Origin of the sequence: Streptomyces sp. DSM 40868 (assembly GCF_011820545.1) — a bacterium.
Classification (GTDB): Bacteria; Actinomycetota; Actinomycetes; order Streptomycetales; family Streptomycetaceae; genus Streptomyces; species Streptomyces eurythermus.
Window position 1 is genome coordinate 2,048,545 of the sequence record NZ_CP050504.1, and the last position, 113,050, is coordinate 2,161,594.

105 protein-coding genes, 1 tRNA gene and 1 pseudogene (2 of these 107 running past the window's edge) are annotated in these 113,050 nt (G+C 72.5%); 38 read left to right on the top strand and 69 right to left on the bottom strand.

Going from position 1 to position 113,050, the window contains the following annotated elements:
* The 7 genes from pheT to infC all read right to left on the bottom strand — a co-directional run.
* Positions 1–63, bottom strand: the 5' portion of a protein-coding gene (gene pheT / locus HB370_RS09180) for a phenylalanine--tRNA ligase subunit beta (protein ID WP_030781223.1). The gene continues 2,451 nt to the left of window position 1, outside the view; the window shows 63 of its 2,514 coding nt (coding positions 1–63); the start codon lies at positions 61–63; its stop codon lies off the left edge, out of view.
* Positions 63–1,184, bottom strand: coding sequence for a phenylalanine--tRNA ligase subunit alpha (gene pheS, locus HB370_RS09185; RefSeq protein ID WP_051815600.1), 1,122 nt, complete (start codon positions 1,182–1,184; stop codon positions 63–65). Before pheS ends, pheT begins: the two co-directional genes overlap by 1 nt.
* A 129-nt stretch (positions 1,185–1,313) precedes the next feature.
* Positions 1,314–2,447 (bottom strand): ATP-binding protein, encoded by a 1,134-nt coding sequence (locus tag HB370_RS09190; RefSeq protein WP_030781225.1) that lies wholly within the window; start codon positions 2,445–2,447, stop codon positions 1,314–1,316.
* A gap of 50 nt (positions 2,448–2,497) precedes the next feature.
* On the bottom strand, positions 2,498–3,361 hold the full coding sequence (locus HB370_RS09195) for an RNA methyltransferase (RefSeq protein ID WP_030781227.1): 864 nt from the start codon (positions 3,359–3,361) through the stop codon (positions 2,498–2,500).
* A gap of 199 nt (positions 3,362–3,560) precedes the next feature.
* A complete protein-coding gene (rplT, locus tag HB370_RS09200; RefSeq protein WP_006141703.1) occupies positions 3,561–3,944 on the bottom strand; it encodes a 50S ribosomal protein L20 in 384 nt (127 codons plus the stop codon).
* Positions 3,945–4,042: 98 nt separating this feature from the next.
* Positions 4,043–4,237, bottom strand: a complete 195-nt coding sequence (gene rpmI / locus HB370_RS09205) for a 50S ribosomal protein L35 (protein ID WP_004933563.1) — start codon at positions 4,235–4,237, stop codon at positions 4,043–4,045.
* 124 nt (positions 4,238–4,361) lie between these two features.
* Positions 4,362–5,000: a translation initiation factor IF-3 gene (gene infC / locus HB370_RS09210; RefSeq protein WP_078637498.1), complete on the bottom strand. Its 639-nt coding sequence runs from the start codon at positions 4,998–5,000 to the stop codon at positions 4,362–4,364.
* Between the two features lie 400 nt (positions 5,001–5,400).
* Here infC and HB370_RS09220 point away from each other — a divergent pair, with 400 nt between their 5' ends.
* The gene (locus tag HB370_RS09220; RefSeq protein WP_030781230.1) at positions 5,401–5,757 is read left to right on the top strand and encodes a DUF1844 domain-containing protein; all 357 of its coding nucleotides are present in this window, start codon (positions 5,401–5,403) and stop codon (positions 5,755–5,757) included.
* Positions 5,758–5,782: 25 nt separating this feature from the next.
* Here the strand turns inward: HB370_RS09220 and HB370_RS09225 are convergent.
* The 3 genes and pseudogenes from HB370_RS09225 to HB370_RS41825 form a co-directional block, all read right to left on the bottom strand.
* Positions 5,783–6,513 (bottom strand): annotated as a pseudogene (locus HB370_RS09225) (SseB family protein).
* 391 nt (positions 6,514–6,904) lie between these two features.
* Positions 6,905–8,083 carry a type VII secretion-associated serine protease mycosin gene (mycP, locus tag HB370_RS09230; protein ID WP_030781235.1) on the bottom strand — a complete coding sequence of 393 codons (1,179 nt, stop codon included), beginning with the start codon at positions 8,081–8,083 and terminating at the stop codon, positions 6,905–6,907.
* Positions 8,080–9,657 carry a hypothetical protein gene (locus HB370_RS41825; protein ID WP_244405478.1) on the bottom strand — a complete coding sequence of 526 codons (1,578 nt, stop codon included), beginning with the start codon at positions 9,655–9,657 and terminating at the stop codon, positions 8,080–8,082. Before HB370_RS41825 ends, mycP begins: the two co-directional genes overlap by 4 nt.
* A 273-nt stretch (positions 9,658–9,930) precedes the next feature.
* Here HB370_RS41825 and HB370_RS09240 point away from each other — a divergent pair, with 273 nt between their 5' ends.
* On the top strand, positions 9,931–11,133 hold the full coding sequence (locus HB370_RS09240; RefSeq protein WP_030781240.1) for an amino acid deaminase/aldolase: 1,203 nt from the start codon (positions 9,931–9,933) through the stop codon (positions 11,131–11,133).
* 6 nt (positions 11,134–11,139) lie between these two features.
* Here HB370_RS09240 and HB370_RS09245 read toward each other — a convergent pair whose 3' ends face one another.
* The 3 genes from HB370_RS09245 to HB370_RS09255 are packed head-to-tail and all read right to left on the bottom strand — an operon-like array spanning position 11,140 to position 14,662.
* Positions 11,140–11,922, bottom strand: coding sequence for a 3-oxoacyl-ACP reductase (locus HB370_RS09245; protein ID WP_030781242.1), 783 nt, complete (start codon positions 11,920–11,922; stop codon positions 11,140–11,142).
* Complete coding sequence (locus HB370_RS09250; protein WP_030781244.1) at positions 11,919–13,292, bottom strand: aldehyde dehydrogenase family protein; 1,374 nt, start codon at positions 13,290–13,292, stop codon at positions 11,919–11,921. The genes HB370_RS09245 and HB370_RS09250 overlap by 4 nt, the downstream gene beginning before the upstream one ends.
* A gap of 11 nt (positions 13,293–13,303) precedes the next feature.
* On the bottom strand, positions 13,304–14,662 hold the full coding sequence (locus tag HB370_RS09255; RefSeq protein WP_030781246.1) for a glutamine synthetase family protein: 1,359 nt from the start codon (positions 14,660–14,662) through the stop codon (positions 13,304–13,306).
* Positions 14,663–14,758: 96 nt separating this feature from the next.
* Between HB370_RS09255 and HB370_RS09260 the strand changes: the two genes are divergently transcribed.
* Both HB370_RS09260 and HB370_RS09265 read left to right on the top strand, forming a co-directional pair.
* Positions 14,759–15,496 (top strand): FCD domain-containing protein, encoded by a 738-nt coding sequence (locus HB370_RS09260; protein WP_030781247.1) that lies wholly within the window; start codon positions 14,759–14,761, stop codon positions 15,494–15,496.
* Positions 15,497–15,605: 109 nt separating this feature from the next.
* Positions 15,606–16,292, top strand: a complete 687-nt coding sequence (locus tag HB370_RS09265) for a gamma-glutamyl-gamma-aminobutyrate hydrolase family protein (protein WP_030781249.1) — start codon at positions 15,606–15,608, stop codon at positions 16,290–16,292.
* Here the strand turns inward: HB370_RS09265 and HB370_RS09270 are convergent.
* Together HB370_RS09270 and HB370_RS09275 are read right to left on the bottom strand one after the other, a co-directional pair.
* On the bottom strand, positions 16,261–17,226 hold the full coding sequence (locus HB370_RS09270) for an aminoglycoside phosphotransferase family protein (protein WP_030781253.1): 966 nt from the start codon (positions 17,224–17,226) through the stop codon (positions 16,261–16,263). The genes HB370_RS09265 and HB370_RS09270 overlap by 32 nt on opposite strands.
* Before the next feature lie 279 nt (positions 17,227–17,505).
* Positions 17,506–18,429 (bottom strand): LysR family transcriptional regulator, encoded by a 924-nt coding sequence (locus HB370_RS09275; protein ID WP_030781255.1) that lies wholly within the window; start codon positions 18,427–18,429, stop codon positions 17,506–17,508.
* A gap of 70 nt (positions 18,430–18,499) precedes the next feature.
* Between HB370_RS09275 and HB370_RS09280 the strand changes: the two genes are divergently transcribed.
* Positions 18,500–19,645, top strand: a complete 1,146-nt coding sequence (locus HB370_RS09280) for a TDT family transporter (RefSeq protein WP_030781256.1) — start codon at positions 18,500–18,502, stop codon at positions 19,643–19,645.
* Here the strand turns inward: HB370_RS09280 and HB370_RS09285 are convergent.
* The 4 genes from HB370_RS09285 to HB370_RS09300 all read right to left on the bottom strand — a co-directional run bounded on the left by HB370_RS09285 (position 19,557) and on the right by HB370_RS09300 (position 24,140).
* Positions 19,557–20,279: a helical backbone metal receptor gene (locus HB370_RS09285; RefSeq protein WP_030781258.1), complete on the bottom strand. Its 723-nt coding sequence runs from the start codon at positions 20,277–20,279 to the stop codon at positions 19,557–19,559. The two genes, HB370_RS09280 and HB370_RS09285, sit on opposite strands and share 89 nt — an antisense overlap.
* 22 nt (positions 20,280–20,301) lie before the next feature.
* Positions 20,302–20,874: a helix-turn-helix domain-containing protein gene (locus HB370_RS09290; protein WP_030781260.1), complete on the bottom strand. Its 573-nt coding sequence runs from the start codon at positions 20,872–20,874 to the stop codon at positions 20,302–20,304.
* A 382-nt stretch (positions 20,875–21,256) separates the two neighbouring features.
* Positions 21,257–23,071: an ABC transporter permease/substrate binding protein gene (locus HB370_RS09295; RefSeq protein WP_030781261.1), complete on the bottom strand. Its 1,815-nt coding sequence runs from the start codon at positions 23,069–23,071 to the stop codon at positions 21,257–21,259.
* Positions 23,064–24,140 carry a glycine betaine/L-proline ABC transporter ATP-binding protein gene (locus tag HB370_RS09300; protein WP_030781263.1) on the bottom strand — a complete coding sequence of 359 codons (1,077 nt, stop codon included), beginning with the start codon at positions 24,138–24,140 and terminating at the stop codon, positions 23,064–23,066. The genes HB370_RS09295 and HB370_RS09300 overlap by 8 nt, the downstream gene beginning before the upstream one ends.
* Before the next feature lie 154 nt (positions 24,141–24,294).
* Here HB370_RS09300 and HB370_RS09305 point away from each other — a divergent pair, with 154 nt between their 5' ends.
* Positions 24,295–25,215 carry a 5'-3' exonuclease gene (locus HB370_RS09305; protein WP_037701414.1) on the top strand — a complete coding sequence of 307 codons (921 nt, stop codon included), beginning with the start codon at positions 24,295–24,297 and terminating at the stop codon, positions 25,213–25,215.
* Positions 25,216–25,364: 149 nt separating this feature from the next.
* A complete protein-coding gene (locus tag HB370_RS09310) occupies positions 25,365–26,216 on the top strand; it encodes a siderophore-interacting protein (RefSeq protein WP_030781265.1) in 852 nt (283 codons plus the stop codon).
* A 118-nt stretch (positions 26,217–26,334) separates the two neighbouring features.
* On the opposite strand, the gene HB370_RS09315 is transcribed toward HB370_RS09310, so the two are convergent.
* Complete coding sequence (locus HB370_RS09315) at positions 26,335–26,916, bottom strand: GNAT family N-acetyltransferase (RefSeq protein WP_030781266.1); 582 nt, start codon at positions 26,914–26,916, stop codon at positions 26,335–26,337.
* 155 nt (positions 26,917–27,071) lie between these two features.
* Between HB370_RS09315 and HB370_RS09320 the strand changes: the two genes are divergently transcribed.
* Entirely contained in the window at positions 27,072–28,034 is a 963-nt protein-coding gene (locus HB370_RS09320; RefSeq protein WP_030781269.1) for an RluA family pseudouridine synthase, read from the top strand.
* Positions 28,035–28,050: 16 nt separating this feature from the next.
* Here the strand turns inward: HB370_RS09320 and HB370_RS09325 are convergent, their stop codons facing one another.
* From HB370_RS09325 to HB370_RS09400, 16 genes are all read right to left on the bottom strand, one after another.
* Positions 28,051–29,535 (bottom strand): cytochrome P450, encoded by a 1,485-nt coding sequence (locus tag HB370_RS09325; RefSeq protein ID WP_030781271.1) that lies wholly within the window; start codon positions 29,533–29,535, stop codon positions 28,051–28,053.
* Positions 29,536–29,582: 47 nt separating this feature from the next.
* The gene (locus HB370_RS09330) at positions 29,583–30,203 is read right to left on the bottom strand and encodes an ATP/GTP-binding protein (protein ID WP_030781273.1); all 621 of its coding nucleotides are present in this window, start codon (positions 30,201–30,203) and stop codon (positions 29,583–29,585) included.
* Complete coding sequence (locus tag HB370_RS09335; RefSeq protein WP_030781275.1) at positions 30,184–30,600, bottom strand: DUF742 domain-containing protein; 417 nt, start codon at positions 30,598–30,600, stop codon at positions 30,184–30,186. The genes HB370_RS09330 and HB370_RS09335 overlap by 20 nt, the downstream gene beginning before the upstream one ends.
* Positions 30,597–31,001, bottom strand: coding sequence for a roadblock/LC7 domain-containing protein (locus HB370_RS09340; RefSeq protein ID WP_030608271.1), 405 nt, complete (start codon positions 30,999–31,001; stop codon positions 30,597–30,599). The genes HB370_RS09335 and HB370_RS09340 overlap by 4 nt, the downstream gene beginning before the upstream one ends.
* Positions 30,998–32,662, bottom strand: coding sequence for an ATP-binding protein (locus HB370_RS09345; protein WP_244405480.1), 1,665 nt, complete (start codon positions 32,660–32,662; stop codon positions 30,998–31,000). Before HB370_RS09345 ends, HB370_RS09340 begins: the two co-directional genes overlap by 4 nt.
* A 369-nt stretch (positions 32,663–33,031) precedes the next feature.
* Positions 33,032–35,884: a DEAD/DEAH box helicase gene (locus HB370_RS09350; protein WP_030781278.1), complete on the bottom strand. Its 2,853-nt coding sequence runs from the start codon at positions 35,882–35,884 to the stop codon at positions 33,032–33,034.
* Positions 35,885–36,104: 220 nt separating this feature from the next.
* Positions 36,105–37,055, bottom strand: a complete 951-nt coding sequence (gene tatC / locus HB370_RS09355; protein ID WP_030781295.1) for a twin-arginine translocase subunit TatC — start codon at positions 37,053–37,055, stop codon at positions 36,105–36,107.
* 47 nt (positions 37,056–37,102) lie between these two features.
* Positions 37,103–37,384: a Sec-independent protein translocase subunit TatA gene (tatA, locus tag HB370_RS09360; protein ID WP_030781297.1), complete on the bottom strand. Its 282-nt coding sequence runs from the start codon at positions 37,382–37,384 to the stop codon at positions 37,103–37,105.
* A gap of 259 nt (positions 37,385–37,643) precedes the next feature.
* Positions 37,644–37,838: a hypothetical protein gene (locus HB370_RS09365; RefSeq protein WP_030781300.1), complete on the bottom strand. Its 195-nt coding sequence runs from the start codon at positions 37,836–37,838 to the stop codon at positions 37,644–37,646.
* A 97-nt stretch (positions 37,839–37,935) separates the two neighbouring features.
* Positions 37,936–38,196, bottom strand: a complete 261-nt coding sequence (locus HB370_RS09370; protein ID WP_037701418.1) for a hypothetical protein — start codon at positions 38,194–38,196, stop codon at positions 37,936–37,938.
* A 166-nt stretch (positions 38,197–38,362) separates the two neighbouring features.
* Entirely contained in the window at positions 38,363–39,367 is a 1,005-nt protein-coding gene (locus HB370_RS09375) for a WYL domain-containing protein (protein WP_030781307.1), read from the bottom strand.
* Positions 39,368–39,381: 14 nt separating this feature from the next.
* Positions 39,382–40,335, bottom strand: a complete 954-nt coding sequence (locus HB370_RS09380) for a WYL domain-containing protein (RefSeq protein WP_030781311.1) — start codon at positions 40,333–40,335, stop codon at positions 39,382–39,384.
* 144 nt (positions 40,336–40,479) lie between these two features.
* Positions 40,480–40,851, bottom strand: coding sequence for an FKBP-type peptidyl-prolyl cis-trans isomerase (locus HB370_RS09385; RefSeq protein ID WP_030781315.1), 372 nt, complete (start codon positions 40,849–40,851; stop codon positions 40,480–40,482).
* 83 nt (positions 40,852–40,934) lie between these two features.
* Positions 40,935–41,939, bottom strand: a complete 1,005-nt coding sequence (locus HB370_RS09390; protein WP_030781318.1) for an FKBP-type peptidyl-prolyl cis-trans isomerase — start codon at positions 41,937–41,939, stop codon at positions 40,935–40,937.
* A 141-nt stretch (positions 41,940–42,080) separates the two neighbouring features.
* The gene (gene pafA / locus HB370_RS09395) at positions 42,081–43,442 is read right to left on the bottom strand and encodes a Pup--protein ligase (RefSeq protein ID WP_030781321.1); all 1,362 of its coding nucleotides are present in this window, start codon (positions 43,440–43,442) and stop codon (positions 42,081–42,083) included.
* A gap of 9 nt (positions 43,443–43,451) precedes the next feature.
* Positions 43,452–44,711: an MFS transporter gene (locus HB370_RS09400; protein WP_030781323.1), complete on the bottom strand. Its 1,260-nt coding sequence runs from the start codon at positions 44,709–44,711 to the stop codon at positions 43,452–43,454.
* Between the two features lie 87 nt (positions 44,712–44,798).
* On the opposite strand from HB370_RS09400, the gene HB370_RS09405 reads away from it, so the two are divergent.
* Positions 44,799–45,815, top strand: a complete 1,017-nt coding sequence (locus HB370_RS09405; RefSeq protein ID WP_030781326.1) for a LacI family DNA-binding transcriptional regulator — start codon at positions 44,799–44,801, stop codon at positions 45,813–45,815.
* Positions 45,816–45,874: 59 nt separating this feature from the next.
* On the opposite strand, the gene prcA is transcribed toward HB370_RS09405, so the two are convergent.
* The 6 genes from prcA to arc form a co-directional block, all read right to left on the bottom strand.
* Positions 45,875–46,627: a proteasome subunit alpha gene (gene prcA / locus HB370_RS09410; RefSeq protein ID WP_030781329.1), complete on the bottom strand. Its 753-nt coding sequence runs from the start codon at positions 46,625–46,627 to the stop codon at positions 45,875–45,877.
* Between the two features lie 61 nt (positions 46,628–46,688).
* Positions 46,689–47,534 (bottom strand): proteasome subunit beta, encoded by an 846-nt coding sequence (gene prcB, locus HB370_RS09415; RefSeq protein WP_030781331.1) that lies wholly within the window; start codon positions 47,532–47,534, stop codon positions 46,689–46,691.
* Positions 47,486–47,899 carry an endonuclease domain-containing protein gene (locus tag HB370_RS42455; RefSeq protein WP_037701421.1) on the bottom strand — a complete coding sequence of 138 codons (414 nt, stop codon included), beginning with the start codon at positions 47,897–47,899 and terminating at the stop codon, positions 47,486–47,488. Before HB370_RS42455 ends, prcB begins: the two co-directional genes overlap by 49 nt.
* A gap of 49 nt (positions 47,900–47,948) precedes the next feature.
* On the bottom strand, positions 47,949–48,167 hold the full coding sequence (locus tag HB370_RS09425) for a ubiquitin-like protein Pup (RefSeq protein WP_020939002.1): 219 nt from the start codon (positions 48,165–48,167) through the stop codon (positions 47,949–47,951).
* 170 nt (positions 48,168–48,337) lie between these two features.
* Positions 48,338–49,849: a depupylase/deamidase Dop gene (dop, locus tag HB370_RS09430; RefSeq protein WP_342450966.1), complete on the bottom strand. Its 1,512-nt coding sequence runs from the start codon at positions 49,847–49,849 to the stop codon at positions 48,338–48,340.
* Positions 49,850–50,080: 231 nt separating this feature from the next.
* Positions 50,081–51,847: a proteasome ATPase gene (gene arc, locus HB370_RS09435; RefSeq protein WP_030781349.1), complete on the bottom strand. Its 1,767-nt coding sequence runs from the start codon at positions 51,845–51,847 to the stop codon at positions 50,081–50,083.
* A gap of 519 nt (positions 51,848–52,366) precedes the next feature.
* Between arc and HB370_RS09445 the strand changes: the two genes are divergently transcribed.
* Positions 52,367–52,669, top strand: a complete 303-nt coding sequence (locus HB370_RS09445; protein ID WP_030781352.1) for a ferredoxin — start codon at positions 52,367–52,369, stop codon at positions 52,667–52,669.
* A 7-nt stretch (positions 52,670–52,676) separates the two neighbouring features.
* Here HB370_RS09445 and HB370_RS09450 read toward each other — a convergent pair whose 3' ends face one another.
* The 3 genes from HB370_RS09450 to HB370_RS09460 all read right to left on the bottom strand — a co-directional run bounded on the left by HB370_RS09450 (position 52,677) and on the right by HB370_RS09460 (position 55,950).
* A complete protein-coding gene (locus HB370_RS09450) occupies positions 52,677–53,249 on the bottom strand; it encodes a hypothetical protein (RefSeq protein WP_030781354.1) in 573 nt (190 codons plus the stop codon).
* 198 nt (positions 53,250–53,447) lie between these two features.
* On the bottom strand, positions 53,448–54,350 hold the full coding sequence (locus tag HB370_RS09455; protein ID WP_014671696.1) for a tRNA (adenine-N1)-methyltransferase: 903 nt from the start codon (positions 54,348–54,350) through the stop codon (positions 53,448–53,450).
* Between the two features lie 52 nt (positions 54,351–54,402).
* A complete protein-coding gene (locus HB370_RS09460) occupies positions 54,403–55,950 on the bottom strand; it encodes a site-2 protease family protein (RefSeq protein WP_030781362.1) in 1,548 nt (515 codons plus the stop codon).
* 198 nt (positions 55,951–56,148) lie between these two features.
* On the opposite strand from HB370_RS09460, the gene HB370_RS09465 reads away from it, so the two are divergent.
* Complete coding sequence (locus HB370_RS09465) at positions 56,149–57,087, top strand: RecB family exonuclease (RefSeq protein ID WP_078637499.1); 939 nt, start codon at positions 56,149–56,151, stop codon at positions 57,085–57,087.
* Between the two features lie 53 nt (positions 57,088–57,140).
* Entirely contained in the window at positions 57,141–57,812 is a 672-nt protein-coding gene (locus HB370_RS09470; protein WP_030781365.1) for a response regulator transcription factor, read from the top strand.
* An 82-nt stretch (positions 57,813–57,894) separates the two neighbouring features.
* Here HB370_RS09470 and HB370_RS09475 read toward each other — a convergent pair whose 3' ends face one another.
* From HB370_RS09475 to metH, 4 genes are all read right to left on the bottom strand, one after another.
* Positions 57,895–59,478 carry an ABC transporter substrate-binding protein gene (locus HB370_RS09475; protein ID WP_030781367.1) on the bottom strand — a complete coding sequence of 528 codons (1,584 nt, stop codon included), beginning with the start codon at positions 59,476–59,478 and terminating at the stop codon, positions 57,895–57,897.
* Between the two features lie 97 nt (positions 59,479–59,575).
* Entirely contained in the window at positions 59,576–61,180 is a 1,605-nt protein-coding gene (locus HB370_RS09480; RefSeq protein ID WP_030781370.1) for an ABC transporter substrate-binding protein, read from the bottom strand.
* A 367-nt stretch (positions 61,181–61,547) separates the two neighbouring features.
* Positions 61,548–62,249 (bottom strand): HAD family phosphatase, encoded by a 702-nt coding sequence (locus HB370_RS09485; protein ID WP_030781372.1) that lies wholly within the window; start codon positions 62,247–62,249, stop codon positions 61,548–61,550.
* A 112-nt stretch (positions 62,250–62,361) separates the two neighbouring features.
* Complete coding sequence (metH, locus tag HB370_RS09490; protein WP_030781374.1) at positions 62,362–65,877, bottom strand: methionine synthase; 3,516 nt, start codon at positions 65,875–65,877, stop codon at positions 62,362–62,364.
* Between the two features lie 275 nt (positions 65,878–66,152).
* Between metH and HB370_RS09495 the strand changes: the two genes are divergently transcribed.
* The 5 genes from HB370_RS09495 (at position 66,153) to HB370_RS09515 (ending at position 72,526) form a co-directional block, all read left to right on the top strand.
* Positions 66,153–66,917 (top strand): IclR family transcriptional regulator, encoded by a 765-nt coding sequence (locus HB370_RS09495; RefSeq protein WP_030781376.1) that lies wholly within the window; start codon positions 66,153–66,155, stop codon positions 66,915–66,917.
* A 384-nt stretch (positions 66,918–67,301) separates the two neighbouring features.
* Entirely contained in the window at positions 67,302–68,096 is a 795-nt protein-coding gene (locus HB370_RS09500; protein ID WP_030781379.1) for an MIP/aquaporin family protein, read from the top strand.
* 79 nt (positions 68,097–68,175) lie between these two features.
* Positions 68,176–69,717 (top strand): glycerol kinase GlpK, encoded by a 1,542-nt coding sequence (glpK, locus tag HB370_RS09505; protein ID WP_030781382.1) that lies wholly within the window; start codon positions 68,176–68,178, stop codon positions 69,715–69,717.
* A 47-nt stretch (positions 69,718–69,764) separates the two neighbouring features.
* On the top strand, positions 69,765–71,381 hold the full coding sequence (locus HB370_RS09510) for a glycerol-3-phosphate dehydrogenase/oxidase (protein WP_030781385.1): 1,617 nt from the start codon (positions 69,765–69,767) through the stop codon (positions 71,379–71,381).
* Positions 71,382–71,605: 224 nt separating this feature from the next.
* Positions 71,606–72,526: a PAC2 family protein gene (locus tag HB370_RS09515; protein WP_030781388.1), complete on the top strand. Its 921-nt coding sequence runs from the start codon at positions 71,606–71,608 to the stop codon at positions 72,524–72,526.
* 70 nt (positions 72,527–72,596) lie between these two features.
* On the opposite strand, the gene mshC is transcribed toward HB370_RS09515, so the two are convergent.
* From mshC to HB370_RS09535, 4 genes are all read right to left on the bottom strand, one after another.
* Positions 72,597–73,826, bottom strand: a complete 1,230-nt coding sequence (gene mshC / locus HB370_RS09520) for a cysteine--1-D-myo-inosityl 2-amino-2-deoxy-alpha-D-glucopyranoside ligase (protein WP_030781391.1) — start codon at positions 73,824–73,826, stop codon at positions 72,597–72,599.
* A 180-nt stretch (positions 73,827–74,006) separates the two neighbouring features.
* A complete protein-coding gene (locus HB370_RS09525) occupies positions 74,007–74,831 on the bottom strand; it encodes an SCO1664 family protein (protein ID WP_051815602.1) in 825 nt (274 codons plus the stop codon).
* On the bottom strand, positions 74,795–75,385 hold the full coding sequence (locus tag HB370_RS09530; protein WP_030781397.1) for a DUF3090 domain-containing protein: 591 nt from the start codon (positions 75,383–75,385) through the stop codon (positions 74,795–74,797). The genes HB370_RS09525 and HB370_RS09530 overlap by 37 nt, the downstream gene beginning before the upstream one ends.
* A gap of 97 nt (positions 75,386–75,482) precedes the next feature.
* On the bottom strand, positions 75,483–76,169 hold the full coding sequence (locus tag HB370_RS09535; protein WP_030781401.1) for a histidine phosphatase family protein: 687 nt from the start codon (positions 76,167–76,169) through the stop codon (positions 75,483–75,485).
* A 61-nt stretch (positions 76,170–76,230) separates the two neighbouring features.
* Here HB370_RS09535 and corA point away from each other — a divergent pair, with 61 nt between their 5' ends.
* Positions 76,231–77,226 (top strand): magnesium/cobalt transporter CorA, encoded by a 996-nt coding sequence (corA, locus tag HB370_RS09540; protein ID WP_030781404.1) that lies wholly within the window; start codon positions 76,231–76,233, stop codon positions 77,224–77,226.
* A gap of 93 nt (positions 77,227–77,319) precedes the next feature.
* On the opposite strand, the gene HB370_RS09545 is transcribed toward corA, so the two are convergent.
* Positions 77,320–78,108 carry a hypothetical protein gene (locus HB370_RS09545; protein WP_030781407.1) on the bottom strand — a complete coding sequence of 263 codons (789 nt, stop codon included), beginning with the start codon at positions 78,106–78,108 and terminating at the stop codon, positions 77,320–77,322.
* Between the two features lie 302 nt (positions 78,109–78,410).
* Entirely contained in the window at positions 78,411–79,466 is a 1,056-nt protein-coding gene (locus HB370_RS09550) for an LLM class F420-dependent oxidoreductase (RefSeq protein ID WP_030781410.1), read from the bottom strand.
* A 198-nt stretch (positions 79,467–79,664) separates the two neighbouring features.
* Between HB370_RS09550 and HB370_RS09555 the strand changes: the two genes are divergently transcribed.
* Together HB370_RS09555 and HB370_RS09560 are read left to right on the top strand one after the other, a co-directional pair.
* Complete coding sequence (locus HB370_RS09555) at positions 79,665–80,648, top strand: aldo/keto reductase (RefSeq protein ID WP_030608389.1); 984 nt, start codon at positions 79,665–79,667, stop codon at positions 80,646–80,648.
* A complete protein-coding gene (locus tag HB370_RS09560; RefSeq protein WP_030781413.1) occupies positions 80,645–83,071 on the top strand; it encodes a helix-hairpin-helix domain-containing protein in 2,427 nt (808 codons plus the stop codon). The genes HB370_RS09555 and HB370_RS09560 overlap by 4 nt, the downstream gene beginning before the upstream one ends.
* A 90-nt stretch (positions 83,072–83,161) precedes the next feature.
* Here HB370_RS09560 and HB370_RS09565 read toward each other — a convergent pair whose 3' ends face one another.
* On the bottom strand, positions 83,162–83,854 hold the full coding sequence (locus tag HB370_RS09565) for a hypothetical protein (protein ID WP_030781417.1): 693 nt from the start codon (positions 83,852–83,854) through the stop codon (positions 83,162–83,164).
* A 47-nt stretch (positions 83,855–83,901) separates the two neighbouring features.
* Here HB370_RS09565 and HB370_RS09570 point away from each other — a divergent pair, with 47 nt between their 5' ends.
* The gene (locus tag HB370_RS09570; RefSeq protein WP_043407302.1) at positions 83,902–84,090 is read left to right on the top strand and encodes a DUF5703 family protein; all 189 of its coding nucleotides are present in this window, start codon (positions 83,902–83,904) and stop codon (positions 84,088–84,090) included.
* Positions 84,091–84,202: 112 nt separating this feature from the next.
* On the opposite strand, the gene HB370_RS09575 is transcribed toward HB370_RS09570, so the two are convergent.
* The 3 genes from HB370_RS09575 to HB370_RS09585 all read right to left on the bottom strand — a co-directional run bounded on the left by HB370_RS09575 (position 84,203) and on the right by HB370_RS09585 (position 86,894).
* On the bottom strand, positions 84,203–85,042 hold the full coding sequence (locus HB370_RS09575; RefSeq protein ID WP_030781421.1) for a chaplin: 840 nt from the start codon (positions 85,040–85,042) through the stop codon (positions 84,203–84,205).
* A 119-nt stretch (positions 85,043–85,161) separates the two neighbouring features.
* Positions 85,162–85,395, bottom strand: a complete 234-nt coding sequence (gene chpH, locus HB370_RS09580; RefSeq protein WP_030781423.1) for a chaplin ChpH — start codon at positions 85,393–85,395, stop codon at positions 85,162–85,164.
* 173 nt (positions 85,396–85,568) lie between these two features.
* Positions 85,569–86,894 (bottom strand): M20/M25/M40 family metallo-hydrolase, encoded by a 1,326-nt coding sequence (locus HB370_RS09585; RefSeq protein WP_030781425.1) that lies wholly within the window; start codon positions 86,892–86,894, stop codon positions 85,569–85,571.
* Positions 86,895–87,111: 217 nt separating this feature from the next.
* On the opposite strand from HB370_RS09585, the gene HB370_RS09590 reads away from it, so the two are divergent.
* Positions 87,112–87,199: transfer RNA gene (locus tag HB370_RS09590), tRNA-Leu, on the top strand.
* Between the two features lie 249 nt (positions 87,200–87,448).
* Positions 87,449–89,179: a DNA polymerase/3'-5' exonuclease PolX gene (gene polX / locus HB370_RS09595; RefSeq protein WP_030781428.1), complete on the top strand. Its 1,731-nt coding sequence runs from the start codon at positions 87,449–87,451 to the stop codon at positions 89,177–89,179.
* 81 nt (positions 89,180–89,260) lie between these two features.
* Here polX and HB370_RS09600 read toward each other — a convergent pair whose 3' ends face one another.
* The 3 genes from HB370_RS09600 to HB370_RS09610 all read right to left on the bottom strand — a co-directional run bounded on the left by HB370_RS09600 (position 89,261) and on the right by HB370_RS09610 (position 92,174).
* Complete coding sequence (locus HB370_RS09600; protein ID WP_030781431.1) at positions 89,261–90,376, bottom strand: CapA family protein; 1,116 nt, start codon at positions 90,374–90,376, stop codon at positions 89,261–89,263.
* A 165-nt stretch (positions 90,377–90,541) separates the two neighbouring features.
* Positions 90,542–91,846: a phosphoribosyltransferase family protein gene (locus tag HB370_RS09605; RefSeq protein ID WP_030781434.1), complete on the bottom strand. Its 1,305-nt coding sequence runs from the start codon at positions 91,844–91,846 to the stop codon at positions 90,542–90,544.
* A gap of 16 nt (positions 91,847–91,862) precedes the next feature.
* Positions 91,863–92,174 carry a dsRBD fold-containing protein gene (locus tag HB370_RS09610; protein ID WP_030781438.1) on the bottom strand — a complete coding sequence of 104 codons (312 nt, stop codon included), beginning with the start codon at positions 92,172–92,174 and terminating at the stop codon, positions 91,863–91,865.
* Between the two features lie 92 nt (positions 92,175–92,266).
* Between HB370_RS09610 and HB370_RS09615 the strand changes: the two genes are divergently transcribed.
* Entirely contained in the window at positions 92,267–92,653 is a 387-nt protein-coding gene (locus HB370_RS09615; RefSeq protein WP_030781441.1) for a YchJ family protein, read from the top strand.
* A 23-nt stretch (positions 92,654–92,676) separates the two neighbouring features.
* Here HB370_RS09615 and HB370_RS09620 read toward each other — a convergent pair whose 3' ends face one another.
* Positions 92,677–93,378, bottom strand: a complete 702-nt coding sequence (locus tag HB370_RS09620; RefSeq protein ID WP_030781444.1) for a FadR/GntR family transcriptional regulator — start codon at positions 93,376–93,378, stop codon at positions 92,677–92,679.
* A 140-nt stretch (positions 93,379–93,518) separates the two neighbouring features.
* On the opposite strand from HB370_RS09620, the gene HB370_RS09625 reads away from it, so the two are divergent.
* Both HB370_RS09625 and HB370_RS09630 read left to right on the top strand, forming a co-directional pair.
* Positions 93,519–94,046, top strand: coding sequence for a gluconokinase (locus HB370_RS09625; RefSeq protein ID WP_030781446.1), 528 nt, complete (start codon positions 93,519–93,521; stop codon positions 94,044–94,046).
* Positions 94,047–94,082: 36 nt separating this feature from the next.
* Complete coding sequence (locus tag HB370_RS09630) at positions 94,083–95,480, top strand: gluconate:H+ symporter (protein ID WP_030781449.1); 1,398 nt, start codon at positions 94,083–94,085, stop codon at positions 95,478–95,480.
* Between the two features lie 91 nt (positions 95,481–95,571).
* Here HB370_RS09630 and HB370_RS09635 read toward each other — a convergent pair whose 3' ends face one another.
* Positions 95,572–96,549 carry a hypothetical protein gene (locus HB370_RS09635; protein WP_167512956.1) on the bottom strand — a complete coding sequence of 326 codons (978 nt, stop codon included), beginning with the start codon at positions 96,547–96,549 and terminating at the stop codon, positions 95,572–95,574.
* Between the two features lie 397 nt (positions 96,550–96,946).
* Between HB370_RS09635 and HB370_RS09640 the strand changes: the two genes are divergently transcribed.
* The 4 genes from HB370_RS09640 to HB370_RS09655 all read left to right on the top strand — a co-directional run bounded on the left by HB370_RS09640 (position 96,947) and on the right by HB370_RS09655 (position 99,160).
* Positions 96,947–97,843, top strand: a complete 897-nt coding sequence (locus tag HB370_RS09640; protein WP_037701453.1) for a DMT family transporter — start codon at positions 96,947–96,949, stop codon at positions 97,841–97,843.
* Positions 97,844–97,904: 61 nt separating this feature from the next.
* A complete protein-coding gene (locus HB370_RS09645) occupies positions 97,905–98,420 on the top strand; it encodes an NUDIX domain-containing protein (RefSeq protein WP_030781457.1) in 516 nt (171 codons plus the stop codon).
* A 21-nt stretch (positions 98,421–98,441) separates the two neighbouring features.
* Positions 98,442–98,834: a DUF202 domain-containing protein gene (locus HB370_RS09650; protein WP_030608433.1), complete on the top strand. Its 393-nt coding sequence runs from the start codon at positions 98,442–98,444 to the stop codon at positions 98,832–98,834.
* Positions 98,831–99,160, top strand: coding sequence for a DUF202 domain-containing protein (locus tag HB370_RS09655; RefSeq protein WP_030781460.1), 330 nt, complete (start codon positions 98,831–98,833; stop codon positions 99,158–99,160). Before HB370_RS09650 ends, HB370_RS09655 begins: the two co-directional genes overlap by 4 nt.
* A gap of 36 nt (positions 99,161–99,196) precedes the next feature.
* Here HB370_RS09655 and HB370_RS09660 read toward each other — a convergent pair whose 3' ends face one another.
* A complete protein-coding gene (locus tag HB370_RS09660) occupies positions 99,197–100,363 on the bottom strand; it encodes an esterase-like activity of phytase family protein (protein ID WP_037701457.1) in 1,167 nt (388 codons plus the stop codon).
* Between the two features lie 143 nt (positions 100,364–100,506).
* On the bottom strand, positions 100,507–101,457 hold the full coding sequence (locus tag HB370_RS09665; protein WP_030781463.1) for an NADP-dependent oxidoreductase: 951 nt from the start codon (positions 101,455–101,457) through the stop codon (positions 100,507–100,509).
* Between the two features lie 82 nt (positions 101,458–101,539).
* On the opposite strand from HB370_RS09665, the gene HB370_RS09670 reads away from it, so the two are divergent.
* The 6 genes from HB370_RS09670 to HB370_RS09695 all read left to right on the top strand — a co-directional run bounded on the left by HB370_RS09670 (position 101,540) and on the right by HB370_RS09695 (position 107,883).
* Positions 101,540–101,839, top strand: coding sequence for a hypothetical protein (locus HB370_RS09670; RefSeq protein WP_030781465.1), 300 nt, complete (start codon positions 101,540–101,542; stop codon positions 101,837–101,839).
* 145 nt (positions 101,840–101,984) lie between these two features.
* Entirely contained in the window at positions 101,985–103,007 is a 1,023-nt protein-coding gene (locus HB370_RS09675; protein ID WP_030781467.1) for a phosphotransferase family protein, read from the top strand.
* 6 nt (positions 103,008–103,013) lie between these two features.
* The gene (locus HB370_RS09680; RefSeq protein ID WP_030781469.1) at positions 103,014–104,228 is read left to right on the top strand and encodes an acyl-CoA dehydrogenase family protein; all 1,215 of its coding nucleotides are present in this window, start codon (positions 103,014–103,016) and stop codon (positions 104,226–104,228) included.
* A gap of 112 nt (positions 104,229–104,340) precedes the next feature.
* Entirely contained in the window at positions 104,341–106,014 is a 1,674-nt protein-coding gene (locus HB370_RS09685) for a helix-turn-helix domain-containing protein (RefSeq protein WP_167512957.1), read from the top strand.
* Positions 106,015–106,315: 301 nt separating this feature from the next.
* The gene (locus HB370_RS09690; protein WP_051815605.1) at positions 106,316–107,665 is read left to right on the top strand and encodes a diaminopimelate decarboxylase; all 1,350 of its coding nucleotides are present in this window, start codon (positions 106,316–106,318) and stop codon (positions 107,663–107,665) included.
* 11 nt (positions 107,666–107,676) lie between these two features.
* Positions 107,677–107,883, top strand: coding sequence for a hypothetical protein (locus tag HB370_RS09695; protein ID WP_037701425.1), 207 nt, complete (start codon positions 107,677–107,679; stop codon positions 107,881–107,883).
* A gap of 18 nt (positions 107,884–107,901) precedes the next feature.
* Here HB370_RS09695 and HB370_RS09700 read toward each other — a convergent pair whose 3' ends face one another.
* From HB370_RS09700 to HB370_RS09710, 3 genes are read right to left on the bottom strand one after another with little or no spacing between them, the layout of a single operon-like run.
* Positions 107,902–108,495 carry a TetR/AcrR family transcriptional regulator gene (locus HB370_RS09700; protein WP_030781477.1) on the bottom strand — a complete coding sequence of 198 codons (594 nt, stop codon included), beginning with the start codon at positions 108,493–108,495 and terminating at the stop codon, positions 107,902–107,904.
* 26 nt (positions 108,496–108,521) lie between these two features.
* Positions 108,522–110,183, bottom strand: coding sequence for an AMP-binding protein (locus HB370_RS09705; RefSeq protein WP_030781480.1), 1,662 nt, complete (start codon positions 110,181–110,183; stop codon positions 108,522–108,524).
* Positions 110,180–110,947, bottom strand: a complete 768-nt coding sequence (locus HB370_RS09710; RefSeq protein ID WP_030781483.1) for an SDR family NAD(P)-dependent oxidoreductase — start codon at positions 110,945–110,947, stop codon at positions 110,180–110,182. Before HB370_RS09710 ends, HB370_RS09705 begins: the two co-directional genes overlap by 4 nt.
* Positions 110,948–111,063: 116 nt before the next feature.
* On the opposite strand from HB370_RS09710, the gene HB370_RS09715 reads away from it, so the two are divergent.
* Positions 111,064–112,284, top strand: a complete 1,221-nt coding sequence (locus HB370_RS09715) for a DUF1343 domain-containing protein (protein ID WP_030781486.1) — start codon at positions 111,064–111,066, stop codon at positions 112,282–112,284.
* Positions 112,285–112,314: 30 nt separating this feature from the next.
* On the top strand, positions 112,315–113,050 hold the 5' portion of the coding sequence (locus HB370_RS09720) for a hypothetical protein (protein WP_030781489.1). The gene runs 566 nt beyond the window's last position; 736 of the gene's 1,302 nt are visible here — the first part of the coding sequence; its start codon is at positions 112,315–112,317; the stop codon falls past the right edge of the window.

A 113,050-nucleotide genomic window follows, 5' to 3' on the forward strand; every position in this document is an offset into this window, starting at 1 on the left:
GCGGCCGGTCTCCGTCGCCGGCAGGTCGACGTACTCCCGCAGCCAAGAAAGCGGGACCCGCATCAGATCTCCATCCCGAACGGCCGGGTGAACCGGACGTCACCCTCGACCATGTCTCGCATGTCTTCGACGTTGTGGCGGAACATCAGCATCCGCTCGATGCCGAACCCGAAGGCGAAGCCGCTGTACTTCTCCGGGTCGACGCCGCAGGCGGTGAGCACCCGCGGGTTGACCATGCCGCAGCCGCCGAGCTCGATCCAGCCCTCGGACGAGCAGGTGCGGCAGGGCCGGTCGGCGTTGCCGACGGACTCGCCCTTGCAGACGTAGCAGAGCATGTCCATCTCGGCGCTCGGCTCGGTGAAGGGGAAGAAGTTCGGGCGCAGCCGGGTCTTCATGCCCTCACCGAACAGGGACTGGACCATGTGGTCCAGGGTGCCCTTGAGGTCGGCCATGGTCAGGCCCTCGTCCACGGCGAGCAGCTCGACCTGGTGGAAGACCGGGGTGTGGGTGGCGTCCAGCTCGTCGGTGCGGTACACGCGGCCGGGGCAGATCACATAGACCGGCAGTTCGCGGTCGAGCAGGGAGCGGATCTGCACGGGCGAGGTGTGGGTGCGCAGCACGACGCCGGAGTCACCGGAGCCGTCCGGGCCCTCGACGAAGAAGGTGTCCGCCTCGCCGCGGGCCGGGTGGTCCGGGCCGATGTTGAGCGCGTCGAAGTTGAACCACTCGGCCTCGACCTGCGGGCCCTCGGCAACCTCGTAGCCCATGGCCACGAAGATGTCCTCGATGCGCTCCGAGAGCGTGGTGAGGGGGTGGCGGGCGCCGGCCGGGACGCGGTCGTACGGCAGCGTGACGTCGACGTCCTCCTCGACCAGCACCCGGGCGTCGCGCTCGGCCTCCAGTTCGGCCTGACGGGCGGCGAGGCCCTTGTTGACGGCGCCGCGGGCCTGGCCGACGCGCTTGCCGGCCTCGGCCTTGGCGTGCGGGGGCAGGGCGCCGATCTCGCGGTTGGCGAGGGCCAGCGGGGAGGCGGGGCCGGTGTGGGCGACCTTGGCCTCGTGGAGCGCGTCGAGGGAGTCCGCGGCGGCGAAGGCGGCGAGCGCCTCGTCCCGCATGCGCTCGATCTCTTCCGGTTTCAACGCCTCGACCTCTACAGGGTCGTACGACTTATTGGGTGCCGACATCTCTTCCCGTGCTTCCGAATTAGCTGGCGGATGGTCCCCGTCACCGACTCGCGAGGGCCGCGTGAAGGACACAAAGGTGCCAAAGGCCGAGTCTAACGGGGTGCGGGTGGACGAAGAGCCCGTGGGCCGTCAGCCGAGATAGGCCGGGGCCGCCACGGGCAGGGTGAATCGGAACTCGGCGCCGCCGCGGTGGGCGCGGCCGACCGTGATCGTGCCGCCGTGGGCCTCCACGATGCCCTTGACGATGTACAGCCCGAGCCCGGTGCCGCCGCGCTTGCTGCCCCGCCAGAAGCGGGTGAAGACGCGGTTCATGGACTCCTCCGGGATGCCGGGCCCTTCGTCGCTCACCGTGACCGATGTGCCGGTTTCCTCGCCCTCGCGCGGGGACGCCGAGGGCGTGATGCCAATGGTGACGGTTCCCTCACCGTGCCGCACGGCATTTTCGATGAGGTTGCTGAGCACTTGGTCGATCTTGTCGGGGTCGGCCCACAGGGCGGGCAGCGGCTGTTCGGTGCGGAGCAGGAACCGCTCGGCGGGCTGGCCGGCCGCCACGTACGCCTGGATGTGCCGGGAGACGGCGGCCTTGATGTCGACGGGCTGGCGGCGGACCTCCAGCCGCCCGGAGTCGATGCGGGAGATGTCCAGCAGTTCGGCGATCAGCCGGGTGACCCGGTCGGCGTCGGCGTCGACGGTCTCCAGCATGAGCCGCTTCTGGTCGTCGGTGAAGCGCTCCCATTTGGCGAGCAGGGTGGCGGTGAAGCCCTTCACGGAGGTCAGCGGGGAGCGCAGCTCGTGGGCGACGGTGGCGATCAGCTCGGCGTGGCTGCGCTCGGTGCGGCGGCGGGCCTCGGTGTCCCGGAGGCAGACGACCACGGACCGCACCGGCCCCAGCGGTTCGTCGCGCACGTAGCGGGCGGTGACCAGGACCTCCCGGCCGCCCGGCAGCAGCAGGTTGCGCTCCGGCTGCCGGTCCCGGATGGCGAGTCCGCCGTAGGGGTCGGTGAGCTGCCACCAGCGGCGCCCCTCCAGGTCCTCTAATGGCAGCGCCTTCTCCAGCGGCTGTCCGAGGGCGTCGGCGGGCGCCACCCCGGTGATGCGCCCGGCGGCGGCGTTGAAGCAGGTCACGCGCCCTTGTTCATCGGCGATGACCAGGCCGTCAGGCAGCTGGTCCGGGTCGAGGCCCCGGTGTCCGCCCGGCTCGGGCACGGGTGTGTCCCGTGCGTCCCGTCCCTCCGGCGCGGTGCTCGTGCCGGCCACACTCATCCCCGTACCCCACCTCTCAGACGGCGCAGGGCCCCGCGCTGGTCACCCTACTAGCTCTCGGTGACGGAGCGGCACCCTCCGGAGGCGCGCTGCGCACGGGCCGAGGCGTAGAGGCATACGGCGGCGGCCGTGGCGAGGTTCAGGCTCTCGGCCCTGCCGTGGATGGGGACGCGGACGACGGCGTCGGCGAGGGCCCGGGTCTCCTCGGGCAGCCCCCACGCCTCGTTGCCGAACACCCAGGCGGTGGGCCCGCCCATGGTGCCCTTGTCCAGCTCCTCGTCGAGGTCGCGGTCGCCGGCCCCGTCGGCGGCGAGGATCCGCACCCCGGCCTCCTTCAGGCCGGCCACGGCCCGCTCGACGGGCACGCCGACGGCGACGGGCAGGTGGAAGTGGGAGCCGACGGAGGCCCGGACGGCCTTGGGGTTGTACAGGTCCACGGAGGCGTCGGTGAGGATCACGGCCTCCGCGCCGGCGGCGTCGGCGCAGCGCAGCACGGTGCCGGCGTTGCCGGGGTCGCGTACGTGGGCGAGGACGGCGACCAGCCTGGGCCGGGCGGCGAGGATCTCCTCGAAGGGGGTGTCCAGGAACCGGCAGACCCCGACCAGGCCCTGCGGGGTGACGGTGGTGGAGATCTCGGCGATGACCTCCTCGGAGGCCAGGTGCACCCGGGCGCCGGCGTCCCGCGCCTCCCCCACGATGTCCGGGTACCGCTCGGCGGCCTCGACGGTGGCGAACAGCTCCACGAGCGTCGCGCCGCCGTCGGCCCCCCGGTGCCCGGCCCCCTCGCGCACGGCCTGCGGCCCCTCGGCGAGGAACAGCCGGTCCTTCCCCCGGAAGTTCCGCTTGGCAAGCCGCCGGGCAGCAGAGACACGCGCGGACCGGGGAGAGATCAGCTCGGGGCTGACGGGGGGCATGTTGTTCTTCACCTTCGGATGAGTTCTTTTGCTTTCCACGCGGGGTGGCTGCGGCGCCCCGTAAGGGGCGCGGGGAACTGCGCGACAAGCCCCCACCGGCCGGCAGCCGAACGACTGCCTGGAGGCCCCCAACAACAGGACCCGCAAGCTATGCAGCCTGCGGGTCCAGAAGTGAGCGTCGGCTAGAGCCAGCGCAGCGTCACGCGGCCTTGGGCGCGTTGACGTCCGACGGCAGCGCCTTCTGCGCGACCTCGACGAGCGCCGCGAAGGCGTTCGCGTCGTTCACGGCCAGCTCGGCCAGGATCTTGCGGTCGACCTCGACGTTCGCGGCCTTCAGACCCTGGATGAAGCGGTTGTAGGTGATGCCGTTGGCGCGGGCAGCGGCGTTGATGCGCTGGATCCACAGCTGACGGAAGTCGCCCTTGCGCTTCTTGCGGTCGTTGTAGTTGTAGACCAGCGAGTGGGTGACCTGCTCCTTGGCCTTGCGGTACAGGCGCGAACGCTGACCGCGGTAGCCGGAGGCCTGCTCCAGGATCGCCCGGCGCTTCTTGTGGGCGTTGACTGCCCGCTTGACGCGTGCCACTTGTTAACTCCTTGTAGCGGGGTCGTGGGGGTCCTCACACGACCCGGAAACGATTCGGTCCCGGTCCAGACGCACGGCGCTCACAGGGCGCCGCCGCGTCACTTGCCGAGAAGCTTCTTGATCTTCGCGGCGTCGCCCGGGGCCATCTCGGCGTTGCCGGTGAGGCGACGCGTGACGCGGGACGACTTGTGCTCGAGCAGGTGGCGCTTGCCGGCGCGCTCACGGAGCACCTTGCCGGAGCCGGTGACCTTGAAGCGCTTGCTGGCACCGCTGTGCGACTTGTTCTTCGGCATAGCGCCGTTATCTCCTCGTCGGTGGCGCTCCGGTGCCCGGTCGTGAAAACCGGGCACGGTGGAGCGTCGCTCTCTTCTTTCGGTTACATCCTCGGGGACGTACTGGGGTGTACATCCCGGGGGATCACGCCTCGGCCGGCTCCTCGGACGGCGCCTCGGCCTCGGCAGGGTTCTGCGACTTGCCAGGGTTCGCCTTCGCTTCGGCCTTGCGGGCCTCCTGCGCCTGACGGGCCTCGGCCATCGCCTCGGTCTTCTTCTTGTGCGGACCGAGGACCATGATCATGTTGCGGCCGTCCTGCTTCGGGTTCGACTCCACGAAACCGAGGTCCTGGACGTCCTCCGCGAGCCGCTGCAGCAGTCGGTAGCCCAGCTCGGGGCGGGACTGCTCACGGCCACGGAACATGATCGTGATCTTGACCTTGTCGCCCTGCTTGAGGAACCGGACGACGTGACCCTTCTTGGTGTCATAGTCGTGCGGGTCGATCTTCGGCCGGAGCTTCATCTCCTTGATGACCGTGTGCGCCTGGTTCTTGCGCGCCTCACGGGCCTTCATGGCCGACTCGTACTTGAACTTCCCGTAGTCCATGAGCTTGCACACGGGCGGACGGGCGTTCGCCGCGACCTCGACCAGGTCCAGGTCGTACTCCTGCGCAAGCTCCAGTGCCTTCGCGAGCGGCACGATGCCGACCTGCTCGCCACTGGGACCGACAAGTCGCACCTCGGGAACGCGAATCCGGTCGTTGATGCGGGGCTCGGCGCTGATGGATCCTCCTCGGTAGCACCACGCGACGGTCTGGCGGACAGCCGCGTAACGTCTGTGTTCGTTAGACCTAACCGCGCCGAAGCAGCAAAAATGCCCCGGACGATCACCAGCGGGGCTCCAATACGTCCGGAGCACCGCCGCGATGTCGCGGGGCGCGCTTTCGGGTGACTCCATCGCCCGTACGGAACGATGGCGGTCACCTGACCGGACCCGCCGTCCCGTGGGACGGAGCAGGTGGGAGATCGGAGCCTCCACTTGTGGGCCGAACACGCAGGTGTCCGGCCGGTCGTTTCCCCCAGACTACAGGGTTGGCGCAGAGGGTGCCAAACCGTGCGCCGGGGCCGTGCGGGGCGGCCTCCCGCGGGCGGGGGCGCGTCCGGCGGGGCCTATCGTGTGGGGCATGAGTGACACCCCTCCTGAGTCCCCCGACTTCGACGCGATGACCCGGGACATCGCCGAGGTCCCCGCCGTCGAGGTGATCGTGACGGTCGCCGTCAACCTGATGAGCGCCGCCGCCGTGAAGCTCGGGCTGAGCGAGGAGGGCGAGAAGTACAAGGACCTGGACGAGGCCCGCAAGCTGATCACCGCGCTCGCCGGTCTGCTGGACGCGAGCGCGACCGAGATCAGCTCCTTCCACGCGGCCCCGCTGCGCGACGGTCTGAAGTCGCTCCAGCTGGCGTTCCGCGAGGCGTCGGTCGTCCCGGACGAGCCGGGCCAGGGCCCGGGCGAGAAGTACACCGGCCCGGTCTACGGCTGACCCTCCCCGTACCTCGCGTACGGCCTCATTCCTTCACGTACAAGGGCTCGCCCGGAGGCGTGGTCCCGGCCGGCAGCAGTGCCAGGTCGAGGCCGCGCACCAGGCGGGCCCGCAGTGTTTCGTCGGCGGCGAGCCGTCCGGCGACCGCGCGGGCGGCCTCGGCGGGCGGCGCGGCCGGGTCGAGGAGAGGGCTAGGGTGCCGTCGGCCTGTCCGGGGCCGAGGTGGGCGCGCAGCACGGCGGGCTCGGCCGCCACCGCGCCGCGGACGGCCGCCACCACGGCCGGGTCGGCGAGCGGGTCGGTGCTGGTGCGCCCCTCGGCGAGGGCGAGCAGTGCCGGGCCGGTCAGCTCGAACGGCACCGGTCCGGCGAGGTCGAGCACGATCGTGTCGGCCTTCTCGTGCGCGGCGGCCTGGAGCGCCTGGTGCAGGGGTACGGCGACCGGGCGGGCCGCCGGGTCCCAGCGGGCCAGGGAGTCGGTGGAGGTGAAGGCGGGCAGCGCGGTGCGGGCGCCGGCCTTCAGCGTGGGGACGGCCATGTCGCTGGTCTTCTCGCGGCGCAGCCCGTTCTCGTCCTCCTCCACCTCGCCGAGCACGGCGACGACGGGAACCAGCAGGCGGGCGCCCTTGAGCGCCTCGAGGACGGGCCCGACGGCGCCGCGGTCCTCGGCCCAGGCGGCGAGCGCGGCGCTCAGCCGGGGGTCGGCGGAGCCGTCGTCGTCGGAGAAGCCGGGGTCGGGAATGTTCTTGTTCGCCACGGTCGTCGACCCTATCGGGGGCGGCACGGGCCCCGGCCGCCGGGCCGGGGTGACCGACGGGGCGGGGTGCGCGGCGGGGCGGGGTGCGCGGAAGGGCGGGGAGCACCACAGGGCGAGGTGCACGCCCGGCCGGGAAGCACGGCAGGGCGAGGTGCACGCCAGGGCGGGGAGCACTACAGGTCAGGGGCGTAAGCCGGTCGGGGGGCGCACGACGAGGCCGCGGGACCGCGACGGTCCCGGCCGGGTGACGGGAGCGGCCGCCCCGTGCGCGTGCCGGCACGCGGTTCGATGTCCGTGTCCTGGCCTGCGGCCTCCTCCGTCTCCGGGCACCGTCCGGCGCGGACCGCGGGGCGGTGCGCCGCGCTGCCCGGAGACCGGGTGCGTCGCCGGCTCAGCGCGGATGCCTGCGGGTCCGCCAGAGGACCATCGCGGCCACCAGGAGGACCGCGCCCGCGCCGCCGGCGAGCGGGGCCGCCCAGTCGCCGGTGCCGTCGGCGGCCTCGGGGGTGTCCGGGCCGGGGCCGAAGTACTTCTCGCCGTACGACGCGGCGTGCAGGCGGCGCGGCTCGAGCCGGGCGGCGGCCCTCAGTGCCGCCGCCGGATCGATCATGCCGAAGCCCCGGGAGTCGTCCCGCCCGCCGGCCGGGGCGTCCCGCGCGGTGTCCTCCAGCAGCTTCTTGATCTGCGCCGGAGCGAGGTCCGGGTACGCCGACCGGATCAGGGCCGCCGCTCCGGAGACGAAGGCGGAGGCCGCGCTGGTGCCCCAGCCCGCGTAGTACTTGTGGTCGGGGTCGGCGATGACGACGTCGACGCCGGGCGCGCTGACGGCCGCGTACCAGCGGCGGGTGGAGAAGGCGGCGCGGGTGCCGTACTTGTCCACGGCGGTGGCGGCGATGACGCCCGGGTAGGCGGCCGGGTAGGAGACGTGGTCGCCCTTGTCGCCGCCGTTGCCCGCGGAGGCGACGACGACCACGCCCTTGCCCAGGGCGTACTGCACGGCCTCGTCCTCGCCGGGTTCGGGGTGGGCCGAGTTCGAGTCGTCGCCGAGGGAGAGGTTGATGACGTCGGCGCCGTGGTCGGCGGCCCAGCGGATGCCTTCGGCCAGGGCGGTGCCGCGGGTGGTGCGGGCCTTGGCGCGGGCGGGGTCGCCGTCCTCGAGGATCACGCGGACCGGAAGGATCTTCGCCTCCGGGGCCACGCCGAGGACGCCGTCGGCGTGGCCGGGGCCGTGGCCGTGCCCGGCGATGATGCCGGCCATGGCGGTGCCGTGCCGGGCCCACAGGCGCTCGCCGGGCCCGGCGCCGAAGCCGATCATGTCCTTGCCGGGCAGCACGTTCCCGGCGAGGTCCGGGTGGTCGGACTCCACGCCGGTGTCCAGGACGGCGACGGTGACGCCCCGGCCCTCGGTGGTCCGCCATGCCTCCTCCAGGTGGAGCGCGGTCAGCGCCCACTGCTGGGCGCGCAGGCCGTCGGCGTGGGCCGGGGCGGCGGGCAGCAGGGCGAGGGAGCCGGTGAGCAGCAGGCTCGCCACGGCGGCGAGGGCCCTGCGGCGGCCGGTCGGTCGGGTCATGCGGAGTTCTCCGTGGCCGTGCCGATGGTCTTGCGCAGCCGCCGTTCGACGCGGTCGGCCAGGCCCTTGGCCTCGTTGCCGAGCCCGGCCTGGGCCGGCGCGGTGGCGGCGCCGGTGCGGACGGCGTCGGCGGCGGGCTGGGGCTCGTCGACGGTACGGCCGTCGGCCCAGCCGGAGACCGCGTACGCCACCACGGGGGCGTCGGTGAGGACGGAGAGGGTCCAGGAGGCCCGCTGCCGGTCGCCGAAGCCGGCGGCGGCCGTGCCGGGCGCGGCGTAGGGCCGGGGCATCAGGTCGGGGCGCCGGTCCAGGCGCTCGTCGCGGAAGCGGGCGGCGAGGGCGGACATGGCGGCGGGGTCGGCCGTGGTGAACAGCAGGCCGACGGTGGTGACATGGCTCTGGGTGGCGTCGGTGTAGGTGGCGCGCAGCAGCCGCCGGCAGCCGACCGGGGCCAGGGCCCGGGCCAGCAGCGGGTCGAAGGCGTGGGCGCAGCCGCCGTCCGGGGCCACGGCGATCCGCGTCCAGGTGCGGTCGGCTCCGCCGGGACCGGCACCGGTGCCCTGGACGGTGGGCGGGAAGAGCTGGTCCACGGGCACGCTGTGCCAGAGGGCGCCGGCGGCGGTGTACGCGGTGCGGACGGCGTCCTCGTCGCCGTCTCCGGTGAGCCGGCTTCCGGCGACGGCCCCGCCGACGAGGCCGAGACCGAGGACGAGACAGGTGGCGGCGGCGACGGTGCGCGGCCCGACCCGGGGGCGGGGGCGCGCACCGGACAGCTCGGGTTCCGCGAACGACACGAGGGGCCGGTCGGCCGGAGCCGCGCTCCAGGAGCGGCCCGGGGCGGGCACGCCGGGTCGTCCCGGCTCCCCGGCCGCCGACGGGCCCCAGGCCCGTACGCCGGTCACGCGACCCGCGGGCGACGGGTCGTCACCGGTGGCGGGCGGGACGGGCCGGAGCCGCCTGGTCGTCTCCGACGCCGACTCGGCCGGAGCGCCCTGCCGGGACGGACCCCGCCGGGGCGGCTCGTCGCCGGACCGTGGCCCTGTCCCCGCCGCCCGCGCCGGCTGTGCGGCGGGCCCGGTGACGGTCCCGGGAGCGGTCCGCGAGGGGCTTGCCTCGACCGTTCCGGCGGGCGTCCGCGCGGGCGTCGCCGCCCGGCCGGAACCGGCGCCGGACCGCCCCGCGGGCCGCTCACCGGCCCCCTGGGGCCCGCCGCCTGCCCTCTGGGGCCCGCCGCCGGACCGCACCGCGTCGCCGCTCGCCGGCCCGCTGCCGCCGGCACGGCCGGCACCGGCCCCCGCGCTCGGCGGTGCGTCGGGGAAGCGGGCCGACGCGGGCGGCGGGGGCGGGCTCACCGGGTCGGGGACCTCGGGCACCGCCAGGGGACGCGGGGGTCGTACGACGCGCGGGGTGAAGACCGACGGCTCGTCGTCGGGGTCGTCGGCCGGGCGGGGGGCCGTGGGTGTGGCCGGGCGCGGGACCGTACCGGCCGTCCCCGTGTCGGGGCGGGCCGTGCCGGCGGGGGGCGGAGCCGAGGGGCGGGGCGGTACGGGGGTGTGCCGCGCTTCCGTGCTCATGCACCCCCCGTTTCCTCGTGCCCAGGGCCGTTTCCTTCGTACGCGGGCCGTCCGCCGTCCGGCCGCGCCCGGTGCGCTGGTTCCATCCGGGCACGCATACCCGTACGGCCGGACGGGCATCCCGGTTCACCTGGTGTGCCGGGCGCGGTCCGCCGTACGTGCGCGTCACTCTACGGCTTGTCGGGGGCCGGGACGGAACCGGTCCGCGTGCCCGGGGCATCTGCCCGGAACGTCCCCCTACCCTGCGGTAATCCTCTCTGGCAGGCTTCCGCCATGACTGCGCCTGCCGCCGCCCGGGCCCGTTACGACCGGGCCACCGCCCATCTCGACGCTCCCCTCGCGATCGTGGACCTGGACGCGTTCGACGCCAACGCGGACGACCTGCTGCGCCGGGCCGGGGGCAAGCCCGTGCGGGTCGCCAGCAAGTCGGTGCGCTGCCGGGCCCTGCTGGAGCGGGTCCTGGCCAAGGACGGCTTCCGGGGCCTCATGTCGTTCACCCTGGCCGAGTCGCTGTGGCTGGCGCGGTCGGGGTTCGAGGACGTGCTGCTGGCCTATCCGTCCGCCGACCGGGCGGGCTTCGCGGAGCTGGCCTCCGATCCGAAGCTCGCCGGTGCCGTCACCGTGATGATCGACGATCCGGCGCACCTGGACCTCATCGACGCGGCCCGTGACGGCGGGCGCGAAGTCGTGCGGGTCTGCCTGGAGTTGGACACCTCGCTGCGGCTGCTGGGCGGCCGGGTGCGGATCGGCGCGCGGCGCTCGCCGCTGCACTCCCCCGCCCAACTGGCCGAGCTGGCGCGCTCGGTGGCCCGGCGGCCGGGCTTCCGGCTGGTGGGGATCATGGCGTACGAGGGGCATGTCGCCGGGGTCGGGGACGCGGTCGCGGGGCGGCCGCTGCGGTCCCGGGCGATCCGGCTGATGCAGGCCGCCGCCCGGCGGGAGCTGGCCGAGCGGCGGGCCGCGGTCGTCCGGGCGGTGCGGGCCGTCGCCCCGGACCTGGAGTTCGTGAACGGCGGCGGCACCGGGAGCGTGCAGCACACGGCCGCCGAGGACGCGGTCACGGAGATAGCCGCCGGTTCGGGGCTGTTCGTGCCGCGCCTGTTCGACAACTACACCTCCTTCACCGGCCGTCCGGCGGCCCTGTTCGCGCAGCCGGTGGTGCGGCGGCCCGGTGTGGGGGTGGTGACCGTGCTCGGCGGCGGCTATCCGGCCTCCGGTGCCGCCGGGAGCGACCGGTTGCCGGTGCCGTATCTGCCCGAGGGGCTGCGGTACGACCCGCAGGAGGGTCCCGGGGAGGTGCAGACCCCGCTGCTCGGCTCGCCCGCCGACGACCTGCTCATCGGCGACAAGGTGTGGTTCCGGCACGCCAAGGCGGGCGAGCTGTGCGAGCGGTTCGAGGCGCTGCACCTGATCGAGGGGGACGCGGTGACCGCGACCGTGCCGACCTACCGGGGTGAGGGGCACACCTTCCTGTGAGGCGCCCTACAGGGGTGTGACGTAGGCGCCGGTGAGGCCGCCGTCCACGAGGAAGTCGGTGGCGTTGACGAAGGAGGAGTCGTCGCTGGCCAGGAAGGCGACGGCGGCGGCGATCTCCTCGGCCTCGGCGAACCGGCCGGCGGGGATGTGCACCAGGCGGCGCGCGGCGCGCTCGGGGTCCTTGGCGAACAGCTCCTGGAGCAGCGGGGTGTTGACCGGGCCGGGGCACAGGGCGTTGACCCGGATGCCCTCCCGGGCGAACTGCACGCCGAGTTCGCGGGACATGGCGAGGACCCCGCCCTTGGAGGCGGTGTAGGAGATCTGGCTGGTGGCGGCGCCCATGCGGGCCACGAAGGACGCGGTGTTGATGATGGAGCCCTTGCCCTGGCGCCGCATATAGGGGATGGCGGCCTTGCAGCACAGGTACACGGAGGTGAGGTTGACCTCCTGGACGCGCTTCCATGCCTCCAGGCCGGTCTCGAGGATGGAGTCGTCGTCGGGCGGGGAGATGCCGGCGTTGTTGAAGGCGACGTCGACGCTGCCGTAGGTGTCGTACGCCGCCTGGAACAGCGCCTCGACCTGGTCGGGGTCGGTGACGTCGGTCCTGACGAAGAGTCCGCCCACCTCCTCCGCGGCGGCCTTGCCGCGGGTCTCGTCGACGTCCGCGCAGACCACGTGGGCCCCTTCGGAGGCCAGGCGGCGGGCGCTGGCGAGACCGATGCCGCTGCCGGCTCCGGTCACGACGGCGGTACGGCCGGTCAGGCGGCGGCAGACATGGTTGTCGGTCACTGTGCGGGGCCCTCCGTGCTGATGAAGACGTTCTTGGTCTCGGTGAAGGCGGTCAGGGCGTCGGGGCCGAGTTCGCGGCCGAGGCCGGACTGTTTGAAGCCGCCGAACGGGGTCCAGTAGCGGACGCTGGAGTGGGAGTTCACGGACAGGTTGCCCGCGCGGACGGCCTGGGAGACACGCAGGGCGCGGCCCAGGTCCCGGGTCCAGATCGAGCCGGACAGGCCGTAGGGGGTGTCGTTGGCGAGGCGGACGGCGTCCTGCTCGTCGGTGAAGGGGAGCAGGACGGCCACGGGGCCGAAGATCTCCTCGCGGGCCGCCCGGCCGTCGGGCCGCTCCGCGGTGAGCACGGTCGGCGGGAACCAGAACCCGGGGCCGTCGGGGGCGCTGCCGCGCAGGGCCGGGGCGTCGTCGGGGACGTAGGACCGTACGCGCTCCCGTTGCCGTGCCGAGATCAGCGGGCCCATCTGGGTCTTCTCGTCGGCCGGGTCGCCGACGACCACGGCGGCCAGCGCGTCGGCGAGCAGGGCCCGGGCCTCGTCCAGCACGCTCTCCTGGACCAGGACGCGGGTGCGGGCGCAGCAGTCCTGGCCGCAGTTGTCGAGGAAGGAGAAGGGGTCGAGGGCGGCGGTGAGGTCGGCGTCGGCGAAGACGATGTTGGGGCTCTTGCCGCCGAGTTCGAGGGTGACCGGTTTGACCAGCCGGGCGCAGCGTTCCATGACCTCGCGGCCGGTGCGGGTGGAACCGGTGAAGACGATCTTGGCGACGTCCGGGTGGTCCACCAGGGCACGGCCGGCGGTGGTGCCGTAGCCGGGCAGCACCTGGAAGAGGTGTTCGGGCAGGCCGGCCTCCAGGGCCAGGCCGGCGAGGCGGAGCGCGGTGAGCGGGGTGGCCTCGGCGGGTTTGAGCACGACGGCGTTGCCCGCGGCGAGCGCCGGGAAGGAGCCCCAGGCGGCGATCGGCATGGGGAAGTTCCAGGGGGCGATGACGCCGACCACGCCGAGGGGTTCGTGGAAGGTGACGTCCCAGCCGCCGGGTGCCGGGATCTGCCGGCCGAGCAGGCGTTCGATACCACCGGCCGCGTACAGGAGCAGGTCGCGGGCGTTGCCGGCCTCCCAGCGGGCGTTGCCGAGGGTGTGGCCGGCCTCGCGGACCTCCAGCCGGGCGAGTTCCTCGGTGTGGGTGTCGACCACGTCCGCGAAGCGGCGCAGCAGCCGGGCCCGGTCGGCGGGGGCGAGGGCGGCCCAGGTCCGCTGGGCCCGTACGGCCCGTGCGACGGCGGCGGCGACGTCCTCCTCGCTCGCGGCGGGGACGGTGGCGACGATCTCCTCGGTGGCGGGATTGAGGACGGTCAGCTCGTTCGGGTCGGACACGTGGTGACCTTTCACAGGCGTTCGAAGGAGCGGCGCAGCTCCCAGTCGGTGACCGCGGCGTCGAAGGCGTCCAGCTCGACTTGCGCCATGTTGCGGTAGTGCGCGACCACCTCGTCGCCGAAGGCGGCCTTGGCGATCGGGCTGTTCTCCCACAGCCCGGCGGCCTCCCTGAGGGTGGTCGGGACGTGTTCGAACCCGGCGGTGTAGGCGTTTCCGGCGCAGGGCTCGGGCGGTTCGAGCCGGTGCTCGATGCCGTACAGGCCGGCCGCGACCAGTCCGGCGACGGCGAGGTGGGGGTTGACGTCTCCGCCGGGGAGGCGGTTCTCGAAGCGCAGGGAGCGGCCGTGGCCGACCACGCGCAGGGCGCAGGTGCGGTTGTCGTGGCCCCAGGCGACGGCGGTGGGCGCGAAGGAGCCGGGCTGGAACCGCTTGTAGGAGTTGATGTTGGGGGCGTACAGGAGGCAGAAGTCGCGCAGGGCGGCGAGCTGTCCGGCGAGGAAGTGCCGCATCACGTCGGACATGCCGTCGGGGCCGGCCATCGCGTTGCGGCCGTCGGCATCGGCGAGGGAGAGGTGGATGTGGCAGGAGTTGCCCTCGCGCTCGTTGTACTTGGCCATGAAGGTGATCGAGACGCCCTCCTGGGCGGCGATCTCCTTGGCGCCGGTCTTGTACAGGGCGTGCTGGTCGCAGGTGCGCAGGGCCTCGGCGTAGCGGAAGGCGATCTCGTGCTGGCCGGGGTTGCACTCGCCCTTGGCGGACTCCACGGTGAGACCGGCGCCGGCCATGTCGTTGCGCAGCCGGCGCAGCAGGGGTTCGACGCGGCCGGTGCCGAGGATGGAGTAGTCGACGTTGTACTGGTTGGCGGGGGTCAGGCCGCGGTAGCCCGCGTCCCAGGCCGCCTCGTAGCTGTCCTTGAAGACGATGAACTCCAGCTCGGTGCCGACCTGGGCGGTGTAGCCGAGGGCGGCGAGCCGTTCCAGCTGGCGGCGCAGGATCTGGCGGGGGGCGACGGCGACCGGGGTGCCGTCGTTCCAGGCGAGGTCGGCCAGGAGCAGGGCGGTGCCGGGGTGCCAGGGGACGCGGCGCAGGGTGGCGGGGTCGGGGCGCATGGCGAAGTCGCCGTAGCCGCGCTCCCAGGAGGACATCGCGTAGCCGTCGACGGTGTTCATCTCGGGGTCGACCGCGAGGAGGTAGTCGCAGCCCTCGGTGCCGTGGTGGAGGACCTCGTCGAGGAAGAAGCGGGCGGCGAACCGCTTGCCCTGGAGCCGCCCCTGCATGTCGGGGAAGGCCAGGACGACGGTGTCGATCTCTCCGCCGGCGACGAGGGCGTGCAGTTCCTCGACGCTGAGCGGGGGTGTGCGGTCTGCCACGGGAGAGCCTCCTTCGGCGCCAACGCGCTTTTCCCGGCCGGACCGGGAGCCATAAGGTATTGCCGGGAACCATTGGTTGGGAAGGGGGCACGGCGGATGGTGCGGGAGGCGCGACCGGACGCGCCGCGGGACCGGCTCACCGCGGTGCTGCGGCCGGTGCGGGCGGGCAACGGCTTCGAGGAGGCGCTGGAGCAGATCCTCCAGGTCGTCCGGCTGGGCCTGGTACCGGCCGGCGGGCGGCTTCCGGCCGAGCGGGAGCTGGCCGAGCGGCTCGGGATCAGCCGGGTGACGCTGCGCGAGGTGCTGAAGGTGCTCCAGGACCAGGGGCTGGTCCAGGCGCGGCGCGGGCGGTACGGCGGAACGTTTGTGCTGCCGCGACCGGACGCGGGCGGCGAGGACGAGCTGCGGCGCCGGGTGGCCGGGGTCGACATCGAGGACGTCCTGCGCTTCCGCGAGGTGCTGGAGGTGGGCGCGGCCGGGCTGTGCGCGGCGCACGGGCTGGCCGGGGAGCGCGCGGAGCGGCTGCGTCAGGCGCTGGAGCGCACCCACGAGGTCCCGCTCGCGGACTACCGGCGGGCGGACACGCTGCTGCACCTGACGCTGGCCGAGCTGTGCGGCTCGCCGTCGCTGGCCGCGGCGTACGCGGCGGTCCGGGCCACCGTGAACGACCTGCTGGACTGCATCCCGCTGCTGGTGCGCAACCTGGAGCACTCCCAGCGGCAGCACACCGCGCTGGTGGAGGCGGTGCTGGAAGGGGACGCGGACGGGGCCCGGGAGATGATGCGCGAGCACTGCGCGGGCACGGCGGCGCTGCTGCGGGGCTTCCTCACCTGACCCGGCCACACAAAGGTTCGAGTGGACACCTTTGCGGAGGCGCTCTTGAAGCAGGCGCCGTGATCGAGCACGGTGGGACGACGACCGCCGGGTTCCCGTGGAGGGCTGCATGACGGCACGGCCGCTGATCGGCGTGAGCACGTATCTGGAGTCCGGCGCCCGCTGGGGGGCGTGGGCGCTGGAGGCGGTGCTGCTGCCGGCCGCGTACCCACGGCTCGTGCAGCGGGCCGGCGGGGTGGCGCTCCTGCTGCCGCCGGACGCGCCCGAGCGGGCCGCCGCGGCACTGGCCCCGCTGGACGCCCTGGTCATCGCGGGCGGCCCGGACGTCGACCCGGCCCGGTACGGCGCCGAGCGCTCCCCGCACACCGGGCCGCCCGCGCCCGAGCGGGACGCCTGGGAACTCGCGCTGATCGAGGCCGCGCTGGCGGCGGGCGTGCCCCTGCTCGGCGTCTGCCGGGGGATGCAGCTGCTGAACGTCGCCCTGGGCGGCACGCTGGTCCAGCACCTGGACGGGCACGTGGAGACGGTCGGCGTGTTCGGCGGGCACCCGGTGAAGCCGGTGCCGGGGACGCTCTACGGCGGGATCGTCCCGGAGGAGCTGACCGTGCCGACGCACCACCACCAGGCGGTGGAACGGCTCGGCGCCGGGCTCGTGCCCTCGGCCTACGCGGCGGACGGCACCGTGGAGGCCGTGGAGCTGCCCCCGGACCGGGGCTGGGTGCTCGGGGTGCAGTGGCACCCCGAGCAGAGCGACGATCTGCGGGTCATGCGCGCCCTGGTCGCAGCCGCTTCCTGAGCCAGGCCAGGGCCGCGTCGCCCTGGGCGCGCTGGAAGGGGCGCAGGGTGGGCAGGCCGGGCGGGGCCGGTTGCAGCGACCCGTGCAGGAAGTAGCCGGCGAGGGCGGCCAGCGCCGCGGTCACGGCGGCCGGGTCCGCGGCCCGGCCCAGCGGATGCGCGGTGAACACCTCGTCGGGGTCCGGTCCGCCCTGGGCCCGCACGCACGGCAGCATCACCAGCAGGTCGAACCAGGGCGCGGCGCGCAGGGCGTGCGGCCAGTCCACGAAGACGACGCCTCCGTCGTCCGTGAGCAGGATGTTGTCCGCGCGCAGGTCGCCGTGGACCAGGGTGTCCCCGGACGCGCCGTCGGCCCACCCGGCCGCCAGCGCGGCGAGTTCCGGCAGCCGGCCGGCGGTCCACTCGCCGAGCCGGTCCCGTACGTCACCGGCCTCGCCGTCGGCCAGCCGGCGCCAGCCGGAGAAGGCGTCCGCCAGGTCCTCGGCGACGGGCGGGGCGTCGACCTCGGGGACGTCGGTGCGGGCGAGGACGGTCACGGCGTCGAGCACCCGGCGCAGTTCCGCCGGCCGCCAGGGCACGTGCGGCTGACGGCCCGCCACCTCCTCGAAGACCAGCGCGACCCAGGTGCCGTCGTCGTACGAGCCGAGCAGCCGGGGCGCGGGCACGGTGGCCGGCAGCGCGGCGGCGTGCCGGGCCTCCTTACGGTGCAGGCCGGGGCTGTGCGGGTTGGCCTCGGCGCTCACCGCCTTGACGAAGCCGGTGCGGCCGGTGGCGGTGCGGACCCTGGCCGCGACGCCCGGGGAGAAGCCGCCGGGCTGGGTCACGGCGCGTACGACCGGGCCGCCCAGCACGTCGCCGACGGCGTCACGGACGACGGCCGGGAGGGTCTCCCAGGGAGCGCGGACGCCTGCGGCGGGCGGGGCGGTGAGGGTCATGCGCAGCAATGGTGTCGGGGGGCGGGGGGTTCGGCCACCTCTTTTTTCGGGGCGGGGTTGGTTGGGCGCGGGGGCGCGTCGTGGGGGGTGTCGTTGTGCGCCGGGTGTGGGTGGTTCGTGGCTGAGCGCGCCGCCCTCCGGGGGTGTCTCGCCGTCGACCGGTGGGTGCGTCGTGGCTGGGCGCGCAGTTCCCCGCGCCCCCTCCGGGATGCCTCGCCGTCGTCTGGTGCAGGTGCGTCGTGGCTGGGCGCGCCGTTCCCCGCGCCCCTTTCGGGGCGCTCATGCTCGCGTGAGTGACAGGAGTTCTCTCGCGGGTCCTGTGGGGCGATGGCCCGTGGGCCAGACCGCTCGTAGGGCGCGGCGCAGGGGGACGCCCTCGACGGGGATGCTGACCAGGCGGCGCAGGGACAGTTCCTCGCCCACCGCCAGTTCGCTGAGGACGGAGGGGCCCGCGCCGCTGACCGCGGAGGCCTTGACCGCCGTGGTCGAGGACAGCTCGATCAGGGGGCGGGCCAGACCGCCGAGCGCCGCGTCCAGGACCTGACGGGTGCCGGAACCGCGCTCCCGGAGGATGAGCGGGGTGGAGGCCAGTTCCGCCGCCGTCAGGGGCCGCCGGCGCCGCGCCCACGGGTGGCCGGGCGCGGTGACGACGATCAGCCGGTCATGGGCGATGACCGTGGAGTCCAGGCCGGTCGGCACGTCCAGACCCTCCACGAACCCGAGGTCCGCCTCCCCGGCCAGCAGCAGCTCCGCGACCTTCGCCGAGTTGCCCGCGAGCAGCGAGACGGCCGTGTCGGGCCGCTCGGCGTGCAGCGCGAGCAGCCAGCCGGGCAGCAGGTACTCGGCGATGGTCATGCTGGCCGCGACCCGGAGCCGGGAGTCGCGCCGGTCCCGCAGCGCCCGCGCGCCCGCGTCGAAGGCGGCCGCCGCCTCCACCACCCGGCGGGCCCAGTCCGTGACCAGGGCGCCCGCGTCGGTGAGCCGGGAGCCGCGCGGGGAGCGGTCGACGAGGGCCACGCCCAGCTGCCGTTCCATGGAGCGCAGCCGGCTGCTCGCGGCCGGCTGGGTGATGCCGACCTCGCGGGCCGCCGCGCCCAGACTGCCCAGCCGCGCCACCGCGAGCAGCAGCTCCAGCGCGGCCAGGTCCGGCACCCGGTGCGCCAGAGATTCCGTGCGTTCCCGCTGTCCCTCGGCCCTGCTCATAAGACCAGCTTATGCCCTCATAGACAGGAACTCCCTGGTCAGGGCGGAATCACCGGGACATGGTGGGCGCATGATCCCCGCATCCCAGCCCCGCACGTCACCGGTCAGACACCTCGGCCCCAACTGGTACGCCTCCGTGATGGGCACCGCCATCGTCGGCTCCGCCGGTGTCGCGCTGCCCGCGCCGGCGAACGGGCCGCGCGCCGTCTTCGCCGCCTTCTGGGTGCTGTCGCTGCTGCTGCTCGTCGCCCTGCTGGCCGCCCGCGCCGTGCACTGGGCCCGCCACCGCGACCAGGCCCGCGCCCACCTCCTCGATCCGGCCATGGCCCCCTTCCACGCCTGCCTGGCGATGGCGCTGCTGTCGGTGGGCGGCGGCGCCCTGACGGCCGGCCGGGACCTGATCGGCATCCGCGCGGCCGTCGCCCTGGACACCGTGCTGTACACCGCCGGTACGGCGGCCGGGCTCGGGGCCGCCGTCGCCGTGCCGTACCTGATGGCCGTACGGCACCGGGTCGAGCCCGGCCAGGCCAGCCCGGTGTGGCTGCTGCCGCTGGTCGCGCCCATGGTGTCGGCCGCGCTCGGCCCGTCGCTGGTGCCGCATCTGCCGCCGGGACAGCCCCGGGAGACCCTGCTGCTGGCCTGCCTGGCGCTGTTCGGCGTGAGCCTGCTGGCCGTCCTGCTGATGCTCCCGCTGGTCTTCGCCCGGCTGATCACCGCCGGGCCGCTGCCGCTCGCGCTCACCCCGACCCTGTTCCTGGTGCTCGGCCCGCTCGGGCAGTCCGCCACCGCCACGGGGGTGATCGCGGACGCCGCGCCCGGGGTCGTACCGGCCCCCTACGACGGTGGTCTCGCCGTCTTCGCCGTGCTGTACGGCGTGCCCGTGATGGGGTTCGCGCTGCTCTGGCTGGCGCTGGCGACCGCGCACGTGGTGCGGGCCCGGCGGCACGGGATGGGATTCGCGCTGACCTGGTGGGCGTTCACCTTCCCGGTGGGCACCTGTGTCACCGGCGCGGCCGCCCTGGCCCGGCACACCCATCTGGCGGCGTACGAGGCGCTGGCCGTGGGGCTGTACGTCGTCCTGGTGGCGGCCTGGCTCGCGGCGGCCCGCGGCACCGTGCGCGGCCTGCTCAGCGGCGAGCTGCTCGCAGGGCCTCGGCCAGCATCCGTGGTGCTCGCGTCAGGGACGGCCCGTACCACGTCAGGTGCCGTCCGCTGACCAGGGCGCAGGGCAGGCCGGGGAAGGCCTCGGGGCCGTCGTCGGCGGTGAAGCGGTAGGGCTCGTCGGGCAGGACGACCAGGTCCGGGGCCGCCGCGCGCAGCTCGGTGGCCGGGACGCGCGGGTAGCGGTCGGGGTGGCCGGCGTAGAGGTGGTCGACGCCGAGGCGGGCCAGGACGTCGCCCGCGAAGGTGTCCCGACCGAGGACCATCCAGGGCCGGCGCCAGACGGGCACGACCGCCGTCGTACGCTCCGCGGGCTCGGGCAGCGCCGCCCAGGCCCGCTCCGCCGCGTCCAGCCAGCGGGGCCGGCCCGGGGCGCCGCAGGCGGTGAGCACCCGGTCCAGCTCGGTGAAGGCCTGCGGCACGCGCCGTACCTCGGTGACCAGGACCTCGAGGCCGGCCGTGCGCAGGGCGTCGAGGTCGGCGGCGCGGTTCTCCTCCTCGTTGGCGACCACCAGGTCCGGTGCGAGGGAGACGATCCGGTCCAGCCGGGGGTTCTTCGTGCCGCCGATCCGGGCGACGTCCAGGTCCGCCGGGTGGGTGCACCAGTCGGTGGCGCCCACGAGGGCGCCGGGCAGGGTCACCGCGACGGCCTCGGTCAGGGACGGGACCAGGGAGACCACCCGTGGCACGGCGCCGCCTTCCGCCCGCCGCTCAGCGGGCCCTGTTCTGGACGGCCTCGATGTGCTCGGCGACCGCCACCACGATGATCCGGGTGTCGGGGACCGTGGCCCGCCAGCGGTGCCGGACGCCACCGGTCAGATACAGGGTGTCGCCCCGGCCGAGGCGGTAGGCGCGGCCCTCCGCCTCGATCTCCACCGCGCCGTCGGCGACGTACATCAGCTCGTCGTTGCGGTGCTGGAGCTCGCGGCCGGCGTCGTGGTCGCCGGTGAACTCGGAGGCGTGCAGCTGGTGGTGGCCGCGCACCAGGGCGCGCGTGCGCGGGTCGAAGTCGCCCTCGGCGACCGGCTCGGCGCGCACCACGTCCACGCTGGCCGCCGGGTCGGCGGCGGCGAGGAGTTCGACGGCCGTGGTGCGCAGGGCGTCGGCCAGCTTCTCCAGGGAGGTGCTGCTCGGGCGGGCCCGGTCGTTCTCCACCTGGCTGAGGAAGGGCACCGACAGGCCGCTGCGCTCGGCCACGACGGCGAGGGTCAGTTCCAGCGCACGGCGGCGCCGCCGGACGGCCGCGCCCACCCGCACGGGCTGCTGCTCTTTGTGGTCGCCCATCGCTCCGGCTCCCTCCCTCACTCGTCGTACCGCTGTCCGGGTGCCCCTTACGGGGCGCCCCTCTTCTGATGACTTCTCTGCACCCTACGCATGTTCGGCAAACCGTTTCACGTGCCTGTCACATCCCCGACATCTCCCTGATCCTCCACCCTCACTGTTCGCGCCAGTATCCCGGGGTGGGGACGGGCTCCGGAGCCGGTGCTCCGGGCGGATGAAGAGACCGACCGGCCGGGCCCGGCCGGGGGCCGGGCCAGAGGTCGTCACGGCTGGTGATTGGCCGGAAGTGTGCCGTGGCCGGAACGGCCCGAGGGGCGGGCGGCACCGGACGCGGTTCCGCGTCCGGCGGCACCCGCCCCTCGGGAGGCGGTCCGGGCCGGTCAGGTCACCCGGCCGCCTCGCTGTGGGTGCCGGTCTTGGCGACGGGGGCCCACTTGTCGACCAGGCCGGGGTGGTCGCGCAGCCAGCCGCGTACGGCGTCCTGCTCCTTGCCCTTGCCGGCCTTCTGGATGCGGGCCTCCAGGCCGGTCAGCTGCTCCTCGGTCATCGAGAAGTCCTTCAGCCAGCGGCCGACCAGCGGGTTGTCGGCGGTGAAGCCCTTGCGGGCGAGGGTGTGCACGCCGTCGCCCTTGCCCCAGGCGCCCTTGGGATCCTTGAGCTTCTTCAGGTCGTAGTCGCTGTACGCCCAGTGCGGCGACCACAGGGTGACGAGGACCGGCTGGTGCCGGGCGTAGGCGCGCTTCAGCTCGGCGAGCATGGCCGGGGTGGACCCGTCGACCACGTCGTAGGTGCCCTCGAGGCCGTACTTCTTCAGCACCGTGCTCTTCAGCAGGCTCATCATGCCCGCGCTGGGCTCGATGCCGATGATCTTCCCGTCGAACTCGGAGGCGTGCTTTTCGAGGTCGGCCAGGGAATTGACGTCCTTGACATACGAGGGCACGGACAGCTCCAGGGACGTGGGGCCGTACCACTTGCCGAGGTCGTCCAGCTTGTCGCCGTACTTCGTCCAGTACTCGGCGTGTGTGGTGGGCAGCCAGGAGTCGGTCTGGAAGTCGAGCTGCCCGGTGGCGAGTCCGGTGTAGAGCGGGCCGGCCGCGTACTGCGTCGTGCTCACCTTGAATCCGCGCTCCTGGAGGATCTCCTTCCACAGGAACGTGGAGGCGATGCCCTCGTCCCAGGGGATGTAGCCGATCCGGATCTCCTTGCCCTTGCCGACGTCCGTGCCGGAGGCCTCGGAGGTGCCCGCGGAGGGACCGAAGACGCCGAGTCCGCCCGCGACGAGGGCGAGGACGACCACGCCGGCCAGGGCTACGGCCGGGCGCGGACGGTACGACCACGCGCGCGTGCGTGCCTTCGCGGCGGCCCTGCGACCCAGCGGGGAGAGCTGGGTGCCGAGCGCGCCGGTGACCCGGTCCAGGTAGATGGCGAGGACGACGATGCCGACGCCCGCCTCGAAGCCGTAGCCGATGTCGAGCTGGCCGATGGCCTCGTTGACGGCGCCGCCGAGGCCGCCGGTGCCGACCATGCCCGCGATGACGACCATGGACAGGCCCAGCATGATCACCTGGTTGACGCCGGCCATGATGGTCGGCAGGGCGAGCGGCAGCTGCACCCGCCACAGGATGTTCCGCGGGGTCGTACCGAACGCCTCGGCGGCCTCGACCAGTTCGGCGTCGACCTGGCGGATGCCCAGCTCGGTCATGCGGACGCCGGGGGCGAGCGCGAAGATCAGGGTGGCGACCACACCGGCGGCGGTGCCCAGTCCGAAGAAGAGCATGGCCGGGATCAGCAGCACCATCGAGGGCATGGTCTGCAGCAGGTCCAGGACCGGCCGTACGGCGGCGCTCACCGCCTTGGAGCGGGCGGCCCACACGCCCAGCGGGAGGGAGATCACCAGGGCGATCACGGTCGCCACCAGGACCAGGGCGAGGGTGGACATGGCCCGGTCCCACAGGTCGAGCGAGTCGACCAGGGCGAACCCGGCGAAGGCGAGGACACCGGCGAGCAGTCCGCGCAGCCACCAGGCGACGACGGCGAGGATGCCGGCCATCAGCAGCGGCTGGGGTGCGGCCAGCAGGGTGTCGAGGCCGTCGTACATGCCCTCCATGACCGCCTTGACGGCGTCGAACAGCCAGGAGAGGTGGCCGACCAGCCAGTCCACGCCGGAGTCGACCCAGTCGCCGAGGTGGATCCTAGGCATGGCTGATCACCTTCCCCTCGGGGTTGTCGCAGGCCACGGGGGCGGTCGTCTCGTCGCCGAGGAAGCCGAGCAGGCGCTGCCGCGGCACCACCCCGACGACCCGGCCCGCGCCGTCCACCACCGAGACCCGGTGGGACAGCCGGGCGCTGATCGCGCACAGTTCCGTGAACGGTGTCTCGCGGGTCGCCGTCTCGCAGCCGCACAGCGGCGCGTCGGCGGTCACCGAGGTGTCCATGAGGGCGCCCGCCGTCAGCACCCGGGAGCGGTCCACGTCCTGGATGAAGGAGGCCACGTAGTCGTTCGCGGGGCGCAGCAGGATGTCCTCGGCGGTGCCGGTCTGCACGATGCGGCCGTCCCGCATGACGGCGACGCGGTCACCGAGGCGCATGGCCTCGTTGAGGTCGTGGGTGATGAAGACGATCGTCTTCTTCAGGGTCTTCTGAAGCTCCAGCAGCTGGTCCTGCATGTCGCGGCGGATCAGCGGGTCCAGGGCGCTGAAGGACTCGTCCATCAGCAGCAGGTCCGCGTCGGTGGCGAGGGCGCGGGCCAGGCCGACGCGCTGCTGCATGCCGCCGGACAGCTCGTCGGGCCAGGAGGACTCCCAGCCGGCCAGGCCGCACAGGGCGAGCGCCTCGTCGGCGCGGCGCTCGCGCTCGGCGCGGGGCACGCCCTGCACTTCCAGGCCGTAGGCGGCGTTGTCGCGGACACTGCGGTGCGGGAACAGCGCGAAGTGCTGGAAGACCATGCTGATCTTCCTGGAGCGCAGTTCGCGCAGCGCCCGGTCGCCGAGCGCGGTCAGGTCCTGCCCGTCGAAGCGCACGCTGCCCGCGGTCGGCTCCAGCAGCCCGTTGAGCATGCGCAGCAGGGTGGACTTGCCGGAGCCCGACAGTCCCATCACGACGAAGATCTCGCCGGCCTCGACGCGGAAGGAGGCGTCGATCACGGCGGCCGTCGCGCCGTCCGCGCGCAGCTCCGCCCGGTCGGCGCCGCGCCGCAGCCGCTCCACCGCGTCGTCGGGTCGTCTTCCGAACACCTTGAACAGATGCTCTGCCTCAAGCCTGGGTGACACGCGCACCTCTCGTCTCCGGGGACAGGACAGAGGCCGCGCCTCCCCAGGTCAAGCTTGGGCAAACCCGCGAGTGGCCGGGTTCACGGCAGTGCGCGTCACGCAACGCGTTCCCGGCCCGCGGGGCGCTGTCGGTGCCGTGCGGCATGATGCGTGCGTGACCGGACGACTCATGCTTCTCGACACCGCCTCGCTGTACTTCCGCGCCTACTTCGGCGTCCCGGACTCGGTGCGCGCGCCGGACGGCACGCCCGTCAACGCGGTGCGCGGGCTGCTGGACTTCATCGACCGGCTGGTCAAGGACCACCGGCCGGACCACCTGGTGGCCTGCATGGACGCCGACTGGCGCCCGCGGTGGCGGGTGGACCTCATCCCCACCTACAAGGCGCACCGGGTCGCCGAGGAGCACACCGGCGGGCCGGACGCGGAGGAGGTGCCGGACACCCTGGCCCCGCAGGTGCCGCTGATCGAGGAGGTGCTGGACGCGATCGGCATCGCGCGCGTCGGCGTCGCGGAGTACGAGGCGGACGACGTGATCGGCACGTTCACCGCGCGGGCCCGGGGCCCGGTCGACATCGTCACCGGCGACCGCGATCTGTACCAGCTGGTGGACGACGAGCGCGGGGTCCGGGTGCTGTATCCGCTCAAGGGCGTCGGCACGCTCCAGGTGACCGACGAGGCGGTGCTGCGCGAGAAGTATGGCGTCGACGGGCGCGGGTACGCGGATCTGGCGCTGCTGCGCGGCGACCCCAGCGACGGTCTGCCGGGCGTGGCCGGGATCGGCGAGAAGACGGCCGCCAAGCTGCTCGCCGAGTTCGGCGACCTGGCCGGGATCATGGCCGCGGTCGACGACCCGGGGGCGAAGCTGACGCCGTCGCAGCGCAAGCGGCTGACCGAGGCCCGGCCGTATCTGGCGGTCGCGCCGAAGGTGGTGCGGGTGGCCGACGACGTGCCGCTGCCGGAGGTCGGCACGGCCCTGCCGGACGCGCCGCGCGACCCGGCGGCGCTGGCCGAGCTGGCGCGGCGGTGGGGGCTGGGCGGCTCGCTGGAGCGCCTGCTGACCACGCTGACGAGCTGAGCCGGGACGGAGGGGACCGAGGGGGCGGGTCGGGCGACACCGAGCGAAAGATTCCGGCAAAAGACTCGCATCGGCGTCCCTGAGAGGGGTGTTGACTCGACCGAGGTGTTAACTTAGGTAAACCTAACCAACCCCGCCAGGAGGCCGTCATGGCAGAGCGCCCGGGACGAAAGCCGCGCAAGCCCCTTACCGCCCAGGTCGTGCGCACCGAACGGCTGACCCCGCACATGCAGCGTGTGGTGCTCGGCGGCACGGGTCTCGCCGGATTCGCCGCGGACACCTGCACCGACCACTACGTCAAACTGCTGTTCGGCGCCGAGGGCGTGAGTTACCCCGAGCCCTTCGACCTGGAGCGGATCCGCGCCGAGTTCCCGCGCGAGCAGTGGCCGGTGACCCGGACGTACACCGTGCGCGACTGGGACGCGGAGCGGGGCGAGCTGACCCTGGACTTCGTGATCCACGGCGACGAGGGCCTGGCCGGACCCTGGGCGGCCCGCGTGCGGCCCGGCGAGACCGTGCGCTTCATGGGCCCCGGCGGCGCGTACACGCCCGACCCGGAGGCCGACTGGCATCTCCTCGCCGGCGACGAGAGCGCGCTGCCGGCCATCGCCCGCGCCCTGGAGACGCTCCCCGCCGGCGCCCGCGCACACGCCTTCATCGAGGTCTCCGGCCCCGAGGAGGAGCAGAAGATCGACACCAGCGTACGGGTCGTCTGGCTGCACCGCGGCGACCGGCCGGTGGGCGAGGCCCTGCTGGAGGCCGTGCGCGGGCTCGAGTTCCCCGAGGGTCGGGTGCACGCCTTCGTCCACGGCGAGGCGGGCGTCGTCAAGGAACTGCGCCGGCTGCTGCGCGTCGAGCGCCAGATTCCCCGCGAGGACCTGTCGATCTCCGGCTACTGGCGCCTCGGCCACAACGAGGACGGCTGGCAGGCCTCCAAGCGCGAGTGGAACGCCCGGGTGGAGGCCGAGCAGGAGGGCGACACGGCGACGGCCGCGGCCTGAGCGGGCGGGCGGCGGACGGCACCCACCATGAGGTGCCGTCACGCCCCGCGCCTCACCAGGGTGGCCGCGTCCCCCGGGTACGCTCCTCGCGCCACCCCGGTCACCGGTCGCCCCAGGCTCAGTCCCCCCGGACCCGCGCGTGGAAGTGCATGTCGTGCCAGCCGTCCGGGTGCAGGAGGGCGCTGCGCTTGGTGCCCTCCAGGGCGAAGCCCGCCTTGACGGCGACCCGGCAGGACGCCTCGTTGACGGTGGAGTGGAAGAGTTCGAGGCGGTGGAAGCCGATCTCCTCGAAGGCCCAGTGGGACAGGGCGGCGGCGGCCCGGGCGGCGACACCCTGCCCCCGCGCCCGCCGCACCGTCCAGTACGCCACCTCGGCCACGCCGGACCCGAGCAGTATCTGCCGCAGCGCGACCCGGCCCCGCAGTTCGTCCGTCCGCTCGTCCACGACGGCCCACTGGGCCTCGTTCTCGCCTGCCCACGACGCCTGCCACTGCGTGATCCAGCCGGCGGCCTCCTCCTCGGAGCCGCAGGCCCTCATGTGCCACTGGTGGATCGCCGGATCCTGGAAGGCGGCGTGCACGGCGGGCGCGTCCCCGGCCCGCCAGGGACGCAGGACCAGGCCGTCGGCGGCGGCAAGGGTGGGCTGCGGAACGCCGGCCAGGGCACCGGCGGTCAGGACCGGCTTGATGAGAAAGGGCATGATCCACATCCTGCCGGGTCCACACCCTGGGTCCCACCCTTTTCCGCTCACTCCCCGGGTGACCACGCCACCGCCCCCTTGACGCCACCCCCGCTCCCCCTCCACGGCCCCCTTGTCTCCGACCGGCCGCGGCCCCCGCCGTACCCTTGACGCCGATGAGACGCCGTACGCCGCCCCCGCCCGCCCCGCTCCCCCAACGCGACGGGGTCGACCCCGTACGGGTACGGCTGCCCGTCGGCGGGGCGTGGGCCACCGTGCGCGAGCACCTGGTGGAACGGCTCACCGGGGCCGGGCCCGGAACGGTGGAGTCGATGTTCGCCGCCGGCCAGGTGATCGACGCCGACGGACGGGCCGTACCACCGGACGCCCCGTACCGGCCGGGAATGTACGTCTGGTTCCACCGCGAGCTGCCCGCCGAGGTGCCGGTGCCCTTCCCGGTGGAGGTGGTGTACCGGGACGAGCACATCGTGGTGGCCGACAAACCGCACTTCCTGGCCACCACCCCGCGCGGCTCGCATGTCGCCCAGACCGCGCTGGCCCGGCTCCGGCACGAGCTGGGCCTTCCGACGCTGACGGCGGCGCACCGCCTGGACCGCCTCACCGCCGGGCTGGTGCTGTTCACCGTGCGCCCCGGGGAACGCGGCGCGTACCAGACCCTGTTCCGGGACCGGCGGGTAGGCAAGGAGTACGAGGCCGTCGCCCCGTACGACCCTTCGCTCACCCTGCCCCGCACCGTGCGCAGCCGGATCGTGAAGGAGCGCGGGGTACCGGCCGCCCGGGAGGTCCCCGGCGAGCCGAACGCCGAGACCCGGGTGGAACTGGCGGGACACCGGGGCGGGCTGGGCCGGTACCGGCTCCTCCCGGCGACCGGCCAGACCCACCAGCTGCGGGTGCATCTGGCCGCGCTGGGCGTGCCCATCCTCGGCGATCCGCTGTATCCCGAGGTGACCGCCCCGGTGCCGGCCGGAGACTTCCGGCGTCCGCTGCAACTGCTCGCCCGGCGGCTGGAGTTCACCGACCCGGTCACCGGCACGCACCACACCTTCACCAGCGGCCGCGAGTTGAGCGCCTGGACGTCGTACACCGACTGGTCCGGGGAGTCCGGGCCGCGCGGCTGACGCCCGGCCGGGGGTGTCAGCCGCCGTGCCACCAGCGCAGGAGCCGCTGCCACAGGCCGCGGGGACGGGCCGGTTCCAGGGCCGCGGGGGCGGACTCCGGTACGGGCGGCTGGTGGGCCGCCGACTGCGGTTCGGCGGCCGGGGCCGGGTCGCTGCTCAGCGCGCCGACCTGCCAGTTGGAGCGCTGCGGCGGGATCGGCATGGCCCTCGGCGGCAGGTCCACGTCCTGCTGCGGCTTGGGTTCGAAGCGCACCGGCAGGGCCACCAGATGCCGGGAGGCGATGGACGACCGCCAGCGCAGGTCCTCCTCGGCGCAGTCCAGCTGGATGTCGGACAGCCGGGTCAGCAGCGCGTCCACGCCGACGTCGGCGATGGCGCGGCCGATGTCCTGGCCGGGGCACTCGTGCGGGCCGCCGCCGAAGGCGAGGTGGGAGCGGTTGCCCTGCATGCTCTCCGACGGATCGGGCCGCACCCGCGGGTCGACGTTGCCCGGGGCGGGCGCGAACAGCAGCCCGTCGCCCTTGCGGATGCGCCGGCCTCCCAGCTCGGTGTCCTGCTTGGCGAAGTAGCCGAAGACCGTGCTGAACGGCGGCTCGTCCCAGAGGGATTGCTCGATCGCCTCGGGCACGGTCATCTGGCCGCCGTTGAGCTGGGCCCGGAAGCCCGGCTCGGTGAGGACCATGCGCAGCGCGTTGGCCAGGAGGTTCGCCGTCGCCTCGTAGGCGGCGAACAGGACGAGCCGCAGGTGTTCGCGGACCTCGTCGTCGGTCAGCCCGGCCGGGTGGCCGATGAGGTGGCTGGTGAAGTCGTCCTCGGGCCGGGTGCGCCGCCGGGTGGTGAGCCGGCTGAGCGCGTCCATGACGTAGGTGTGGCTCTGGATGGCGGTCTCGGTGCCCTTCAGGGCGTCCCGCGCGGCCTGCACCATCCGGTCGTTGTACTCCTCGGGCATGCCGAGGATCTCGCACATCACGGCCATCGGCAGATGCTCGGCGAACTGGGAGACCAGGTCGGCCCGCCCGCGTTCGCAGAAGCCGTTGACCAGGGCCTGGGTGTGGCGTCCGATGTGCCGGCGGACGCTGCGGTGGTCGATGGTGGCCATGGCCGCGGTGACCGCGTCGCGCAGCCGCTCGTGCTCGGCGCCCTCGGCGTGCGAGCAGATGGGCTGCCAGGCGATGTGCGGCATGAGCGGGTGGTCGGGTTTGACCCGGCCGTCCTTCAGCGGGGTCCAGATCCGGCTGTCCCGGGTGTACTGCGAGGGACTGCGCACCAGTTGCAGGTTCTCGGCGTGCCCGAGCACCACCCACATGGGTACGTCGTCGTGGAGCAGCACGGGAGCCACCGGGCCGTGCTCGTCCCGCAGGCGTTCGTAGAGGCCGGCGAGGTCTTCGGCGTCGGGGCCGTAGAGCCGCCGCGGTCCCCCGGTGCCGAGGCCGTGCGCGGGGCAGCCCGGCGGCGGGGCGAGGGACTCGGTGCCGGTCAGGGAGGGAGATTCAGACGTCACGGTGGTGTCGCTCCGGAAACGGATGGGTGGGGTGGGCCGGCGGCGCGTCAGGTGAGGGCGCCGGACAGGGCGAGGGAGTGCAGGAAGCGGGTGAGGGTGAGCAGCACGTCCTTGCTGGAGGCCCGGCGGCGCACATCGCACTCGATGATCGGGATCTCCGGGCCGAGGTCCAGGGCCGTGCGCAGTTCCTCGACCGGGTAGCGGGGCGCGTCCGGGAAGGAGTTGACGGCGACGACGAAGGGCACGCCGCGTTCCTCCAGCCGGCCCATGACGTCGAAGCTGACCTCCAGGCGCCGGGTGTCGACCAGGACGACCGCGCCGAGGGCGCCCTCGAACAGGCCGTTCCACAGGAACCAGAAGCGCTCCTGTCCTGGCGTGCCGAAGAGGTAGAGCACCAGTTGGTCGGTGATCTGGATGCGGCCGAAGTCCATGGCCACGGTGGTGGCCGTCTTGGACTCGGAGCCGTAGTCGTCGTCCACGCCGATGCCGGCCTGGGTCATGGTCTCCTCGGTGGTCAGCGGCCTGATCTCGCTGACGGAGCCGACCATGGTGGTCTTGCCGACGCCGAACCCGCCCACGATCACGATCTTCACCGCGGCCTGGGCCGTGTGCGGCAGATGATCCTCGGTGCGCGGGCCGGGGATCGTGTCAGAGCCTTTGAAGTCCATGCATCACCGCTTCGAGGAGGGAACGGTCGAAAGCCGCCTGGCGGACGATCGGGGCGCGGGCCTGCACCAGCTCCGCCTGGATCAGCTCGGTGATCAGTACGGTCATCGCGCTGAACGGCAGTTGGAGATAGGCCGAGAGCTCGGCCATGGACAGTGGGGCGGTGCACAGCCGGAGCACGGCCGCCACCTCCGGGGAGGCGGACAGCGGGGGCGCGGAGCGGGCCACGATCAGGGTCACCAGGTCGAGTTCCGCGCGCTTGCCGTCCGCCGATCCGGCGATGGTGTAGAGCCGTTCGGGGTTGCCGGGTTTCTCCGCGCCGCCCGCCGGTTTCGCGGCCGGCGCCGGCGGGGGCGACGGGTGCTGCGGCCGGCGCCGCTTGCGTCGTGGAGGGGTCATACGGTCTGCCCGTTCCGCCGGGGCGGACTGGTGAGGTGGGCGCCGATCCGGACGACGAGGTCGCGCATCATGCCGCTCATCCGGCCCGGTTCACAGGTGACGTCCGCGAGCACGGCGAGGTAGGCGTTGGGGCCGGCGTTCATCAGGTAGAAGTAGCCGCCCTCGATCTCGAAGACCACGAGCTTCATGTCCCCGGCGCCCGGGAGTTCCTGGATGATGGCGCCGGCCAGGCTCTGTACGCCCGCGCAGGCGGCGGCCACCCGGTCGGCGGCGTCGGGCTCGCCGCCGTAGCGGGCGATGCGCAGTCCGTCGGCGGACAGGACCACGATCATCTCGATACCCGGGACGCCGTCGTTGAGCTGCTTGAGCATCCAGTCCAGGTTCGCTCGCTGCTGGATCACTTGAGGTCCCCCTCGTCGTCGGCCTCGGTGCCGCCCTGGGCGTACTCGGCCGGATCTTTGAGCAGATGCAGGTACTTGGTCGGGTTGCGGGTGAAGTCGGTCAGCTCGGGACCGGTGGCGTCCGGGGGCATGCCCTCCCTGAGGCCCTTCCAGAAGGCCTCGATCCCGGAGCCGATCGGCCGGTCCATGAGCTTCCTGCGCTCGGGGTCGATCTCGGGCTCGGGTTCGGACCGGGTCTGGGACCAGATGGTGGGCCTGCCCTCACGCTCGGCGCGCTCGATGGCGGCCTGTTCCGCGATCCGCTGGCTGAGCGGGGTCTTCACCCGGCTCCGGCGCTGCGGCAGCCCGGTCGCGGTCCACTCGGTGACCTCCGGAATGTCGTCCTCCAGGGAGATTCCGGCGGGGATCTTGGGGCTGGTGGGGCGGCGCGTCTTGGGCGGGCGCTTGGGGCCTTCCACGGCGCCGAGTTCGGGCTTGGGGATGCCGGTGGCGCCGATGCCGTGGGCGACGCCGACACCGGGCTCGGTGGTCGTCATGACGCGCGGCACGATGAGGATCGCGCGGACGCCGCCGTAGGCGGAGGAGCGCAGCGAGACCTCCATGTCGAACTGCTTGCAGAGCCGGCCGACGACGGCGAGGCCGAGGCGCGGGTTCTCGCCGAGGTTGTCGGCGTCGTCGAGGTTCCTGGCGTCCTCGATGGCCTTCTCGATCCGGGCGCGGGACTCCTCGCTGAGGCTGACGCCCGCGTCCTCGATCTCGATGGCGATGCCGGCCTGCACCTCGGAGGCGGTGACGTGCACCTTGGTGGTGGGCGGCGAGTAGCGGGTGGCGTTGTCGAGGAGTTCGGCGGCGGCGTGGATGACCGGCTCGACCGCGGTGCCCTTGATGTTGATGTTGACGATGGAGCTCAGTTCGATGCGGCGGTACTCCAGGATGCGGGACATCGCGCCGCGCAGCGTGCTGTAGAGGGAGACCGGCAGCGGCCACTGGCGGCCGGGCCGGCCGCCGCCGAGGACGGAGATGGTGTCGGCGAGGCGGCCGATCAGCGAGGTGCCGTGGTCGATGCGCAGCAGGTCGTCGAAGACCTCGGGGTTGCGCCCGTGGTCCTCCTCCATCTCGCGCAGTTCCTTGGCCTGCTGGTGGACGATGGCCTGGACGCGGCGCGCGATGCTCACATAGGAGCGCTCGGTGGCGTCGCGCATCGAGATCTCGTGGTCGGCACCGGTCAGCGCGACGCGTACCAGCTCGCGGTAGCCGTCGGGCAGGCCGCGCAGTTCGGGGTCCTCGTCGAAGACGTAGCGCACGGTGTCGCGGAGCGCCTCGCCGCGTCGCAGCCGGATGAAGCCGAGGGGCAGGACGTTGTGGGCGAAGTGGTCCATCAGGTGGTGGTGCAGCGCGATCTGCTGTTGCAGACGGTCGGCGTGCCGGGTGTGTTCGGCCTGTGCCTCGCGGAGCAGCCGGCCGCGCCGGGCGGCCTCTCCGGCGGTGGCGAGGACCAGCAGCACGGCCAGCACTCCGCAGACGCCGACGGCCATCCGGGCCGTGGGCGGTACCAGGGCGACGGCGGCCCCGGCCGCCGCGGCCATCACTATGGCCGGCGGCAACAGCACGCGCGCATAGGGCCGTTCACGGCGACCGGGAGGCTTCTGAACACTCACCATGGATGCCTTCTGTGACGAATCGGCTGGGTGTCGGGTGGAGCTTGCGGGGGAAGGTATGGGGAACTGTCGGGATGCACTTCACATGTGGGAACAGACGCACGAATTACCTCAACTCGGTGCGCCGCGGGCGAGCTTAGTCCGACCGGATCAACGCCGTGTCATCTTCGGCAAGCACCGGAAATCGGCCCGCGACAGGAGTACGCTCAACCCCTTGCGCACAGTGCGCTGTCGTTCACACACAGACAGTATCGGCGCACAGACGTGCGATTGTCACTCACCGTAACGAGTGAAAAAGCAGTCGAGGCCGCACCCGGACAGGTGCGGCCTCGGTTCCCCCGGACGAGTGGTCTTGACGGACCCCGGGAGCGATCAGCCCACGGACGAGTAGGCCACCACGCCCCGCAGCAGCTGGTCGACGGCCTTGCGCGCGGCCTTGGCCACGGTCGAGTTCTCCGCGGGCGCGGCCGCGGAGATCTGCCCGAGGACGTCGATGACCTGCTTGCACCAGCGCACGAAGTCACCGGCCGGCATCTCCGCCTCGCGCAGCACCTCGTCCAGCCCCTTGCCGGAGGCCCACATATACGCGGCCCAGGCGAAGCCGAGGTCGGGCTCGCGCTGGCCGACGCCCTCCGTCTGGCTGATCCGGAACTCCTCCTCCAGAGCGTCGAGCCGGCCCCAGATCCGGACCATCTCGCCGAGCGCCGCCTTGGCCTTGCCCGAGGGCAGCTTCGGCGCCATGGCGTCGTCGCCGACCCGTGCCTCGTACACCAGCGCCGAGGCGCAGGCGGCGAGTTCGGCGGGGCCCAGCCCCTCCCAGACCCGCTCCCGCAGACACTCGCTGGCCAGCAGGTCCAGCTCGCTGTACAGCCGCGCGAGCCGCCTGCCGTGCTCGGTGACCTCGTCACCCCGCAGATAGTCCAGCTCGGTCAGCAGCGCCACGATCCGGTCGAAGGTGCGCGCGATGGTGTTCGTACGGCCCTCGATGCGCCGCTCCAGCTGCGAGGTGTCGCGCAGCAGCCGGTGGTAGCGCTCGGCCCAGCGGGCGTGGTCCTCGCGCTCGTCGCAGCCGTGGCAGGGGTGCGCGCGCAGCGCCGTGCGCAGCCGCGCGATCTCGCGGTCGTCGGCGGCCTGCGAGCGCTTCTTGCGGGCCCGCTCCGGCGGGATGTGCCCGGCCTTGGTGCGCAGCGCGGAGGCGAGGTCCCGGCGGGACTGCGGCGAGCGCGGGTTGAAGGACTTCGGGATCCGCATCCGGTCCAGCGGCTCCACCGGCACCGGGAAGTCCATCGTCGCCAGCCGCTTGACCTGCCGTTCGGCGGTCAGCACCAGCGGGCGCGGACCGTCGTGGTGGTCGAAGCCGCGGTGCCCGTTGGAACGGCCCGCGGGCAGGCCCGGGTCCAGCACCAGCGCGAGGCCCGCGTACTTGCCCGTGGGCACATGGATGACGTCGCCCGGCTTCAGCTTCTCCAGGGCGACGGCGGCCTCCGCCCGGCGCTGGGCGGCGCCCTGCCGGGCCAGCTCGGTCTCCCGGTCCTTCAGCTCCCGGCGCAGCCGCGCGTACTCCTCGAAGTCGCCGAGGTGGCAGGTCATGGAGGCCTTGTAACCGGCCAGGCCCTCCTCGTTGCGCTGGACCTGGCGGGAGATCCCGACGACCGACTTGTCCGCCTGGAACTGCGCGAAGGACGTCTCCAGCAGCTCGCGCGAGCGGTGCCGGCCGAACTGCTCGACCAGGTTGACCGCCATGTTGTACGACGGCTTGAAGCTGGAGCGCAGCGGGTACGTGCGCGTGCCCGCGAGACCGGCCAGGTGTTCGGGGCTCATGCCGCGCTGCCACAGCACCACGGCGTGACCCTCGACGTCGATGCCCCGGCGGCCCGCGCGGCCGGTGAGCTGGGTGTACTCGCCGGGCGTGATGTCGGCGTGCTGTTCGCCGTTCCACTTGACGAGCTTCTCCAGCACCACCGAGCGGGCGGGCATGTTGATGCCGAGCGCGAGGGTCTCGGTGGCGAACACCGCCTTGACCAGGCCGCGCACGAACAGCTCCTCCACGACCTCCTTGAAGGTCGGCAGCATGCCCGCGTGGTGGGCGGCTATGCCCCGCTCCAGGCCCTCCAGCCATTCGTAGTAGCCGAGGACGTGCAGGTCCTCCGGGGCGATGTGGGCGGTGCGCTCCTCGACCAGGGCGCGGACCTTGTCCAGCGCCTCCTCGTCGTTGAGCCTGAGGCCCGCGTACAGGCACTGCTGGACGGCGGCCTCGCAGGCGGCGCGGCTGAAGATGAAGGTGATGGCCGGGAGCAGGCCCTCGGAGTCCAGGCGCTCGATGACCTCGGGACGGCCCGGCGTCCACACCCGCGAGCGCTGTCGGCGCTCCCGCTCCCGGTCGGCCTCGCGCATCGCCCGGCCGCGCCTGCGGTCCTGGTACGACGGTCTGGTGGCCTCCATCCGGGCCAGGCGGGCCAGGTCGGGGTTGACGGCCTTCTTGTGGCCCTCGCCCTCCTCGAACAGGTCGTACATCCGCCGTCCGGCGAGCACGTGCTGGAACAGCGGCACGGGGCGGTGCTCGGAGACGATCACCTCGGTGTCGCCGCGGACGGTGTCCAGCCAGTCGCCGAACTCCTCGGCGTTGGAGACGGTCGCGGAGAGCGAGACCAGCGTCACCGACTCGGGGAGGTGGATGATCACTTCCTCCCAGACGGCGCCGCGGAAGCGGTCGGAGAGGTAGTGCACCTCGTCCATGACCACATAGCCGAGGCCGAGGAGGGTCTGGGAGCCGGCGTAGAGCATGTTCCGCAGCACCTCGGTGGTCATCACGACCACCGGGGCGTCGGAATTGACGCTGTTGTCGCCGGTGAGCAGACCGACCTTCGCGGTGCCGTAGCGGCGGCACAGATCGGCGTACTTCTGGTTCGACAGCGCCTTGATGGGTGTCGTGTAGAAGCACTTCTTGCCCTGCTTCAGGGCGAGGTGGACGGCGAACTCGCCCACGATCGTCTTGCCCGAGCCGGTGGGGGCGGCCACCAGTACGCCCTTCCCCGCTTCGAGTGCCTGGCAGGCCTCGATCTGGAAGGGGTCGAGGCCGAAGTCGTACATCTCGCGGAAGGAGGCGAGCGCGGTGGCCTGCTCGGCTGCCCGCCTGCGGGCTGCCGCGTACCGCTCGGCCGGTGAGAGATCCTCTGTCATCGTACTTTCGAGCGTACCGGGCCCCACTGACAACGGGACGATCATTATCCGGATCCCGGACGAAGGGCCGGCGGGAGCCGACGGCCGGTGGGCGCGGCGGGGCGGTGGGGGCGGCGGAAGCCGGCGACCGGTGGCGCGGCGGGCCGGTCGCGGGAGGATGCCGGTACAGCGGGAGGATGCCGGTACAGACGGATGCCCCCGTCCCCGGGACGGATCCGGGGACGGGGGCATCGCGTGCGGTGCCTCGGTGGTGGGGGCCGGCCGGTTACGTCGCGTCGTCGTAGCCGTTGACCCGGTCGGTGCTCGTCTGCTCGGGCAGGGTGCGGGCGGCGGAGACCGGCTCGGCCTCGCCGATGTCCTCGGGCGTGAGGTCCAGCTCGGCGGCCTCGTCGTCGGCGGGACCCGCGGCCTCGCGCAGCCGCTTGCGCTTGTCGTTGAGGAGCGAGAACGCGACCGCCGCGAAGTACAGCACCCAGATCGGCCCGGCGAGGGCCACCATGGACAGCGGGTCGGTGCTCGGGGTGGCCACGGCCGCGAAGACCGTGATGCCGAGGATCATGGCCCGCCACCAGCTGAGCATGCGCCTGCCCGTCAGCACCCCGGTGAGGTTGAGCATGATCAGCAGCAGCGGAAGCTCGAAGGAGAGACCGAAGACGATCACCATCCGGGTGACCAGCTGGAGCAGGTCGTCGAGCGGCAGCAGGTTCTTGATCTCGCCGTTCGGTGTGAAGTCGATCAGCACCTTGGCCGTGGTCGGCAGCAGCTTGTACGCGAAGAAGGCACCGCCGAGGAACAGCGGGACGCCGGTGAAGACGAAGGCGTAGGCGTACTTCTTCTCGTGCCGGTGCAGACCCGGCGCCACGAACGCCCAGAGCTGGAAGAGCCAGATCGGCGAGGCGGCCACCACGCCGGCCATCAGCGAGACCTGGAGGGCCAGCGTGAACGGCGCGAGAAGACCGTTGATGGTGATCTCCGCGCACTGCGTCTTGCCACTGGACTTGGCCAGCTCTGCGAAGGTCTCCCGACAACCGACGGAGTCCAGGATCGGCTCCGTCAGGAAGTTGATGATGTCGTTGTAGTAGAAGGCCGCGACGATCGTCACGATGACGATGGCCAGCATCGCCTTCGCGAGCCGGTTGCGGAGCTCACGAAGGTGATCCGCGAGAGGCATCCGCCCCTCGGGATCCTTCTCCTTCTTGCGGGCAGGCTTGAGCAACCCACGTCCTCATCTCGTGCGGCAGGCCGGGACTTTCCGGCCTTGTGTCAGCGCTGGGCGGAATCCGTCGGCTCGTTGACCGGCCGCGAGCTGCTCACGTCGCCGGGGGCCGCCTGGATCGTGCGCTGGGCCGAGGACTGCTCGGTGGAACCGGACGCCTGGGTGGAGGTCTTGCCCTCTTCCTTCATCGCCTTGGCCTCGCTCTTGAGGATGCGGGCGGACTTGCCGAGCGAGCGCGCCATGTCCGGAAGCTTCTTCGCGCCGAACAGCAGGATGATGACGACGAGGATCAGAATGATCTCGGGAGCTCCGATTTTTCCACCGAACATGAATCTTTACCTTCTCACCGAGGCGGCTGGGTGGGGTGCTGTCCGACCAGTCGGACATGTGTCCGATGGTCGTGCTGGCAGCGATCGTAACGCTCAGGGGTAAACGTGAGGCAATCCCCGTGCGTACTCCCGGTCCGCGGTGCGGGCCTCGTTTTCCGCACCGCGACCAGCAGAGTACCTGTCCGGCAGGGCAGCATGACAGGGCGAAGCGACCCAAATCGCTTGTATCACTGGTCTCACGGCCGCCGTCGGGCACGGTTCAGAGCGTGTCGACGGCGCGGGCCGCGCTCACGGTCGCCCGCTCCAGGTCCTCGGCGGCTCGGTTGATACGGCGCGCCGAGTCCGTCACCTGCTGCCCGAGGCGTCGCGCCGCCACGAACACCCGGACGGCGAGCACCCCCAGGACGGCGAGACCCAGGAACCCCATGGCTACGGCGAACATCGGCCAGAACATGACGTCGAGACTAGACGGTCCGCCACCCCGGTCCGCACCCGCCCGTGCGGTGACCGGCACGGTGCCGGTCACGCACGGCAAGCGGCCGGGCCGCCCGCTACACGGTCGAGTGCAGCCGCAGGGTCCTGACCCCGCCCCCGGTGAGCAGTTCCACGATCCGCTCCCCGGCCGGCTTGCGGACCGCGACGCCGCAGTCGGGGCAGGTGAAGGAGTAGAACGTGGTCCGGCTGCTGGCGCCGATGGCGAGCCGCAGCGCGCTCGCGGCGAGTTCGAAGCGGCCCCGGCAGTCCGGGCAGCCGGCCTTGAACACCACGGGGGCCACTCTTCTCATCCCCGCGAAGGCGGTCGCCACCGTCATCTCACCCGCGCCGGATTCCGGAGACTCGCTCACAGGCCCTCGCTCCCTCTTCCTCTGGTCGTTCTCTGGTCGCAGCCGAATCCTCTGGTCGCAGCCGATCACACCCGGTCGTCCGACGTCAGGGCCGTACGGCCCCGGTCGCTGTGGCCGTACGGCCCCGGGTCGCCTACGGCACCGGCACCGCGCCGGCGGGAACGTCGTACGCCGCGAGGGCCTCGCGGGCCGCCCGGCGGGCGCTCTCGGCCAGCTCGGGCGGTGAGACGATCCGGCCGTCGCGGCCGAGCCGCAGCGCCAGCCGGCGCAGGGAGGCCGGGTCGGGGGTGCGCAGGGTGATGCGCAGTCCGCCGTCGGGAAGCTCGTCGGCGCTGTCGTGCGGGTAGTACTCGGCAACCCAGCGACCGCCGGGACCGACCTCGACCACGACCTCCGGGTCCTCGGCGGCCGGCTGCACCAGGCCCTCGGAGAGGTCGCGCAGCTCCACCTCGGGCGGGGCCGAGGGCGCGTCGAGGATCTTGATCTCGGCGACCCGGTCCAGCCGGAAGGTCCGCCGGGCCTCGGAGCGGCGGCACCACGCCTCCACATAGGTGTGGCCGACGCTGACCAGCCGGATGGGGTCGATCTCGCGCTCGGTGACCTCGTCCCGGGCCGGTGAGTAGTACCGGATCCACAGCCGGCGGCGCTCGGAGATCGCCCGGTCGACGTCGGCGAACACCCCGCCCTCGGACTCGAAGGTCACCGACAGCCGGGAGCTGGCGCCGGCCGCCTCACCGGCCGCGGTCTCCACCTTGGCGGTGGCCCGCAGCAGGGCCTGGCGGTCGCTCTCCCGCAGACCGGGCAGCGTGGCCACCGCGCGGGCCGCGACCAGCAGGGCGGTGGCCTCGTCGGCGGCCAGCCGCAGCGGCTCGGCCGCCTCCTCGCCGAGCGCGGCCGGATTGTGCCACCAGATGCGCTCGCCGTCGGTGTCGATGTCCAGCAGATCGCCGCCGCGGAAGCTGGTGCCGCACATGGGCAGCACATCGAGGTCGGCGACCAGCTCGTCCTCGCTGATGCCGAAGGCGCGCGCGACATCGGCGATCCGGGCGCCGGGGCGCTCGCGCAGATACGTCACCAGGGAGAGCATCCGCCGGGTCTGGTCGATCGCGTTGCCGGTCCTGGCCGGTTTGCCTGCCACTGTCCCGCTCCCCCTCAGCCCTCGGCCACGGCGCGCAGCCGGTCCACCACGTCGGCCCGCAGCTCGGCCGGTTCCACGACCACCACGTCCGGTCCGAACTCCACCAGCCAGGCGTCCAGGCCGTGCCCGTACGGAATCTCCAACTCGTCCCAGCCGTCGCCCAGTTCCCGGACCTTGACGGCCTTCGCCCGAAGGGGGTAACCGGCGCCGGAACGCAGCCGGATCAGCGCCGAACGGTCGGCGATCTCGCCGGCCCAGCTCGCGACGGTCTCGCGTACGGTGACGACATCCGGCACCGGCGCGGTGAAGCCCGTACCCCGGGAGCGGACCTTGCCGGTGATCCGGGACAGCCGGAAGACGCGTTCGGCACCCCGGTCGCGGTCGAAGCCGGCCAGGTACCAGTGGCCGCGCCAGCACTCCAGCGCCCAGGGCTCGACGTGCCGGGGCTCGGGGCGGGCGGCGGTGGCCTTGCGGTACTCGAAGAGGACCGGGCGGCGGTCACGGCAGGCCAGCATCAGCGGCTCGAAGGCGGCCTCGTGCACCGGGATGCGCGGTTCCAGGGCGCTGTGCGCGCCGTACGGGTCGACGTCCTCGGGCAGGCCCGCGGCGCGCAGCTTCTGCAGGGCTCCGCTGGCCGCGCCGGCCAGCCGGGCCTGCTGCCAGACCTTGGCGGCGAGACCGAGGGCGGCGGCCTCCTCGGCGTCCAGGGTGATGGGGGGCAGGCGGTTGCTGTCGCGGCGGGCGAGATAGCCGACCTCGCCGTCCAGGTTCTCGACGGTCTCGATGACCAGGCCCAGCTCGCGCAGATCGTCCTTGTCCCGCTCGAACATGCGGTTGAAGGAGTCGTCGGAGCCCGCCTCCAGATAGGCCTCGATGGACTCGCGCAGCTCGCGCTTGCTGAGCGGCCGGCGTGCGCCGAGCAGACACAGCGCGAGGTTCATCAGCCGCTCGGCCTTGGCAATGGCCATCGACGCCCTTCGCCTTCCCTATGGTGCTTCCGACCGATGACCGTACCGCTCCGCGGGGCGTGGGCAAAAGCCGAGGGCCCATGCCCGGCCGGGCATGGGCCCCAGGTGACCGCGTCCGGTGAGGCCCGGACGGCCTGGCGTGGATCAGACGGCGAGCAGGTCCACCACGAAGATGAGGGTCTCACCGGGCTTGATCGCCGGGGTCGGGCTCTGGTCGCCGTAGGCGAGGTGGGCCGGGATGGTCAGCCGGCGGCGGCCGCCGACCTTCATGCCCTGCACGCCACGGTCCCAGCCCGCGATGACCCGGCCGGCGCCCAGCGGGAACTTGAACGGAGTACCGCGGTTCCAGCTGGCGTCGAACTCCTCGCCGGTGCTGAAGGCGACGCCCACGTAGTGGACGGTGACCGTCTGGCCCGCCTGCGCGACCGGCCCGTCGCCCTCCCAGATGTCCTTGATCTCAAGGTCGGCCGGGGGCGCGCCCTCGGGGAAGTCGATCTCGGGCTTGTCGATGTTCACGTCAAAAGCTCCTGCTTGTGTACGGCATGAATCCCGGACAGTCTTTCATCCCCGGCGATCGCCCGCCCGCCACGGGCCCCGTCCTACATCGCCGCGAGGATGTCCACCGTGAACACGAGGGTGGAGCCCTTCTTGATGGCCCCGCCGCCCGGCGGTTTGTCACCGTAGGCCAGCTCCGGCGGAACGACGATCAGGACCCTGCTGCCCACCTTCTTGCCGGTCAGGCCCTGGGCCAGGCCCTTGACCACCTCTTGCATCTGCTTCAGCGAGAACTGGCTGAGCCGCCCCGAGCCGTACGTCCGCTCGAACGTCTTGCCGCCGTCCCAGACCAGGCCCTGGAACTGGCACAGCACCGTCTGGTCGGCCTTCAGCGCGGGGCCGTCGCCCTCCAGGACGTACCGCGCCACGAGCTTCTTCGGCGGGGCCGCATCGGGAATGGTGACCTTCGGCGCCTTGCCGTCGGTGCCGGTACCCACCTCGGGCAGGGCGGCGTCGGTCTGCGGGACCGGGGTGCCCTTGGCCGAGCTGCCGGAGTTGAAGGACTCGATCAGGTCGATGACGAAGACCAGGGTGTCGGTGCCCTTGATGCCCGCCTGCGGGTTGCCGCTCGCACCGTAGCCCCAGGCGGGCGGGACGGCGATCTGGACCCGGCTGCCGGTCTTCTTGCCCTGCAGGGCGTACCGCCAGCCGTCGATGATGCTGCCCTGGGCGAGCTGCATGACCAGCGGGCGCTTGCGGTCGTAGGAGTTGTCGAAGACCTTGCCGGTGTCCCAGATCTGGCCGAGGTAGTCCGCCCGGATGAACTCGTTCTCCGCGACCGTCCGCCCGCCGCCCGCGATCACCGTCCGGACCGCGAGGTTCTTCGACGGGGTGCCCGGCCCCTTCGCGACCGTCGGCTTCTCGCCGAACTTCCTGCCCTCCGTGATCGCCGGCAGCGGCCCGTCCACGATCTTGGGCGGGGGCGTGGCGGACGCCGACGGCGACGGCGATGCCTCGGGACTGTTGGGGTCGAGGGAGTCGGCACCGCATCCGGCGAGGGTGACCAGTCCTGCGGGTACGGCGGCGAGGAGAAGCGAGCGTCGGCGCACGGAAGAGCCTCGTAATCGATCGGTCCGGCGGATGGCGTGCGCGCAACTCTACGACGCGAGACGGGCGCCGTACGGAAACGTACGGCGCCCGTGTGGCGTTCCCGCATATCGCGGCCGGGCGGACGGTCCGCCCGGTCGCCGCTACATACCCGCGATCAGTTTCTCCACCCGGTCGTCCACCGCGCGGAACGGGTCCTTGCACAGAACGGTGCGCTGCGCCTGGTCGTTGAGCTTCAGGTGCACCCAGTCGACCGTGAAATCCCGGCGCTGCTCCTGCGCCCGCCGGATGAAATCGCCGCGCAGCCGGGCCCGAGTGGTCTGCGGGGGAACCGACTTGCCCTCGAAGATCTTCAAGTCGTTGCAGATCCGGGCGGCCTGGCCCTTCTTCTCCAGCAGGTAGTACAGGCCGCGACGGCGGTGGATGTCGTGGTAGGCGAGGTCTATCTGGGCGACTCGCGGATGCGACATCGTCATGTTGTGCTTGGCCCGGTACCGCTCGATGAGCTTGTACTTCATGACCCAGTCGATCTCGGTCTCGACGCGGTCCAGCTCCTCGGTCTCGATGGCCTCCAGCGTGCGGCCCCACAGCTCCAGGACCTGCGCGACGGTGCCGGTGCGGATGCCCCGGCGGTCGCAGAAGTCCAGCGCCTTGTCGAAGTACTCGCGCTGCACCTCCAGCGCGGATGCCTCCCGGCCGCTGGCCAGGCGCACCTTGCGCCGGCCGGTGATGTCATGGCTGACCTCGCGGATCGCCCGGATCGGGTTCTCCAGGGTGAGGTCGCGCATCACCGTGCCCGCCTCGATCATGCGCAGCACCAGGTCGGTGGCGCCGACCTTCAGCAGCATCGTCGTCTCGGACATGTTCGAGTCGCCGACGATGACGTGCAGCCGGCGGTAGCGCTCGGCGTCCGCGTGCGGTTCGTCGCGGGTGTTGATGATGGGCCGGGAGCGGGTCGTCGCCGAGGAGACGCCCTCCCAGATGTGCTCCGCGCGCTGGCTGACGCAGTAGACGGCCCCGCGCGGGGTCTGCAGTACCTTGCCGGCGCCGCACAGCAGCTGCCGGGTGACGAGGAAGGGGATGAGAATGTCCGCGAGCCGGGAGAACTCCCCGTGCCGGGCCACCAGGTAGTTCTCGTGGCAGCCGTAGGAGTTGCCCGCCGAGTCGGTGTTGTTCTTGAAGAGGTAGACGTCGCCCGCGATTCCCTCCTCGTGCAGGCGTCGTTCCGCGTCCACCAGGAGTCCTTCGAGAATGCGCTCGCCGGCCTTGTCGTGGGTGACCAGTTCGGTCACGTTGTCACATTCGGGGGTCGCGTATTCCGGATGTGAGCCCACGTCGAGATAGAGCCGGGCGCCGTTTCGCAGAAAGACATTGCTGCTGCGGCCCCATGACACGACACGGCGGAAGAGGTACCGCGCCACCTCGTCAGGAGACAGGCGCCGCTGTCCCCTGAACGTGCACGTGACGCCGTACTCGTTCTCCAGCCCGAAAATGCGGCGGTCCATGAGGGAACATTACGCCCGATCCCCCGAGCTGAAACGGGGTTCGAGGGCACGATTTGGATCATTTTCCGAGGAAGCCGCGACGACACCGCCCCGCACGGGAGCCGCCAGGACCCCTCCGGTGGCGAGCAGGACCAGCAACGACACCGCCCCGGCCACGCTCGGCAGGCCGAAGCCCCACACCGTGCCACCGGCCTGTACCACCGGCCCCGCCAGGCCCGTTCCCACCGACGCGCCCACGGTGAACGTCGTCACGAGCCAGGAGAACGCCTCGGTGACCGTGCCCCTCGGCGCGTGCCGGTCCACGATGATGAACGCGCAGGCTATGCACGGCGCCAGGAAGACACCGGAGACCACGCTGAGCAGCACCATCCAGACCGTGCCCGGCGTCAGCGTGAGCGGCAGGTAACACACCGCCAGCAGGGCCACCAGGACCCTCAGCCGCCGCTCGGGCGAGCCCGCCCACTGCCGGGCGCCGTAGACGGAACCGCCGGCCAGCGCGCCCAGGCCCAGCCCGGCCATCAGCCAGCCGTAGACCGCGTCGCCGCCGTGGCCGTCGGCGTACGACACCGCCGCGACCGTGATGGAGCCCAGCGCGATACCGATGAACAGGAATGCGGCGAGCAGCGCCAGCAGACCGGGCGAGCGCAGCGCGCCCAGCCAGTGCGCCTCGCGCGGGGCCGAGCGCCAGGCCCGCGAGGGCGGCGAGACGACCACGGACAGGGCGCCGAGCACACCCAGCAGGTTCAGCACGAGCAGGGCCGCCCGCTCGTCCCACACCGAGACGCACACGGTCACCAGCAGCGGGCCGACGGTGAACATGACCTCCTGCGCGATCGCGTCCATGGCGTACGCCGTGTGCACCTGCTCCTCGCGGCGCAGCACGGACGGCCACAGGGCGCGCAGGCCGCCCTCCAGCGGCGGGGCGAACAGACCGGACAGCGCGACGGCCGCGTAGGCCGCCGGCAGCGGGTCGGTGCCGCGGAAGGCGAAGACCGTCATGGCCAGGGCCGCCAGGACGGCCGCGGGCAGCTGGACGCGCGGCTGGCCGTAGAGGTCCACGAGCCGGCCCAGCACCGGCTGCCCGACGGCGTTCGCCACCCCGTACACGGCCGCGAGGGCGCCGGCCAGGCTGTAGGTGCCGCCGTCGGCGCGGACGAAGAGGACCAGCGCGATGGCCGCGGTCGCGTTCGGCAGCCGGCCCACCAACGTCCCGGCGAGCAGCCGGAGCGCATGTCTCGCCCGCAGGATCTCCAGGTACCCCGTGGCCATGCCCGCCTCCAAGTGTTACGTATAACTTCCCTCACCATACGTACCATGTGCGCTGTTCACACGTCCACACGAAGGAGCACGTCCACCGTGGCACGCAGCAGCACGCGCCCGACCAGCCGGGACGTCGCCCACGCGGCCGGGGTCTCCCAGGCGGCCGTCTCCCTCGTGCTGGGCGACAAATGGCGCGGCCGGGTCTCCGAACCCACCGCCGAACGCGTCCGCCAGGCCGCCCGCGACCTGGGCTACCGGCCCAACCTCGCCGCCCGCAACCTCCGCCTCGGCCGCACCCGCACGGTCCTGCTCGTCGTCCCCGCCCTGACCACCGAATTCTTCGCCGGCGTCTACACCGGCGCCGCCCGGGTCGCCGCCGAGCACGGCTTCGGCGTGGTCCTCTACCCCTCCCCCGAAGGCATCGGCCCCGCCCGCGACCCCTTCGCCTCCGCACAGGCCGCCCTGGACGGCGTCATCGCCTCCTCCATGGCCGCCGACGCCCTCACCGACATCCGCGGCGACCAGCTCCCCCTCGTCATGCTGGACAGCGACCCCGCCGGCAGCCTCGGCGCCGCCACCGTCAACCTCGACATCGCCGACGGCGTCCGCCAGGTCGCCGAACACCTCCTCGGCCTCGGCCACCGCCGGGTGCTCCACCTCGCCGCCGACGTCCCCTCCTGGACCTTCGAGATCCGTGCGCGGGAGCTGGCCGCCCGCATGGCCGCCGTCCCCGGCACCGAGGTCCGCACCGCCCGCGCCCCGATCTCCATCGACGGCGCGCTCACCGCCACCGAGGCCGCCCTCGGCGCACCCGGCCCCCGGCCCACCGCCATCGTCTGCGACGACGACAAACTCGCCGCCGGCGCCTACAAGGCCCTGCGCCGCCTCGGCCTGCGCATCCCCGACGACATCTCCGTCACCGGCCTCGACGACCTGGCCCTGGCCACCGCCATCGACCCCGAGCTGACGACGGTACGACTGGACGCCGAGCTGTTCGGCGAACACGGCATGCGGGCCCTGCTGGCCGTCCTGGAGGGCCACAGCCCGACCAGCGGGGACATCCCCGTCCAGCTCGTCGTCCGGGGCTCCACGGCCCCGCCACCCACGCCCTAGAAACGCGGGACGCCCCGGCCGGTGACGGCCGGGGCGTCCCGCTGTGCGCCGCGGGCGGCTCACTGCTCCTCGGAACCGTCCTCCGCGGAGCTCTCCGCCTCCGTGCTCGCGCCGTCCGCCGCCAGCAGCCGGTCCAGCTGCCGGCCGACGATCCGCTTGAACTTCCGCTTCTGCGGGCGCGTGCGGTCCAGCACCGCCACCTCCAGCCGCTCGGCGGGGATCTCCCGCTCACTGCCGTTGGTGTCCCGGGACAGCGCCTGCACCGCCAGCTTCAGCGCCTCCGCCAGGCTCATGCCGTCACGGTGGCGCTGGTCCAGGAAGCTGCTGATCTGCTCCGCGTTGCCGCCCACCGCGACCGAGCCGTGCTCGTCCACGATGGAGCCGTCGTGCGGCAGCCGGTAGATCTGGTCGCCCTCCGGGGTCTCCCCGACCTCGGCCACCACCAGCTCCACCTCGTAGGGCTTCTCGGCCGCCGAGGAGAAGATCGTGCCCAGCGTCTGCGCGTAGACGTTGGCCAGACCGCGCGCGGTGACATCGTCGCGGTCGTAGGTGTAACCGCGCAGGTCGGCATAGCGGACGCCGCCGATGCGCAGGTTCTCGTACTCGTTGTACTTCCCGGCCGCGGCGAAGCCGATCCGGTCGTAGATCTCGCTGAACTTGTGCAGCGCGCGGGACGGGTTCTCCCCGACGAACACGATGCCGTCGGCGTACTGCAGCACGACCAGGCTGCGGCCACGGGCGATGCCCTTGCGGGCGTACTCCGCCCGGTCGGCCATGGCCTGCTGAGGTGAGACATAGAACGGCGTCGACACCGGTTATCCGTCCCTTTCTGTCATGGTCACTGGATCACCTTGATAAGAACCGGGCCCGCGCTCAGAGCAGGGCGGCCTTGGGGCCGTCGGGCTCCTCCAGGCGCTTCTGGAGCACCGCGCGGGACAGTTCCGACGCCTCCTGCTCGGTGAGCCGGCGGAAGCCGTCCTCGGTGATCACGGTGATGATCGGGTAGATCCGGCGGGCGACATCGGGACCACCGGTCGCCGAGTCGTCGTCAGCCGCGTCGTACAGGGCCTGCACCACCAGTGTGGTGGCCTGCTCCTCGGTCAGGTCGTCCCGGAACAGCTTCTTCATCGCACCGCGCGCGAAGATCGAGCCCGAGCCCGTCGCCGCGAAGTTGTGCTCCTCGGAGCGGCCGCCCGTGACGTCGTAGGAGAAGATGCGCCCCTTCTCGCGGTCCAGGTCGTACCCCGCGAACAGGGGGACCACGGCCAGGCCCTGCATGGCCATGCCGAGGTTGGAACGGATCATGGTCGACAGCCGGTTCGCCTTGCCCTCCAGCGACAGCTGGGCGCCCTCGACCTTCTCGAAGTGCTCCAGCTCCAGCTGGAAGAGCTTGACCATCTCCACGGCCAGGCCGGCGGTGCCGGCGATACCGACCGCCGAGTACTCGTCGGCCGGGAACACCTTCTCGATGTCCCGCTGGGCGATCACGTTGCCCATCGTGGCCCGGCGGTCGCCGGCGAGGACGACCCCGCCGGGGAACGTCACGGCCACGATGGTCGTTCCGTGCGGCGCCTCGATCACGCCCTGGGTGGGCGGCAGCTGGCGGTTGCCGGGCAGCAGCTCGGGCTGGTGCTCGGCGAGGAAGTCCATGAACGAGGAGGATCCTGGCGTCAGGAAGGCAGCTGGTAGACGCCCGGTGCTACGAGTGTTGGCTTCCACGCGTTTCCTTCCACATAAGCAGCAGCCCGCCTCATGACATCGGGCTGATCCTTGAACTGCCCCAGTGCGGCATTGCAGCTGGAGCACAGTACGCCACGGACCCTACCCGTCTCATGGCAGTGATCCACATGTGCGGGCACGGCGCTGAGGCATACACAACAGACGCCCCCTTGAGAGGCGATCGGAACCCGCTTGCCCAGCGCCTCCCGGCGACGCCGGTAGTGCGCGGCGCTGTTGTACCGCGCCCCGCACTCCCGGCAGCGCACCTGGAGGCCGTCACGCCTGTTCCTGTCCCGGGCGAAGGAGGTGAGGGGCAGTTCACGCCCGCACTTCCTGCATTCCCTCGCGTTCGGCTCCTCAGCCACCAGACTCCCCCGCGACCTTCATTTCTAAGGCAGGGTGACCGCCCAGGCTTTACTCTCCACCCTTTTGCACGAAGGAGCGCACGAAATCCTCGGCGTTCTCCTCGAGCACGTCGTCGATCTCGTCCAGTACCGAGTCCACGTCGTCCGACAGCTTCTCGTGCCGTTCCTTCAGGTCCTCCGAAGCCTGCGCGTCCTGCGCCTGCTCCTCGACCTCCTCGGTGGACCGGGTGGCCTTCTGCTGGCCGCCGCCGGTGTCCTTGGTCGCCATAACCTCACCCCGCTCAGTTCGCCTGCCGATCGGTGATGATCAGACCCTATAGGCCGGGTCCGACATCGGCCCCGCAGTTTCCACAACGTGCGGGGCCCACCTCGATGATTCCCGGGCGGTGGGGTTTCCACCCCGCCCGCCCGGGGCGGTACGAGTGTCCGCTGCCGTGCTCAACTGCCGGACAAGACCCTGACCAGGTCTTCCGCCGTCCGGCAGCGGTCCAGGAGTTCCTTGACGTGATTTCGCGTTCCGCGTAGCGGTTCCAGGGTTGGGACGCGCTGCAGGGAGTCGCGGCCCGGGAGGTCGAAGATGACCGAGTCCCAGGAGGCGGCCGCGACGTCGTCGGCGTACTGCTCCAGGCAGCGCCCGCGGAAGTACGCCCGGGTGTCCTCCGGCGGCTTCGTACGGGCCCTGTCGACCTCGGACTCGTCCAGGAGGCGCTTGATGCGTCCGCGGGCCACCAGACGGTTGTAGAGGCCCTTCTCGGGGCGTACGTCGGCGTACTGGAGGTCGACCAGGTGCAGCCGGGCGGCGTCCCAGTCGAGGTCGTCGCGGCGGCGGTAGCCCTCCATCAGCTCGCGCTTGGCGACCCAGTCCAGCTCGCCTGCCAGGCTCATGGGGTCGTTCTCCAGCCGGGTCAGGGTGTCCTCCCAGCGGCTGAGGACGTCCTTGGTCTGGTCGTCGGCGTCGGCGCCGTAGCGCTCCTCGACGTACTTGCGGGCCAGTTCGAAGTACTCCATCTGCAACTGGACCGCGGTGAGGGTGCGCCCGCTGCGCAGGGTGACCAGGCGCTTGAGCGACGGGTCGTGCGAGACCTGGTGCAGGGTGCGCACGGGCTGGTCCACGGCGAGGTCCACGGCGATGAAACCGTCCTCGATCATGGACAGGACCAGCGCGGTGGTGCCCAGCTTGAGGTAGGTCGAGATCTCGGACAGGTTCGCGTCGCCGATGATCACGTGGAGCCGGCGGTACTTCTCGGCGTCCGCGTGCGGCTCGTCGCGGGTGTTGATGATGGGGCGCTTGAGCGTGGTCTCCAGGCCGACCTCGACCTCGAAGTAGTCCGCGCGCTGGCTGAGCTGGAAGCCGTGCTCGTGGCCGTCCTGGCCGATGCCGACGCGGCCGGCGCCGGCGAAGACCTGGCGGGAGACGAAGAAGGGCGTGAGGTGGCGCACGATGTCCGAGAAGGGGGTCTCCCGCTTCATCAGGTAGTTCTCGTGCGTGCCGTAGGAGGCGCCCTTGTTGTCGGTGTTGTTCTTGTAGAGGTGGATCGGCTGGGCTCCGGGAAGCTGCGCCGCCCGCTCGGCGGCCTCGGCCATGATCCGCTCGCCGGCCTTGTCCCACAGGACGGCGTCGCGGGGGTTGGTGACCTCGGGGGCGCTGTACTCGGGGTGTGCGTGGTCGACGTACAGGCGCGCGCCGTTGGTGAGGATCACATTGGCCAGGCCGATGTCCTCGTCGGTGAGCTGGCTGGCGTCGGCGGCCTCCCGGGCGAGGTCGAAGCCTCGCGCGTCCCGCAGCGGGTTCTCCTCCTCGAAGTCCCAGCGGGCCCGGCGGGCCCGGTGCATCGCCGCCGCGTAGGCGTTGACGATCTGGGACGAGGTGAGCATGGCATTGGCGTTGGGGTGGCCGGGGACGGAGATCCCGTACTCCGTCTCGATGCCCATTACTCGCCGTACGGTCATGCGGCCCTCCTTGCCCGGCGGCACCCTCGGTCGTGGGCGCCGCTCAAGTGCGCTGGCGCTCCGGTGCGTGTGCGGTGCCCGTCCCCGCACGGCGCGACTCGGCGGCAGGAACGAGCCTAGAACGCCTTTGCGCTGGTGGGGAGATCATTTGCGTCATTGGCTGCTCCGGTCGTGGCCGGAAAAACAGGCGGCTGCGGGTACCCGTCGAGGGCACCCGCAGCCGCCCTGCCGTTACAGGTACTGACCGGTGTTCGCCACCGTGTCGATGGAGCGTCCGGTGTCCGCGCCCTGCTTTCCGGTGATGAGGGTACGGATGTACACGATCCGTTCGCCCTTCTTTCCGGAGATGCGGGCCCAGTCGTCCGGGTTGGTGGTGTTGGGCAGGTCCTCGTTCTCCTTGAACTCGTCCACGCAGGCCTGGAGGAGGTGGGAGACGCGGAGGCCCTTCTGGCTCTTTTCCAGGAAGTCCTTGATCGCCATCTTCTTGGCGCGGCCCACGATGTTCTCGATCATGGCGCCGGAGTTGAAGTCCTTGAAGTAGAGGACTTCCTTGTCGCCGTTGGCGTAGGTGACTTCCAGGAAGCGGTTCTCCTCGGATTCGGCGTACATCTGCTCGACCGCGGTCTGGATCATGCCCTGGACCGTGGCTGCCTTGTCCCCGCCGTGTTCGGCGAGGTCGTCGGCGTGCAGCGGGAGGCGCTCGGTGAGGTACTTGCCGAAGATGTCCTTCGCGGCCTCGGCGTCGGGACGCTCGATCTTGATCTTCACGTCGAGCCGGCCGGGGCGCAGGATGGCGGGGTCGATCATGTCCTCGCGGTTGGAGGCGCCGATGACGACCACGTTCTGCAGGCCCTCGACACCGTCGATCTCGGCGAGCAGCTGGGGGACGATGGTGTTCTCCACGTCCGAGCTGACACCGGAGCCGCGGGTGCGGAAGAGGGATTCCATCTCGTCGAAGAAGACGATGACGGGGGTGCCCTCGCTGGCCTTCTCGCGGGCCCGCTGGAAGACCAGGCGGATCTGCCGCTCGGTCTCGCCGACGTACTTGTTGAGCAGCTCGGGGCCCTTGATGTTCAGGAAGAAGCTCTTGCCGGCGGCCTGGCCGGTGACCTCGGCGACCTTCTTGGCGAGCGAGTTCGCGACGGCCTTGGCGATCAGGGTCTTGCCGCAGCCGGGCGGGCCGTAGAGCAGGACGCCCTTGGGCGGGCGCAGCTCGTGCTCCTTGAACAGGTCGGGGTAGAGGTACGGCAGCTCGACCGCGTCGCGGATGGCCTCGATCTGGTTGCCGAGGCCGCCGATCTGGTCGTAGCCGATGTCGGGGACCTCTTCGAGGACCAGTTCCTCGACCTCGCTCTTGGGCACGACCTCGTAGACGTAGCCGGAGCGGGGTTCGAGCAGGAGGGCGTCACCGGCGCGGATGGTGGTGCCGAGCAGGGGCTCGGCGAGCCGGACCACCCGCTCCTCGTCGGTGTGCCCGAGTACGAGGGCGCGCTCGCCGTCCTCGAGGATCTCCTTGAGGGTGACGATGTCGCCGACGCGCTCGAACTCCATGGCCTCGACCACGTTGAGCGCTTCGTTGAGCATGACCTCCTGGCCGCGCCTCAGCTCGTCGAGTTCGACGCTGGGGCTGACGTTCACCCGGAGTTTGCGGCCGCCGGTGAAGATGTCGGCGGTGCCGTCCTCGTTGGCTTGCAGGAAGACACCGAAGCCGGCCGGCGGCTGGGCGAGCCGGTCGACCTCCTCCTTGAGGGCCACGATCTGGTCGCGGGCCTCGCGCAGGGTGTTGGCCAGCCGCTCGTTCTGGGCGGACACGCCGGCCAGGTTGGTCTGCAGCTCGACGATCCGCTCTTCGAGAATCCTCGTGTGACGCGGAGAGTCGGCGAGCTTGCGGCGCAGGACGGCGATCTCCTGCTCAAGGTAGGCGATCTGCCCGGCCGGGTCGTCGGACCCGCGTCCCGGGCGGATGCCGCGGTTCATGTCGTCGTCGTGGGCTGCCACGGTCCTCACCTCCTCCAAGGGGAGCTGGACGCTTCCAGACCCTACCTGGGTGGGTGTCGATTGAAACCCCTAGATCACAAAGACTGTCAAGGTGTGTCGTCGGTCACCCGCTGCACACTCCCTCGCACGGAGGGGATACCCACTCAACGTGAGGGGAAAGCAGCTTGTTCCATGCATCCTGTGGTCGAAACCCTTCGTGACTGGCCGGAGTTGTCCGTACGGGGACCGTTCGGCCGGGATCCGGGCAGCACACGGTGCGCTCGTACGATCATCACGTAGAGCGACGGTTCAGACGGACGGTGTGACTTCCGTGGCGGCTGGGGACGATCGGTCCGGCCGCCGGTGCTTCCCTCTCCCGGTCCGGCGCTGTTACCCGGGCGGGCCGGGCCGGAAACCCCGGACGGCGCCCCGTGGCCGAGAAGCGGCCGGAGGTAGGGTCGGGGGTGTTCAACGACCGCTGGTGCGGACCCGGCCGGCCCTCGGGGCGCCGGGACCTCCGGCGAACCGAAGGCAGGAGAGATGACCGTGCAGCAGGAGGCCCCGGGCGGCGAGGCGCTGGAGGTCTGGATCGACCAGGACCTGTGTACCGGCGACGGGATCTGTGCCCAGTACGCCCCGGAGGTGTTCGAGCTGGACATCGACGGGCTCGCCTATGTGAAGGGCGCGGACGACGAACTGCTCCAGGCCCCGGGGGCGACCGTGCCGGTGCCGCTGCCGCTGCTGACGGACGTGGTGGACTCGGCGAAGGAGTGTCCCGGCGAGTGCATCCACGTCCGCCGGGTTTCGGACAAGGTCGAGGTGTACGGGCCCGAGGCGGAATGAGTCCGGTTCAGACGCTGTGTGCCCCGGCGGGGGTGGAGCGGAGGAAGGCGTTCCCGTTCCACCGCCAGGTGGCCGGGGTCCGCGTGTCGGGGCAGCAACTGGGCACGGCGTCCGAGGAGTAGCCGAGCAGGGTGGCGGAAACGGCGCGCTCGTGTATGCGGAATTCCGTGACGGTGAGCCGTTCCCCGGGCTGGACGAGGGTGGCCACCACGCGCGCGGTGTGGCCGTCGGCGCCGCGGGTGAGGACGTAGACCCCGTCGGGCGGGGTGCCCATGGGGGCGTCGCAGTGGACCACGGCGACGGTTTCCGGCCGGTCGTCGCCGTCCAGGTCGCCGGTGGCCTTCTTGGCGACCACGGCTTTCACCGGCCCGCAGTCCAGGGGGAAGTCGACGCCGGTGGTGCTCGGCGGCGCGGCGGCGGGTCTGCCGTGGGAACCGGGGGCGGGCTGGACGGCCGTGGCCGGTTCGGGCCGGACGACCGAGGAGAGGGCCACGACACCCGCGAGGGCCGCGGCGGTGGCGACCCAGTGGATGGGCCGGGTCCGGGTGTGCGCGAGTTCCGGGACGGCGGATTGCTGCACGAGGAGTGTCTCCTGCGAGGGCGGTGCCGGTGGGATGGCCTGCATCGTGCCACACGTCACAGAGCGGGGGAACGGCGGGGTCCGCGCGCGGCAGTCCCCGGCCGGTGCCGGGTCAACGGACGGGCGCCGTGCCCGGGTTCCCGTGGTGGACGGGGAACTCGGGCACGGCGCCCTCGTGTTGCGGTGGGTGCGGGCCGGTCAGCGGCCGGCGCCGCCGTCGGCGTTGGGGCCGGCGTAGTCCTCGCCGTAGGCGCCCTTGGCGGGGCGGCGGCGGCGCATGGGCGGCTCGACGCCGTCCGCGAGGCGGCGGGCGGTGAGCAGGAAGCCGGTGTGGCCGATCATCCGGTGGTCCGGGCGGACGGCCAGGCCCTCGATGTGCCAGTTGCGGATCATGGTCTCCCAGGCGGTCGGCTCGTTGAAGCAGCCGATCTCCCGGATGGACTCCACGGTCCGGGCGAGCTGGGTGGTGGTGGCCACGTAGCAGCACAGGATGCCGCCGGGGACGAGCGCCTTGGAGACGGCCTCCAGGCACTCCCAGGGGGCGAGCATGTCGAGGATGACGCGGTCCACGTCGGTGTCGGACAGGTTGTCCTGGAGGTCGCCGACGGTGAGCTGCCAGGCGGGGTGCGGGCCGCCGAAGTAGCGCTCGACGTTCTGCCGGGCGATGTCGGCGAAGTCCTCGCGGCGCTCGTAGGAGTGCAGCATGCCCTGGTCGCCGATGGCGCGCAGCAGGAAGCTGCTGAGCGAACCGGAGCCGACGCCGGCCTCCACGACGCGGGCGCCGGGGAAGATGTCGGCGAAGGCGAGGATCTGCCCCGCGTCCTTCGGGTAGACGACGGCTGCCCCGCGGGGCATGGAGAGGACGTAGTCGGGGAGCAGGGGGCGCAGCGCGAGGTAGGCCACGTTGCCGGTGGTCCGGACAACGCTGCCCTCGGGAGCGCCGATCAGTTCGTCGTGCGGGAAGGAACCCTTGTGGGTGTGGAAGTTCTTTCCGGCTTCGAGCGTGAACGTGTAGTGGCGGCCCTTGGGGTCGGTCAGCTGTACCTGGTCCCCGACCTTGAAGGGCCCGCGCCTGCGGGCGGCACCGGTCGGTTCGGACATGTGACCAGCCTACCGGGTTCCCGCGGGGGGCTTGACCGTCGTCCGGGGGGCGTTACGACGCCGGCCGGGCCATCGCCCTGACGAAGGCCCGCTCGACGTCCGCCGCCGACAGGACGCCGTAGATCTCGCCGGTCTCCTCGACGACCAGGTATTCGGTGGCGGGGGTGGCGCGCAGCACGTCCAGGAGGTCCTCCCCGGCCAGCTCGGCGGAGACCCGCATGCCGTCGGTGAGCTCCTGGGCGAGGCCGCTGACGGCCACCCAGGGGCGGCGGTGTTCGGGTACGCCGACGATGGCGGCCTCGCGGACGAGGGACATCGGGGTGCCGTCGGCGTCGACCACGACCAGGGCGCGGGCACCGGCGGCGTTGGCGCGGCGCAGCGCCTCGGAGAGGGGGGTGTCGTTCTCGACCGGCACGGCCCGCCGGGTGAGGGTGCGGGCGCGCAGTTCGGGGAGGTGTTCGCGCAGCCGGGCCATGCGCAGGCTGTTGCCGGCGCCGGTCCAGATGATCGCGGCGAGGATGGCGGCGAGCAGGGCGTCGGTGACGGTGTCCATGCCGCCGACGTCCTCCCCGCCGTCGCCGAGGACGCCGGAGGAGTTCAGCAGCGGCAGGCCGATCAGGACGGAGACGGCGAGGGCGCGGCCCACCCAGGCGGCGGCGACGGTGCCGCTCATCGGCTTGCCGGTGATCTTCCAGACGACGGCGCGGAGCATGCGGCCGCCGTCCAGGGGCAGGCCCGGGAGGAAGTTGAAGATCGCCACGATGAGGTTGGAGATCATCAGTCCGGCCAGCAGGACGCCCGGTACGGTGCCGGGCTCGACCGGTTTCATGGCGAGGTAGAACAGGCCGGCCAGCACCAGGGAGAGCAGCGGGCCGACGAAGGCGAGCACGAACTCCCGGCCGGGGGTCTCGGCCTCCTTCTCGATCTCCGAGACGCCGCCGAAGAACTGGAGCTGGATGCGGCGTACCGGGAGCTTGAAGCGGATCGCGGCGACCGTGTGGGCCAGCTCGTGGACCAGGACGGAGGCGTAGAAGGCGACCGCGAAGAAGAGGGAGACCAGGTAGCGGGCGGCGCCGAGTTCGGGCAGCACGCGGTCGAGCTGTCCGCCGAAGACCCAGGTGATCAGGGCGGCGACGAGGAACCAGCTCGGCGCGACGTAGACGGGCACGCCGAAGGGGCGGCCCATGAGGATGCCGCCACCGGGTCCGGGTTCCTTGGGCCGCGGGCCGGGCGGCCGCCCCTTGGCGATACCGGAGTGCGCGAAGGAGTGGTGCTGGCCGGGGGTGGGGGTGGAGGTGGGGGCGTGCCGGTCCGGTTCGGCCGGGGCGTGGGCTGCGGGCCGCTCCGCGCCGGAGGGGGTGGCCGCGGGGCCTTCGGTGGTGGGCTGTTCCGGGCCGGTGGGGGTGCCCTCGGGGTCGTCTTCGGCGGGGTTGGCGTTCGCCCGGGGTGCCGGGGCGGAGTCCTCCTCGGACGTGTTCCCCCGGGGCCCGGGGCCGCGGTGGTCGGTGGGTCCGGTCGCCGGGGCCGTAGGGTCCGCGGCGTCCTTGGCCGGCCTGTCGTCGCCGGACCGTGGCTGCCCGCTCCCGCCGCTCACGTCCACGGTGTCCCCTCGTTCGAAGCGTCTTCCGCACCTGCCTGGTCGGAAGGGTCTCTGGTCGATGGTATGCGCCCGTGGCGGCGCGTTCCGCCCCGGCACCCCTGGTGTTCGCCTGGCGGACGCCGGTGACGCGGGCGGCGGCCGGGGCGGTGCGCGGCCGCGACTGGGGCACTGTCGGTGCCGGGCCGTATGGTCTGGGGCATGGACAGCAGCATCGACGAGGCAGTGACGCCGGACGCGACCGACGCGGCCGGGACGGGGACCGGCCCGGCCGCGGGCGGTGGCCCGGAGCGGGCCGCCGGCGAGCGCGGCGCCCTCGCGCCGGTCTCGCTGTCGCCGTCCCGGGCCGGTGACTTCATGCAGTGTCCGCTGCTGTACCGGTTCCGGGTGATCGACCGGCTGCCGGAGAAGCCGAGCGAGGCGGCGACCCGGGGCACGCTGGTGCACGCCGTGCTGGAGCGGCTGTTCGACGCGCCCGCCGGGGAGCGGACCGCGCCCCGGGCGAAGGCGCTGATCCCGGGGCAGTGGGACCGGCTGCGGGAGAGCCGTCCCGAGCTGACCGAGCTGTTCGCCGACGATCCGGAGGGCGAGCGGCTGGCCGGCTGGCTCGCCGAGGCGGAGCGGCTGGTGGAGCGCTGGTTCACGCTGGAGGACCCCACGCGGCTGGAGCCGGCCGAACGGGAGCTGTTCGTGGAGACCGAGCTGGACTCGGGGCTGCGGCTGCGCGGGATCATCGACCGGGTGGACGTGGCGCCGACCGGCGAGGTGCGGATCGTCGACTACAAGACGGGCAAGGCCCCGCGCCCGGAGTACGCCGAGGGCGCGCTCTTCCAGATGAAGTTCTACGCCCTGGTCGTCTGGCGGCTGAAGGGCGTCGTGCCGCGCCGGCTCCAGCTGGTGTACCTGGGCAGCGGGGACGTGCTGACGTACGACCCGGTCCCGGCCGATCTGGAGCGGGTGGAGCGCAGGTTGCACGCGCTGTGGGAGGCCATCAGGCAGGCCACGGAGAGCGGGGACTGGCGGCCCCGGCCGACCAAGCTGTGCGGCTGGTGCGACCACCGGGCGCACTGTCCGGAGTTCGGCGGCACTCCCCCGCCCTATCCGCTGCCGGTCCGGGCGCCCGGGTCGCGGGCGGGGTGAGGCGGGAAACGGGGGCAGGGCAGAATGGGGCCGGACTAGCGAAGGAGTGTCACGTGGCCATCCGTGTCCTACTGGTCGACGACCAGCCCCTGCTGCGTACGGGTTTCCGGATGATCCTGGAGGCCGAGCAGGACCTCGCGGTCGTCGGCGAGGCCGGTGACGGTCTCCAGGCCCTCGACCAGGTACGAGCACTGCAACCGGATGTGGTGCTCATGGACATCCGGATGCCGCGGATGGACGGTGTGGAGGCCACCCGGCAGATCACCGGTCCCGGCCGGGACGGCCCGGCCAAGGTGCTGGTGCTGACCACCTTCGACCTGGACGAGTACGTGGTGGAGGCGCTGCGCGCCGGGGCGAGCGGCTTTCTGCTGAAGGACGCGCCCGCCAACGAGCTGGTGCAGGCGATCCGGGTGGTGGCGAACGGCGAGGCGATGCTCGCGCCGAGCATCACCCGGCGGCTGCTGGACAAGTACGCCACGCATCTGCCGTCCGGTGAGGAGCCGGTGCCGGACACCCTGCACACGCTCACGGACCGTGAGGTGGAGGTGCTGAAGCTGGTGGCGCGCGGGTTGTCCAACGCGGAGATCGCGGCGGATCTGTTCGTCAGCGAGACGACGGTGAAGACGCATGTGGGCCATGTGCTGACCAAGCTGGGGCTCAGGGACCGGGTGCAGGCGGCGGTGTACGCGTACGAGAGCGGGCTGGTGCGTCCCGGCGCCCAGTAGGCGTCCGCCGGGCACGGTGTGTGACGACGGCGAAGGGCGCCCCTCTCCTTGTGGAGCGGGGCGCCCTTCGGCGTGTCCGGTGTCAGCTGCTCTTGCTGAGTTCCCAGAAGCGGAACACAGTGGAGGAGTCGAGGCAGTACTCCAGGCCGTACACGCCGTCGCGGACGACCGCGTACTGCTTGGCCTGCCAGACCGGCAGCACGGGCAGTTCGTCGGCGACGATGTTCTGGAGCCTGCCGAAGTCCTTGTCGGTGGCCGCGCGGTCGCTCTGCGCGGCGGTGCCGGGGAGCAGGGTGCCGGTGATGGTGCGGTTGTCGTAGTGGTTGTTCAGGACGTTGCCCTTGCCGAAGAAGGGGGCGGTGAAGTTGTCGGCGTCCGGGTAGTCCGGGACCCAGCCCTTCACGTAGACGCCGTACTTGCCGGCGGCGATGTCCTTCTCGTACTGGTCGAAGGCGACGGACTTGACGTCGGCGTCGAACAGGCCGCTGGCGTTGAGCTGTTCGGCGATGGCCTTGAGCTCCTCGTCGGTGGCGGGGCCGTAGCGGGACGGCGTGGACCACAGGGTGAGCTTCACCTTGCCGGTGATGTCGTCGGCGCGCAGCGCGGCGGCGGCCTTGGCCTGGGAGGGCCGGGCGCCGTAGGTGTCGAAGAAGGCGGTGTTGTGGCCCGCGACACCGGCCGGGACGATCGAGTACAGCGGGGTGGCGGTGCCCTGGTAGACGTCCTTGATCAGGGCGTCGCGGTCGATGAGGTAGGCCATGGCCTTGCGGACGCCGAGCTTGCCGGCCACCGGGTCCTTCATGTTGAAGACCAGGTGCTGGACCTCGGCGCTGGTGCCCTCGATGACGTCGATGCCCTTGCTGTCGTCCTGCTGGTCGAGCTGGGTGATGTCAGTGGCGGTCAGGCCTCGGTAGGCGATGTCGATGTCGCCGTCGAGGAGGGCTTCCTTCAGCGCTGTGCGGTCGCCGTGGAAGAACTTCAGGGTGACGCCGGAGTTGTTCGGCTTGGCGCTGCCCTTGTAGTTGCCGTTGACGGAGAAGACGGCCTGGTCCTTGTCGAAGGAGTCCAGTTTGTAGGGGCCGGAACCGATCGCCTGGTGGTCGGTGCGCAGGGCGTTCGCGTCGTACTGGCGGTGGTCCACGATGGAGCCGGCGCCGGAGGCGATCTTGCTGGGGAAGGTGGCGTCGGGCACCTTCAGGTGGAAGACGGCGGTCTTGGCGTCCGGTGTCTCGACCTTGTCGAGCATCGGGAACATCAGGGCGGGACCGGCCGGGTCGGCGATCTTCAGCATGCGGTCGAAGGTGAACTTCACGTCCTCGGAGGTGAGGTCGTCACCGTTGCTGAACTTCAGGCCGTCCTTCAGTTCGCACTTGTAGACCATGGCCCGGGTGTCGGTGAAGCCGCACTGCTTCGCCAGTTCGGGCTGGGGTTCGGTCGAGCCCTTGGGGAAGCTGAGCAGCGACTGGAAGACGTTGTTGAACAACAGCCAGGAGCCGGGGTCGTAGCCGGCCGCCGGGTCCGTGGCGAGGACGTCGTCGGACATCCCCATCACCACGGAGGAGCCGGTGCCCCCGGAGTCACCGGACTCGGATCCGCAGCCGGTCAACAGGCCGGAGGCCAGCACCGCCGCGAGGGGCAGGACCGGCCACTGGTTGCGCAGGTTCACTCGAAGTGCCTTGTCGTCGGTTCGTCAGCCCGGGTCCGCCATCCCTGGACCCGGGCACCGGGGGCCGCACCGTGCGCGGCCCCGGGTCCGGGAGCCGTCAGCCGCTCACGCCGCGGCCGAGCTCCCACAGCTGGAGCGTGGAGGAGGAGTTGAGGGCGTAGGCCGTGCCCGTGATGTCGTCGCGGGCGGCGACGTACTGCTTGCCCTGCCACAGCGGCAGGACGGGGACGTCCTCGGCGACGGCGTCCTGGATCTCGGTCAGGCTCTTGGCCGCGCCGAGCCGGTCGGCCTCGCGGCGGGACTGCGGGATCAGCGAGCGCTGGATGGTGCTGTTGTTGTACGGCGAGCCGAGGAAGTTGTCCTTGTCCAGGAAGGGCGCGAGGAAGTTGTCGGCGTCCGGGAAGTCGGGGAACCAGCCCATGCCGTAGACGTCGTACTCGCCCTTCTGCTCGGCGGGCCGGAAGGTCGACCAGGGGTGGCCCTGGATGGTGACGTCGAACAGGCCGCTGTCGTTGAGCTGCTTCTGCAGGATCTCGAACTCCTGCTTGGTGGCCGAGCCGTAGTGGTCGGTCGTGTAGTGCAGGGTGAGCTTCACCGGGGTGGTGACGCCGGCCTTGGCGAGCAGGGACTTGGCCTTGTCGGCGCTGGGGTTGCCGTACTGGTTGAAGAACGAGTTGGAGTGGCCGGTGACGGTGGCCGGGACCAGCGAGTACAGGGGCTCGGCCTGGGTGCCGTAGACCTTGGAGACCAGTTCGCCGCGGTTGACGACCTGGGCCATGGCCTGGCGTACGGCCTTGTCCTTGACGCTGGTGGCGTTGGTGTTGAAGGCCAGGTAGCGGATTTCCAGGCCGGGCATGTCGACCAGGTCGACCTTCTCGTCGTCACCGGTGTCCAGCTTCTGGATCTGCGCGGGCGACATGGTGCGGGTCATGACGTCGATGTCGCCCTTGTCGATCGCTTCGCCCATGGCGTCGGCGTCGGTGAAGGAGCGCAGTTCGACCTTGTCGTTGTTCACCGTCACATTGCCCTTGTAGGAAGGGTTCTTGGTGAAGGTGGCCGTGGTGATGGCGTCGTCGTCGACGTCGGCCTTGAAGGTGTAGGGGCCGGAGCCGTCGATGTCGAAGCCCTCGCGGAGCTTGTCCTTCGGGTAGTCCTTCGGGTTGACGATGCCCGCGACCGGGGTGGACAGCTTGTACGGGAAGGTGGCGTCGGCGGTCTTCAGGTGGAAGACGACGTCACGGTCGCCCTGCGTCTCGATCGTGTCGATGGTGTTCAGCAGGGCGGACACACCGCTGTCGGAGTTGATGCGCAGCACGCGCTCGATGGAGTACTTGACGTCCTCGGCGGTCACCGGGTCGCCGCCGGCGAACTTCAGGCCCTCGCGCAGCTTGCAGGCGTAGCGCTCGCTGCCGCTGTCGGTGAAGGAGCAGCTCTCGGCGGCGTCCGGGACGGGCTCGCCCTCGCCCTTGGGCTGCGCCATCAGGGTCTGCACGGACTGGCGCAGGATGTTCCACGTGCCGACGTCGTAGGCGTAGGCCGGGTCGAGGGGCGCTGGGGCTGCCTTGGTGGCCGTGAACCGGTCCGTGGTACCGACGACGATGGCGTCACCGCTCGTGCTCCCGCTGTCGGATCCGCCGCACGCGGCGAGAACCGGGGTGAGCAGGCCGGCCACCGCCGGCAGCACCAAAGTCTTGCGGTTCATGCGGGAGTTTCTCCAGAGCTGTTCGGGTCCGTGCATCCGGCATGCGGGGGTGGTGCTTGGGGATCACGGGGGTTCTCGGCGATGTTCTCGCGATGAGATTAGTCCGCACCCGCAGGGGGGTTCACGGCCGCGTGAGTTGACTCGCCATCACGCAGGGGAACCGGTCGCGGACACACCGAAAACCCGACAGCGGCAGGATTAGTGCAGCTTCCCATCAATCGGGACACAAGGGCACGTCCGAACCGGCCCCCAGGGGCCGGCCGGCAGGTGTCGGCAACGTTGTCGGGACCCCCGCGCGTGGCGAACATCACACCGGGGGCCGTGATTCCGGCCGGTGGAATTCGGCCGTACGGCCGGCTCTGAACGGCTAGTGCGTTTCCGTCATCATGCCCCGCAGAAACGCCAGGTCGACTTCCTCCAGGGAGGAGACGACGGTGCGTCCCAGGGCCGGGCCGATGGGGGCGACGGAGGGGACGGCGACCACGCGGCAGCCAGCGGCCTCGGCCGCGGCGACCCCGGTGGCAGTGTCCTCGATCACGGCGCACCGGGCCGGGTCGGCGCCGAGTCCGGCGGCGGCGAGCAGATAGGGGTCCGGGAAGGGCTTGGTGCGGGAGACCTCGTCGCCCGCGATGGACAGGGTGAAGTGCTGCGGGCCCAGCACGGACAGCACACGGTCGATGATGCGCCGGTGGGAGGCGGAGACCAGGGCGGTGGGGATCTCCTGCGCGTGCAGTTCGGCGAGCAGCCGGGCGGCGCCGGGCATCAGCGGCAGTCCGCTGTCGATCCGGCTCTCGAAGCCCTCGTTGAGCAGCACGGTGAGTTCGGGGAGACCGATGTCGGCGCCGGTGGCCTCGATGAGGAAGCCGGCGCTGCGGGCCATGGGGCCGCCGACCACGACATGGCGCCAGGTCTCGTCCAGGGTGTGTCCGAGGGAGGCGAAGACCTCGACCTCGACGTCCCACCAGAAGCCTTCGGAGTCCACCAGGGTGCCGTCCATGTCCAGCAGCACCGCTTGCAGGGCGGAGCCTTCGGCCGTACGGGTTCCTAGCGCGGGGACCGTGCTGGTCATCCGGGCGCACCTCCTTGAGGGACGACCAGGCCGGCTCCCCGGTGGGGAACCGGCCTGTGGTGGACCGACCAGTGTACGACTTATCCGATCAGTGTGCCGAGTGAGATGTGCGTCACCGTGCGTTGAAGTACTTGGCTTCGGGGTGGTGGATCACGATGGCGTCGGTGGACTGTTCGGGGTGGAGCTGGAACTCCTCGGACAGGTGGACGCCGATGCGTTCCGGGCGGAGCAGGTCGGCGATCTTGGCGCGGTCCTCCAGGTCGGGGCAGGCGCCGTAGCCGAGGGAGAACCGGGCGCCCCGGTACTTCAGGGCGAACATGTCCTCGATGTCGGCCGGGTCCTCGCCGCCGAAGCCGAGTTCGGCGCGTACCCGGGCGTGCCAGTACTCGGCGAGCGCCTCGGCCAGCTGTACCGACAGGCCGTGCAGTTCGAGGTAGTCGCGGTAGGCGTTGGCCTCGAACAGCTTCGCGGTCTCCTCGCCGATGCGTGAGCCGACGGTGACGACCTGGAAGCCGACGACGTCGGTCTCGCCCGATTCCTGGGGGCGGAAGAAGTCGGCCAGGCACAGCCGCCGGCCCCGGCGCTGGCGGGGGAAGGTGAAGCGGGTGCGTTCGTTGCCGTGCTCGTCCAGGATGATCAGGTCGTCGTCCTTGGACACGCACGGGAAGTAGCCGTAGACCACCGCGGCTTCGAGGAGGTTGTCGGTCTGGAGGCGGTCCAGCAGGCCGCGCAGCCTGGGCCGGCCCTCGCTCTCGACGAGTTCCTCGTAGGTGGGGCCCTCGCCGGTGCGGGCCTGCTTCAGCCCCCACTGGCCCTTGAACAGCGCGCCCTCGTCCAGCCAGCTCGCGTAATCCTTGAGGGGGATGCCCTTGACGATCCGGGTGTCCCAGAACGGCGGGGCGGGCACGGGGTTGTCGGTGGCGACGTCGGAGCGGACGGCGCCCTGCTCCGGCTTCTCCTCCGCCTGCACGGTGGCCGTGGCGCGGACCCGGCGCTGGCGCAGTTCGGGGAGTTTGGCGCCGGGGACGCCGCGCTTGACGCCGATCAGGGCGTCCATCAGGTGCAGGCCCTCGAAGGCGTCGCGGGCGTAGCGGACCTCGCCCTCGTAGATCTCGTGCAGGTCCTGTTCGACGTAGGCGCGGGTGAGGGCGGCACCGCCGAGGATGACGGGGAAGCGGGCGGCCAGGCCGCGCTGGTTGAGCTCCTCCAGGTTCTCCTTCATGATCACGGTGGACTTCACCAGCAGTCCGGACATGCCGATCACGTCCGCGCGGTGTTCCTCGGCGGCCTCCAGGATCGCGGAGACCGGCTGCTTGATGCCGAGGTTGACCACGGTGTAGCCGTTGTTGGACAGGATGATGTCGACCAGGTTCTTGCCGATGTCGTGCACGTCGCCGCGCACGGTCGCCAGCACGATGGTGCCCTTGCCCTCGGCGTCCGACTTCTCCATGTGCGGTTCCAGGTAGGCCACCGCGGTCTTCATCACCTCGGCCGACTGGAGCACGAACGGCAGCTGCATCTGTCCGGAGCCGAACAGTTCGCCGACGACCTTCATCCCGTCCAGCAGGGTGTCGTTGACGATGTCCAGCGCCGGACGGTCCTGGAGGGCCGCGTCGAGGTCGGCCTCCAGGCCGTTGCGCTCACCGTCGATGATCCGCCGCTTGAGCCGTTCCTCCAGCGGCAGCGCGGCCAGTTCCTCGGCCTTGCCCGCCTTCAGCGACTTCGCGGTGGCGCCCTCGAAGAGCTGCATGAGCTTCTGCAGCGGGTCGTAGCCCTCGCTGCGGCGGTCGTAGATCAGGTCGAGGGCGGTGGTGACCTCTTCCTCGCTGAACCGGGCGATCGGCAGGATCTTGCTGGCGTGCACGATCGCCGAGTCCAGACCCGCCTTGACGCACTCGTCCAGGAACACCGAGTTCAGCAGGATCCGCGCGGCCGGGTTCAGGCCGAAGGAGATGTTCGACAGCCCCAGCGTGGTCTGCACCGCGGGGTGGCGCCGCTTCAGCTCGCGGATCGCCTCGATCGTGGCGATGCCGTCCTTGCGGGACTCCTCCTGACCGGTGCAGATGGTGAAGGTCAGGGTGTCGATGAGGATGTCCTCCTCGCGGATGCCCCAGTTCCCGGTGAGGTCCGCGATGAGCCGCTCCGCGATCTCGACCTTCTTCTCCGGGGTGCGGGCCTGGCCCTCCTCGTCGATGGTCAGCGCGATCAGCGCCGCGCCGTGCTCCCGGGCCAGCCGGGTGACCTGCGTGAACCGGGAATCGGGACCGTCGCCGTCCTCGTAGTTCACCGAGTTGATCACCGCGCGGCCGCCGAGCTTCTCCAGGCCCGCCCGGATCACGTCGACCTCGGTGGAGTCCAGCACGATGGGCAGCGTGGAGGCGGTGGCGAAACGGCCCGCCAGTTCCTCCATGTCCGCGACGCCGTCCCGGCCGACGTAGTCCACGCACAGGTCGAGCATGTGCGCGCCCTCGCGGATCTGCTCCCGGGCCATCTCCACGCAGTCGTCCCAGCGGCCCTCCAGCATCGCCTCGCGGAACTTCTTCGATCCGTTGGCGTTCGTCCGCTCGCCGATGGCCAGGTAGGAGGTGTCCTGCCGGAAGGGGACGGACTGGTAGAGGGAGGCGGCGCCCGGTTCGGGGCGGGGGTCGCGCTCGGGCGGGGTGACGCCCCGGACCCGCTCCACGACCTGGCGCAGGTGCTCGGGCGTGGTGCCGCAGCAGCCGCCGACCAGCGACAGGCCGTACTCGCGGACGAAGGTCTCCTGGGCGTCGGCCAGCTCCGGCGCGGTCAGCGGGTAGTGGGCGCCGTCCTTGCCGAGGACCGGCAGGCCCGCGTTGGGCATGCAGGACAGCGGGATGCGGGCGTTCCGGGCGAGGTAGCGCAGGTGCTCGCTCATCTCGGCCGGGCCGGTGGCGCAGTTCAGGCCGATCATGTCGATGCCCAGCGGTTCCAGCGCGGTCAGCGCCGCGCCGATCTCCGAGCCCAGCAGCATGGTGCCGGTGGTCTCGACCGTCACCGACACGATCACCGGCACGTCCAGGCCCAGGGCCTCGATGCCGCGCCGGGCGCCGAGGACGGCGGCCTTGGTCTGGAGCAGGTCCTGGGTGGTCTCCACCAGCAGGGCGTCGGCGCCGCCGGTGAGCAGGCCCTCGGCGTTGCGCTGGTAGGCGTCGCGCAGGGTGGCGTAGGGGGCGTGGCCCAGGGTGGGCAGCTTGGTGCCCGGGCCCATGGAGCCCAGCACCCAGCGCGGCCGGCCGTCCCGCGCGGTGAACTCGTCCGCGGTCTCCCGGGCCACCCGGGCGCCGGCCTGCGAGAGCTCGTGGACCCGGTGGGAGATGTCGTACTCGCCGAGCGCGGAGTGGTTGGCGCCGAACGTGTTCGTCTCCACGCAGTCCACGCCGACGGCGAAGTACGCCTCGTGGACGGAGCGGACGATGTCGGGGCGGGTCAGGTTGAGGATCTCGTTGCAGCCTTCGAGGTTCTCGAAGTCCTCGAGGCTGGGCTCCTGGGCCTGGAGCATCGTGCCCATGGCTCCGTCGGCGACCACCACACGGGTGGCGAGCGCCTCGCGGAGCGCGGACACACGGGCCCGGCTGTCGGCGGAAGGGGACGTTGGCGACGAGGCCATGTAAGGGCTCCCTGGGATGCGACGGCTGTCGGCTATGCGGCTTCCCCGGACGGGCGGGGCTTGCCGCACGGCGTCAGGGTAACCGGGAGTCGGCTTGGATGGGCACCACGTCCACGAGACGGACGTGAGTGGCCTGAATGTCACGCATGGATCTCGTGTGATGTAACAGGTGGCGTCCGACCATTAGCGGGAGGTCGGCATGGACCGGTAGTGTTCGGCATTGCCGAACGGTGACTGCGCGCTACGCAGTCGAAGGGGACGGAGGCAGGACGGCGATGGCACGGAACATCCAGTCGCTCGAACGGGCGGCGGCGATGCTGCGGCTGCTCGCGGGCGGCGAACGGCGGCTGGGGCTGTCGGACATCGCCTCGTCGCTGGGTCTCGCCAAGGGCACCGCCCACGGCATCCTGCGCACCCTCCAGCAGGAGGGGTTCGTGGAGCAGGACGACGCCTCCGGCCGCTACCAGCTGGGCGCGGAGCTGCTGCGCCTGGGCACCACCTATCTGGACGTGCACGAGCTGCGCGCGCGGGCCCTGGTGTGGGCGGACGACCTGGCCCGCTCCAGCGGGGAGAGCGTGTACCTGGGGGTGCTGCACCAGCAGGGGGTGCTGATCGTGCACCACGTCTTCCGGCCCGACGACAGTCGGCAGGTGCTGGAGATCGGGGCCATGCAGCCGCTGCACTCCACGGCGCTGGGCAAGGTGCTCTCGGCGTACGACCCGGTGGCGCACAGCGAGGCGCTGGAGGCCGACCGCAAGCCCTTCACCGACCGCACGGTCTGCGACGCCGCCGGTTTCGAGCACATCCTCGACCTCACGCGCGCGCGGGGCTACGCGGCCGACGTGGAGGAGACCTGGGAGGGCGTGGCGTCGATCGCCGCGCCCATTCACGACCGGCGCCGCATGCCGGTGGGCGCGGTCGGCATCACGGGAGCGGTGGAGCGGCTGTGCCGGGAGGGCGAGCTGCGCCCGGAGCTGATCGCGGCGGTGCGGGACTGCGCCCGCGCGGTGTCCCGGGACCTGGGCGCCGGCCGGTTCTGAGCGCCGGGCGGTTCTGAGGCGGGCCGGGGCAGGCCCCGCGCGCGAGGCGCACGCATACGCGAACAGCCGGGACGTCGGGCGACGTTCCGGCTGTCGATCTACCCTGAAACGGACAAAAAGTTCTATATCGTACGTCCATGCGCGAAGCTCGATAACCCGCAGCGATCAATAACGATCCTGTTTCCGATAACAGAACCCTTGACGCACGGGTAACGCCGAACAAGACTCCCGTCCATCGGTCGGCATTGTCGAACACCTACCGGCAATACGCGCTAGAGTGTGACAACGCCAAGGGCCGGCATCGCTCTCACCCACGAGGGCGCCAGAACCACCGGAGGGACCCGGGGTTCGGCTACCCCTGGACGAAGGACAAAGGAGTCGCGGGTGTCCAGCTCCGACATCTTCATCGGCGAGACCATCGGTACCGCCATACTCATCCTGCTCGGCGGCGGTGTCTGTGCCGCCGTCACGCTGAAGGCCTCCAAGGCCCGCAACGCCGGCTGGCTCGCCATCGCCTTCGGGTGGGGCTTCGCCGTCATGACGGCCGCGTACATCTCCGGGCCGCTGTCCGGCGCGCACCTCAACCCGGCCCTCACCGTCGCCCTGGCCATCAAGGACGGCGACTGGAGCAACGTTCCGACCTACTTCGCCGGTCAGCTGCTGGGTGCCGTCATCGGCGCCGCCCTGGTGTGGGTCGCCTACTACGGCCAGTTCCTCGCCCACCTGACGGACAAGGAGATCGTCGGCGGCCCCGGCGCGCAGGCCACCTCGGCCAAGGCCGTCGAGGCCCAGGAGAAGGGCGCCGGCCCGGTCCTCGGCATCTTCTCCACCGGTCCGGAGATCCGGAACGTGGCGCAGAACCTCGCCACGGAGATCATCGGCACCGTCGTGCTGATCCTCGCCGTCCTCACCCAGGGCCTGAACGACCAGGGCAACGGCCTCGGCGTCCTCGGCGGTCTGATCACCGCGCTCGTGGTGGTGTCCATCGGTCTGTCGCTGGGCGGTCCGACGGGCTACGCGATCAACCCGGCCCGCGACCTCGGCCCGCGCATCGTGCACGCCCTGCTGCCGCTGCCCAACAAGGGCGGTTCCGACTGGTCCTACGCCTGGATCCCGGTGGTCGGTCCGCTGGCCGGCGGCGCGATCGCGGCGGGCATCTACAACCTCGCCTTCGCCTAGGAAGCTTGCGGAGAGCACCGAGACTTCGCGCGCACGCCGCACGCACAGCCCCAACACCACGGACTTCCAGGAGCACACAGTGACCGACGCCCACACCGCAGGCCCCTTCATCGCGGCGATCGACCAGGGCACAACCTCCTCCCGCTGCATCGTCTTCGACCGGGACGGCCGCATCGTCGCCGTCGACCAGAAGGAGCACGAGCAGATCTTCCCCAAGCCCGGCTGGGTCGAGCACGACGCCAACGAGATCTGGACCAACGTCCAGGAGGTCGTCGCCGGTGCCGTGGCCAAGGCCGGCATCACCCGGGACGACATCAAGGCCATCGGCATCACCAACCAGCGCGAGACCACCGTGCTGTGGGACAAGAACACCGGTGAGCCCGTCCACAACGCCATCGTCTGGCAGGACACCCGCACCGACGCCCTGTGCCGGGAGCTGGGCCGCAACGTCGGCCAGGACCGCTTCCGCCGGGAGACCGGCCTGCCGCTCGCGTCGTACTTCGCCGGGCCCAAGGCCCGCTGGCTGCTCGACAACGTCGAGGGCCTGCGCGAGCGCGCCGAGGCCGGCGACATCCTCTTCGGCACCATGGACACCTGGGTCATCTGGAACCTGACCGGCGGTGTGAACGGCGGCCGGCACGTCACCGACGTCACCAACGCCTCGCGCACCCTGCTGATGAACCTGCACACGATGCGGTGGGACGACAAGATCTGCGAGTCCATCGGCGTGCCGGAGCAGATCCTGCCCGAGATCCGCTCCTCCGCCGAGGTCTACGGCGAGATCAGCGGCGGCCGGCTGGGCGAACTGCTCGGCGGCATCCCGGTCGCCTCCGCGCTCGGCGACCAGCAGGCGGCCCTTTTCGGCCAGTGCTGTTTCTCCGAGGGCGAGACCAAGTCCACCTACGGCACCGGCACCTTCATGGTGATGAACACCGGCGAGAAGATCATCAACTCCTACGCCGGTCTGCTCACCACCGTCGGCTACAAGATCGGCGACCAGCCGACCGTGTACGCCCTGGAGGGCTCGATCGCCGTCACCGGCTCGCTGGTGCAGTGGATGCGCGACCAGATGGGCCTGATCTCCACCGCCGCCGAGATCGAGACGCTCGCGCTCTCGGTCGAGGACAACGGCGGCGCCTACTTCGTGCCGGCCTTCTCCGGCCTGTTCGCCCCGCACTGGCGCTCCGACGCGCGCGGGGTGATCGCCGGCCTGACCCGGTACGTGACCAAGGCGCACCTCGCGCGCGCCGTCCTCGAGGCCACCGCCTGGCAGACGCGGGAGATCGCCGACGCCATGGTGAAGGACTCCGGCGACGAGCTGGTGACCCTCAAGGTGGACGGCGGCATGACCGCCAACAACCTGCTGATGCAGACCCTGGCCGACGTCCTGGACGCGCCGGTGGTGCGCCCGATGGTCGCCGAGACCACCTGCCTCGGCGCCGCCTACGCCGCCGGTCTCGCCGTCGGCTTCTGGTCCAGCACCGACGACCTGCGCGCCAACTGGCGCCGGGCCGCCGAGTGGACCCCCCGCATGGACGCGGAGACCCGCGCCCGTGAGTACAAGAACTGGCTCAAGGCCGTCGACCGGACCATGGGCTGGCTCGACGACGACGAGAGCTGAGCGGTTCAACCGGCTCAGTCAGCTCTGACGAGGAGTAAGTACCCGACATGACCAGTCAGTCCACCCTGCAGTCCGTGCCTGCCCTGGGGACGCGCCCGGCCTCCGGCTCCAACCCGAGCCGCGCCGAGACCAGGGAGCAGCTCTCCAAGGCGTCGTACGACCTTCTTGTGATCGGCGGCGGCATCCTGGGCATCTCCACCGCCTGGCACGCCGCGCAGTCCGGGCTCAGGGTGGCCCTGGTCGACGCCGGCGACTTCGCCGGTGCCACCTCCTCCGCCTCCTCCAAGCTGCTCCACGGCGGCCTGCGTTACCTGCAGACCGGCGCGGTGAAGCTGGTGGCGGAGAACCACTTCGAGCGCCGGGCGGTCTCCCGCCAGGTGGCCCCCCACCTGGCGAACCCGCTCACCTTCTACCTGCCGGTGTACAAGGGCGGGCCGCACGGCGCGGCCAAGCTCGGCGCGGGCGTCTTCGCCTACTCGGCGCTGTCCGCGTTCGGCGACGGCGTCGGCCACCTGCTCTCGCCGGCCAAGGCGGCGCAGGACGTGCCCGAGCTGCGCACCGAGAACCTCAAGGCCGTGGCCGTGTACGGCGACGACCAGATGAACGACGCGCGCATGGCGCTGATGACGGTCCGCGCGGCCGTCGAGGCGGGCGCGGTCGTCCTCAACCACGCCGAGGTCACCGGGCTGCGCTTCACCCAGGGCCGGGTGACCGGCGCGGACCTGAGGGACCGGCTGTCCGGCGAGGAGTTCGGCGTGAACGCCCGCCTGGTGCTGAACGCGACCGGCCCGTGGGTCGACCACCTGCGCAGGATGGAGGACCCGAACGCGGCGCCGTCCATCCGGCTGTCCAAGGGCGCGCACCTGGTCCTGAAGCGCACCTCGCCCTGGAAGGCCGCGCTGGCCACGCCCATCGACAAGTACCGCATCACCTTCGCCCTCCCCTGGGAGGACATGCTGCTGCTCGGCACCACCGACGAGGAGTACGAGGGCGACCCGGCGGACGTGTCCGTCAACGACAAGGACATAGCCCAGATCCTGGACGAGGCCGCGTTCTCCGTCCGGGACCAGCAGCTGCGGCGCGAGCTGATCACCTACGCGTTCGCCGGTCTGCGGGTGCTGCCGGGCGGCCCCGGTGACACCGCCAAGGCCAAGCGGGAGACCGTGGTGACCGAGGGCAAGGGCGGCATGCTGTCCGTCGCGGGCGGCAAGTGGACGACGTTCCGTCACATCGGCCGCACCATCATGAAGAAGCTGGAGGCGCTGCCCGGCCACCCGCTCGGCGACGACTTCGAACCGATCTCCTCGCTGCCGAAGAAGCTGCCGCTGCCCGGTGTCGCCAACCCGCGCGCGGTCGCCCACCGGCTGCTGGTCGACGCCCCGGCGCCCGGCCCGCGCATGGCCGCCGACACCGCCAGGCACCTGGCCACCCACTACGGTTCGCTGGCCTTCGACATCGCCCGGCTGGCGAACGAGAACCCGGAGCTGGCCGAGCGCGTCCACCCCGACGCCCCGGAGATCTGGGCGCAGGTGGTGTGGGCCCGTGACCACGAGTGGGCCGAGACGCCGGACGACGTGCTGCGCCGCCGCACCACGCTGACCATCCGGGGCCTGGCCACGGACGAGGTCCGGGCGAAGGTCCAGGAGGTCCTGGACGGGAAGTAGGCCCGCCCGCGAGTGACGGGCCGCGTCCGCGGGGGCGCCTCCGGCCGGGGGCGCCCCCGCGCGCGTCCGCGTCCTGTGCCGTGAGTCCGGCGCGCCCGCGTGTTCCGCGGTGGCGAACGGGGCAGTGATCCGTTCACTCCCCCGTGCAAGGGGGCTGCGGGCGCCCCCGCGGGACGCCGTAAGGTTGGTGGGTCAAGCGAGGGCACGTCGGAAGGAGGCACTGGGTGATCGAGCTGGAGGGGGTTCCCGAGCTGATCGACCCAGTCATGGTGGCCGCGTTCGAGGGCTGGAACGATGCCGGCGACGCCGCCTCCACGGCGGTCGCGCACCTGGAACGCGAATGGAAGGGCGAGGTGTTCGCGGCGCTGGACGCCGAGGACTACTACGACTTCCAGGTGAACCGTCCCACGGTGTTCATGGACGGCGGTGTGCGCAAGATCACCTGGCCGACGACGAGGTTGTCGGTGGTCCGGGTCGGCGGCGACAAGCCGCGCGACCTGGTGCTGGTCCGGGGCATCGAGCCGTCCATGCGGTGGCGTTCGTTCTGCAACGAGCTGCTCGGCTTCGCGCACGAGCTGGGCGTGGAGCTGGTGGTCATCCTGGGCGCCCTGCTCGGTGACACCCCGCACACGCGTCCGGTCCCGGTCAGCGGGGTCACGTCCGACCCGGACCTGGCCCGCCGCATGGACCTGGAGGAGACCAAGTACGAGGGGCCGACGGGCATCGTCGGCGTCCTTCAGGAGGCGTGCACGCACGCGGGCGTCCCGGCGGTCTCGCTGTGGGCGGCCGTACCGCACTACGTCTCCCAGCCGCCCAACCCCAAGGCCACCCTGGCGCTGCTCAACCGGCTGGAGGACCTGCTGGACCTGCGGATCCCGCAGGGCGAGCTGCCCGAGGACGCGCGGGCCTGGCAGGTGGGCGTGGACCAGCTGGCGGCCGAGGACAGCGAGGTCGCCGAGTACGTCCAGACGCTGGAGGAGGCCCGGGACACCGCGGAGCTGCCGGAGGCGTCCGGTGAGGCGATCGCCCGGGAGTTCGAGCGGTATCTGCGGCGCCGGGACGTGGGCCCTCCGGGCGGCAAGCCGAGGCCGCCTGCCTCCGGCGGCGGGGGCAAGGAGGAGGACGAGGACGGCTCGGAGGGCTGAGGGAGCCTGAGGGTACGAAAAGAGGGGCGGTTCCTTCCGGGGAACCGCCCCTCTTCTTCCGTTTTGAGCTCTACAAGGCCACGCCCAGCAGCGCGTCCACCGCGCGGGTCACCAGGCCCGGGGCACCCGTGTCCGTGCCGCCCTCTTCCTCCTGCCGGGCCGCCCAGCGGTCCACCGCGGCGAGGGCGGTGGGGGCGTCCAGGTCGTGGGAGAGGGCCTCGCGGATCTCCTCCACCAGGGCGTCGGCAGAGGGGCCGTCGGGGCGGGAGACCGCCGCGCGCCAGCGGCCGAGGCGGGCCACGGCGTCCTGGAGGACCTGGTCGGTCCACTCCCAGTCGGCCCGGTAGTGGTGGGCCAGCAGGGCGAGGCGGATGGCGGCGGGGTCGACGCCGTCGCGGCGCAGCCGGGAGACGAAGACGAGGTTGCCCTTGGACTTGGACATCTTCTCGCCGTTCAGGGCGACCATGCCGGCGTGCACATAGGCCTTGGCCATGGGGAACTCGCCGGTGAGCACCTGGGCGTGCGAGGCGCCCATCTCGTGGTGCGGGAAGGCTAGGTCGGAGCCGCCGCCCTGGACGTCGAAGCCCATGCCGAGGTGGTCCAGTGCGATGGCCACGCACTCGATGTGCCAGCCGGGGCGGCCCCGGCCGAGCGAGGCGCCGTCCCAGCTGGGCTCGCCCTCGCGGGCCGCCATCCACAGCATCGGGTCCAGCGGGTTCTTCTTGCCCGGGCGGTCCGGGTCGCCGCCGCGTTCGGCGGACAGCAGCCGCATGGCGGCGGCGTCCAGGTGCGAGACCTTGCCGAAGTGCGGGTCGGACTCGACGGAGAAGTAGATGTCGCCGTCCAGCTCGTAGGCCGCGCCGATGTCACGCAGCCGCTCGACGAGCGGGACGATGCCGGGTATGGCCTCGACCGCGCCGATGTACTGCCGCGGCGGGAGCATCCGCAGGGCGGTCATGTCCTCGCGGAAGAGGGCCGTCTCGCGCTCGGCGAGGGCGGTCCAGTCGAGGTTGTCGCGCTCGGCCCGCTCCAGCAGCGGATCGTCGACGTCGGTGACGTTCTGGACGTAGTGGACCTGCCGCTTGGTGTCGAGCCACACGCGCTGAACCAGGTCGAACGCGTTGTAGGTCGCCGCGTGACCCATGTGGGTCGCGTCGTACGGCGTGATGCCGCAGACGTAGATGCGGGCGACAGGACCGGGGTCGAGGGTGACCAGGCCGCCGGTCGCGGTGTCGTGGATCCTCAGGTCGCGGCCCTGACCAGGCAGGGCGGGGACCTCGGAAGCGGGCCAGGCATGCATGTACATGAGCCTAACCGGCCCCGACCCGCCTGTACGAACGGGATCGGGCCGGATGACCGGTTCGGCGTTCTTGAACATCGGCGCCGGGTGTGCTGGGCTCCGGATCCGTCACCCGGCGTGGCCGGTCGGGTGCTCAGCGGGGTGGCCCGGACACTCGTAGGGGGACGGGCCCGCGGGCGCTCAGACCGGGGGCCAGGGAATGGCGGGCCAGTCGCCGCTGGGCTCCGGGTGCCGGCCGCTGGTGAGCAGCGCGTCGACCCGCGCGCGCGTTGCGTCGACCTCGGCCGTCGTGATCAGGGTGGCCAGCCTTGTGCCCAGCGGGCCGTCCAGGGCGTCCCGCAGTCCCTTGAGGACGCCGACGGCCTCCTCCGGCAGCGGTTCGCCCGCCCAGCCCCACAGCAGGGTGCGCAGCTTGTTGTCCACGTTGAAGGTGACGCCGTGGTCGATGCCGTAGAGCCGGCCGTCGGCGGTGGGCAGCAGGTGGCCGCCCTTGCGGTCGGCGTTGTTGATGACCGCGTCCAGGACGGCGAGCCGGCGCAGCCGCGCGTCGTCGGCGTGCACCAGCAGCGCGGTGCGGTCCTCGCCGACGTCGGCGAGCCCGATCGCCTTCCAGCCCGGCTCCGGTTCCTCGCCCTCGACCAGGGCGAGCAGCTCGGCCTCGGGGTGGACGTCGATCCACAGCTGGCACATGCCCTCGCCGTACGGCCCCTCGCGCAGCACGGTGGGCGGCACCAGCCCCCAGCCGGTGGCCTCGGACACCTCGTAGGCGGCCACCTCGCGGCCCGCCAGGGTGCCGTCGGGGAAGTCCCACAGGGGGCGCTCCCCGGCGACCGGCTTGTACACACAGGAGGCCTGGCGGCCGTCGAGGGCGACCGTGCAGAACAGGGCCGCGTTGGACGCCTCGCGGATCCGTCCGCGTACGGTCAGTTCACCGTGCGCGAGCAGCTCGGCCGGGTTCGGGTCGGGTGTCACGCTCCGCGGCGGTATCCGTTCTGGCGCGGACATACGTGTCCTTCCGGGTCGAGCGGGAGGCTGCACAGCGGGCACGGCGGCCGCCCGGCGTTGACGACGTCGAGGGCGCGCTTGGCGAAGGCCCGGGCCTGCGCGCCGGTCAGCCGGACCCGCAGCATCGGGGGTCCGTTCTCCTCGTCCTGGAGCAGGCGCTCCTCGGCCTCGGCGAGGTCTTCCTCGGTGTCGGCGTCCAGCTCGACCAGCGCCTGCGCCTCGACGATCATGCGCTGGTCCTCGCCGTCCCAGGCCAGGGCCATGGTGCCGACGCGGAACTCCTCCTCGATGGGAGTGTCGAGCGGTGCGGTGTCGGTGATCTCGGCGGGGGCGACGGCCGGGACGGCGGCGCTGCCGCCACTACGCCGTACGACCTCGTCCAGCAGTTCGTCCATGCGCTCGGCGAGCGCGGCCACCTGGGTCTTCTCCAGGGCCACGCTGGTCACCCGGGAGCCTGCGATGGCCTGGAGGAAGAACGTACGGCGCCCGGGCAGTCCGACCGTGCCGGCCACGAAGCGGTCCGGCTGGTCGTAGAGGAACACCTGACGGGACACGTCCTGTCTCCATAAAGTCGTGGTTTCGAGAGGTTCGGCGGTTGGCCGTACGGGAAAGCGAACGGGATGGGTCGCTTCACCCTACTGCGGCCGACGATCACGGTGCGCCCGCACCGCCTCCGACCGGTGCGTCACCCTCGCCGGGTTCCTCGCGGGGGACGAGCGAAGCGAAATCCCCGGTGTCGCCGAGGCGGATGAGGTACGGCCGGAGCCGGGTGTAGCGGATCGCGGTGACAGAGCAGGGTTCGACGGAGATCCGCTGGAACAAGTCGAGGTGCAGGCCGAGGGCGTCGGCGACGAGGGACTTGATGATGTCGCCGTGGGAGCACATCAGGTAGACGGCGTCGGCGCCGTGGTCCCGCTCGACGCGCGCGTTCCACTCGCGTACGGCCTCGGCCGCGCGGGTCTGCATGGCCCGCATGGACTCGCCGCCGGGGAAGGCGGCGGCGGACGGGTGGGTCTGCACGACCTCCATCAGCGGCTCGTCCTTCAGCTCGGCGAGCTTGCGGCCGGACCAGTCGCCGTAGTGGCACTCACCGATCCGTTCGTCGGTGTGGGAGCGCAGGCCGGGGCGGGCCTCCAGCAGCGGGCGCACGGTCTCCTGGCAGCGCTGCAGGGGGCTCGCGACCACCTCGGAGATCGGCAGTCCGGCGAGCCGGCCGGGCAGCGCGGCGGCCTGCGCGGCGCCGCGCTCGTCCAGGGCGACGCCGGGCGTCCACCCGGCGAGCAGCCCGGAGGTGTTGGCGGTGGAACGTCCGTGCCTTACGAGGATCAGCGTGGGCATGCGGCAAGGGTAGGCGCATCGGGAAGTGCGCCGTTGACCGGGCGAAGGGAGAATGCGCTCCGTGATCGTCGACTGCGCCGTCTACCGGCACGGGCACCGCAGCGAGGGGCCCTCGGATCTGTCCGACGCGCTCGCCGGGGCACGGGCCGCCGGCGGCTTCGTGTGGATCGGCCTGCACGAGCCCTCCGAGCAGGAGTTCGACCTGGTCACCCAGGAGTTCGGGCTGCATCCGCTGGCCGTGGAGGACGCCCTCAAGGCACATCAGCGGCCCAAGCTGGAGGTGTACGACGACTCGCTGTTCATGGTGCTGAAACCGGTGGTGTACGAACCCGAGAGCGACGCGGTCTCGGCCGGGGAGGTGATGGTCTTCGTCGGTGAGAGTTTCGTGGTGACGGTGCGCCACGGGGAGGGTTCGCCGCTGGCGGCCGTGCGGCAGCGGCTGGAGCGGGAGCCGGAGATGCTGGACAAGGGCCCCACCGCCGTGCTGTACGCGATCGCCGACGCCACCGTGGACCACTATCTGGAGGTGGCGACGGAGCTGCAGAACGACCTGGACGAGCTGGAGGCGGAGGTGTTCCGGCCGGACACCGGCGGTTCCCGCAACACCGCGTCCCGGATCTACACCTTCAAGCGGCAGATCCTGGAGTTCCGCCGGGCGACCGGCCCGCTGGCGCTGCCGCTGACCCGGCTGGCCGGCAACGGCCCGCTGGGCAACTCGGTGCCGTTCGTGCACGACGACTCCCGGCCCTTCTTCCGGGACGTGGGCGATCACCTCACGCGCGTGAACGAGTCCGTGGAGGCCCTGGACCGGCTGGTCTCGGACATTCTGTCGGCGCATCTGGCGCAGATGAGCGTCCGGCAGAACGACGACATGCGGAAGATCTCCGCGTGGGCGGCGATGGCGGCGGTGCCCACGATGATCGCGGGGATCTACGGCATGAACTTCGACCACATGCCCGAGCTGCACTGGCTGTGGTCGTACCCGGCGGTGATCGTGCTGATGGCCGCGCTGGAGGTGCTGTTGTACCGGCTGTTCAAGCGGCGCGGGTGGTTGTGAGCGGGGGCAAGCCGTGCGGGTGGCTGTGAGCGGGGGCAAGCGGCACGGCGGATGGTGAACACGGTTCACATGACATGTCGCTATGGGCTCGGTTCACGCTGCTTCGGGTGCGGGGGCCGGGGCGCTGCCGAGGGCGTCGCGGCGCTCGGGCATACGGAGGGCGGCCATGCGGTGCCGGCCGACGAGGCGTTCCCAGGCGTACGTGGCGTGGATGCCGGCCGCGAGCAGCGCCCGTTTCGGCTTCGGCCAGCCCAGAATGCGGCCCATGTGCGCCATGACGGAGAGGCTGACGTCCCGGTGGACGCGGATCTCGGCGAGCGCGTAGGCGCGCAGCGTGCGCAGGATCAGCCGGCCGTGCCCGGCGGCGGCCAGGCGCAGCAGTTCCTCGTGGGCGTAGGCGAGGTGATTGTCCTCGTCGCCCGCGATCACATGGAGGGCCTTGCCGATCTCCGGGTGGTCGCCGAAGTACCGGCTCAGCAGTGCCATCTGGTCGGCGGCGCGCTGCTCGGTGACCCGGCTGTGCGCGAGGTAGACGACGATGTCCCGCACGGTGAGCGGCTCGTCCCGGCGGAGCCGGTCGTGGGCGAGGCCGATGCCGCGCCGTTCCAGGAGCATGGTGTAGTCGGTCTCCGGCGGGACCGGTACGGGGGCGAGGCCGCGCTTTCTCAGCAACGCCAGGAAGATGCGGCCGTGCTTGTCCTCGTCGGCGCCGTGCCGGGCGATCTTCGGGGCGAGCGCGCGTTCCCCGTCCGGGACCAGCGCGGCGATCCGGCCGTTCTCCCAGCCGCCCTGGGACTCCCCGCCGGCGGCGATGGAGCAGAAGAGCCGGAAGGACTCGTCGTGGTCGAGGATCTCCTGGAACAGACTCCTGGCCGACAGCATCGCAGCACCTCTCCGCTCCACAGGGTTCCGCGGGCCTCCCGGGGGCTCCGGTGGCTTCCGGGGTGCCAGTGGCTTCGAAGGCTCGCGAAAACGAGTCAAATGCGGGCATAAGGGGGGCGCAACAGGGCCGTCGGCCGAATCGGCCGAACGAAGGACCGTGAAAGGCGCGAAGAAGACGGGAAAGAAGGGCGCCGAGGGTCGTAACCGCGCGGCGCCGGGGGCGTTGTTCCCCGTGACGGCCGTGGCGGGGAAGACCCCCGAGCCCCCACCACGGCCGTGGAAATCCCCCGCCAGGGCTTCGCTCAGGCCAGCCCGGCGCGCTCCAGGGCCTCGCTGCCGGCCCGCAGGGAGGCGAGCCGCTCCTCGAGCGTGAAGCCGGCCGGGGCCAGGCTGAGGGTGGTGACCCCGGCGGCGGCGTAGGCCTTCATCCGGTCGGCGATCCGGTCGACGGAGCCCAGCAGAGTGGTCCGGTCGATGAGGTCCTGCGGGATCGCGGCGGCGGCGCCCTGCTTGTCCCCGGACAGATACTTCCGCTGGATCTCGGCGGCCTCCTTCTCGTAGCCCATGCGCTGGGCCAGCTGGTTGTAGAAGTTCTGCTTCGCGCTGCCCATGCCGCCGACGTACAGCGCGGTGTACGGGCGGAAGGTGTCGGCGAGCCGGGCCACGTCCTTGTCGTCGCCGAGGGCGATCGGCAGGGTCGGGCACACGTCGAACCCGTCGAGCGTCAGCCCCGCCTTCTCCCGCCCGGCGCGCAGGTGCTTGACCGTGGTCTCCTCCAGGTGCTCGGCGGAGGGGAAGATCAGCAGCGCTCCGTCCGCGATCTCGCCGGTCTGCTCCAGGTTCTTCGGGCCGATGGCGGCGATGTAGAGCGGGATGTGCTCGCGCTGCGGGTGCACGGTCAGCTTGAGGGGCTTGCCGGGGCCGCCGGGCAGCGGCAGCGTCCAGTGCTCGCCCTCGAACGTCAGCCGCTCCCGGGTCATCGCCTTGCGCACGATCTCCACGTACTCGCGGGTGCGGGCCAGCGGCTTGTCGAACTTCACGCCGTACCAGCCCTCGGAGACCTGCGGGCCGGAGACGCCGAGACCGAGCCGGAACCGGCCGCCGGAGAGCGAGTCGAGCGTGGCCGCGGTCATCGCCGTCATCGCGGGCTGGCGGGCCGGGATCTGGAAGATGGCCGAGCCGACGTCGATGCGCTCGGTCTGCGCGGCGACCCAGCTGAGCACGGTGGCCGCGTCGGAGCCGTACGCCTCGGCGGCCCAGCACACCGCGTAGCCCAGCCGGTCGGCCTCCTGTGCCACGGCCAGGTTGTCGCCGTCCATTCCGGCACCCCAGTACCCGAGGTTGATCCCGAGCTGCATGCGCGATTCCCCTTACCCGTGAGTAACGTGCTTGTGGGGCAGACCTTAGCGCGGGGACGGGGTGGGGCGGCAGGGCGGCGGCGGACGGGCGGAGGGCCCGGGTGCGCCGCGGGAGACGGAACGCGGGAGTCGTCCCCTTCGGGGGTGGTTATCCACAGGCAACCCATCGCACCGGTTCTGGCCAGTAATCTCGCCCGCATGGAGCAGAGGCATCTCGGCCGTACCGGCCTGCGCGTGTCCCGGATCGGACTCGGCACCCTCACCTGGGGGCGGGACACCGACGAGCACGACGCCGCTGACATGCTGAAGACGTTCTGGGAGGCCGGCGGCACCCTCGTCGACACCGCCGACGTGTACGGCGACGGGGAGGCGGAGTATCTGCTCGGGCGGCTCATGGACGGGCTGGTGCCGCGACGGGATCTGGTCATCTCCACCAAGGCCGGCAGCGTGCCCGACCCCGAGCGCCGCTTCGACGGTTCCCGGGGCCATCTGCTCGCCGCGCTCGACGCCTCCCTGGCCCGCCTCGGCACGGAGTACGTCGACCTGTGGCACATCCACGCCTACGACCCCGGGACCCCGCTGGAGGAGACGCTCCAGGCCCTCGACCTGGCGGTGAGCAGCGGCCGGGCCCGGTACGCCGGTGTCTCCAACTTCTGCGGCTGGCAGCTGGCCAAGGCGGCCACCTGGCAGCTCGCGGCGCCGGGCACCCGCACCCGGCTGGCCAGTACCCAGATGGAGTACTCGCTGCTCCAGCGCGGTGTGGAGCGGGAGGTGCTGCCGGCCGCGCTCGACCTCGGCGTGGGCCTGCTGCCGTCCTCGCCGCTCGGCCGGGGCGTGCTGACCGGGAAGTACCGGCACGCCACTCCGCCGGATTCGCGCGGTGCCTCCGAGGACCTCGCGCCGTTCGTCGAGCCGTATCTGGACGACACCGCGACCCGCATCGTGGACGCGGTGACGACGGCGGCCGACGGGCTCGCGGTCACTCCGCTCCAGGTGGCGCTGGCGTGGGTGCGGGACCGGCCCGGGGTGGCCGCGCCGATCGTCGGCGCGCGCACCGCGCAGCAGCTCACGGCGGCGTTGTCAGTGGAGGCCCTTAGTCTTCCTGACGAGATCTGCCGGGCGCTGGACGATGTGTCGGCGCCCGTGCACCGCTATCCCGATCACGACTGGAGCACGCTGTGAGCACGGAGCCGGAGACCACGGAGGAAGCCGGGCCGGGGACGCCGGACACCCGTGAGGTACGGGAGGGGGGCGCCGACGGGAGCACCGACGCGGGTACGGAGGGGCGTACCGAGGGGAGCGTCGCGGCCGGCGGGGCCGAGGGGGCGGAAGGCGTCGGTGCGTCGGAGGATGCCGGTGCCGCCGGGGAGCCCGGTGCCGCCGGGGAGCCCGGTGCCTCCGAGGACGCCGGTGCCTCCGAGGACGCCGGTGCCGCTGAGGGCGAGGGTTCCCCGGAGGGTGCCGAGGGTGTCGCCGGGGAGGGTGCGGGCGGCGCGGGTGAGTTGTCCGAGGCGGAGGCCGAGCTGGCCGCGCAGCGGATCGAGCGGGAGCGGATCGAGCGGCGCAAGGCCGAGAAGGGGGGCCCCATCGCCGCCGGAGCCAAGCTCAGCGGCAAGGCGGCCGACCTGCTCGCGGCGGTACGGGCGGTGGAGAGCGGCGAGAAGCCGCCGGCCACGGTGTTCACCGAGCCGGCCCCGGCACCGCGTCGCCCCGCCCCGGAACCGGTGCGGCGGCCCCAGCCCGCCCCCTCCCCCGTCACGCCCACCGCCCCCGCACCGGAGGCCGTCGACGCCGTGCGCCGGGTACTGGCCGAGGGCGGCGCGCCGGACACCCTGGCCCCCCAGGTGGCCGCGGTGCTCGGCGAGGACGCCGGCACCACGCTCCGGGAGGACCCCTGGCAGCTGCTCCGGGTCGGCGGGGTGCGGCCGGAGCAGGCCGACGGTTTCGCGCGGGCGTTGCTCGGGCCGGACTGCGGCCCGGACGACGCGCGGCGCGGCCGGGCGGTGACGGTCTGGCTGCTGGAGCAGGCGGCCGTGGCCGGGCACACCGCCCTGGAGCTGCCCACGCTCACCGCGGCACTCGGCCGGCAGGGCGTGCCGGACCCCGACGCGGCGGTGCAGGACGCGCTCGCCGAGGGTGAGGCGCTGGTGTTCCAGGACGCCCTGGAGGAGCCCGGCGCGCCCGCGCCCCAGGACACCGACGAGGAGCAGGAGCGGCCGGTCCGGGTCCTGGTCGGTCTCGAGCGGTACGCCTTGGCCGAGGAGAGCCTCGCCGACGGCCTGGCCCGGCTGGCCAACTCCGGGCCCGAGGACGCCGGGCAGGCGTGGGAGGCGGTCACGGCCGGGCTGTCCGGCGGTGCGGCCGAGCTGGCCCGCGCGGTGGCGGGACACGGCCTGGTACTGCACACCGGCGGCGAGGCGGCCCGCGCGGAACCGGCCGCGCTGCTCGGCGCCGCGCGCGCGGCGGGCCTGCGGGCCTACGCCGCCTGCCACACCCCGAACGGCCGCAGCCACCTGACGGCATACCTGGCAGCGGCCTCCGGGCGGGCGGGAGAAGCCACGGGACGGCCGACGGCAGATCCGGCACGACAGGGAGAGGCCACGGGACGGCCGGCCGGACACCCGGCCCAGCCGGGTGTGGAGCCCGGTGCTCATGGGGTCGTCACCGTTTCCGGGCTGCTGGCCGGGGCCGAAGGGCCCGGGCGGGACGCCGACGGGGCTCTGGAGGTCGATCTGCTGATCGTGCTGGACGCACCGCAGCTCGATGTGGAGAGCGCCGCGATGCTGGTGGAGTCGTTGCCCGACGGGGCGCGACTGGTGCTCAGCGGCGACCCCGGGGTGTTGTGGTCGGCCGGGCCGGGCCGGGTCTTCGCCGACCTGCTCGCGGCCCGGGTCTGCCCCCAGACCGTCTCGCGCGTCCCGGACCCCGGCCCGCTGGGCGAGCTGGTCTCCGGCATCGGCGTCGGCGAGCTGAACCAGGTCGCCGCCCCCGGCAAGGAGATCGTCATCGTGCCGGTGCGGGACGCGGGCGAGGCGGTGCACCGGACGGTGCAGCTGGTCGCGGACTCGGTACCGCGGGCGATCGGCGTCCCGGCCGACCAGACCGTGGTGATCACCCCGGGCCACGGCGGAGCCGCGGGCACCCGCGCCCTCAACTCCGCGCTGAAGCAGCGCCTCAACCCCGGTCCCGGCCGGTTCGGCGGCTTCGACCCCGGTGACCGGATCGTCCACTCCCCCGCGCCGGGGCGTACGGTGCCGGGCGTGGTGGTGAACGCCGACGCCGACGGGCTGCACCTGTCGTGTGCCGGCGCCCACGTCGTCGTACCGCGCGAGCGGGTGGAGGGCAGCGTCCGGCACGGCTGGGCGCTCACGGCGCACCAGGCGGTGGGCGCCCGCTGGCCGGCGGCGGTCGTGGTGCTGCCCGGCGACGCGGCGCAGGCGCTCAGCCGGCCGTGGGTGTACACGGCGTTCGGCCGGGCGGAACGGCACCTGTCCGTGGTGCACGGCGTGGAGCAGGCCCTGCCGAGGGCGGTCGCGGAGGTCCCGGCCAAGCCCCGCACCACCCGCCTGGGGACCCTGCTGCGCACGCAGGTGCCGGCGAGCTGACCCCGCCCTCCCGGACGCCTCGGCGACGGGAGGGCGGGAATCCGGCGGTGCCGTACGGGCCGGGCCCGTACGGCACCGCCGGGCCCAGTCTCACTTGTCGGCGTCGAGCGGCTCCAGCTCCTCGTCGTCGTCCCCGACGAAGTCCAGCTCGTCCTCGTCCTCGTCGTCGGAGGCGTCGTCGTCGAAGACGGCGCTCACGTCGAAGCGGCACACCACCGCTTGCGGATCGATGTGCTCGAACGGCGCCGCCAGCCACTCCCCGGCCTCGGGTGGTTCCTCCGCCGCCGTGACCCACAGGGTGGAGTCGCCCTCCTCCAGGCCGAACTCCTTGTGCCGGGAGGCGATCTCGTCCGGTTCGAACTCGCCGAACAGGATCCCCAGCGCGCCGGGGACGCTCCTGGCGGCCTCGTCCTCGTCCCCGCCGTCGTCGTACTCCGCCGCCTCGACCCGCTGGGCCTGGGCCAGCAGCCGCTGGGGTTCCGCCACGGTGTAGTCGCGGCGGATCAGCACACTGATCGCATGGGGCTCCCCGGGCCCGGCGTACGGCGGCAGCGTGTCCTCGGCGCCGGGGATCTCGAAGGGCGTGACCTCGTCGTAACGGTCGTAGAGCAGCTCGTCGTACACCTCGGCGGCTGCGGCCAGCTGGTTGAACGCCTCGGAGACGGCCGGGTCGTCCTCTCCCGACCTGCGTTCGATCGCAGCCAGATGACGGTCGAGCGCGGTCTTGACCGCCTCGGCGGCGGCGCGTACCTCGGCAGCGGTGGGCTGCGCAGCATCAGACATAGTGCAGACGCTATCCGTACCGGGCACCAGCCCGCACAATAGATGCGATGCCGGAATACGAATTTGTCGACGTGTACGTACCTCGCGGGGTCTCCCGCAAGGAGGCGACGCGTCTGCTGACGGACCATGCCGAGTACGGACACTGGGAGTTGGACCGACTGAGTCTGTTGCGCGACGGCAGTCGCAAGGTGCGGCTGCGCCGGCGGATCATCCGCCAGGTGCGAGCCACATGGTGAGCCCGGCGCCGGTGCCGGGCACGTACGGAGCGGGCCCCGCCGGCATGGCAGGGCCCGCTCCGTTTTCCGTTCACCGCCGTGCGGTCACCCAGTCCTGGTCACCGCGGTGCGGTCACCGCGCGGCCCGGGCCTTGCGGTAGAGAACCGTACCGGCGAGCAGCGCGCCGGCGCCGGCCGGCAGCGCGATGCCGAGCGGCACGTCACCGCCGGTGTGCGCGAGTTGACCGACGGTCTGCGGCTGGAGGGGGCGGTCCGCCTCCGCCGTGGCCTGGGACCCGCCGCGGGGACCGGGGCCGTGCTGGGCCGGCGGGGTGCCGGGCCCGGGGTGGCCGGGGTGGCCGGGCTTACCGGGGTCGCCTGGCTTACCCGGCTGGCCAGGGTGTCCCGGCCGGCCCGGCTTCCCCGGGTTCCCGGGCTCCGCCGGATGCCCCGGTTCCCCTGGGCGGCCCGGACCTGGCGGTTCTCCCGGCCCTCCCGGCTTCCCGGGCGGGTTGTCGTATCCCCCGTCGTCGGCGCAGCCGTTGCCCGTCGTGGCGTTGCCCACACCGATGACGTCGACGCTGTTGCCGCACACGTTCACCGGGACGTCGACCGGCACCTGCACCGTGTTGCCGGATCCGACGCCCGGCGAGCCGCCGGTGTGGCCGTCCGCGCGCGAGCCGCCGGAGCCGCTGCCCGCGGAACCGCCCGGCCGGCTCCCCGAAGTGCCGCCGTGGTGCGCGCACTTGTTCCCCGCCGACGGGTTGAGCAGCCCGACGACGTTCACGGTGTTGCCGCAGATGTTCACCGGAGCGTGCACCGGTGCCTGCACCGTGTTGCCGGACAGTACGCCCGGTGAGCCCCCGGCGGCGCCCCTGGCGCCCGAGTCGGCGTGTGCGTAGCCGCTCGCGGCGGCGATCACGCCGGTCGCGGCGGCCATGGTCATCAGACCTTTGCGCGTGCCCTCACGCATGCTGGATTCCCCCCTGCCTTCCGTGCTTTCGTTCTTCCGAAAAGCCGGTCGGCCCCGGAGCGCGTGGCGCGCGCTCCGGGGCCGACGGCTCGTAAAGGACGCCCCTCAGGGAGCCTGCGTCACTTGTTGATGCAGACGTTTCCGAAGGCGGGGTTCAGGACGCCGACCACGTCGATCGTGTTGCCACACACGTTCACCGGGACGTGGATGGGCGCCTGGATGACGTTGCCGGACACGACACCCGGGGAGTGCAGGGCGGCACCCTGGGCACCGGAGTCGGCGACGGCGAGGCCCGCACCCGCGAGAACCAGACCACCGGTGGCGGCCGCAGCTGCGACGACCTTCTTGATCATTCTTCCTCCTAGTTGGCAATGCGACCCCAAGGCGCGGGATCACATCAGATGCAACGAGGAGGAACTAATGAAGCTACGAACTGATCGTCGCATTCACCCGTCTCAGCGCGTCTCGTACGACTGCCCGAATAGCGCGGCGGGCGCTCCGGCCGGGGAGGGCGCGGGGCGCGGTCTTACGACGCGTCGATGAACCGGTCGAGCACCCGCACGCCGAACTGGAGCCCGTCGACCGGCACCCGCTCGTCCACGCCGTGGAACATGCCGGCGAAGTCCAGCTCCGGCGGCAGCTTCAGCGGGGCGAAGCCGAAGCCGCGGATGCCGAGGTCGTCGAAGGACTTGGCGTCGGTGCCGCCGGAGAGCATGTACGGGATCGCCTTGGCGGTCGGGTCCTCGGCGAGCAGCGCGGACTGCATGGCCGCCACCAGGGGGCCGTCGAAGCCGGTCTCCAGCGCCTTGTCGGAGTGCACGTCCTCGCGGCGGACGTTCGGGCCGAGCAGCCGGTCGAGGTCGGCGAGGAACTCCTCCTCGTGACCGGGCAGGAACCGTCCGTCGATGTGGGCGGTGGCCTCGCCCGGGATGACGTTGACCTTGTAGCCGGCGTTGAGCTGGGTGGGGTTGGCGGTGTTGCTCAGGGTCGCGCCGATCAGCTTGGCGATGCCGCCGAGCTTGGCGATGGTGGCCTCCATGTCCTCCGGGTCCAGCTCGGTGCCGAGCGCGTCGCCCAGCTCGTCGAGGAAGGCCCGGGTGGTCTTGGTGACCCGCACCGGGAACTTGTGCCGGCCGACCCGGGCCACCGCCTCCGACAGCTCGGTGATGGCGTTGTCACGGTGGATCATCGATCCGTGCCCGGCGGTGCCGGCCACGGTCAGCTTCATCCAGTGCATGCCCTTCTCGGCCGTCTGGATCAGATAGAGCCGCCGCTGGTCGTCGACGGTGAAGGAGAAGCCGCCGACCTCGCTGATGGCCTCGGTGACGCCCTCGAACAGCTCGGGGTGGTGGTCGACCAGGTAGCGGGCGCCGTACGTGCCGCCCGCCTCCTCGTCGGCGAGGAAGGCGACCACGATGTCCCGCGGGGGACGGCGCCCGCTGCGCAGCCGGTCGCGGACGACCGCCAGCGTCATGGCGTCCATGTCCTTCATGTCGACGGCGCCGCGTCCCCATACGCAGCCGTCGGCGATCTCCCCGGAGAACGGGTCGTGGGTCCAGTCGACCGCGTTGGCCGGTACGACGTCCAGGTGGCCGTGGATGAGCAGCGCGGGCCGGGACGGGTCCTCGCCCTCGATCCGGGCCACCGTGGAGGCGCGGCCGGGGTGCGACTCGTAGATCTTCGGCTCCAGCCCGACCTCGGCGAGCTTCTCGGCGACCCATTCCGCGGCCTTGCGCTCGCCGGGGCCGGAGTGGTCGCCGTAGTTGCTGGTGTCGAACCGGATCAGCTCGCGGCAGAGGTCCGCGACCTCGTCCTCGCCGGTGACGGTCCCGGCCCTGCCCGTCTCGCTCACGATGCTTCCTCCCGCTGTCACTGCCGATGGTCCCCCTCATCCTCTCTCCGGCCCCGCCCCGCGCCCAAGACCGGGCCCCGCCTGTGACACGCCGTTCACGCCCGACCGGGGCCGGGGCCGGGGGGTGATCGGACACCCCCGAAAGCCTGGTAATGTTTCCTTCGTCGCCGCGAGGGAAACCCCGCCGAAAGGGAAGATCTCGTACGACAGACACCTGGTCCGGGTGGCGGAATGGCAGACGCGCTAGCTTGAGGTGCTAGTGCCCTTTATCGGGCGTGGGGGTTCAAGTCCCCCCTCGGACACCAGCAGAGACCCCAGTTCACCTGGGGTTTTTCTGTTTCTCCGACGGTGGCGTGACCAACCACGTGTCACCCCGGTCCCTTGCAGGGGTGTACGACCCGAACGGCGCGGGAGCCATCGTGTTCGCCGTCCGGCTCACCCGTAGCCACCGGTCCCCCGCTCGGCGCCCCAGGGTGACACCGAGGAAGCCCCACGCCGGCGGCCCCGTGCAGGTGAGGCGCAGTGCGCGTGGGGTGGTTTTTAGACTGGGGGGTGTGGGCCGGGTCAATGACGAGGTCGAGGCGTTGTTGCGGGAGTACGCCGATCTCCTCGCGATCACCGGAGGGGACGCGTTCAAGGCGCGTGCCTATGAGAAGGCGGCGCGGGCGATCGGCGGGCATCCGGCGGACGTCTCCGCGCTGGAGCCGGACGCGCTGCGGGAGATCCCGAACGTGGGGCGGTCGATCGCCGACAAAGTGGCCGAGTATCTGCGCACGGGCCGGATCGCCGTGGTCGAGGAGCGCCGGTCGAAGATCCCCGCGGGAGTGCGGGAGCTGATCACGATCCCGACGCTCGGGCCGAAGAAGGCGCTGCGGCTCTACGAGGACCTGCGCATCTCGTCGGTGGACGAGCTGGCCGCGGCCATCGAGGCGGACGCGCTGGCGGACCTGAAGGGGTTCGGGGAGAAGACGCAGGAGAACATCCGGCACGGCATCGAGCTGCTCCGGCGGGCGGGCGGCCGGGTGCCGCTGTCGCCGGCGCTGGACACCGCCGAGGAGATCGTCGCCGAGCTGTCCGGGGTGACGGGCTGCCGGCGCTGTGCGTACGCCGGTTCGCTGCGCCGGATGCGGGAGACCGTCGGCGATCTGGACGTGCTGGTGGCGGCGGAGCGGTCGGCCCCGTTCATGGACGCGCTGTGCGCGCTGCCGGCCACCGCGGAGGTCGTGGCGCGGGGCACGAAGAAGACCTCGGTGCGCACCGGCAAGGGGCTCCAGGTCGATCTGCGGGTGGTGCCGCCTCAGTCGTGGGGCGCGGCGATGCAGTACTTCACCGGTTCCAAGGCGCACAACATCCGCATCCGGACCATCGCCGGGCACCAGGGGCTGAAGCTCTCCGAGTACGGCCTGTTCGACACCGGCAACGGGGAGCCGGTCGCCTCCCGCACCGAGGAGGAGGTGTACGCGCGGCTCGGCCTGCCGTGGATCGCGCCGCCGCTGCGCGAGGACCGCGGGGAGATCGAGGCGGCGCTGCGCGGCGAGCTGCCCGAGGTGGTGACCGGGCGGGACATCCGCGGCGACCTGCACACGCACACCGATCTCACGGACGGTCTGGCCTCGCTGGAGGCGATGGTCGACGCCGCCGCCGAGCGCGGTTACGCCTACTTCGCGGTCACCGATCACGCGCCCGACCTGTACATGCAGCGCATGACGGACGAGAAGATCCTCGCCCAGCGGGAGCGGCTGCGGGAGCTGGACGGCACCCGTGGCCGGACGCGGCTGCTGCACGGCACGGAGCTGAACATCGGGCCGGACGGGGAGGTGGACTGGCCGGCGGAGTTCCTGGCGGGGTTCGATCTGTGCGTGGCCTCGCTGCACTCCCACTTCGACCTGGGCCGTACGGCGATGACCCGTCGGCTGGTACGGGCCTGCGAGAACCCGTACGTCAATGTCATCGGGCATCCGACCACCCGGCTGATCGGCAGGCGGCCGGGGGTGGACGCCGACTGGGACGAGGTGTTCGCCGTGTGCGCGCGGACCGGTACCGCGCTGGAGGTCAACGCACAGCCGGACCGGCTGGACCTGCGCGACGAGGACATCCTGCGGGCCAGGGAGCACGGGGTGCGGTTCGCCGTGAACACCGACGCCCACTCCGTGCCGCACCTCGGCCAGATGCGCTACGGCGTGGCCACCGCGCAGCGCGGCTGGCTGACCAGGGACGAGGTGATCAACACCTGGCCGCTGACCCGGCTGCGCGCCTTTCTACGCAAGGGCGGGCGGCGGTCCTGAGGGCGCACGGGCGGGCTGCGGTCCCGAGGGGCGGTTCTCCGTCGCGCCGACGGCCGGTTTCACCCGCTCCCGCGGCCGGTCTCAGTGCAGGGGCCGTACCGTGAGCGTGCCGTCGGGTCCGTGGTCGACGCGGGTGGCGTGGCGGCGGGCGTGGGTGTCCAGGACGTCGCGCAGCCAGGCGGTGTCGGCGGCGCTCGCGTGCTCCAGGCGCATCCGGCGGGCCCGCAGCGGCACCAGTCGCGCCCCGGTCAGCCGGCCGGTGCCGGGCTCGGCCGACACCAGGTACAGCAGCCGCAGGTCGTCGCGGTAGCTCTCGTAGCCGCCGATGCCCTCGTAGTCGTCGACGAGGTCGCCGCAGCCGTACAGGACGAGCCGGTCCCGGTAGATCTCCGGCGGGCGCGGGTGGTGCGAGGAGTGGCCGTGGACGATGTCGGCGCCCGCGTCGACGAGGGCGTGGGCGAAGCGGACCTCGTCGCGGGTGACGGTGTAGCCCCAGTTGGGCCCCCAGTGGACGGAGGCGACGACGATGTCCCCGGGCCGGCGGTACTGCCGCAGGCGGTCGGCGAAGTCCAGGGCGGCGGCCGTGGTCGGCCCGGCGGCGAGGGCGACGCCGGGGCGTTCGGCGGTGGCGGCCCAGCCGTGCGGGATGCCGCTGGAGGGCATGCCGAAGGCGAGGACCAGGAGGCGTCCGCCGGTGCGCAGCGGGACGGCCGCGGGCCGCCACGCGGCGGTCGCGTCGGGGCCGGCGCCGGCGGTGCGCAGTCCGGCGGCGGCGAGGGAGTCCAGGGTGTCGGCGAGGCCGGCGGGGCCGAAGTCGAGGACGTGGTTGTTGGCGAGGACGCAGACGTCGGGGCGGGCGGCGGCGAGGCAGGGCAGGTTGGCCGGGTGCATCCGGTAGTGGACGGCCTTGCCGGGGGCGAAGTCGCCGTCGGAGGTGACGGCCGTCTCCAGGTTGATCACCCGGGCGTCGGGCGCGGCGCGCTCCAGGACGGGCAGGGCCTCGCCCCAGGGCCAGGCGGGGTCCACGGGCCGGGGCACCGGGCCGTTCACGGCCTCGGCCAGGGCGATGTAGTCCCGGGCGTCGTGGACGTGGTCCTCCCGCAGGGCCGGGTCGGCCGGGTGCGCGAGGATCTGGTCGATGCCCCGGCCGAGCATGACGTCCCCGGCCAGGAACAGGGTGACGGGCCCCTCGGGCATGGTCCCTGCCCGACCCTCCGGCACGGTCGCCTCCTCACGCCCGGGCATGGCCTCCGCCCAGCCGTCCGGCACAGGCGCCACCTGCCCCCCGGGCACGGCCCCGCCCAGCCCTCCGACATGGGCGCCACCCGGCCTCCGGGCACAGCCCGCCAACATGGTCTCCGCCTACACGTGCGCGGGTGCCATGTGGTCGGTGAACCAGGCGCACGCCAGCTCGGTGACCCGCTCCAGGGTGCCGGGCTCCTCGAAGAGGTGGGTGGCGCGGGGGACGACCGCCAGCCGGTTCTCGCAGCGCAGCCGGGCCTGCGCGTCCCGGTTGAGGTCGAGCACCATCGGGTCGGCGCCGCCGACGATGAGCAGGGTGGGTGCCGTCACCTCGGGCAGCCGGGCCCCGGCGAGGTCGGGCCGGCCGCCGCGGGAGACGACGGCGGCGGGCCGCGCGGCGGGGTCGGCGGCGGCCCACAGGGCGGCCGCGGCACCGGTGCTGGCGCCGAAGTAGCCGATGGCGAGCCCCTCGGTGTCGGGTTCCTCGCGCAGCCAGGCGGTGGCGTCCAGCAGCCGGCCGGCCAGCAGCGCGATGTCGAAGACGTTGCCCCGGTCGGCCTCCTCCGCGTCGGTGAGCAGGTCGAACAGCAGGGTGCCGAGCCCGGCGCGGTGCAGTCCTTCGGCGACGAACCGGTTGCGCGGGCTGTGCCGGCTGCTGCCGCTGCCGTGGGCGAAGACGACGATGCCGGTGGCGCCGTCGGGCACGGTGAGCCGTCCGCCGAGCCGGACGGCTCCGGCGGTCACGGTGACCTCCCGGGCGCCGGACGCGGCGCCCGCGGTGTGCCGGTGGCGCTCGGCGGCGCGCCGCAGGCAGGCGGTGACCTCCTCGTCCTCGACCTGGGTGAAGTCGGTGTAGAACTGGCCGACGGCGGCGAAGTCCCAGGGGGTGTGCAGGCACACCAGGTCGTCGGCGTCCTCGCCGAGGCGGCGGGTGAAGTCGCGGGGGGCGACCGGGACGGCCAGCACGATGCGGGCCGCGCCCCGGGCGCGGGCGACGCGGCAGGCGACCCGGGCGGTGGAGCCGGTGGCGACGCCGTCGTCCACCACGACGGCGGTCCGGCCGGCGACCGGGGCCGGGGTGGTGGCGCCCCGGTAGCGCGCGCCACGTTCGGCGAGGACGCGGCGTTCTCGGTACTCGACCGCCGCGAGGTCGTCCGGGCCGACGCCGGTGGTGCGCAGCACTTCCTGGTTGATCACGCGGACGCCGTCCTCGCCGATCGCCCCCATGCCCAGCTCGGGTTGGTAGGGCACGCCGAGTTTGCGTACCAGGAGGACGTCCAGGGGCGCGTCGAGCGCCTCGGCGACGGCCGCGGCGACCGGTACGCCGCCCCGGGACAGTCCGAGCACCACCACGTCCTGGCCCCTGAGGTACTCCAGACGCTGCCCCAGCAGCCGGCCGGCTTCCGGACGGTTCGCGAAACGCACGGCGGCACTCCTTCCTTCACTCGCGGGGCAGCCAGAGCGGCGCCGGGCCGTCCGTGTCGGCCGCTCCGGTGGCCTTCATGTCGCCGTCGGCGGCGCGCAGCAGCATGCGGCCCATGGCGATCAGGGCGCGCCCGGCGGCCAGTTCGTCGCCGATCTCGGGCATCGCCCGGTCGCTGGGGCTGCGGCGGGCCCCGGCGTGGCTCTCCAGGACGTTGTCCCCGGTGTCCAGGACGATCCGGGCCGTGGTGTCCGGATCGTGCTCGGACAGGTAGACGTTCAGCCGCCATTCCTTGACGGCGGGAGGCCGGCTGCTCACGGGTCCGGTCATCCTCGACCTCACCTCCCTGTGTGCCGGTGTGCGGTCCGGCTCTTCCACTGTGCACCCGGCCCCTGCCGGGCGCCTCCCCTGCCCCGGGCACAATGGGCGCCATGACCTCGCGCACCTGCCCCTGCGGGCTCCCCCAGTCGTACGACGCCTGCTGCGGCCGCTTCCACGCGGGGCGGGCCGTCGCGCCGACCGCGGAGCTGCTGATGCGCTCGCGGTACAGCGCGTTCGTGAAGGGGGACACGGCGTATCTGCTGCGCACCTGGCATCCGCGGACCCGGCCGGAGCGGCTGGACCTCGACCCGGGGATGAAGTGGACGGGGCTCGAGATCCTGGACACGGCCGACGGGTCGGCGTTCCACACCACGGGCACGGTGGAGTTCCGCGCCTCCTACCGGGGCGGCGCGCTGCGCGAGCGGAGCCGGTTCGAGCGGGTGGCCGGCGCGTGGGTGTACGTGGACGGGGAGTTCCCGCAGGACTAGTCGGACCCACGACGCGCCGGCGCTCAGGGGGCCAGGATGTCCAGTTCCTGGAGGGCGCCCGCGGTGATCTCCCGGGTCAGTTCCTCGGCGCGGACCGCGTCCCGGGCCCGGACCGCCTCGGCGAGCCGCACGTGCAGGGTGACGGCGGCCGGGTCGGGGTCCTCGAACATGACCTCGTGCCGGGTGCGGCCGGACAGCACCTCCGCGACGACATCGCCGAGGCGGGCGAACATCTCGTTGCCGGAGGCGTTGAGGATGACCCGGTGGAAGGACACGTCGTGGAACAGGTACTCCTCGAGCCGGTGGCCGCGTGAGTTGGCCACCATGCCGAGGGCGCAGCGGGTGAGTTCGGCGCACTGCTCGGCCGTGGCGTGCTGGGCGGCCAGGCCCGCCGCGACGGGTTCGACGGCGGAGCGCAGCACGGTGAGCGAGCGCAGCTGGTGCGGGCGGTCGGCGCCGGCCAGCCGCCAGCGGATGACCTGCGGGTCGTAGACGTTCCACTCGGCCTTGGGGCGCACCGTGACGCCCACCCGGCGGCGGGACTCGACCAGGTGCATGGACTCCAGCACGCGGACCGCCTCGCGCATCACCGAGCGGGACACCTCGAAGTGCTGTGCCAGCTCGTCGGTCCGCAGAACGCTGCCCGGCGGGTACTCGCCGGACGTGATCGCGGGGCCGAGGGTGTCCAGTACATGGCCGTGCAGCCCCCGGCCCCGTGTGCTCATGCACTCAGCGTACGGCGTGGATCACAGCCATAAAAAGTCAGACTTATACATCACACTCTCTTGAATTCGTCGTACCTAATGGGTTTCAGTGTGGCGACGCCGCAGTGGCGTCGGATGTCGAGGAAGACAGCGAGGCAGTAATGCGAACCCCCCAGGTCGTCGTCGTGATGGGCGTCGCGGGGACGGGCAAGACCACCATCGGTCCCTTGCTCGCCGCGCGGCTGGGCGTCCCGTACGCCGAGGGCGACGACTTCCACCCGCAGGCCAACATCGACAAGATGTCGGCCGGGATCCCGCTCGACGACGCCGACCGCTGGCCGTGGCTGGACGCCATCGGGCACTGGGCGCACGGCAGGGCCGGACTGGGCGGAGTGGTCAGCAGCTCCGCGCTGAAGCGGGTCTACCGCGACCGGCTGCGGGCCGTGGCGCCCGGGATCGTGTTCCTCCACCTGACGGGCGACCGCCGGCTGATCGAGGAACGGATGTCCCAGCGCCAGGGCCACTTCATGCCGACCGCGCTGCTGGACTCCCAGTTCGCCACGCTCCAGCCGCTCCAGCCGGACGAGGCGGGAGTCGCCGTGGACGTCAGCGGCGGCCCCGAGGAGATCACCGAGCGGGCCGTGCAGGCCCTCGCGGCGCTTCCCGACACCGCGGGCAGCTCTCACTAGCGCCCCCGAAATCCCCCGTAACCGCAAGGAACCCCCGTGACCAGACTCAGCGTCGAGATGCTGGCAGCGGACGCCCCTCCGCCGATCACCTCCGCCGGGCACGCCCAGCTGGGCATCGCCGTCCTGGTGGGCATCGCCGTCATCGTCCTGCTCATCACCAAGTTCAAGCTCCATGCCTTCCTGGCGCTGACCATCGGGTCGCTGGCGCTCGGGGCGGTCGCCGGGGCGCCGCTCGACAAGGCCATCACCAGCTTCACCAGCGGGCTCGGCTCGACGGTGGCCGGCGTGGGCGTCCTGATCGCGCTCGGGGCGATCCTGGGCAAGCTGCTCGCCGACTCCGGTGGCGCGGACCAGATCGTCGACACGATCCTGGCCAAGGCCGGCGGGCGGGCCATGCCGTGGGCGATGGTGCTGATCGCCTCCGTGGTCGGCCTGCCCCTGTTCTTCGAGGTCGGCATCGTGCTGCTGATCCCGGTCGTGCTGATGGTCGCCAAGCGCGGCAACTACTCCCTGATGCGCATCGGCATCCCGGCGCTGGCCGGTCTGTCCGTGATGCACGGTCTGATCCCGCCGCACCCCGGCCCGCTGGTCGCCATCGACGCGGTCAAGGCCAACCTGGGTGTGACCCTGGCCCTCGGCATCGTGGTCGCCATCCCGACCGTGATCATCGCCGGGCCGCTGTTCTCCAAGCTCGCGGCCCGCTGGGTGGACGTGCCCGCCCCCGACCGCATGCTGCCGCAGCGCGCCTCGGAGCAGCTCGAGCGCCGTCCGGGCTTCGGCCCGACGCTCGCCACCGTGCTGCTGCCGGTGGTGCTGATGCTGGCCAAGGCGCTGGTGGACATCGTCGTCGACGATCCCGCGAACCACACCCAGCGCGTCTTCGACGTCGTCGGCTCCCCGCTGATCGCCCTGCTCGCCGCCGTGATCGTCGGCTTCTTCACGCTGGGCCGGCCCGCCGGGTTCACCCGGGACCGGCTCCAGCAGACCGTGGAAAAGGGCCTCATGCCCATCGCCGGCATCCTGCTGATCGTCGGCGCGGGCGGCGGCTTCAAGCAGACGCTGATCGACTCCGGCGTGGGCCAGATGATCCTGGACATCTCCAAGGACTGGTCGATCCCGGCGCTGCTGCTGGCCTGGCTGATCGCGGTGGCGATCCGGCTGGCGACCGGTTCGGCGACGGTGGCGACGGTCTCGGCGGCCGGCCTGGTGGCACCGCTCGCGGCCGACATGTCGACCACCCACTCGGCCCTGCTGGTCCTCGCCATCGGCGCGGGTTCCCTCTTCTTCAGCCATGTCAACGACGCCGGTTTCTGGCTGGTGAAGGAGTACTTCGGGCTGAAGGTCGGGCAGACCGTCAAGACCTGGTCGCTGATGGAGACGATCATCTCGGTGGTCGCGGGCGGCCTGGTGCTGCTGCTGTCCCTGATCGTCTAGGGCCGCGGCAACCGGCGCCACGGCAGGCCGGCCCGTCCGGCCGAGGGCTTCCCCTCGGCCGGACGGGCCGGTTCCGCCTTTCCGGGCGCCGTCAACCGTGCCCGAGCGCGCGGGCGCGGGCCGCGTGGAAGGCCGCCAGCGGGTCGCGGTGGGCGTAGGCCCAGGGCTCCGGGGTGGCGTGGTCGCCGATGCGCTGGAACAGGGCCGCGGCCTCGGCCGGGCGGCCGGCGCAGGACAGGGCGAACGCCAGGTGGTTGAGGTCGATCAGGCGGCGCGGGTGTTCGTCGTGCTCCCACTCCAGCCACCAGTCGAAGCAGGCGCCCAGCACGCGCCGGGCCCGGGGGCCGGACCAGTGCCGGGAGGCGGCCGGGTCGGCGGGGCCCAGCCCGGTGGCGGCGAGGACCCGGTACCGCTCGGCGTAGGCGACCACCGGCAGCACGGCCAGCGGGGAGTCGGCGGGGGCCTCGGCGGCGGCCAGTTCGGCGGCGTCGTACACCTCGTGGGTCTCGGCGCGGCCGCATCCGGGCCGTTCGGCGAGGCAGGCGATCAGCAGGTGGTGGGCGTGGTGGTGCTCGGGGTGGCGGCGGCTCAGCTCGGTGAAGGCGCCGAGCAGGGCGCTCTCGGGGCCGAAGGCGCGGGCGAGCAGGAGCAGGCCGAGCCAGGGCGTGGGGTCGGCCGGGGCGAGGGCGGCGGCCGTGGCGCAGGAGTCGCGGGCCCGGCCGGGGTCCTCCGCGCCGCGTACGGCACGGTGGACGAGGGCGAGGGCCAGCAGGGTGGCGGCGTCGGCGGAGCCGGGCTCGGCGGCCAGCCAGTCGCCGGCCCACGCGGTGGCGCGGGGGTCCTGGGCGAGGACGGTGAGGCGGTGGCCGCGGCGGTCCCAGTCGTCGCCGGTGTGCACCAGCAGGGAGCGGGCGGCCTGCCGCCGGCCCTGGGCCAGCGCCGCGCGGGCGGTGCGCAGTTCGGCGTCGTCGAGGGCGGCGTCGAAGGCGTCCCGGGCGCCGGGGGCGGGGGCGTCGGACGGGTCCGTTGCGGCCCGGCGCGTGCCGAGCAGGGGCGGGGAAGGGGGCACCGCGGGGCTTCCTGTTTCTCGGGCTGCCATCGACCGATCACGCACAGCAAACCCCCCGCCAAGGGTCGCGTCAAGCGGAACAAGGCTGTTCATCCTTTCAACTTCCCTGTACGGAGGGGTACTTGGGCTCTCGCGGCGCAGGTGGGGCCCGTCGCGGGTGTGAACGCGGGGACATTCCTGTGGCGTATGCCATGCCCGCCCCGTCCCGCCGTCGCGGGCCGTCCGCCCCGGGTTCGGCGGTTGCGGATGTGGCGCACGCCATGGCGCGCCGCGCCCGGGTTGCGGACCATGGCCGCAACCGCCCGGTTCCGGGTACTTCCGGGGCATTGCCGTTCCGGTAGCGCTACAGTCGGCCACTGCACGCCCGTGGTCCGGCCGGATGATCGAGGTACACAGCGTGTCCGTTCTGGTACTGCTTCTCGCCGTGAGCGCGGCCTGCTGCCTCGGCTTCGGATTCGTCCTCCAGCAGAACGCGGCGCAGAAGGCGCCGCTCGGCGACTTCCTCTCCTTCCGGCTGCTGCTGGACCTGATGCGGATCCCGCGCTGGCTGGGCGGCCTCGCGCTGATGGTGGCCGGCATGGTGCTGGGCGCCATCGCCCTCGGCAAGGGCGAGATCTCGCTCGTGGAGCCGCTGCTCGCGACCAACCTGCTGTTCGCCCTCGCCCTCTCCCGGCACCAGACCGGACAGCCGCTCGGCCGTCAGGGCTGGGCCGGGCTGCTGCTGCTCGCGGGCGGGGTGAGCGCGTTCATCCTGGCGGGCGAACCGCGCGCCGGCACGGCCGTCACCGATCCGCTGCGGCACTGGCTGATCATCGGCGCGGTCGTGGGCGCGGCCCTGCTGATGACGACATACGCCAAGCGCTCCCGGCTGAGCGGCGGCCCGGTGCTGCTGGCACTCGCGGCCGGACTGCTCTACGGCGTCCAGGACGCGCTGACCCGGGTGAGCGGCACCCGCTTCTCCGACGGCGGCCTGACCGGACTGCTCACCGGCTGGCAGCCGTACGGCGTGGTCGCCTGCGGGGTCACCGGGCTGGTGCTGGTGCAGAGCGCGTTCGAGACGGCGCCGCTGCGCATGTCGCTGCCCGCGCTGACCGCGGCCGAGCCGCTCGCCGGGATCCTGTGCGGGGTGGGCTTCCTCGGGGACCGGCTGCGCACCGACACCGGGGCGCTGGCGGGAGAGGCGGCCGGGCTCGCGGCCGTGGTGGGGGGCATCGTGCTGCTCGGGCTGCACCCGGCGATGCCGTGCGGCGCGGGCGAGACGGAGCGGGGCACGCCGGACCTCCAGCGCCGCTGACCGGATGCCCGGCCCCGCACCGTACGGCCCTGCCCGGTCGGGCCCTGCTTGGATGACGGGCATGAATCCTGCTGACGAGATCCTCGACATCGTCGACGAGCACGACCGCGTCGTCGACCGGCGCCCGCGCGGCGAGGCGTACGCCCTCGGACTGCGCCACCGCTGTGTGTTCGTCCAGGCCCGGGACGCGGCCGGCCGGCTCTTCGTGCACCGGCGCACGGCGACCAAGCTGGTGTTCCCCTCCCTGTACGACATGTTCGTCGGCGGTGTCGTCGGCGCGGGCGAGTCCTACGACGACGCGGCGCTGCGCGAGGCCGAGGAGGAGCTGGGCGTGAGCGGACTGCCGCGGCCCACCCTCCTGTTCAAGTTCCTCTACGACGACGGCGCCGGGAACAGCTGGTGGTCGGCGGTGTACGAGGTGCGCTGCGACCTGCCCGTGCGCCCGCAGCCCGAGGAGGTGCAGTGGCACGCCTTCCTGCCCGAGGAGGAGGTCGAGCGGCGGCTCGGCACCTGGGAGTGGGTGCCGGACGGGCTGGCGGCCTACGAGCGGCTGCGTGCGTTCCGGGCCGGAGGGTGACCGCCCGGTAGGGTCGGCCGGGTGAGCGACTTCGTACGGAACATCCGGCTGTGGTTCGCGCCGGAGCGGGTGCGGGAGGAGGGCGGCACGCCCGACTACCGGTTCTCGCTGGCGAACGAGCGCACCTTCCTCGCCTGGCTGCGCACCGCGCTGGCGCTGATCGGCGGCGGGTTCGCGGTGGACCAGTTCCTGCCCGATCTGCGCTGGGCCTGGCGGGTCGGTCTGGCGCTCGCGCTGCTCGCGGCCGGGGTGCTGTGCTCCCTGCGGGCGGTGAACCACTGGGTGCGCTGCGAGCGGGCGATGCGGCGCGGCGAGGACCTGCCCGCCTCCCGGTTCCCGGTGCTGCTGAGCCTGGTCGTGGCGGTGGTGGCCGTCGCGATGGTCGTGGTCGTGCTGGTGGGGTGGGAGGGTTGACGGCCGGCGCGGAGGGCACGGGCCGGGACCCCGGGCTGCAGCCGGAGCGCACCCGGCTGGCCTGGCGGCGTACGACGCTGTCGGCCGCCGTGGCCACCGTGCTGGCCCTGAAGGCCGCTCTGCACGGGGGGCCGTCGGCGGCCGGCGTCCTGGCGGGCGCGGTGTGCTGCGCGCTGTGGCTGGCCCTCCTCGGGATCGCCCACTCCCGGGTCCGTGCCCTGACCACGACCCCCCGCCCGCCGGTGCTCGCCCCCCGCCAGGCGACGGCGGCGGTGCTGTGCGCCGGCGCGCTGGCGGTGTGCGCGGTGGTGCTGGTGCTCCAGTAGCCCCGCGGGCGGGAAGGCGCCGGTGTCTCTCCCCCGTCAGCGGTCGCGGAAGGCGAGTGCGACGAACTGGGTGGCCTCGTCCTCGGCGAAGTTGTCGTCGCTGACCAGGAGCAGGGTCCGTTCGCCGCTTCGCAGCCTGGGTCCCCAGGTCAGGCCCTCGGTGTTGACGACGGTGCTCAGCCCGAGGTCGTGGAAGTCGGCGACCAGCTTCTTGCGCATCGGCACGACCGCCCGGCCGGCCAGGGAGGACATGTGCCGCACGTCGGTGGCGCCGCGCGTGGTGGCGTCGAAGACACGGATCCGGTAACCGGCACCGGCCACCCAGGTGCGTTCGAGGACCAGGTAGCGGTCGGGGTCGTCGGGGAAGGCGAGGATCGCGGGCACGCCGGTGTCCGGGGCCCAGGGGCTGGACGGGTCGGACGCGGCGAAGATCTTCTCCAGCGGGTAGGCGAACTGCCGGAGCACCGCGCCGTCGCGGTTCTGCCGGGTCACCCGGACCAGGGCGCCGTGCCGCAGGTCGGGTTCCGGGCCGTCCTGGATCAGCGGGCCCTCCAGGGCGCTGGTGAACGTGGCGCCCCGGGAGCCGAACGTGATGGCCTCCACCCCCTTGTTCCGCCGGGGCCCCCGGTCCTGACGCGTGTACCGGTAGTCGGCCGGCAGCCGGAACTCGCCGCGGTAGGCGCCCGTGGAGCCGGCGATCCGGACGGACTGCTGGATCAGCGGATCGGCCGCCGACGAGGGCCGGTCGCCCTCCTGGGACCACCAGTACCGGCAGCTCCGCGGGTCGACCCGCAGCTCCTCCGGGTCCACGGCCTTGCCGTCGCGGGCGCTCGCCGGCGGGTGGACCGAGCCGTCCGGCTGCCGCAGCGGGTGCGTACCGGTGAAGTCGACGGAGCGCACGCCGGTGCCGTCCACGGCGATCCTGGCGGTGTAGAAGCGGGCGGGCTGGAGCACCGAGCGGTCGTCGCTGATCATGACGTACTCGCCCGTGCAGGGGTTGCGGTCGATGCCGGACAGTCCGCCGACGGTGGTGCCGCGGAAGGCGAGTTTGTGGGGAATGATCCGCTCCCCCAGCAACCGCGCGTGCCCGCCGGTCCCGGGTGCCTTGGTGTCACCGGCGGGCCGGGCCGCCGCCGCGGGCGTCATCGTCGTGACCATCATGAGCGCCACGACGCACGCGCGGCGGATCAAGGAAGTTCGCATGGGGTCGATCTTGGACCGGCGCACGCTCCCGGCGCAGTTACCCGTTCGTGTGAACGTCGGTCACGCCGGCGCCTGCGACGGGGCGAACTTTCCGCTCAACTCTGCAGTTTTCGCACGGCGGTTACCGCCGTGTGGTGAACGCCCTACGCGCGGCCCTCCCCGGCCTCCCGGTCCACGGTCACCACGATCTTGCCGCGGGTGTGGCCCTCCTGGTTCAGCCGGTGGGCGTCCGCCGTGCGCTCCAGCGGGAAGGTCCGCTGGACGTGGACGGAGAGGACGCCCTGGTCCGCCCATTCCGACAGGCGCGCCAGGTCGTCGGCGTCCGGGCGGACGAAGACGTACCGGCCGCCGTACTCGCGCACCTCCGGGTCGGTGATCGAGGCCAGCCGGCCCTCCGGGGCGAGGAGGCCCGCGGAGACCGTCAGCGTGTCGCCGCCGACGGTGTCGAAGATCGCGTCCACCCCCTCGGGGGCGAGTCCGCGCACCCGTTCCGCCAGTCCCTCGCCGTAGGCCACGGGTTCGCCGCCCAGGGTGCGGACGTAGTCGTGGTTGGCCGCGCCGGCCGTGCCGAGGACGCGGGCGCCGAGGTGGGCGGCGATCTGGACGGCGAGCGAGCCGACGCCGCCGGCCGCCGCGTGCACCAGGACGGTCTCGCCCCGCTTGACCTGGAGGGCCTTGACCAGCACCTGGTAGGCGGTGAGGCCGGCCAGCGGGAGTCCGGCGGCCTCCTCGAAGGACAGGGTGCGCGGCTTGCGGGCCAGGGTGCGCACCGGCGCGGCCACGTACTCGGCGCAGGTGCCCCGGGAGAGGAAGTCCTCGCGGACGTAGCCGATGACCTCGTCCCCGGGGGAGAACTCGGTGACGGCGGCACCGGGGCGGACGACCACCCCGCTGACGTCCCAGCCGGGGACCACCGGGAAGACGGCGTCCAGCACCGCGTCCAGGTGGCCCTCGCGGCACTTCCAGTCGACCGGGTTGACGGCCGCCGCGCGCACCTCGACCAGCACCTGGTCGGGACCCACCTTGGGGTCCCGCAGCTCGCCGTACTCCAGCACCTCGGGTCCGCCGTAGCGGCGGTAGCTGATGCCCTTCATGTCCTCGACCCTCCGGGGTACCCGGGCGGCACGCAACCGGGACGCCCCGTCGCCGGCACCCCGCACCCCGGAGGTGAGCGCCATGACCACCCTCCACCACGAGCACACCGCCCACGGGACGCACCGGCACGGGCCGGACTGCGGGCACTGCGCGGTGCCGCACGGCGATCATGTGGACTACGTGCACGACGGGCATCTGCACCGGGAACACGCGGGCCACTGGGACGAGTGCGAGCCGGCCGGGCACTCGGTCCACCGGGACCACGCGCACGTGCACCACGAGGAGTGCGGGCACGCCCAGGTGCCGCACGGCGACCACGTCGACTACCTGCACGGCGGCCATCGGCACGCCGAGCACGGGGACCACTGGGACGACCACTGACACACACGGGCCCAAGTCCGCCGGGGCCGCGGGCCTATCGTGGGCCGTGTCACGTTCGGCGCGATCTTCGCTCCCGCACTGGACGGCATACCGACCGGTCGGCATCATGAGTCGGGTCCTGTTCACCCGTCCCTAGGAGTGATGTATGAGCGCCGACCACCCGCCCGGGCTGGACCTGGACCGGCTGCGCGCCCTGCTCGAGAGCGAGCGCCCCGGTCTGGTGCACGGTCCGCTGACCGGACGGCTGATCGAGGGCGGACGGTCGAACCTCACCTACGCGCTCTCCGACGACCGCTCGAAGTGGGTCGTCCGCCGGCCCCCGCTCGGCCATGTGCTGGCCACCGCGCACGACATGAGACGCGAACACCGGGTCATCAGCGCCCTGCACCCGACCCGGGTGCCGGTCCCCCGCCCGGTGCTGCTGTGCGAGGACGAGGAGGTGCTCGGGGCCCCGTTCTACGTGATGGAGTTCGTCGAGGGCACCCCGTACCGCACCGCCGGGCAGCTCGCCCCGCTCGGCCCGGAGCGCACCCGGGACGCGGTGCTGTCCCTGGTGGACACGCTGGTCGAGCTGCACGCCGTGGACCCCGCGGAGGTGGGGCTCGCGGACTTCGGCCGCCCGGAGGGCTTCCTGGACCGGCAGCTGCGCCGCTGGGGCAAGCAGCTGGACGCCTCCCGCAACCGCGACCTGGCGGGCATCGACGAGCTGCACGCGGCGCTCGGCCGCGCCCTGCCCGCCTCCCCCGCCCCGGCCGTCGTGCACGGCGACTACCGCCTGGACAACGTGCTGATCGGCGACGACGACAGGATCAGGGCGATCCTCGACTGGGAGATGTCCACGCTCGGCGACCCGCTGACCGACCTCGGTCTGCTGGTGATGTACAGCCGGCCGCTGGGCATGCCCGACTCCCCCGTCTCCACGACCGCCGAGGCGCCCGGGCACCCCTCGCCCCGCGAGCTGGTCGAGCGGTACGCCGAGCGCTCGGGGCGGGACGTGTCGGCCGTCTCCTGGTACGAGGCGTTCGCCTGGTTCAAGCTCGCCGTGATCCTGGAGGGCATCCACTACCGCTACACGCTCGGCCAGACGGTCGGCCGCGGCTTCGACCGCATCGGCGACCTCGTCCCCGTCTTCATCCGCCACGGACTGACCACCCTTCAGGAAGGCTGACCGCACATGGACTTCGCGTTCGACGCGCGCACGGAAGAGCTGCGCGCCCGGCTGCTCGCCTTCATGGACGAGTACGTCTACCCGGCCGAGGCGGTCGCCGAGGAGCAGCGGGCCGCGCTCGCCTCGCCGTGGGACACCCCGGCCGTGGTGGAGGAGCTGAAGGCCGAGGCACGCCGGCAGGGCCTGTGGAACCTCTTCCTCCCCGACGCCGAGTACGGTGCCGGGCTGACCAACCTCCAGTACGCGCCGCTCGCCGAGATCACCGGCCGGTCCCCGCACCTCGCGCCCACCGCGACCAACTGCGCGGCGCCCGACACCGGGAACATGGAGGTGCTGGCGCAGTTCGGCACCGAGGAGCAGAAGAAGCGGTGGCTCCAGCCGCTGCTGGCCGGGGAGATCCGCTCGGCGTTCGCGATGACCGAGCCGGAGGTGGCCTCCTCGGACGCCACGAACATCACCACGCACATCGAGCGGGACGGCGACGAGTACGTCATCACCGGCCGCAAGTGGTACATCTCCGGCGCGATGAACCCGGACTGCGCGATCTTCATCGTGATGGGCAAGACGGACCCGGACGGCGCCGACATCCGCCGCCAGCAGTCCATGGTCCTGGTCCCCCGCGACACCCCCGGCGTCACCGTGAAGCGGGCCATGCAGGTGTTCGGCTACGAGGACCACTCGCACGGCGGCCACGCCGAAGTGGTCTTCGACCGGGTGCGGGTACCGGTGGCCAACCTCGTCGGCGAGGAGGGCGGCGGCTTCGCCATCGCCCAGGCCCGGCTCGGCCCCGGCCGGATCCACCACTGCATGCGGCTGATCGGCATGGCCGAGCGGGCGATCGAGCTGATGTGCCGGCGGGCGGTGTCCCGTACGGCGTTCGGCAAGGCGCTGGCCCAGCAGGGCGTCGTACAGAACTGGATCGCCGACGCCCGGGTCACCGTGGAGCAGTTGCGGCTGCTGGTGCTGAAGACGGCCTGGCTGATGGACACCGTCGGCAACAAGGGCGCGCACACCGAGATCCAGGCCATCAAGATCGCCACGCCGCGCGCGGTGGTCGGCATTCTGGACCGGGCGATCCAGCTGCACGGCGCGGGCGGGGTGAGCCAGGACTTCCCGCTGGCCGAGCTGTACGCGAGCGCCCGCACGCTGATGCTCGCCGACGGCCCGGACGAGGTGCACCAGCGGTCGCTGGCGCGCCGGGAGCTGAAGAAGTACCTCTGACCCCGCCACCGGACGCGTGGTGCCGTGACCCATTGAGCGCGCGTCCGGTATGTGGTGTCGTACCTCTTCCGGGGTGGCCGGGACCGGCCGCCGGCGTGTCGAGGGGGAAAGCGTGACCGAGTCGCGGGACCACGCGGAGTGGGGCCCGGCCGCCGGGCCCGGGGTGACCCTGGAGCGGCTGCTGTCGGTCGTGGGCCCGGGGGCCCTGGAGCTGGACACGGCGCCCGGCGGCCTGGCCGTGGCCGTCGGCGGCGCCACCGTGCTCGATGTGCTGGCCCCCGAGATCCGGCCCGGGGAGCTGGTGCTCGCCGTCGGCGTCGCGGCCGGGTCGGCCCAGGCGGTGGACGTCGTACGCCGGGCCGGTGCCGCCGGGGCCTGCGGGGTGGTCTTCGGCCCGGAACGCCCCGAGGGGGCCCTGGGTGTCCTGCGCTCGGCGGCCCACGAGGCCGGTACGGCGGTGCTGTTCCGCACCTGGTACCGGTGGGAGGAGCTGGTGGCGGCGCTCCGGGCCGGGCTCGCCGCGGCGGGGGTGCCGCCGTTACCGGCCGCCCGGGGCCTGGCGCTGGGCGATCTCGACGGACTGGCCGACGCGGTGGCCGCCCTGGTCGGCGGCTCGGTGACCATCGAGGACACCGAGTCGCGGGTGCTGGCGTACTCCTCCACGGAGGAGAACGTGGACGAGATGCGCCGGCTGACCATCCTCGGACGGCGCGTGCCCGCCTGGCGGGTCGCCGCGATGCACGACGCCGGTTTCTTCCGCGCCCTGTGGGCCACGGACGACGTGCTGCACCGGCGCGCCCAGGGCGACAACCCCGAGCGGCTGGTGTGCGCCGTCCGGGCGGGCGGCGAGGTGCTGGGCTCCGTCTGGGTGGCGGCGGTCGCGGGCCGGCCGCTGTCCCCGAACGCGGCCCAGGCGCTGCGCGCCGCGTCCCGGGCCGCCGCCCCGCATCTGCTCCACCACCGCACGCGCGGCGCGGACAGCCGGCTGGTGGAGGACGCGGCGCGCGCCCTGCTGGAGGAGCGCGGCTCGGCCGAGGCGCTGGCCGAGCGGGCCGCGCTGCCGGCCCGGGAGCCCTGCGCGGTGCTGGCGGTGGGCGTGGACAGCGGGGGGCGGGGGCCGGCCGGTGAGCCGTCCCGGATGTACGCGCTGCTCGCCCTGCACTGCGCGGCCCTCGGCCACCGGATCGTGGTCGTGCCGGCGGGCGGCCGGGCACTGGTGCTGGTCGGCGCGCTGGACCGGGACGCGGACCGGGCCCGGGAGCGGATGACGGCGCTCGGCACCTCGCTGACCGCCCGCCTGTCGGCGGCCACCGGCGCGCCGGTGCGGGCCGGGCTGGGCGAGGTGGTGCCGGCGCTGGCGCAGGCCGCGCGGTCGCGCCGCAGCGCCGAACAGGCGCTGAAGGCCCTCGCCCGGACCGGGGACGGACGGGCCGTGGCGTGGGTGGAGGACGTGGCCGACACCATCGGCGTCCTGCGCGTGCTGGAGGCGCTGCGGGACCTGGAGCTGCCGCCGGGGACCTCGGTGGCGCGGCTGGCCGCGTTCGACGCCGAGCACGCCGGCAGCCGTCTGGTGGAGTCCCTGCGGGCCTACCTGGACCACTTCGGCGATGTGCCGGCCGCCGCGCGCAGCCTCTCGCTGCACCCCAACACCATGCGGTACCGGCTGGGCCGGATCACGGCCGTGTCGGGGCTGGACCTCGGCAGCCCGGACGCCCGGCTGCTGGCGCAGCTGCACCTGCGCCTCGGCCTCGAGGACGGGGAGCGGCGCGGCACCCCGGGCCCCTGAGACACCGTTCGTGCGCCCGCACCGCCGAAAAGGGCGTTCTTGCCCCCGCGCCACCGCAGGGACCGTTCGTGCCCCCGCACCACCGCAGGGACCGTTCGTGCGCCCGCACCACCGAAGGCGCCGTTCCTCGTCGCCGCGCACGAAGGCGGCGCGCGCCGGGGGCGGACCCCCGGTGCGGGCCCGGCCGGGGCGGGTATGCCTGTGCGCGGCCGACGAAGACCGTCCCCGGGTGCGGCGAGCAGCCTGGTCGTGTGCCCGGGGAAACGGCCCCGGGCCGCCGTCCCCGACCGGAGGGTGCACCATGACCGCTGTGTCCCGTGCCGCCGCGCGCCGCGAACACGTCCTGAAGGAAGCCGTGCGGCAGGGCCTGCTCGACCCGGACCTCTCCCCGCTGGCCGGTTTCGTGGACCTCGACGGTGTCGCGGCCACGGTCCGGGCCCTGCGCGAGGCGTTTCCCGGCGCCCCCGAACTGCCCGCCGTCACGCACGCGTTCGCCGCGAAGGCCAACTGCCTGGTGCCCGTGCTGCGGGAGCTGGCGCGGCTCGGGATGGGCTGCGAGGTCGCGACCGGGGGCGAGCTGGCCCGGGCACTGGCGGCCGGGTTCCCGGCCGACCGGATCGTCTTCGACTCCCCGGCCAAGACGCGCGCCGAGCTGGCGCGGGCCCTGGAGCTGGGGGTGGCCGTCAACGCCGACGGCTTCCAGGAGCTGGAGCGGATCGCCGCGCTGCCGCAGCTCCGCACGTCCGCGTCCCGGATCGGGGTGCGGCTGAACTGCCAGGTCGGCGGCGGGGCCATCGCCGCGATGAGCACCGCCACGAGCACCTCGAAGTTCGGTGTCCCGCTGACGGACCCGGGCAACCGGGAGCGGCTGCTGCGGGCGTTCGCCGCGTATCCGTGGCTGACCTGGGTGCACACCCACACCGGGTCGCAGGGCTGCCCCCTGGACCTGATGGCGCGTGGGGTGGCGCAGGCGGTGGAGTTCGCCGGCCAGGTGACGGCGGCGTTCGGCCCGGGCCGGGTGGAGGGCATCGACATCGGCGGCGGGCTTCCGGTGAACTTCGCCGACGACGAGGTCACGCCGACGTTCGCCGACTACGTCGGACAGCTGCGGGCGCACGCCCCGGGGCTGTTCGAGGGCCGGTACCGGGTCGTCACCGAGTTCGGCCGCTCGGTGCTGGCGAAGAACGGGTTCCTGGCGGCGTACGTCGAGTACACCAAGAGCGCCGGGGGCCGGCCGATCGCCGTGACGCACGCCGGGGTGCAGGTCGCCACCCGGACGGTGTTCAGCCCCGACGCCTGGCCCCTGCGGATCGAGGCGTACGGCCCGGACGGGGCGGCCCTGCGGGCGCGGCCGGTGCGGCAGGACATCGCCGGCCCGGCCTGCTTCGCCGGCGATCTGCTGGCCCGCGACCGGGCGCTGCCGCCGCTGCGGCCGGGCGACCTGGTGGCGGTGCCGGACACCGGCGCGTACTACTTCTCCACGCCGTTCCACTACAACAGCCTGCCCGAGCCGGCCGTGCACGGGGTCCGGACGGACGCGGCCGGCCGGGTGGAGTTCACGCTCGTGCGGCCCGCGCAGGATCCGTGGCTGCTGACGGACCGGGACGGCGTACCGGGGCCGGAGCCGGTTCCGGCCGGCGAAGACCGGTGAGGAGCGGCCCGGTGTCCCGGTCCGGTCCCGGGCGGCCCGGCGGGGGCGGGCCGCTGCTGACCCAGCGCGCCGCCATCGTGTTCCTGCTGGCCGGGCTGGCCGGCGCCGGGGCGAGCGTGCTGGCGGCGCTGGCCGGCAGCCCCTGGCCGGTCGCGGTGAGCGCCGGCGCCGGCACGGCCGCCTCGGCGGTGCTGTTCTTCAAGGAGATCATCGACTAGGCGCCCGGCGCCCCGGGCTCAGGGGCGCAGGGCGCGCAGCAGGAGGTCGGCGAGGTGGTCGGCGACCTGCTGGGGGGTCAGCGGGCCGTCGGGGCGGTACCACGTCGACAGGTGGTGGACGGAGCCGAAGTGGTAGTCCACCACCAGGTCGGCCGGGGTCGCCGTGGAGAAGACGCCCTCCTTCTGGCCCTCCTCCACCAGCGCGCGGAAGCGTTCGTGGTAGCGCCGGCGCTCGGCGCGGACCTGCTTGTTCTTCTCCGGACTGAGGTGGTGCATGGACCGGAAGAAGATCGACGCGTCGTCGAGGTTCTCGATGGTGGTGACGACCACGTCGGCCGCCGCGTCCCTGAGCCGCTTGGCCACCGGCTCGTCGGCGTTCGCGTACATGTCCAGCCGCTCCTGCTGGAGGCGCAGCACCCGCGCGTACACCTCGTGCAGCAGGTCGTCCTTGGAGCCGAAGTAGTGGTACAGCGCGCCCTTGGTGACGCCGGCCGCCTCCACGATCTCCTGCACGGAGGTGCGGTCGTAGCCCTGCTCGGCGAAGAGCCGGGTGGCGGCGGCCAGCAGCCGCTGCGGAACGGGCGTGCCGTCTCCGTCCGTGGTCCTGGGCACTGCCGCCACCTGCCTTTCCATGGTGTTCAGTCGGTGTTCCGGGAACGCAGTTCCCGACGGAGGATCTTCCCACTCGCCGTCTTGGGCAACTCGGGCAGGATCTCCACCTGACGCGGGTACTTGTACGCGGCCAGTCTCTCCTTGCAGTACGCGGCCAGTTCACCGGGGGCCGCCTCGGCGCCCGGACGGAGGCTGATATACGCCTTGACGGTCTCGCCCCGGTACCCGTCGGGCACCCCGACGACGGCCGCCTCGCGCACCGCCGGGTGGGTGTAGAGGACGTCCTCGACCTCGCGCGGCCACACCTTGAAGCCGGACGCGTTGATCATGTCCTTCTTGCGGTCCACGACGTACAGCCAGCCCTGCTCGTCCATGAACCCGATGTCGCCGGTGCGCAGCTCGCCGTCCGGGAAGGTCTCGGCGGTGGCGTCGGGCCGCCGCCAGTAGCCGGGCACCACCTGCGGCCCGCGTACGACGATCTCCCCGTGCTCCCCGAAGGGCACCTCCGCGCCCTGGTCGTCCAGGATGCGCACGACCGTGTCGGCGCCGGGCAGGCCGACGGACAGGGTGCCGGAGACCGGGTCCACGGGCGCTTCCAGGTGGGGCGGGACGGAGGCGCAGGGGGCGGTGCACTCGGTGAGGCCGTAGCCGACCCGGATGTACGGCCCGAAGCGCTCGCGGAACCGCTCCACCAGGGCGGGCGGTACGGGCGCGCCGCCGGAGGAGAGGTTCACGAAGGAGGCGAAGTGCTCGCGGGTGGCGCCGGGGTGGGCGGCGAGCGCCATGTAGGCGGTGGAGGGGCCGACGGTGTAGTGCGGGCGGTGCTCGGCGAAGGCGTCCAGGACGACACCGGGCTCGAAGCGGTAGGTGAGCACCAGGGTGCCCGCGCTGCTCAGGCAGGCACCGAACTGGCAGACCATGCCGGTGATGTGGAACAGCGGGGCGAGCGCGTAGTAGACGGGCGCCTCGGGCAGGCCGAGTCCGGTGCTCTGCCGCTCGGCGTTGTACATGATGTTGGCGTGGGTGTTGGTGGCGCCCTTGGGGGCGCCGCTGGTGCCCGAGGTGTAGCTGATCAGCGCGATGTCCTCCGGGCGCGGCAGACGGCCCTCGGGGGGCCGGCCGCCCTGCCGGGCGACGGCCGTCAGGTCGTCGGCGTCCGGGGCCTGGGGCAGCCGCTCGAAGGCCAGCACACGGGGGTCGTCGCGGGTCTGGAAGTCCCGTTCGCAGGCGGTGAGCACGATCCGCACCGGGGAGTCGGCGGCGGTCTGCCGCAGATACGTCTCCCAGGCCCGGTCGGAGCAGATCAGCGCGGTCACCTCGCCGTCCCGCAGGACGTGCGCCACCTCCCGCGACTTGTACATGGGGTTGACCGGGACGACGGTCGCGCCCGCCTTCCAGGCGCCGAGCACGGCCAGCACGAAGTGCGGGGAGTTCTGCAGCAGGACGGCCACCCGGTCGCCGCGCCGGAGTCCGCGCCCGGCGAGGTGGGCGGCGACGGAGTCGGTCAGCTCGTCGGTCTCCCGGTAGCTCAGCCGGGTGTCGAAGTAGGTGAGGAAGGCGCGGTCGGGGTGTTCGGTGACGGCGGTGCGCAGGGCGTGCACCAGGGAGTCGGCGGGGTCGAGCGGGGCGCGCTGGGCGTCGGTCAGCAGCGCGAGCCAGGGGCGGTCGGCGTAGCGGGAGGCGGTCACCGGGCGGCCTCCCACTTCTGCTGGACGCGGTTCATGGTGGCGAGCCAGCGTTCGGGCTCGCCGGCCCGCGCCTGGTAGAAGCCGGCGACCTCGGGGTGCGGCAGGATCAGGAAGCGGTCCTCCTCGATGCCCTTCAGCAGGGCGTCGGCCACGGCCTCGGGCTCGATCGCGGTGGGCCGCAGCACCAGGTCGCCGGCGCTGCCGGTGGCGGCCAGCATGTCGGTGCGGACGCCCTGCGGGCAGATGGCGTGCACCTTCACGCCCCGGTGGCGGTAGGTCAGGGACAGCCACTCGGCGAAGGCGTAGGCGCCGTGCTTGGTCACGCTGTAGGAGGGCGCGCCGATCATGGTGAGCAGTCCGGCGGCGGAGACGGTGGAGACGAACCGACCGGCGCCCCGCTCCAGCCAGCCGGGCAGCAGCGCGTGGGCGGCGCGGACGTGGGCCATCAGGTTGACGTCCCAGGACGTCTCCCAGGTGCGCTCGTCCAGGGCGGTGAGGTCGCCGTCCTCGAAGGCGACCCCGGCGTTGGCGCAGTAGACGTCCACCGTGCCGCCGAGGGCGTCTTGTGCCGCGTCGACGATGCGGGAGGCGTCGCCGGGTACGGCGGTCCCGCCGATCTCCTCGGCCACCGCCTCCGCCTTGCCGGGGTCCAGGTCGTTGACCACGACCCGGGCGCCCTCGGCGGCGAACCGCCGGGCCAGTGCGGCCCCGATCCCCCCGCCCGCTCCGGTGACGACCACTCCCGCATCCCGCACGGCTTCCACCCTCGGTCTCCTTCGACACGACACGACGCGACTCGGCCCAGCGAGCGTCAGACTAACCAGTCGGTATGTGTAAAAGGAAGGGCGGGCGCGCCAACCTCTAGGGGACTGGAGGACTCATGGACCTGTCCCGAAGAAACCTGCTCGCCTCGACCGCACTGGCGGCGACTCCGATGCCCCACCACCACCGCGAGCCGCTCCTCACCGGCTTCGAGAACCTCGCCGCCCACGACTACGCGCCCCTCGCCGGCCAGAAGGTCGGCATCGTCACCAACCCCACCGGCATCACCAGAGCCACCGAGCACATCGTCGACGTGATGCACCGCGACCCCCGGGTCGAGCTGACGGCGGTGTTCGGCCCGGAGCACGGCTTCCGCGGCACCGCCCAGGCCGGCGGCTCCGAGGGACGCCACGACGACCCGGCGACCGGCCTGCCGGTGTACGACACGTACCTGAAGAGCGGCCGGCCGCTCGCCGACGTCTTCACCGCGTCCGGCGTGGACACGGTCGTCTTCGACATCCAGGACGTCGGCGCCCGCTTCTACACCTACATCTGGACCCTGTACGACTGCATGGAGGCGGCGGCGCTCGCCGGGAAGCGTTTCGTCGTGCTGGACCGCCCCAACCCGGTGACCGGCCGTGCGGCCGAAGGCCCGGTGCTGCGCGAGGAGTTCGCCAGCTTCGTCGGCCGGAAGCCGATCGCGCAGGCGCACGGCATGACGGTCGCGGAGCTGGCCGGCCTGTTCAACGGGGAGTTCCTGAGCACGCCGGTCGAGCTGGAGACCGTACGCATGTCGGGCTGGAAGCGGACCGCGTTCCACGACGCCTCGGGCCTGCCCTGGGTGCCGCCGAGCCCCAACATGCCCACGCCCGACACAGCGTTGGTGTACTCCGGGACCTGCCTGTTCGAGGGCACCAACCTCTCCGAGGGGCGCGGCACGACCCGGCCCTTCGAACTCCTCGGCGCCGAGGGCGTGGACGGGCGCTGGGCCGCCGCCGTGAACGGGCTGGGGCTGCCGGGCGTGCGGTTCCGGGAGGCGTACTTCGCTCCCACGTTCTCCAAGTTCCAGGGGAAGACCGTGGGCGGGGTGCAGGTCCATGTGACCGACCGGGCCGCCTTCGACCCCGTGCGCACCGGGGTCGCGCTGCTGGTGACGGCGCGGAAGGTGTGGGACGGGTTCGCGTGGCGGTCCGACCACTGGATCGACAAGCTCACCGGTTCGGACCGGGTGCGCACGATGATCGACGCGGGCGCGGACACCGACGAGGTGACGGGCGCCTGGCAGGAGGAACTGGCCGCGTTCCGGCGGGTGCGAAAGGGGTATCTCCTGTACAGGTAGCGCGTCTTTCGGGGGACGAGGGAGCCGGGCATGGCGGATGCCGCAAGGAGCGTGACCCCTTACTGGGAGCTGACCTTCGACGCGGACGAGGACGTGGACGGCCCCGAACGGGACCGGCTGCTGGCGCAGGTCACCGAGCGCGGCGTGCGTGACCTGGTCGTCTTCGCGCACGGATGGAACAACGACCGTTCGGGCGCGACCGCGCTGTACCGGCGTTTCCTCGCCCCCGTCCCGGAGCTGGCGCCGAAGGCCCGGATCGGGTACGTCGGGGTGATCTGGCCGTCGATGCGGTTCAGCGACGAGCCGATCCCCGACTTCCCGAGGTCCGTCGCGGCCGAGGAGGTGCGGGCGGCACCCCGCCCGGCGCTGGACAAGGACACCCGGCGCGCGCTGCTGGAGACCTTCCCGGGCCGGACGACCGTGCTGGACCGGCTGGCCCGGCTGCTGGACGAGCGGCCGGCCGGCACCGAGGGGCCGGCCGAGTTCGGGCGGATGGTGCGGCTGCTGCTGGAGCCCGAGGGGCGGCGGGCGGTGGCCGACACCGACGAGGACGGCGAACCGGCCGTGTTCACCGGGGACCCGGTGGCCGCCTGCGAACAGTTCGCCGAGGCCCTTGCCGCGCTGCGGCCGGCCGCCGGAGCGGCCGGGTTCGGCCTGCCGAACCCGTGGGACGGTGCGAAGGAACTGCTGCGGCAGGTGACGTACTACCAGATGAAGCGGCGGGCCGGCACCGTCGGTGAGCACGGACTCGGGCCGCTGCTCGGGC

Coding starts and splice junctions, on each gene's coding strand:
- HB370_RS09660 (WP_037701457.1), bottom strand. CDS start 100,363: ATGCGAACTTCCTTGATCCGCCGCGCGTGCGTCGTGGCGCTCATGATG.
- HB370_RS09455 (WP_014671696.1), bottom strand. CDS start 54,350: ATGTCCGAACCGACCGGTGCCGCCCGCAGGCGCGGGCCCTTCAAGGTC.
- HB370_RS09575 (WP_030781421.1), bottom strand. CDS start 85,042: ATGCGTGAGGGCACGCGCAAAGGTCTGATGACCATGGCCGCCGCGACC.
- chpH (WP_030781423.1), bottom strand. CDS start 85,395: ATGATCAAGAAGGTCGTCGCAGCTGCGGCCGCCACCGGTGGTCTGGTT.
- HB370_RS09445 (WP_030781352.1), top strand. CDS start 52,367: ATGACCGTGCAGCAGGAGGCCCCGGGCGGCGAGGCGCTGGAGGTCTGG.
- HB370_RS09645 (WP_030781457.1), top strand. CDS start 97,905: ATGAATCCTGCTGACGAGATCCTCGACATCGTCGACGAGCACGACCGC.
- HB370_RS09290 (WP_030781260.1), bottom strand. CDS start 20,874: ATGGGCGACCACAAAGAGCAGCAGCCCGTGCGGGTGGGCGCGGCCGTC.
- HB370_RS09295 (WP_030781261.1), bottom strand. CDS start 23,071: ATGCCTAGGATCCACCTCGGCGACTGGGTCGACTCCGGCGTGGACTGG.
- HB370_RS09625 (WP_030781446.1), top strand. CDS start 93,519: ATGCGAACCCCCCAGGTCGTCGTCGTGATGGGCGTCGCGGGGACGGGC.
- HB370_RS09190 (WP_030781225.1), bottom strand. CDS start 2,447: ATGAGTGTGGCCGGCACGAGCACCGCGCCGGAGGGACGGGACGCACGG.
- mycP (WP_030781235.1), bottom strand. CDS start 8,083: ATGACCCGACCGACCGGCCGCCGCAGGGCCCTCGCCGCCGTGGCGAGC.
- pheS (WP_051815600.1), bottom strand. CDS start 1,184: ATGTCGGCACCCAATAAGTCGTACGACCCTGTAGAGGTCGAGGCGTTG.
- HB370_RS09525 (WP_051815602.1), bottom strand. CDS start 74,831: ATGTCCGCGCCAGAACGGATACCGCCGCGGAGCGTGACACCCGACCCG.
- HB370_RS09195 (WP_030781227.1), bottom strand. CDS start 3,361: ATGCCCCCCGTCAGCCCCGAGCTGATCTCTCCCCGGTCCGCGCGTGTC.
- HB370_RS09265 (WP_030781249.1), top strand. CDS start 15,606: ATGACGGCACGGCCGCTGATCGGCGTGAGCACGTATCTGGAGTCCGGC.
- metH (WP_030781374.1), bottom strand. CDS start 65,877: ATGGCCTCGTCGCCAACGTCCCCTTCCGCCGACAGCCGGGCCCGTGTG.
- HB370_RS09535 (WP_030781401.1), bottom strand. CDS start 76,169: ATGCCCACGCTGATCCTCGTAAGGCACGGACGTTCCACCGCCAACACC.
- mshC (WP_030781391.1), bottom strand. CDS start 73,826: ATGCATGCCTGGCCCGCTTCCGAGGTCCCCGCCCTGCCTGGTCAGGGC.
- HB370_RS09600 (WP_030781431.1), bottom strand. CDS start 90,376: ATGCCCGAGGGGCCCGTCACCCTGTTCCTGGCCGGGGACGTCATGCTC.
- HB370_RS09620 (WP_030781444.1), bottom strand. CDS start 93,378: ATGAGCACACGGGGCCGGGGGCTGCACGGCCATGTACTGGACACCCTC.
- dop (WP_342450966.1), bottom strand. CDS start 49,849: ATGACCGTACGGCGAGTAATGGGCATCGAGACGGAGTACGGGATCTCC.
- HB370_RS09480 (WP_030781370.1), bottom strand. CDS start 61,180: ATGAACCGCAAGACTTTGGTGCTGCCGGCGGTGGCCGGCCTGCTCACC.
- HB370_RS09220 (WP_030781230.1), top strand. CDS start 5,401: ATGAGTGACACCCCTCCTGAGTCCCCCGACTTCGACGCGATGACCCGG.
- HB370_RS09550 (WP_030781410.1), bottom strand. CDS start 79,466: ATGCAGCTCGGGATCAACCTCGGGTACTGGGGTGCCGGAATGGACGGC.
- HB370_RS09330 (WP_030781273.1), bottom strand. CDS start 30,203: ATGGACTTCAAAGGCTCTGACACGATCCCCGGCCCGCGCACCGAGGAT.
- HB370_RS09315 (WP_030781266.1), bottom strand. CDS start 26,916: ATGCCCTTTCTCATCAAGCCGGTCCTGACCGCCGGTGCCCTGGCCGGC.
- HB370_RS09690 (WP_051815605.1), top strand. CDS start 106,316: ATGACCGCTGTGTCCCGTGCCGCCGCGCGCCGCGAACACGTCCTGAAG.
- HB370_RS09670 (WP_030781465.1), top strand. CDS start 101,540: ATGACCACCCTCCACCACGAGCACACCGCCCACGGGACGCACCGGCAC.
- HB370_RS09350 (WP_030781278.1), bottom strand. CDS start 35,884: ATGATCGTCCCGTTGTCAGTGGGGCCCGGTACGCTCGAAAGTACGATG.
- HB370_RS09545 (WP_030781407.1), bottom strand. CDS start 78,108: ATGCTGTCGGCCAGGAGTCTGTTCCAGGAGATCCTCGACCACGACGAG.
- HB370_RS41825 (WP_244405478.1), bottom strand. CDS start 9,657: ATGAGCACGGAAGCGCGGCACACCCCCGTACCGCCCCGCCCCTCGGCT.
- HB370_RS09615 (WP_030781441.1), top strand. CDS start 92,267: ATGGGCGCCATGACCTCGCGCACCTGCCCCTGCGGGCTCCCCCAGTCG.
- HB370_RS09240 (WP_030781240.1), top strand. CDS start 9,931: ATGACTGCGCCTGCCGCCGCCCGGGCCCGTTACGACCGGGCCACCGCC.
- HB370_RS09335 (WP_030781275.1), bottom strand. CDS start 30,600: ATGACCCCTCCACGACGCAAGCGGCGCCGGCCGCAGCACCCGTCGCCC.
- HB370_RS09465 (WP_078637499.1), top strand. CDS start 56,149: ATGGACAGCAGCATCGACGAGGCAGTGACGCCGGACGCGACCGACGCG.
- HB370_RS09485 (WP_030781372.1), bottom strand. CDS start 62,249: ATGACCAGCACGGTCCCCGCGCTAGGAACCCGTACGGCCGAAGGCTCC.
- HB370_RS09345 (WP_244405480.1), bottom strand. CDS start 32,662: ATGGTGAGTGTTCAGAAGCCTCCCGGTCGCCGTGAACGGCCCTATGCG.
- HB370_RS09380 (WP_030781311.1), bottom strand. CDS start 40,335: ATGGCCATTGCCAAGGCCGAGCGGCTGATGAACCTCGCGCTGTGTCTG.
- HB370_RS09555 (WP_030608389.1), top strand. CDS start 79,665: ATGGAGCAGAGGCATCTCGGCCGTACCGGCCTGCGCGTGTCCCGGATC.
- HB370_RS09570 (WP_043407302.1), top strand. CDS start 83,902: ATGCCGGAATACGAATTTGTCGACGTGTACGTACCTCGCGGGGTCTCC.
- rpmI (WP_004933563.1), bottom strand. CDS start 4,237: ATGCCGAAGAACAAGTCGCACAGCGGTGCCAGCAAGCGCTTCAAGGTC.
- HB370_RS09715 (WP_030781486.1), top strand. CDS start 111,064: ATGGACCTGTCCCGAAGAAACCTGCTCGCCTCGACCGCACTGGCGGCG.
- HB370_RS09280 (WP_030781256.1), top strand. CDS start 18,500: ATGATCCCCGCATCCCAGCCCCGCACGTCACCGGTCAGACACCTCGGC.
- HB370_RS09610 (WP_030781438.1), bottom strand. CDS start 92,174: ATGACCGGACCCGTGAGCAGCCGGCCTCCCGCCGTCAAGGAATGGCGG.
- HB370_RS09675 (WP_030781467.1), top strand. CDS start 101,985: ATGAGCGCCGACCACCCGCCCGGGCTGGACCTGGACCGGCTGCGCGCC.
- HB370_RS09665 (WP_030781463.1), bottom strand. CDS start 101,457: ATGAAGGGCATCAGCTACCGCCGCTACGGCGGACCCGAGGTGCTGGAG.
- pafA (WP_030781321.1), bottom strand. CDS start 43,442: ATGGACCGCCGCATTTTCGGGCTGGAGAACGAGTACGGCGTCACGTGC.
- HB370_RS09400 (WP_030781323.1), bottom strand. CDS start 44,711: ATGGCCACGGGGTACCTGGAGATCCTGCGGGCGAGACATGCGCTCCGG.
- HB370_RS09510 (WP_030781385.1), top strand. CDS start 69,765: ATGACCAGTCAGTCCACCCTGCAGTCCGTGCCTGCCCTGGGGACGCGC.
- HB370_RS09680 (WP_030781469.1), top strand. CDS start 103,014: ATGGACTTCGCGTTCGACGCGCGCACGGAAGAGCTGCGCGCCCGGCTG.
- HB370_RS09270 (WP_030781253.1), bottom strand. CDS start 17,226: ATGACCCTCACCGCCCCGCCCGCCGCAGGCGTCCGCGCTCCCTGGGAG.
- HB370_RS09275 (WP_030781255.1), bottom strand. CDS start 18,429: ATGAGCAGGGCCGAGGGACAGCGGGAACGCACGGAATCTCTGGCGCAC.
- HB370_RS09495 (WP_030781376.1), top strand. CDS start 66,153: ATGGCACGGAACATCCAGTCGCTCGAACGGGCGGCGGCGATGCTGCGG.
- tatA (WP_030781297.1), bottom strand. CDS start 37,384: ATGTTCGGTGGAAAAATCGGAGCTCCCGAGATCATTCTGATCCTCGTC.
- HB370_RS09565 (WP_030781417.1), bottom strand. CDS start 83,854: ATGTCTGATGCTGCGCAGCCCACCGCTGCCGAGGTACGCGCCGCCGCC.
- HB370_RS09310 (WP_030781265.1), top strand. CDS start 25,365: ATGGCAGAGCGCCCGGGACGAAAGCCGCGCAAGCCCCTTACCGCCCAG.
- HB370_RS09320 (WP_030781269.1), top strand. CDS start 27,072: ATGAGACGCCGTACGCCGCCCCCGCCCGCCCCGCTCCCCCAACGCGAC.
- HB370_RS09365 (WP_030781300.1), bottom strand. CDS start 37,838: ATGTTCTGGCCGATGTTCGCCGTAGCCATGGGGTTCCTGGGTCTCGCC.
- HB370_RS09260 (WP_030781247.1), top strand. CDS start 14,759: ATGGTGCGGGAGGCGCGACCGGACGCGCCGCGGGACCGGCTCACCGCG.
- HB370_RS09370 (WP_037701418.1), bottom strand. CDS start 38,196: ATGACGGTGGCGACCGCCTTCGCGGGGATGAGAAGAGTGGCCCCCGTG.
- HB370_RS09425 (WP_020939002.1), bottom strand. CDS start 48,167: ATGGCGACCAAGGACACCGGCGGCGGCCAGCAGAAGGCCACCCGGTCC.